This is a genomic window from Exiguobacterium sp. SH0S7 (assembly GCF_004337195.1).
Taxonomy (GTDB): Bacteria; Bacillota; Bacilli; order Exiguobacteriales; family Exiguobacteriaceae; genus Exiguobacterium; species Exiguobacterium aurantiacum_A.
On record NZ_SJVA01000001.1, the window covers coordinates 627,047 to 716,623 of the forward strand.

Consider the following 89,577-nt stretch of genomic DNA (forward strand, 5'->3'; position numbering starts at 1 on the left):
CTCAACCGGCCGAGCAGCGTTCCCGGCAGTGCCCCGGTCGATAGCAGGCTGACCCCGATCGGGATCGGCAAAATGACCGGCACCGAGAAGTCGAGCCCGAACGACGGCGGTAAAAAGACGACGAGCGGAAAGAACCAAATCCGCTTGACGACGTGTCCGCCGATGAACTGGCCGCGCTTCGACAAGATGAGCGTCGGTGACGTCTCTTTGATCCCATTCCAACGAAGGAGGATCGCTTCGGCGAGCGTGACGATGCCGAACACGAGCGCATACACCGGCCACTCGACGCCAGCGAGCCGGTCGACCCAATTCGTGAGCCCGGCTAACGGGACAACGTCGCGCAGACCGATGACCACGAGCATGATCAGGAACGGAAACGCCGGACTCATGAAGCGCGGATGCATCGTCAAGACGATCAGGGCGTAGAGGACGGTGAACGTGACGACCCACTCGAAGTTGACCGTCGTCTCGAGCAAGACGGTCGCGACAGTTCCGAGGACCGCGAGCAACAGACTCGGCCACACAAAGTGGCGCCAATCTGACTTCGGCGAGCGCCGGCGCGACCGGAACATGCTTCGCTCCCGTTTAATGCGCGTCATGGATATGTAAGCGAGGGCGACGAACGTCGCCCAGAGCAGCGGACTACCTAACAAGGTCAACAAAGCGGTAAAACTCATTCGTAGAACGTCCACACTTGTCCAATCCTTTCCCTAATCCTTATTTTGCGGCTTCTTCAAGTGCCCGGTTCAACTGGGCATCGTTCGCCTCGTCTTGGATGACTTCAAGCAACCGTGACTCGAGCGCGGACGCCGTCGCTTCATTGACGACCCCGTCCTCCGTCAAGTTGTTGTCGGCTTGGAAGTCCGAGACCGCCTGTGCCATCGTGTCACCGAAGTAACCTGCCTGACCGCCCGGCTCATAACCGATCCCTGTCAACACCGTATGCAGGTTCGACACCGCCTCGCCGTAGTCCCCGACTTTGAGCGAATCCTCTTCCGCGAGGATACGGTTGACCCCAAAGTAATCCGGTTGATCGACCTCAACGTCAGGCTCGATACCCGTCTCGTTGATCCAATTGCCGTCCGGTGTGAGCCATTTGCTCGTCGTCAGCTTCAAGTTGCTGCCGTCTTCCAAGTCGAACGCCGTCTGGACGACGCCTTTCCCGAACGTCGTGTTGCCGACAATCGTCGCACCGGCTCCTTCTTTGAGCGCACCGGCTAAAATCTCGGACGCCGAGGCCGATCCTTCGTTCGTCAAGACGAACAGCTTGTACGGCTTCGCCTCACGGGCGCGGCCGTTTTGGGCCTCGCGTTCCCCGTCGGCGTTCTCGATTTGAACGACCGGCTTATCCGTCGGGACGAACCCTTCGGTCATCGCGATGACGGCCGGCAAGAGACCACCCGGGTTGCCACGGACGTCGATGATCAAGCTATCGATATTTTGGCTCTCGAGCGTCTCGAGCTGCTCTAAAAACTCATCGGCCGTCGGCTCTGAGAACTGGGTCACTTCGAGATAGCCGATCTTTTTGCCATCCTGCTCTTTCACTTCCGAATAGACCGTCTCGATTGGGATCGTATCCCGCGTGATCTCATAGTCGGCCTCTTGCCCGCCGCGACGAATCGTCAGCGTGACAACGGTTCCTTTTTCACCACGGATGAGCTGGACCGCCTCTTCGACGGCCATCCCTTCAATCGATTCGCCGTCGACCGCGGTGATGATATCCCCTGGACGAAGGCCTGCCGCTTCAGCTGGTGCACCTTTGATCGGAGCGACGATCAAGATGTCTTCTCCTTTCTTCTCCAAAGTCGCGCCGATTCCTTCAAAGCTCGACTCGATCGAGTCGGTGAACTGTGACGTTTCTTCCGCGTCGAGGAAGTCAGAGTACGGATCATCGAGCGCTGCCGTCATGCCGTCAAGGGCACCGGTCAACAAATCTTCTTCCGAGATGTCCTTTAGCGAGTGCGTCTCGATCAAGCTGCGGACTTGTTCGACTTTGTCCCAACCCTCTGCTTTCGGTTGGATCGGTAACCTCGTATCGGTGAACGCCATCGTCGCCAGGCCTGCACCGGCCCCTGCCACGAACGTCGCGCCGGCGAGTAGTCCTGCGGTTGTATTTTTCACGGGTAAGTCCCTCATTTCTTTTTGTCGGTCTTTCATCCAGTATAGCAAAAACTTCAGAAAAACGGACGCGTTCCACATATTTGGGACGCGTCCGTCTGTCAGTAGCCGATATAAGGGCCCGGGTCGACCGCATTTGGTTGCCCGGGTGCCCATTCCCCACGGTGGAGCTCGAAGTGGAGATGAGGTCCCGTCGACCAGCCCGTGTTGCCGAGCGTACCGACCGTCTGGCCCGCCCCGATCGACTGCCCAGCCGTTACCGTGATCGAATCTAAATGACCGTAGACGGTCGTCCAGACTTGCTCGCTCACAACGTGCGAGACGAAGACGACGTTGCCGTAACCGGTCGCTTCAGCCGCCTTGATGACGATGCCTGGGGCGGCCGAGACAATCGGTGTGCCGGTCGCGTTGACGATATCGATGCCACGGTGCGATTCCGGCGCCCCGGTGAGCGGGTTTTCACGCGGTCCGAACCGGCTCGACACGTAACCCGACACCGGGCGCAAGAACATACTGACCGGAGCCGTGACGGCTTCCGGTTCCGCTGCTGGCGGTGCCTGTGGTGTAAGGGTTTCTTGATTCGCTTCGGCTCGTTCGGTGGCTTCAGCTCGTGCTGCTGCTTCGGCCCGTGCTCGCGCTTCTGCGGCGGCTTTTGCCTCGGCCTCTTGTTTCGCGCGGGCCTCGGCTTCGGCCCGTTCCCGTTCAGCCGTCGCGATCGCGTCGAGCTGACTGGCGATGATGCGACGCTGTTCGTTCATGAGCGCCTGTTCTTCGTCACGGGTCATCCGTTCGAGCTCGAGCAGTTCGACCTGCTCGTTCAGTTCTGAGAGGAGCGCATGCTTCTCTGTGGCCGCTTGGTCGAGCGCTTGTTTCGTGACGACGAGTTCGCGCTCTTTTTGTTTGACGAACGACAACTGTGTCCGTTGCGTCGTCTCGAGCGTCTCGAGGCGCTCGACTTCATGCATATAACTATGTATGAGGTCCCGGTCTTGCTCCGCGATCGTCTGTGCGGTCATGAGCCGCGTCACGAAGTCCCCGAACGAACGGGATTCGAATACGACTTGGAGATAAGACCGGTCCTCGTGTATTTGAAGCACACGAAGACGCTCACTAAGGAGCGCCTTCTGGCCTTCAAGATACTGCCCTTGGGCAGCGAGTTGTTGGCGGGTCGCCTCGAGCTCTGAGCGTGCCGCGTCCGCTTCGACTTGCTGGACGGCGATCTGTTCACTTAAGCCCTCGAGACGTTCATTGACGGCGCGAATCTCGGTTGAGACCGCGTCGCGCTGTGCCTCGGTGACTTCGAGCTCGGCGTCCGTCTCGACTTGCGCTTTCTTGGACTGCTCCAATTGATTGGATAGACGATCTTGTCGTTCTTTCAACGTCTCTTTCTCCGTCGCCATGACCGGCGCGGCGAGTAGCGTCAAACTTAATCCAAGCGCAAGCGAACGTTTCATCCGCCAATTCCCCCTCGTATTTAAATTATACTTTCAAGAATCGACCGAGCGATGTCGTCGATCCCCAGATCCCGATGAACGCACCGAGCGCAAGCAAGACGAGCGAGACTTGCGTCGTGAGTACCGATGGATCGATCAATTTAAATATATCACTATTCAGTTGATCTAGCGATGGTTGTAAAGCACCATATGCGACGTCATACCCGAAATAAATGACCGCGATCGGAATGAGCGCGCCGAGCACACCGAGCAGAAGCCCCTCGATGAAGAACGGCCAGCGGATAAAGCTGTTTTTCGCTCCGACGAGACGCATGATCTCGATTTCGCGACGGCGTGAGAAGATCGTCATCTTGATCGTGTTCGAGATGAGGAACATCGCCATGAGCGTTAGTCCGACGATCAACACGAGTCCACCGATGCGGATCCCGTTGAAGAAGGCGAACATCTTATCGATATAGTCCTGACCGTACGTGACCTTATCGACGTTTTCAAGTGACTGGACTGCGTCCGCGACCGTCTGCGTGTTGAGCGGGTCTGCCGCTTTGACGATATAGCGGTCATGGAGCGGGTTGTCTTTCTCGACCGTTCCGTATGCGTTAGCGTCTTCCCCGAGCTGATTGCGGAAGCTTTCGAGTTCATCCTCTTTCGAGCTGAACGTCACCGAGGCGACGCCCGGGATCTGTTCTAAGTTCTCGCCTAGCTTCTCGACGTTCGCTTCCTCCGCCGTCCGTGTGACGAACACTTGGATCTCGACGTCGTTCTCGACGTTCTCTGAGATCTCGTTGACGTTGAACATGACGAGAGCGAAGATGCCGACGAGTAACAAGGTGATTGTGACGGCACTGATGGCCGCAAACGACATCCAACCGTTGCGAAGCGTCCCTTTGAACCCTTCGCGTAAATGGCGTAGCCCACTTTTAAATATCATAGCCATATGCTCCTTTCTCTTCATCGCGGACGACTTTGCCGTTCTCGATCGCGATGACGCGATGACGGATCTTATCGACGATGTCACGGTTATGTGTCGCCATGACGATCGTCGCCCCACGGCGATGGATCTCTTGGAATACTTCCATGATGCCCCATGCCGTATCCGGGTCTAGGTTACCGGTCGGCTCGTCGGCGATGATGAGCTTCGGCTTGTTGACGATAGCGCGGGCGATCGAGACACGTTGCTGTTCACCACCTGAGAGTTCGTCCGGATAGTTACGTGCCTTATGTTTAAGTCCGACGAGGTTCAAGACGTCCATGACTTGCTTACGCATCGTATTCGTGTCGGCCTGAACGACTTCAAGTGCGAACGCGACGTTCTCATACACTGTTAATGAAGGGAGCAGCTTATAATCTTGGAAGATGACGCCGAGCTGGCGGCGCAATTTCGGGACGTGACGGTTTTTTAATTTCCCGACGTCGATCCCGTCGATCAACAGTTGACCGTTCGACGGCTTCTCCTCCCGATAAATCATCTTCATAAACGTCGATTTACCGGCGCCGGATGGTCCGACGACGTATAAAAATTCGCCGTCTTCGATCTTCAAATCGAGGTCGTCAACTGCGACGACACCGTTTGGATATACTTTACTAACTTTTTGCATCGAGATCATAACGTATTCCCTACCCTTTTTATAAATTTTTCATGCATCTATGACGAGTGTGCGATTGTTTAGTAAGTGAATATTTTCGCCTAGCCTCAGTTCTACACGATAACTAGTGATTCTGTCAAGGCACCATCCAAGTTTCTGAACGGGCCATGATTTATCCGGTTCAGTAGTAGGAGCGCCTACAATTATAACAACCAGAATTTTAAATAACCATTACAGGATTGTTTCAGTTCGATTGAGTTCGGTGTGAAATTGTTGAACTGAACGTCCGTTTCACATCGCAGTCACATTTGATGAAGCGCACATGCAAATAGTCACTCGCCGGGGCGAGTGCCTATTTTCAATCGTTCCGTTTATCGGTTGGACGTTCTTTCAACGCGTCGAACGGCGAACGTTTTCGTTTCCGGTACTTGATGTGAATCGTCGGTGACTCATACTCTTCCGACGCCCGGATGTCTTTGCTTGAGACGCGCATGAACGACCAGGCGAGAAGAATCATGATGAAGATGAGCGGGAATCCGCCGACGATGCTCGCCGTCTGCAACGTGTCAAGTCCACCGAGGAACATGAGCGTCAGCGGCATGATACAGAGAGCGAACGCCCAAAACAGACGGTTCCAGACGACTGGCTCTTCTTCGACATGCTTTTGCGTGACCGATGCCAAGATATAGGATGACGAGTCGAACGTCGTCGCGAGGAAGATGATCGCTAGGACGGTGAACACGGCGACGACGACTTTACCGAACGGCAACTGGCCGATGACGGCGATGATCGTCGCCGGCGGTCCGTACATGTCCATATACGAGATGACGTCGAACGCACCGGTCAAGTGGAGATACAGCCCATAATTGCCGAGTATCCCGAAGAACAGTATACAGCCGAACGTCCCGTACACCATCGTCCCGATAATCATCCCGCGGATCGTCCGTCCCCGCGAGATCCGGGCGACGAACAGGCCGACGAACGGTGCGTAAACGAGCCACCACGCCCAGTAGAACACCGTCCACGATTCCGGGAAACCTGTCTCTTCAAAGCCGCCGAGGTTGCCGAACGGCTCCATCCACGTCGCCATCAAGAAGAAGTTGTCGAGCATCGTACCGACCCCGTTGAACGTCGTTTCCAGAATGAACCGGGTCGGACCGAAGGCGAAGACGAACGTCAAGATAATGATGGCGAGCCAAATGTTCAAATCGCTCAGTACTTTGATGCCCCGCTTCAAGCCGACGTACGAACTGATGGCGAAGATGACGGTACAGATGAGCATGATGACCGCCTGCATGCCAAGCGTGACCGGGATACCGGTGATCTCGTTCACCCCTTCGGCGATCATCGGTGTCCCAAGGGCGAGCGTCGTGCCGGCCCCGCCGAGAAGACCGAAGATGAACAAGATATCGATGACTTTCCCGACCGGTCCGTCCGCCCATTTGCCGATGACGGGCCGGACCGCCTCGCTCACTTTCAACACCGATTTCCGGCGCACATAATAGAAGTAAGCGATCGGCAGCGCCGGCAGCGTATAGATCGCCCAGGCGATCGGCCCCCAGTGGAACATGCCGTAGGCGGTCGCCCATTGGATCGCCTCGGTCGACTCCGGCGTGACGCCGAACGGCGGTCCTTGATAGTAGTACACCCATTCGATGACCGACCAATACAAAATACTCGAGCCGATCCCGGCGGCGAACAACATCGCCGCCCAAGAGAACGTGCTGAACTCGGGTTCCTCATCTTCAGCGCCTAACTTGACGTGCCCATTTTCACTGAAAGCGACGAAGATCAAAAATCCGAACGCGCCAAGCCCCATCGCTAAATACAACATGCCAAAGTTCGTCGTCATGAACGTGTTGGCGGCGCCGACCCATGCCTTCCCGGTCTCCGGGAAAAAGACGAGCGGCAACGTCACCGTCAGCAACAGGACGAACGCACCGATGAACGTCGGCCAATCAATCAGTTTTGTCTTCACATCATATCCACTCCGTTTCAATGTCTTTATTGTTCCTTACCAAAATTCGATCAATCCAAAATGCGGAATGCAAAAAAACCACGGTTATCCCGTGGTCCTGATGATCACTTCTTCTCAGCGAGCCAAGCTGCGACCGCTGTGATCTCTTCGTCTTTCTCAATCACGTTCGCAGGCATCGCGCCTTGCCCGTTCCGAATAACGTTCTCGATGTCTTCAGCCGAGAGGCGTGCGCCGACGTCCGTCAATGCCGGACCGCTCATGCCTTCCAAGTTCGCACCGTGGCAGGCCGCACAGTTCTGTGCGTATACCGCTTCCGCGTCGACCGAAGCCGTCGTCGAGCCCGTATCCCCATTGCTTGTCGTTTCTTCTTCATCGCCGCCACACGCACCGAGCGTGAGCATGGCGCCGAGGCCGATGGCCATCATCCACTTCTTCATATAGGGTTCCCCTCCTAAGTTGTAGAAATTGCCTACATTATCCATTATAACCGTTTTGACAAGCCCTTTAACCTAATCTCACGAAAAGTACACAAAGATTCCACATCTCACGGGACGTTGCTATACCGTTTATCCGAGGTGAAACCTTGGCCCATCACCTCGTGCGCCTCGCTGAAGATGAGGAACGCGTCGGGGTCGATGCGGCGGATCAAGTCTCTCAACCGGCTCACCTCGTTCTGACGGACGACGACGAGCAACATCGGCCGGTCGAGACGTGAATAGGCGCCGATCGCTTGGATTTCGGTCGCGCCCCGGTCGAGCTCGTCGAAGACGGCGCGCGTGATGACGTCACGCTTGTCCGAGATGACATACGCCATCTTGTCTTGCGTGAAGCCGAGCTGGACGAAGTCGATCATCTTGATCGTGATGTACAAGGCGATCAGCGCGTACAGTCCCGTCGTGAACGAGAACGTGACGGCCGCGACGACCACGACGGTACCGTCGAGGATGGCGATACAGAGATAGAGCGGGATATGGGTGAACTTATGTAGGATCTGGGCGAGTAAGTCCATCCCGCCGGTCGAGGCCCGACCGCGGAAGATAAGCCCGAGGCCAATCCCGACACCGACGCCGCCGAACACGGCCGCGAGCAGCGTATCATCGACCGCCGCGCCCGCACCGATCGCTTCATAAAACAAGATCACACCTGGTAAGAAAATCGAGCCGACGAGCGATTTGACGCCGAAGCCGAGCCCGAGGATCATCCAGCCAACGAGGAGCAGCAACACGTTCGAGACGAGCTGGAACGCCCCCGGCGAGATGCCGAACAGTTCATACGTGATGATCGAGATCCCACTGACGCCACCCGAAGCGATGTTGTTCGGGAACAGGAACAGACTGAACGCCGAGGCGACGAACACGGAACCGGTCAATAAGTAAATATAGTCTTTGACGATTTGCTTCATTAAAGAAATTCTCCTCTACATACAACGTGGCTCAAAGACAGACGTCTTTGAGCCACATGCATCACATATTTGTCTTACGGAGGTAAGCGTCGATGAAGCCCATGATGTCTCCATCCATGACGCCGCTCGTGTTCCCGACTTCATAACTCGTGCGGTGGTCTTTGACCATCGCATACGGGTGGAAGACGTATGAACGGATCTGACTGCCCCAGCCGATGTCTGTCTTCTCACCGCGGATCTCGTCGAGCTTGCGCTGCTGCTCATCGAGTTCGCGCTGGTACAGTTTCGCCTTAAGCATCTTCATCGCCGCTTCACGGTTCTTGATCTGCGAACGCTCGGCCTGACATGAGACGACGACACCCGTCGGCACGTGCGTGATCCGGACGGCCGAGTCGGTCGTGTTGATGTGCTGACCGCCGGCGCCCGACGCGCGGTACGTGTCGATGCGGAGGTCTTCGGTTCTGACGTCGATCTCGATATCGTCATCGAATTCCGGCATGACGTCGCACGAGACGAACGACGTATGACGGCGACCTGATGAGTCGAACGGCGAGATCCGGACCAAGCGATGGATCCCTTTCTCCGCTTTCAAGTAGCCGTAGGCGTTATGCCCGACGATGCGGAGCGTGACCGACTTGACGCCGGCCTCCTCGCCCGCGAGGTAGTCGACCGTCTCGACTTTCCAACCTTGTTTGTCCGCGAAGCGCTGATACATGCGGAGAAGCATCGAGGCCCAGTCTTGCGACTCGGTACCGCCCGCACCCGGGTGTAGCTCGAGGATTGCGTTGTTCGCGTCATACGGTCCGTTCAAGAGGATTTCGAGTTCGAACGCGTCGAAGTCGGCTTTGAGCGCCATGACCATCTCTGAGAGATCACCTTGCATCTCGACGTCCGGTTCTTCCTTGATGAGTTCGAGCGTGACTTCGCCGTCCTCGTGACCATCCGCAAGCTCTTGATACTTGTCGACCATCGCTTTGAGCACGTTCGACTCGTCGATGACTTTTTGTGCCTTCTCTTGGCTGTCCCAGAAGTCCGGGTACGTCATCTCGTTCTCGAGCTCGGCGATGCGCGCCTGTTTCTCCGTTAAGTTGAGTGATTGTCTGTAATTTTCGAGGCGTTTTGCCATGCCCTCGAGTTCGTTCCGAATATCTGAAATTTCCATAGTGAGATTCACCTTTCCGTAGGAAAGAGGCGAGCAGGCTCGCCTCTTCAAAAATTAAGCTTGTTGTTTGCCGTGACAGTTTTTAAACTTCTTGCCTGAACCACACCAGCACGGGTCGTTGCGCCCGAGGCGTTGGTCTTCTGAACGGCGGACTGGTTTTTTCTTCACCGGTGCGTCGTCCTTGCCAGACACCGCCACTTCCTCCTCGACGACTTTCTCGCGTCGGAGGTTGTCGCCGACCTCGGCACGGAGCACGAAGCCGGTCACTTCTTCCGAGATGGCCGCGTTCATCGCGTCAAACATGCTGACGCCTTCCGCCTGATACTCACGGAGCGGGTCGTTCTGTCCGTAAGCACGCAAGTGGATGCCTTGACGAAGCTGGTCCATATGGTCGATGTGCGCCATCCAGTGCGAATCGACGGCACGGAGCACGATGATCTTCTCGAACTCGTTGAACCGGTCCGGTGGTGCGAGTTGACGTTTCGCCTCATATTGGGCGTTCGTCCGCTCAAGCAACAGCTCAGTGATTTCCTCGCGTTCTTTGCCGTAGAAGTCTTTCCCGGCGACCGCATTCTCGAGGGCGAGCGTCTGGTTGGCCCAGTGCGCTAGCTCATCGATGTTCCATTCTTCTGGCACGAGTTCGAGCGGCGTGTATTGCGCGACGCCCATCTCGACCGTCTCACGGATCATCGAGCGGACGATCTCGGTGACCGATTCGTTCTCGAGGATGCTGGCCCGGTCTTTATACATGACTTTACGTTGGTCGGCCATGACGTTGTCGTAACCGAGCAGCTGTTTACGGGCATCATAGTTGTTACCTTCGACACGTTTTTGGGCCGACTCGACCGCTTTCGAGACCATGCGGCTCTCGATCGGTTGCGTGTCGTCCATGCCGAGGCGCTCCATCATGCTCTGGAGGCTGTCGGTCCCGAAGCGGCGCATGAGCTCATCTTCGAGTGACAAGTAGAACTGCGATTTACCCGGGTCGCCTTGACGACCGGCCCGACCGCGGAGCTGGTTGTCGATCCGGCGCGACTCGTGGCGCTCGGTACCGACGATGTAAAGACCGCCGAGCCCGATGACACCTTCGCCGAGCTTGATGTCGGTTCCGCGTCCAGCCATGTTCGTCGCGATCGTGACCGAACCTTTTTGTCCGGCGTTCTCGACGATTTCGGCTTCACGGGCGTGGTTTTTCGCGTTCAAGACTTCGTGCTTGATCTTCTTCTTCGTGAGCAGCTTGCTCAAATACTCAGACGTCTCGACGGCGACCGTACCGACGAGGACCGGTTGTCCGGTCGCGTGCGCCGAAGCGATCTCTTCGACGACGGCTTTGAACTTGCCTTCCATCGACTTGAAGATGAGGTCGGAACCGTCTTCACGGACGATCGGCTTGTTCGTCGGGATCGTGACGACTTGCATGTTGTAGATGTTACGGAACTCTTCTTCCTCCGTCTTCGCCGTACCGGTCATCCCGGCCAGCTTCTCATACATCCGGAAGTAGTTTTGGTACGTGATCGTCGCGAGCGTCATCGATTCACGCTGAATCTCGACGCCTTCTTTCGCCTCGATCGCCTGGTGCAGCCCTTCCGAGTAGCGGCGTCCGTCCATGACCCGACCTGTGAACTGGTCGATGATCATGACTTGGCCGTCGCGGATCATGTAGTCGACGTCATGATGCATGACGGCGTTCGCACGCAATGCGAGCCCGACGTGGTGGTTGACCGAGACGTGCTCGATCGCGAACAAGTTGTCGATGCCGAAGAACTTCTCGGCGAGGTCGACCCCTTTGTCCGTGAGCAACACCGATTTCGTCTTCACGTCGACCGTGTAGTCGTCTTCGAGCTTGAGCGTCCGGACGAACGCGTCGGCACGTGTGTACAACTCGGTCGATTTTTGGGCCGATCCTGAGATGATGAGCGGGGTCCGCGCCTCATCGACGAGGATCGAGTCGACTTCATCGACGATCGTGTAGTAGAGCTCACGCTGAACACGGTCTTCCTTATAAAGGACCATGTTGTCACGCAAGTAGTCGAACCCGAGTTCATTGTTCGTCGAGTACGTGATGTCACAGTTGTACGCCGCCTGCTTCTCGACGCGGTCCATGTTCGAGACGTTCAGTCCGACCGAGAGGCCGAGCGCGAAGTAGAGCGGTTCCATGAGTTCTTTGTCACGTTTCGCCAAATATTCGTTGACCGTCACGACGTGTACGCCACGGCCAGTCAGGGCGTTCAAGTAAACCGGGAGCGTCGCGACGAGCGTCTTCCCTTCACCGGTCTTCATCTCGGCGATGTCGCCGTTATGGAGCACATAGCCCCCGATGAGCTGGACGCGGTAGTGACGCATGCCGAGTACGCGTTCTGACGCCTCGCGACAGACCGCGAACGCTTCCGGAAGGATATCGTCAAGCGTTTCCCCTTTATCCAGACGCTCACGGAATTCGACAGACTTCGCCTGAAGTGCCTCGTCAGACAACGCCTTCGTCGGCTCAGCGAATGACTCGACTAAGTCGGCTGCTTTTTCTGCTTTTTTCAATACTCGTTTCTGTGGAGCAAATAAATCTTTCAAAAAGTTCGCCATACGTTTTATCTCCTCTGCACTCAGTCAAAAATGCATGTTTTTTCCCTAATGTACAGTTTAACCGAAGTGACCCACGCTTTCAAGGAAAGGCAAAACGAAACGGCCCTCCAAGTCGGAGGGCCGTGTGAATTCAAAGTTAGATTATTCAGGTTCGATCAAGCCGTATTTACCGTCTTTCCGACGATAGACGACGTTCGTGTTCCCGGTCTCCGCGTCTGAGAAGACGAAGAAACTGTGACCGAGCATGTCCATTTGAAGGATCGCTTCTTCCGTGTCCATCGGCTTGAGCGTGAATCGCTTCGTCCGCACGAGTTCGAGTTCTGCCTCGTCCTCGTCGTACGCAGGAATGTCTTCAGAACCTTCGAGTGATTTGAAATACTCGCCGATTCCGCCTTCTTTGGCGCGTCCTTTACGGTTGAGCTTTGTTTTGTGTTTACGGATTTGACGTTCCAATTTGTCGACGACGAGGTCGATTGCCGCGTACATATCGAGGTTGGTCTCCTCAGCGCGAAGCAATAAGTTCGTCATCGGGATCGTCACTTCTACTTTTTGCTTTTCGTTGTACACTTTCAAGTTGACGTAAGCCGTCTGTGCATCCGTAGGAGTTGTGAAATACCGAGTCAACTTCTCCAGCTTTTTCTCGACATAGTCTTTGATGGCTGGTGTGACTTCAATGTTTTCGCCGCGAATGTTATAAATCATCTTAACTCCTCCTTAAAATAACCGCTTGAACCAATGATTCGTCATTTTGGACCGAATCTCCTGCCTCATTGCTTAAAAAGATCTTAAAAAGATCTTAAAAAGAAAGCGGAAGCGGGTGGTTCATATATAGTATACCCCGAATTCAGTTTATTTGAAAACGTTATCATCAGAAAATAATGACAATTTTGTTCCGATGCTCACGCCTGCAATCGAATCGGTTGTATAAAAAGAAGTTACCCGTTATCACCGTTTTTAAACTCGTTTTCTTAAGAGAAAAATACTATGTAGACAAAACAAAAAACCGACTTCACGAGGAAGCCGGTTCACGGTTTGAAATTATAATTTTACAACGTTAGCCGCTTGTGGGCCGCGTTCGCCATCTACGATTTCAAACTCAACTTCTTGACCTTCGTCAAGAGCTTTGTAGCCGTCAGTTTGGATTGCTGAGAAGTGTACGAAAACGTCCTTGCCGCCTTCTACCTCGATGAAACCAAAACCTTTTTCTGAGTTAAACCATTTTACTTTACCTACCATGTGCAAATCCATTCCTTTCACCATTGAAGAATACAGAGGCTTTCCCTCTAATAGCTATATTACCACCTTATCGTCCTCGACACAAACATTTTCTGCTTTTTTTTGACACTCCCACGGCTAAAGCCGCAAGCTCACCCCTTCAGGATGAGTGGGATTCTGAAGTGCTTGTGCGAACGCAGTCCATTTCTGTTTTGTCCGAGCCTTCAGATGAGGGTGTGCCATCACCCCTCCTAAGACAGACCCTATAGGTTCTCAGGCTGGTCGACTGTCACCATCGACCACAGGTGCGTATCGGATGTTCATCGCACCGACTAGATCTCTGTGTTTTTTGAATCCGCACGGACAGGCGTACGTCCGGTCTTTCGCTTTGCTTCGTTCGCCACAAGAAGGACAGGTTTGAGAGGTGTAGGCCGGATTTACATATTCGACCTTGATGCCTGCGAGCTTTGCCTTGTACGTGATGAACAATGCCAAGCGATAGAACGACCAGGTGTGCAGATTCTTGTTGTGTTTACGGCTTGTTCTTGCCGTCTGTCGGATGTTCGCCAGCTTTTCGAGGCGGATGACAGAAATATGATTCTCTTTCGCGAAGCCGACGATCTCACGGCTCACCTTGTGATCTTTGTCTTTCATCCAGCGCTGTTCTTTGTTGTTCAGCTTCTTGATCGCATCCAGTTTCTTCTGTTGACCGAGCTCTTTCCGTTTCGACCGGAACTTGCGCTTCATGTACTTGTTCTCACGCCCGTTCCCGAAGAACCGCGCCTTGTCACGATCTGTCGATGCGACAGCGGGGACTTTCAGGCCGAGGTCCACCCCGAGCACGTTGGTGCCCCCCTTCTCCGTCGTGAGGATCGTGACGGCGATCTGGGCGATCCACTTGTTCGATTTCTTCGTGATGCGGAGCGTTCCGAGCTTGTTGGCGAGGAGCGTGGCGTTCCGGTTGTCCGGGTCGACCATCTCGGCGCGGATCGCCGTCTTCTTGACGTTGCCGTCGATCATGATTGGAAGAGAGATCGACTCGAAGTCGAACGAGTAGTTCTGGTTGTTCCAGGTGCAGTACGGTTTCTTCAGGACAGGGACGACCTGAAAGTCCTTCTTCTTCGCCCTCCTGAACACGCTCTTCGCGTCTCGGATGGCCTGGTTCTTGACGGCGCTGGGCAGATCGGAACTCACATTTTTGCTCGTCAGCTTTAAGCTTTCTCGAGCTTGCACCATGTCCGAGACGAGCTGGTTTGTCGTACCGATGTAGGTGCGCGTCATCCGCTCTAAGATCGATTGTTGCTCTTTTGTCGGATGAAGTTTGATGTTCACCGTCAATGTCTGCGACACGGTGTCACCCCCTTGTTTTTTGTTCCTCGACATAACGCTTGATGGTCTCGCTGGAGACGCTTCCCGCCGTCGAGACAAAGAAAGATCTCGTCCAAAGACTAGTGAGATGTGTGAGATGGGGAAACTCCTCTCGTAGTCTCTTCGACGAGACGCCTTTGATACGCGCCATGATGTCAGACGGGCTGATGGATGGCAACGCCGACAAGAATAGATGTGTGTGGTCCCGATCACACGCGATGGCGATGAGTCGAATGTCGAGCTCTTCGCAGACATCACGGACGATCTCTTTGAATCGTTGCTCGAACGTATCGTCATCAAATAGTTTTCGGCGATACCTCGGGCAGAACACGAAATGATAATGGATCATCGACACGGTGGTTTTGGTTCTTCTGTAGTTGTTCATACGCCCATTGTATCATTAATTTTATTAGAGTGATACACTTTATCGGGATAAGATGCTGCTTGTTGATTTCTGAAATTCCGACTAACGGGACTCCGAAATCAAGCTCACGTTCATCCCACCACTAAAGTAGAGGGCTTTCTCGTTCGCAAATTCTGTAAATGAATCGTCTTTTGGCTTACATTGGAATTATATTTCCCTACTTTTCATATTGGCTTATTGAATTTACATTTTTTGTGATATATCATTGAAGGGATGATTTAGGTTTGTGCTCTTTGAGTATCGGCCGATCCTGAAAATCTAATACGAGGAGGATGGTGCAGCGTATGCGCCCCTACTATTCCGAGGAAAAATATCGCATCACGAAGCGAACCGTGGCGATCCTGCCTTGCTTCGACATGATGAAGCAATCGCGGATCATTCTCGAGGACGGCAGCGAAATCTCGACCCCGCTCCGGCCGTACCAGTTGCTGCAGCTCTCTTGCCGCCAGTACAACAGCTCGATCGAGGAACGGATCTTCGTCGCCAAACGCGTCGCCGGGGTCAAAGGCAAAGTGCCGGTCGTCATCGAACCGACGACGGGACTCGTCTTCTTCCCGACGAAATCGCCGAAACGTGAAGATTGCGAATGGTACGCCTGGTCCCACATTCGGGACATCGCGACTGTCGAGGGTGCCCCGCACGGCGTGATCGTCACGAAAGACGGTCACCGCATCCAGACGAACGCGACCGCGTACGTCTTAAAAAACCAGATCAAAGCGACCGGCGAATTGGTCGCCCGGTTCCAACAACTGAACATGAGCCCTGCGCTCGAATCTTGACCGGCCTTCCGTCGTTTGACGGGAGGTTTTTTTATGGCCTTTTTGCTTCACTTTTTGAAAAAGAGGTCGATATATTGGTCGAGGTGACAACAATGCAAATCCAAGCGCAACTCGCTACAACCGTAGCCGCGAACGCGGGTGTCCAGATGAACCGCGTCTATAAAGCTGAAATCGTCAAACAGACCGGTCCTGACACGGCCATCGTCAAGGTCGGCGGCGAACAAGTCGAGGTCACGTTCAAGGACGGGCTGCCGAAGACGAACCCGTTCCAACTGACGCTCGTCGAAGAGGACGGAGTATTGCTCGGGACCGTCGTCGTGAAACCAGAACCGGAGACACCGGACGTACCGGTTCAAGGGACAAAACCCGACACGAAAGTCGATACGAAAATCCAAGCGTTGCTCGCATCGCTCCCGCCCGAAGTACGGAGCGCCGTCAGCCGCTTGATCCAATCGGGACGCCTGCCGCTGAACGAGGACACCGTCCGCTTGCTCGAGACCGTCTTCAAAGGCGACATGCGCGACGCCGTCCTGTTCTTGCGCACGATGGACGCGCCCGTCGTCAAACCGGACGTCGCCCGTGACATCGCGGTCACTTCATTAGATGAAGCGAAGCGTCAACTGAAGGTGCCGCCACCGGACGCACCGTACCCGCAAAAAGAGCGCTACGTCGAACTCGTCAACTTGTCGCGCCCGGCAACAGAACGCATCACACCGACACCGGAGACGGTCGATCGAATCATCAAAGACATCCCGGCCGCTCCACCCACCCGTCCCGAACCACGGGAAGCCTTGCCGCCCGTAGGCGGACGTCAAGTCGTGGTCAAGGAAGTGACGACGCATCTCGCTACCGTGACGAACACGTTCCGCTCCGAACAAGCGACCGTGACGAAACAGCTCGGCCAAGTCGCGGCCCTCGTCGAATCGAAGCCGCATTTGGCCCGCCCTGCCTTAGAGACGGTCGGGACACGTCTGACACAGCTCATCCAAAAGACGGACGCGCTGTTACATACCGACGCCAGGCAAGAGAAAGCGCTCGTCGCGATGACGGCGAAGCTCGACGTCGCCTTGTCACTGTTATCGACGAAGCCCGCTGAGAGTGCCGCCCTCATCAAAGACGTGCGCACCGCGTTGAACGAGTTCCGCTACGTGCCGAACCAGGTCCGCGTCGAATACATCCCGCATGGTGCCACTCGTGCCGGCGAGGTCCAGGTGACACCGCTACGCCTCGACGCCAATCTGTCAGGCCGCCACGTCCAAGAGACGGCGCAGCGCGTCCAGACCGCGTCGCAACAGGCGCAAGCCCAGACGTCACAAGCTGTTCAGGCGTCAGCCTTGTCGGTCCGTTCCGAAGCGGCGTCCCCGGAAGCGGCGCGCCTCGCTTCGTTCTTCCAAGTCCAACAGACGATCAACCGGCTCGATGGCGGGCAGCTCCATCAGCTCCTGCTCGCCTTGCCGGCGAAAGTCCAGGAGATCGACACCGGCATCCACGTCCACATCCAAAACCGGGAAGCAGGCGACGTCGTCGATTGGGAGAACAGTGTCCTCTACATCCGGCTCGAGACGCCTCGTTTAGGCGAGATCGGCGTGAAAGTCGAAGCGCTCGACCGTAACCTCCGGCTCACACTCGAACATGATGACCCGACGGTCGAACGGATCGCACGCCCGCTGCTCGGCAAAATCGAGACGACGCTTGAAGCGATCGGCTACCGGAGCGTGACGACCCAGTTCCGCCCGCTGACGAAAGCCGAGAAAGTCGAAGTCGAGCCAGAGCGCACGCAGACGACCGGCTATGACTTTAGAATCTAGGAGGCCCTTATGTATCAACGCATGGATTTGACGAAACGCAAGACGGCCGCCGTCGTCCGTTATGACGAGACGACCGACCGGGCCCCGATCATCGTCGCCCGCGGCACAGGTGCCGTCGCCGACAAGATTTTGGAAGAGGCACGCTCGCGCGGCGTGGCCATCGAGCACGACCATTCGCTCCTCGGCCACCTGCTCGACCTTGACCTCGGTGATGCCATCCCGCCGGAACTTTATGACGTCATGGCCGAAGTGTTGCTTTTAATAGAAGAACTTGACTCGATCAAAGGAGAACAATCATGAATTCGAACCGATTATATGAAATGAGCCCGGAGGAGCTGACGCAAGCGATGCTCCACGCGCTCACCTACCATTACGAGACCGCGCTGACAACGACGATCGCCGAGCGCAACCGTCATCTGCGCCAAGCGCGCGAACTGCTCGCGAAGTTGTACCAAGGACTTCATGACAGCGGCGGCATCATCTCGGCTCAGCTCGAGGAATTGTACTTATACATGGCGAAAGGCAGCCTCGAGGCGCTGATCGAACAAGACTTGGACAAGATTGAAGAGCTTCACGCGCTCGCGACCGACTTAGAGATGACGTGGGACCAGGCCATCGCGAACGCTCGTCTTCAACCCGCACACGTAGGAGGAAACCGTTATGAAAATTACCAATAACATTCAAGCCTTGAAAGCTTATACATCGCTGTCGCTCAACCAGACAACGATGAAAAAGACGATGGACCGCCTCTCGAGCGGTGTTCGCATCAACAAGGCGTCGGACGACGCGGCCGGACTCGCCATCTCTGAGAAGATGCGGATGCGCCTCGACTCGTTGTCGATGGCCGAGCGCAACACGCTCGACGGCATCTCGCTCACCCAGACGCTCGAAGGCGGCATGAACGAGACGCACTCGCTCCTGCAGCGCATGCGCGAGCTGTCGGTCCAAGCGGCGAACGGGACGTTGAGTCCGGACGATACGAAAGCGATCCAAGAAGAAATCAGTGCCTTGACAGAAGAAGTGTCCCGCATCGCCGAGACGACCGAATTCAACTCAAAAAAAATCATGAACGGCGACTATATCGAGGGGAACGAGACACTCTTCTTCCAACTCGGTGCCAGCAGCGGTGAGGGCGTCGTCTTGAACGTCGCCGACATGCGTGCGACCGCCCTCGGCATCGACGGGCTCGACGTGACGACGCAAGTCGGTGCCGACGACGCCATCGCCAAGTTCGATAAAGCAATCAACGACGTCTCCCTCGAACGCTCGAAACTCGGTGCCATCCAAAACCGATTGGAAGCGAACATCGGTGTCGTCACGATTAGTTCAGAGAACTTGACCGCGTCCGAGTCACGCATCCGCGACGCCGACATGGCCCGCGAGATGATGGACTTCGCCCGCCTCAACATCTTGAACCAGTCCGGCATGGCGATGATTGCCCAGTCGAACGCGTTGCCGCAAGGCGTGTTACAATTGTTGAACTAACTTACAGAAAGGACGAGGCCTGATGGACATTCGTCGAATTATGGAGACCCAGTCGCTTCACGGCGCGGGCAAAGCCAAGCGGCCTGACGCGGAACCTGGCGTCTCGTTCCAAAACGTGATCGGACAAAAAAGGGAAGACCGTGAGTACGAGCGCTTCCAGCGCCAGATTGCGGCCATTCACGATCAAGGTGAGCTCCTCGCAGAGAGTCAAACGGTCGAGTCGCTCACCGAATATAAACGATTGATCAAAGACTTTATGAAAGACGCCGTTGACGCGGCGCTCAGCCTCGAAGACAAACGCGGGTTCAACCGCCGGGGCCGGGCCAAGATCTATAAGATCGTCGAGCAGGTCGACCAGAAGCTGCTCGCACTGACGGACCAGGTCATCTCGGGGGAAGCGTCACGTCTGTCGCTACTCGACCAAGTCGGTGAGATCCGTGGATTGCTCGTCAACGTGTACGTATGAGGTGACATATGGCTGAACATTTATTTTCGAAGAAAGTGAAATGTCCTTACTGTTTAAAGGAAAGTGTGACACCACGCATCTTATCGCGCCATATTAGGCCGCAAGAAGTCGCGAAGGACGGCTATACGACGTACGACGGTGACAACCCGTACTTGTATGAGCCGGTCGTCTGTAGCCACTGTCACCTCGTCTTCCACGACTCGTTCGACAAAGTCCGGAAAAACAATCGCGAGGCGCTCGAGACGAACTATTTATCACGGATCAACCCGGAGACGCTCGAAGGCGACCGCACGCCCGAGCACGTCATCCAACTGTACAAGTTCGCCGTCATGACGGCCCAGCTGAGCGGACAGAAGCCGTCCGTCGTCGCCATGCTCGGGATGCGGCTCGTCTGGATGAATCGCTTGATCGGGAACGAGACGGTCGAGAAGGAATGGATGCAACGGACGCTTGATAAGTATAATGAGGTGCAGGAAGTATATACCGACCAGATTCGGACCGGATTGCCGTACGATCAGCTCATGCTACGAATCGCCGACTTGTCGGCCGCCCTCGGGTTGTATGAGGACGCCCGGCGCTGGTACGGGATCTTGCTCGGCAGCAAGGAAGTCTCAGAACGGATCCGGACGCAGGCCCGTGATCATTGGGAAGAGTTTCGAACCGAACACGCTTAGACGGACAGGCTATCCTGTTCGTCTTTTTTGGATTTAGGGTATGAGTAGAGAGATACTACATAAGGGGGAAATTACATGTTTGAACAACGTTACGTGACAGAAGTACGCAGCATCTTTCAAGAACAAAAACAGCTCGCAGAAAATGCGCTCAGTCAAGTGAGCGACGACGATTTGCACCGCGTGCTCGCACCGGACACGCTCTCGCTCGCCGTCATCGTGCAACATATCTCGAACAACATGAAATCAAGGTGGACCGATTTTTTAATAACGGATGGTGAGAAACCGGATCGAAACCGCGACGCCGAATTCGAGGACCAACAGGCGTCTCGCGCCGAGCTGATGGCGACGTGGGACGAACGCTGGCAGCTGTTAGACGACGTCTTGGCGAGTCTGACACCAGAAGACATCGGCAAGACCGTATTCATCCGCGGCGAAGAGAAGAGCGTTATCTGGGCGATCGAGAAGCAAGTGGCGCACTACAGCTATCACGTCGGCCAGATCGTCTACTTGGCGAAAGTATTCGCCGGGGAGAACTGGAACGTGTTGACGATTCCGTTGCCGCATCAACGTAAATAAAGAGAAGGCGCATCTCGTTGATGCGCTTTCTCTTTATTTGGTGACATCGATCGTGTATTCGTACGACTCCTCGGCCAATTTCTCATAATCCGTGCTCGTTGGTCCCCCGACAATCAATCTTAGTTCCGCCAACTCTTCCGGCATCGATTCGGCAAAGAAGAAGACGTTGCCTTCCTTCTTCACTTCCCCAAGGAAGTCGCCTCCGACGTCGTCTGAGAACCAGAGATTTGCATCAATCTGTTCCCCCGTATTCGTCACGAGCGTGCTCTGATTCGGATGGAAGCTGATTGTATCCTCGACGGTGTTTTCAGCAATCACATTGAAGACGACAACCGTCACCTCTTCTTTCCCATCAAACGAATCTCGGTACGCCTCCGCTACTTTCAAACGCGACGTCTGGACTTTGTCGACTTGGAATTGGACAGAACCCATCGCTTCCGTGATGTCGAGCGCTTTATTTTTTAAGTGAATTTGGTTGGTACCAAGCTCTGTTTCTTGGACTTCCGCCTCTTCTGTCTGTGTTTCCGTTTCTGGCGCTTCTTCAGGTTCTTCCGCTACCGCGACTTCCTCTGTTTCGGTTGTGGTCGTTTTCAATTCGTCGGCTTCCCCGCAACCGACGAGCAGCGCGAGTGGTAAGGCAAATAGGAATCCGTATCGTTTCATGTTCATTGAAAATCTCTCCTTTTGAAGTGACAAGTGGTGGTTGATACAACGAGCATAACGGATTCATCCACCTTACCTCAGCAATAAAAAGTAACAGGTCATTGGCCCATCACAATAAAAAACAAGGCTCGCAATTGAGCCTTGTTCGGTCTTGACATTTATCCTCGAGCTTTTAAGTCTTCTTCTTCATACGGGTCAGGATTCTCCTCGATCGGTGCGTCGTCCTCGACGTACGCCTCGAGCTTCGGGTCCCGTTCCACATATTCATCGTACGCCCCTTCTGGACCGTAGACGAAGTAACGACGATCTTTCGATGGCTTAGGATTTACCTTTTTCTCACTCATCTCGTTTCCCTCCCCTTTCCAGAACAGAAGCAACGGGTATAGTGATATTTACCCGATATTACAACAAAACAGACGTATTTGCATCCTCATCATTCGTTGAAACATTTGTACGGCTCTTTTCGTATGAGTAGGAACAACAACACGAAGGGACTGGACGTATGTTATTCAAAACAGGATTGAATCGAGGTAGTGTGCTGCTTGGAGGGTTCTTCATTCTTGCCCTATGGCAGAACTTGAACGGTGACGACAGCGCGGCTCGTAGTTTTCTGTTTTATGGAGTGATTGCCTTTTTCCTCGGATTGACGAGCGTCATTTACCAAATCCACGATTGGCGCTTTTCGAAACAGATTCTCGCCCATTATGGTGCGATGCACGCGACCGTATTACCGACTGTCTTGTTGAGCGGCTTCTATCCGTTGAACTCACTTCAAGATTTACTTCACGTCTACATACAGTTCAGCATGACCGGACTCCTCTTATTTACCACAACATTTTCCCTCTCAAAATTTTTGAGAAACCGAAAACCTATCAAAACAGACTGAACACAAAACGAGCCTGGGGCATCCCCAAGCTCGTTTATGTCTGCTGGTCGAATAGTCCAGAAAAGTTCGAATCGACGTCCTCGTACGGGTCGACGTACGACTTGACCGTCTTCCGTTCTTGGCGTGTCGTCCCGAGCGTCATCCCGAGCCGTTGATGCTCGGCCTCGATCAAGCGGGCTATCTTGTGACTGTCGTCGACGAGCTGACGAATGACCGTCTGATCGGTCGCTTCTAAGTCGGGACCATGCGCCGACAGCAGCTGTTCGCGGTCGTCGAGCAGTTCATGGATTTGGTCCATCCACGTGTCGTACGTCGGCTCTTCTGGCACTTGCGCCAACAAGTCTTTCAGACGTTGTGTTTTGAGAATAATCTCATCGATCGGCCTCATCCTTGTTTCGCGAGTTTCATCGCTTCTTTCCACGTATCACGGAGTTCGGTCGTGAAGTCGAGCACTTCGTCGAGGATCGTCGTATCGTTCTTGATATTTGCGTCAAGGAGTCGGCGCCAAATATATTCATAAAGCGAGTCAAGATTCGCAGAAATAGCGATATCTCTATTGAGTGTCAGACGCATCTCTTGGAAGATAGCTTGTGCTTTCTGGATATTCGTATTTTTCAAATCAGGATTTCCCTGCTCAAGTGCAAGTTTAGCGAGACGCGTGAACTTGAGCGCCCCGTCATACAGCATAAGTGTTAGTTCTTGTGGGTTCGCAGTCGTGACCGCGTTGTTTTGATATGTTGCATATGGATTGGCTACCATTGAAATTCCTCCTCTTACATGCCTCCGCCTAGAAACTGTTGCAGTGATGCCGCTTGCGAATTCGCTTGGTTCATCGCCGTCTCCATCGCCGTGAAACGGCGATAGTAGGCATTTTCTTTACTGATTAGTAATTCGTTTAAGCGTTCGATGCGTGTATCGATTGCTGTCATTTCACGACCCATTGAATATGTTGGTGCACCAGAGCCTTCAGATCCAGCAATTCTTGTAATTGTTGTGCGAGAATTTGTTGCAGCATCACGGATTTTTGGAAGCAGCCCACTCTCAGCATTCGTAAACAATTGATAGACTTGCTCTGGATCTTTTTCAATGGCGGCTTTGAGTTTCTCTTCGTTTAGCTCAATTTTTCCTCCGTTTGTAAAATCAGACCCTGTTGCAAGACCAATCTGAAATAGTTGCTTCATTTCATTATCATTAGTTGACGCTGAGGTACTAGACCACTTACTACGAAGGGTATCCATGGCACTGCGTACAATTGTATCGCCACGGAGCATCCCACTCATCGCTTTTTCTTCCCACTTTTTGATTTCGTCTTCAGACAGTTCATCACGCTGAGCTTTTGTAAGTGGAGTGAATGAACGGAATTTATCTTCCCGGACTTTTGTATTCATTAAATCGATTGTTTCATTATACTTATCTACGAACCCTTTAATGTTATCAAATATTTTTTGAGTATCGGTTGCGGCCGAAAGAATTACGGCTCCTTGTGATGCAGTGAACTGAGATTTAAGAGTGACGGTCATATTATCAATCGCGACAGTGTTAGAACTTTGCGTCATTGTAATACCATTCACTACGAAACTAGCATCTACACCTTTTTGAGGAAGAGCAGCAGGATTTATACCAAAAACATTCTTTGTAGTAGCATCAAATTCAATTATCGATTTTTCACCAGTCTGTTTTTGTGTAAGAGATAGTTTTCCAGAAATCGGTTCGAAGAATGCTGAAATCCCAGACTCTTTTCCGTTTAAGGCTGTGACTAAATTTTCTATCGTTGCCTCTTCTGATAATTTAATGGTCTTAAGTTCTCCGCCCTCTTCTGAACGAATTTGAACTTGATAGCCGGATGTGTAGGTCGCTTTCATCCCAATTGCCAAATCAGACCCATCATTCATCGTTACTTTTCCTGTTGCTCCATCATAAGTATAGTTAGCAGAATCGATTAAATTATCAGAAGCATCTTTCAATATAATTTGTTCCCCAGCTCTCGGTTTAGGAGAGAGTATCCATTCTTTAGTCGCCACGTTCAACTGTACTTCTTGAGTAGCTGATTGTAAATTCATATCTGAAAGCTTTGTCGCTTTCGTGACCGCATTTCCGATTTTGTCTTTCGGTTCAACAATCTGTGTGGCTGCTGTGGCAAGCTGATTAACTGACTCAATACGAACAGCTGTATTTCCGCTAGAAGGTCCTGCTACAACAGAGACACGAGACTCGTCTGATGAACTCGATGTCTTAGCGTAAAAGTTACGACTGAGCATAAGATCTACAGCGCTATTTCGAAGAGTCATGAGTGATCGGTTCATCTCTCGATATGCGTCACGCTTCCACTCTGTGGTTTGTTTTTTCTGTTCTAGCTTATCAACAGGGAGACGTTCTACTTGCATCAATTGCTTAATAATCGTATCAGTATCAATTCCACTGGCGAGTCCGCCGAATCGGATTGGTGTCGTCATAGTTCTCCTCCTTTAAACACGCTCATCAAATAAATGATTAAATTCCAAAAACGCCGCGAAAAAGTCGAGCGACTTCTTACTTGGGATTTCGCGAATAACTTCGTTGTTTACATCCACAATTTGAATATAATAGTCATTTAATTTTTCATGTTTCATAAACTTTAAGCCAGTAAGTTGTTGCTCAAGTACTTGATTCGCCTTCTCAACGGCCGCCTCTAACTTTGTGACGTGTTGAGGCGTCGGAAGAATCACGATGCCTTCATCAGCAAGCTTCGCTTGATTCGCTTCGACAAATACATTTTTCGTCTGTTCATATGGCAATACAGAAGAAGGTAGGTGAAGCCGGACTTCAGAGATGGTCGGGTTCATAAGCTTCTGCTCCTCTTATAAATGTTCTCATGAACTATATCGGTTTCTCTCAAATGTTTTTGTAGTTTTTAATGAAAAGAGTCATCATTCTTTGATTCTAAATAGACTAATTGCTGTTTTAATTCTTGAAATAATCGGTCAAGGTTCAGGCGTTTTGATTGATTGACTCCATACGCTTCAATTGCAAGCATACGCATTGCATATAAGATTTCTTCTTTTTGATCAAGCAATCGTTGGTCGGCTTTAATCTTCTTTAGTAACCGAATTGCTTCTTTTTGGTTCATCCACCCGCACACTCTCTCTTTTTATATGTCGGTCCATAGGATAAAAATTTTAGAAACGGGAAAAAGTAACCGATGAGTTCAATCGCAAGGGGGCAAGAAAATTGAAGTGGGAAGAATTAACTGTGTTCGAGAAGAGTTTATTGTTAGGGACGTTGCTCGGAGATGGAACGATCGCTCGTACAAAAGCAAAACAAATCCCAAAGAGGGGATTACAGTACCGTGAACATTTTTCGGTGAAACAAATGGAGTATCGGGAATGGAAGTTAAAAGTCGCACCACGTATTTTTAGCGGTATCAAAGTTCGATCTACCGGTACGAGCGCTGAACTGTATTCAGAGAGAGACGAACTGTTCACATGGCTCTGGGAACAATGTTACATTGATCGCAAAAAACATATTCCCGTTCAATTGCTAGAAGACTGTACTCACCCTGTATTCTTACTCGCACTTTATTTAGATGACGGGAGTCTGTCGCTGACCAAGTCAACTCGCTCTAAATTAAATCAGGTCATCATTACTCCCCACATTTACTTATACTTACAAGCATTTTATCCAGAAGAATTAGAGAAGCTGAGTGAATTTATTGCTCGGACTTTTAATCATCATTTTGTCTTGAGTCGTCGATCCGACGGGCACTTTTTTACGCTCCGCATACAAAAGACAGAAGAGGCAATCCGATTCTTAAATGACTTCTCACCTTACGCATATGCCGTTCCTTCGATGCGAAAGAAATTAGATTGGGAATATCGACTAGGGTTAGAGCGTGAGAATCATCCAGACATGACGGTCATATCTTCTAAAGCAAAACATGATTACACGGAAGATGAGATTGAATTTATTATCCAAGCAAAACACAAGGGGATGACTGACGCCAATATCGCGACGGAATTGAATCGATCATATTGGTCGGTCGTTTATAAATGGCAGGATATTAAAAAGAATCATTTGAAAGAGGAATCTGCAATCTACGCTTACTAAACACAAAGACCCGTCCCTCGCATATCGAGGGACGGGTTTAGTCTTGCTGTTTGTACATTGTGGGTACTGAGTCAAAAATTGAAGATAAGTCTTAACGAAGAAGTTGAAGAACCGCTTGCGGTTGCTGATTAGCTTGACTGAGCATTGCTTGTGCAGCTTGGTTAAGAATGTTGTTCTTCGTGAAGTTCATCATTTCTTTAGCCATGTCAACGTCGCGAACGCGTGATTCAGCAGCTTGAAGGTTTTCTGCTCCAACGTTTAAGTTGTTGATTGTGTGCTCGAGACGGTTTTGAACAGACCCTAAGTTAGCACGCTCGTCAGATACTGATTTAATAGCAGCATCAAGAGAAGTGATTGCTGTTTGCGCACTTTCTTTTGTCAAGATATCGTTACTAACGATGTTCAACGCAGTTGCGTCCATGTTCTTAATTGACAAGTCGATTGTTTGGTTAGAGTTTGCACCAATTTGGAATTTAGCAGCTGCTGTCGCAACAGTGATTGTTGAATCTGCTGTTCCGTCGAATGAAGTAGCGCTCAATGATGAGTTAGCTGTGAATGAGAATCCGAGTTTATCGAAGTTTACATTCGATTCGTTTGCACCTGTAGGAGCAACAACATCAGCTAATGTTTGAGTTGTTACGTTTCCAGCAGCGTCAGTGAATGTAGCTGTTAAGTCAACACCAGTTGTACCAGCTGCTGATGTAATCGCGATTGTCCCTACTTGCGAACCACCAACGTTGTAGTTAGTCATACCAGCAGCCGGAGCCAAATCTGCACCTGCTGTAGCAGTAGCACCAAGTCCACCTTTTAAGAGTGTTTTCGTATTGAACTCAGTTTGATCAGCGATTCGAGTTACTTCATTTTTTAATTGTTGGAACTCTTTATCGAGTGCTGCACGGTCATCAGCTGTGTTTGTTTCGTTAGATGATTGAACTGAGAGTTCACGCATACGTTGAGCGATTGAATGTGTTTCGTTCAATGCACCCTCTGCAGTTTGGATCAATGAAATACCATCTTGTGCGTTACGAGCTGCTTGATCAAGACCGCGAATTTGTCCGCGCATTTTCTCAGAAATTGCAAGACCAGCTGCGTCATCACCAGCACGGTTGATGCGAAGACCTGAAGACAATTTCTCCATCGCTTTACCCGTTTGGTTTGTGTTGAATGACATGTTACGGTGTGCGTTCATTGCGTTTAAGTTGTTATTGATAATCATTTTAATTTCCCTCCATAGGTTTAAAGTATTTTCCGCTCTTCCAAATCCATTTGTCCGAGCATACAAGGTTTAGGCCGGCCCCTCACCTTGTATTAATTGGCAACGTTTTTGCGTTTCCATACTCTATATCGGAGTCATCCCCAATCTGTTTAGTCTTTTTCAAAAAAAGTTACACATTTTGACTACTTCTTTTCAAATTGAATAGAAAAACGACCCATCACTGGGCCGCTCCTCCTTACATTTCCACCTTCACTTGCTCCGTCTCGTTCTGCAAACTCTCCGCGACACGAACGAGTTCCGTCATCGCACCGTTCACTTCACCAAGGCTTGCCGCCTGCTGGCTCGCCGCCGACGTGACTTCCGTCGCGTAACGTGACGCTTCTTCGACCATACCAACGATGCCAGCCGAGTTCGTGACGACCGAATCAATCTGTCCACGCGACTCGTCTAAGAGCGCATCGACCGAATGGACGTGGCTGTACACTTCGTTCGCCGAACTGTGGATCGTCGCGAACGCACCGCCCGCTTTCTCGACAAGCCCGACACCCGTCTCGACTTCTGCTTTCACGTTCGCCATCGATGACGACGTGTCACCAACTAACCGTTTGACGTCGACGATCAAATCCGTGATTTCTTGCGTCGAGTTCGCCGTCTGTTCGGCAAGCTTTTTGACTTCTGCTGCGACGACCGCGAAACCGCGTCCGTGCTCACCGGCACGTGCTGCTTCAATTGATGCGTTCAAGGCAAGCAAGTTCGTCTGCGCCGAGATGTCGCTGATGACGTCTGTGATGCGTGAGATCTCACCTGTCTTCTCCGTCAATTGACTATTGAGTGTTGATGACTGTTCGACTTTCCCAGCGATCGCATGCATCGCGTCGACTGACGTCGAAGCAAGACCTTTCCCGCTCTCGGCTTCTTGTTGCATCTCACTCGCCGAATCGAGCGCTGAAGCCATCTCCGTCCGGATGTTCTCCATCGTCCGGGCGACGGCACCGAGCAAGTCCATCGAGCTGTACGTCGCGTTGACGTTGTCCTCGAGCATTTTGTTCAAGGCGTTCATCGCCGAGCGGATACTTTCGCCGGCCGTGTTGCCTTCTTGGACCGCTGCCGCAATCTCTTGCGCCGAGCCCGTCAATTGGTCCGCCGTATAGCGCATGTTCGTTCCTTGTTCCCGCAAGTGTTCGACCATGTTGTCCATCGACAGAAGCAGACGCCCCATCTCTGAGCGGTCCGTCGTCGATTCACTTGCGAACACGACCGTCAAGTCGCCGTTTCCGACCTCGACCGCTTTGTCTGACGCTGACTCGATCGCTTTAAGCGGGCGACGGGCGATCAAGTAAATGACGCCCCCTCCTAGTACTGAAATGAGCAAGGCCACGGCCGTCCCGACGAGCATGACCTGACCCTTAGCTAGTTCGAGCTCCGTCAATTGAAGCGTGATGAACCCGACCGCGCCGCCTGTAATGAAGGACGTGACCAAGATCCAGGCGAGCAGTTGAGTCGTAAAGTTTTTAAATACGTTCACTATGAGTTCCTCCTCTGTGTAATTCATCACCTTCTATATCGTCCACTTGGAAGCTATTGTATAGCGTTTCCACTTGAAGTTTTGGTCAATGAAAAAAACGCCCTCGACTTCGAGAGCGTCCGTTAAAACCGGTCGTCTTCTTTTATCACACGTGTCTGTTCACGCGTCGTCGTGAACGCGTCAATCGCAAGAGCGATTGCCGCCACCCAGTGCAACATCATGCCAACGAACGGGATAAAGCCGAGCACCGACGCCGTGATCCCAACAATCGGGCCGAACGAGACTTTGTTCAGCCGCGATACCGACAGGATCAAGACGACGATATGAAACACGAGCATGAATCCGAGCGGTGAATACCCCATACTGATGATGAACAGCCCACCGAGCACCGGGATGCCGAGCATCGCCTCGAAGGCAGCGCCTAACCATTTTAAATTCCGAACCATTTTCTCACCTCACAGTTCTAGTAGGTAAAACTCATAGCCGCCGTTCTCAGTGAATCCGGCCCGCTTGTAGATCTCGAGCGCGGCTTTGTTTTCGGTCTCGACGTCGAGCTCGAGCTTCGTACGGCCCATACGGAACAGTTGTTGGACCATCTGCTTCAACATCTTCGTGCCGTAGCCCTGACCCTGATCGCTCGCCCGCACACCGAACGCGTGGATGCTCGCGGCATCGTCACCTGACAGTAGCGCGCGGATGACACCGACGGGACGCCCTTCAACTTCCCCGATATACGTCACGCGGTCCGGCGTGTCGATTTGGCTGTATATGTTCTCGGTCACATCGACCGGGTCTCCGAACGCCTCACTGAGCGTCTCGATGATGACGGGACGGTCGGCGTCCGTCGCCTCACGGAGCGACACTTCGTTTGGTTTCAAGAACAGCTCGGCTTTCTTCAAGACGAGGTTGTACTCCGAGAACTGATACGCCGCGCCCAAGTGGTCGACGACCGCCTTGCCCGACTTCGACTTGCGGTCGATGACGAACGTGAACGCCTCGCAACCGTTCTCTTTCGCGTCGCGTTTCGCTGCATCGAGAAGCGCCGTGAAGACGCCTTGCTTCCGGTAGTCCGGATGGACGAGCGCATTGACTTCATACTCGTTTGGGAGATACGGGAACAACATCAAATAACCGATCAACGTCTCACCATCATAGACGGCGTAGTCGTTCTGTCCGACCGCGACGTGACCGATCTTCACGTCGATCGCGTCATGCGCGTTGACCGCTCCCTCGAGCGCTGTTACATGTTCCGCCTGTCTTGCTTCTTCTATTGTCCAATTCATCCAATCACCTCTTTTCCATTTTGCACGGAAGCGATTTACATGTCCACCCCGAGCCGTCCAATCCCATTGAAGACGAGCCAACCGCCTAAAAGAAACAAGAACACCGGAATCAGATAAACGCTTGAAACGTTCAACAAGTGGCGAAATGAACGTTCGAAACGGACGTAGCGCGCATCTCCATGAAAATAGATGTACAGACCATAGACCATGGCCATCGGTGCAATATACACCACCCCATAGCATACGAACGCGATCAGACTGACAATGATTTCAAACCCTGCCCCAGATAGGATTGCGACGAAGCCGAACAACGGTAAAGCCGTCGGCAAGTCAAGAAACGTTGACGAGACCGAAAGTACGATAATCGAATACGGGTTCACGGTGCGGACGAGCGTCCCCACGACGTCTGGCAACGGCTCGTTTGCTCGGATTCGTCTGAATAAACGTAGCGTCGTGACGGCGCCATACACGAGACAGCCCAGTCCGATGACGAGTAACGATATCCCCACTTGAGTCGTGAATCGCTCAAGCCACGAAGACAAGACATCTCGCAGCAAGCGATCGAGCCCTGTATATATGGCGATTCCCGCAACCGTGTATACGACAAACGTCCCGACAATAAATAGACTCGCATGCCATTTTTTTCGGACAAGCGGCAGCAGCACCATCATCGTGGCAATCGTCGCTGGGTTCAGACTGTCGAGCAAGGCGAGACCTAGCGCGGCGAGTATGAATTCAAGATTCATGGTCTGCCGCCTCGGCTAACTGTCCGAGCAACTGCTCGAACGTCTGCCATTCCTCTGGCGAGAGCGCTTGTGAGATGTGATCGATAAAGCGCATATAGACGCCCGTTTCAGTATCGACGAACTCACGCCCACGCGGTGTCAGTCTCACCTGAATACTTCGTTTATCTGTCTCCTGACGTACCCGTTCGACATATCCCGTTTTGACAAGGCGGTCGAGCATTTGAGACACGGACGCTTTCTTGACGCCCATCCGTTCGGCAAGCGATGAGACGGTGATTGATGTTTCCTCATAAATCGCCAAGATGTATGGATAATTCGCGACCGTGATGTCGTCATACTCATGGACTTCGATTTCCTGCTGTAAACGTCTTAAGTAGCTGTCATACAGTGTGTTGAAATGTTGAATTACAGACATCTGTTACGCCCCCTTATATAGTTAGTTAACCTAACTATATAATAGATTATCCTACTCAGCAAACAAAAAAACGCCCGTCTCATGACAGGCGTCCAGATCAATCGATCAATTTAAACTCGAGCTCCGGGAGCGTCTCAAGTAACTCCGCGATCTCATCCGTATGCGCCTCAGCGCCTGGGACGGCCTCGGTCGGTTCGACCCAGAAGAACGTCTTGTCGCTCGCGCCGAGATAGTTGCCGTAACCGATTTCGGTCGCGAACGCCTCTTCCGAGAGTTCACGGTCGATCAAGTCAAGGTGGAACAACAGTTGGTCGTCCCCCTCCTCGACGCTATAGTAGAGGTCGAACGTGCCGTAGCTATTTTTATCGCCGACATCGACGACGTCTTGTGCTTTCTCGATATAGACGTCACCGCGCTCGATCGCCTCGGCGATCTTCGATGGGAGAATGATCTCGTAGCCGAGGTCGCGGTCACGGATCGTCTGTGACGTATCATCGGTTCGTCCGCGTGACGAGACGACACCGACCGTTGCGACGAGGGCACCTGTCACGCCAAGTGCGACGGCCCATTTTACTGTTTTATTCATGTTGAACTCACTCCTCTTTGATGACTGCCATGAGACGATTATCGCACAAAACATCACCAAATCATTAAATATTCTGAAAAAACTTTTTAGGATGCGTTGACGCCCGTCCGCCAATCCCATACGATGAAGATATCGTATTATAGAAAAGAGGAACTGACATGTCAAACGAATCCCAATTGTCGCGCGCACAGCTCGACGCGCTCTTAAAAAACGTCTTCGCCCTGCAAATCCCGGTCATCGAAAAATTCATGACGGATCTGTTTAAAAAATACGTCTCGACGGCGTCAACGTTCAAGCAAGACATGGACACGATGAAAGCGAGCGAGTGGCACCAACAATTCTTCGGTCAGAAGGCGATGCCGCACTTGTTCATCGAGAACCTTGGCTTCGGCGCTTCGTTCCGTCACCAGGAACAAGAAAAAGTCGTCAAGATCCCGGACAACATGACGGTCGTCAAACCGGACTCGGACAACCAGATCGAGGAGATTCTCCAAAACCTCGACAAGACGCTCGCGTCGATGGAAGTCAAAAACAAAGGACTCGTCAAAAAGTTCTATAAAGAGACGCTCGAACTCATCTGTCAGCTCGGCAGCCGTACCGGTATGATGGACGAGTTTTATGAGCAGGTCAAAGGCAGTTTGACGAAAGTGTAATGCCAACACCACGTCCTCGGGACGTGGTTTTTTATTGCCTGCTCCGTGGCTCGAACACGGCCAAGCGCTCGATGTTGGCGAGCATAGGTCGCGCTCGTTCAATCAGCGTCTTCGTCGTCTCGAGCGAGAGCGACTGCTGATGGGCGGCCTGACTCGCCCACACCTCATAGACGACGATCGCGTCGTCATCGAGTGAGACGCTCACTTCATACGTTTCGCACGACACTTCCTGTTGCATCGCTTCGGACGCCCCGAGCAAGATTGCGAGCAGTGTCTCACGCTCGCCTGGTACGGCGGTCAATTTCCCTATCAATCCATAAGACATGGTTATCCCTCCTTCCCGTATCGATTCGCCATCGCGACCAGCTTCTCCTCTCGCTTGAATTGACTCTTACTATGAAGCATGACGCCAATCATGACGAGTGAGATCCCGACGAGCGATAGCCCAGACGGGCGTCCGGCGTGGAGGAACATCAACTCACCGATGAGCACGAACAGTACCTCGAACGCCTGCGTCGCCTCGACTGTCGCCAGTTTGCCCATATCGCGCTTGACGAGGTCGGTCGCATAAAGTCTCTCCTTTCCGAATTCTCACTTGTTCTATGACCGATGTCCGATTTCCCGCCTATACTAAAAAATCGAGCAGCGTCGGCTACTCGATTCCACTCAATGGATATCTCGTTTTTGGAAACTTCCACCTTTCACTTCCGTCACTTCATAGACGACGACGAACGCCTCCGGGTCGACGTGATCGATGATGTCTTTCAACTTCCGCTCCTCGAGCCGGTTGATGACGCACGTAATCTCATGGTAGGCCGCTTTCGAATATGAACCTTGAATCGATTTGACCGTCACGCTCCGTCCGAGCCGGTCGCGAATCGTCTCGACCATCTCGTCGGGTGCGCTCGTGATGATGTTGAACGTCTTCGCTCCGCTCAGGCCCTCCTCGACGATATGAATCACTTTCGAGGCGATAAAATAAGCGATGGCTGACAGGACGGCTCCTTGTAGCCCAAATACCGTCGAGATGACGATGAAGACGAATACGTTTAAGAAGAGGATCAAGTCGCTCGTACTGAACGGCAGCTTTCGCGACAATAGAACGGCTAGCATGTCGATGCCATCGAGTGCGCCCCCATTCCGGAGCGAGAGTCCCATGCCGAAACCGAGGATGATTCCGCCGACGACGGTGATGAGAAGCGTATCGCCATCAATGATTGTTGGCACCCGGTGCATGACGACCGTCCCAATCGACAGCGACGCGATGCCGGTGACCGACAAAATGGCGAAGCTCTTACCGATTTGTTTATATCCGAGATAGATGAACGGGACGTTCAAGATGCCGATGAAGATCCCGAGCGGTAAGCCAAACAGCTGAGAGCCGACAACACTGATGCCGGTGATGCCCCCGTCAGAGACGTTGTTCGGGATGAGGACTGACTCGAGGCCATAGGCGGCAATCAACCCTCCAAGGACGTTCATGATGAGATTAACACTCCATTTTGTACGTTTCATAGAACCCTTCCTTTCATGTCACATTTCATCAGTCTAGCATATATTTAGTTATAATACATAACTAAATTCATCGAATCGTATCGTTCGCATCTAAAGTCAAAATGCTATACTAGGTAAAAAACGAAAGGGGTGATACGCGATGCAGCGTCCACCGATGCCTTCCCCGACCCCGGAGGAAGTGCTCCGCTTAAAGCGGGAACATAATCCAATCAAACCGACCGAGCTCTTCGCGAAAGCGCTGCTCCTCTTGATCGGCTCCTTCATTTTCGCCATCGGACTTGAGGCGTTCCTCGTCCCGAACCAGATCATCGACGGCGGCATCGTCGGCGTCTCGATCATCGTCTCTTATCTGACGGAAACAAAAATCGCCATCTGGCTCGTCCTTTTCAATTTGCCGTTCATTTACTTCGGCTACCGCCAGATCGGGAAGACGTTCGCCGTCGTCACGCTCGTCGCCATCTTACTCATGTCTGGCTTCACCATCCTATTGCACTCAATCGAACCGTTCACGGACGATCTGCTCCTCTCGACCGTGTTCGGCGGTTTCTTGCTCGGTGCCGGGATCGGGCTCGTCATCCGGGCCGGTGGTTCGCTCGATGGGACCGAGATTTTGGCCGTGTCGTTCACGGACCGACTCCCGTTCTCGGTCGGCGAGATCGTCATGTTCTTCAACATCTTCATCCTAGGTACGGCCGGCTTCGTCTTCAGCTGGGACCGGGCCATGTACTCGCTTATCACCTATTTCGTCGCCTTCAAGACGATCGATATCGTGTTAGAAGGGATCGACCAATCGAAAGCGGCGTGGATCATCACGACGTCGCCGGACGACGTCGGCCAAGCCATCATGGACCGACTCGGCCGCGGTGTGACGTACCTTCACGGCGAAGGGGCGTACACGGGTGACGGCAAAAAAGTCGTCTTCACCGTCATTAGCCGACTAGAGGAGACGAAATTGAAAGACATCCTCGACGACTATGACGAGAAGGCGTTCCTCGCCATCGGTAACATCCACGACGTCCGGGGCGGACAGTTCAAAAAGAAAAATATTCACTAAAAAGGTCGGCCCCGGGGCCGACCTTTTGCGTTATCCTAAACGTGCCTGATCGCGTCCGCTCATCTTCGCCGCATAAAGCGCCGCATCGGCCCGCTCGAATACAAGCATACTCGGTTCGGCGTCGGCGACCGACGCCCCGATCGAGATCGTCATCGGGATCGTTTCCCCTTCGAACGTGAACGGTGTCTCGCGGACGACATCGACGACCGCGTCGGCAAGCGCCACGACGGCCTCCCCTGCACCTTCGACGACCATCAAAAATTCTTCGCCGCCGTACCGACCGACAAATCCCCCGTCCGGGCAGTTCAGGCGTAACGTCTCACCGATTTGACGCAACGCCTCGTCGCCGGCACGATGGCCATATGTATCGTTCAATTGCTTGAAATGGTCGACATCGATGACGAAGAGTGCCCACGGTCGACCAGACAGTTCCACCTCGCTCAACCGTTCGAGCGTCATGTAGCGGTTCGGGAGTCCCGTCAACTCGTCGACCGTCGCCCGATGGGTATGCAGACGGAACATCCAAAGATGGGTCTCCAACTTCTTGACGCCCCAATAGCATATCCAAGCCCCAAGCGATGTCATCAGGAAATACGGGATGAACACGTCAATAAACGTATCGAGCGAGACGTTGCCGACGACGCGGACGAGGACGAGCGCCATGCCGATCGCGATGTACACCGCGAACGAATGACCTCGACGCACCGATTGGCGGCCGAGCCCGACGGCAATCACCAAAAAAATGCCGATCATGACGAAGCCGTTCATGATGATCATACTGAAGCCATCTGTCAGCAACCTGACCGCGACAGATGTGAGGATGGCGACGGTCACCCCGACCGGACCGGCGAATGCCGCCGCGAGTGCGAACGGAATGATCCGCAGGTCGATTTTGGCCCCGTCGACTATGATTGAGTTGATTGTCAGCAACACAGCGATCAGTCCGTTCGACAGCCCGAACCCGATGCGGATGGCGAGCGGTGACGACACTTGAATCGGCAAAACGTCACGCATCACATAGAACGTCAACGAAATGAGCAAATAGATGATGCTGATATTGATGAAAAAAATGTTTACAACCTGACCCAATCGACCCAATCCTTTCCCAATTCTTCCTGTCTATCCTATCGTACCCGTACGACACGTGTCAGCCTATCTAAAAAATCAGCCAGCTAAAAAGTCGAAAGCTCATGCTTCCGACTTGTTTTTAAGCATTTGTTTCATCAAATTGGCACTATCGCGGGCCGACTCGTTCTCGGTTTGCATTTGGACATACACCTCGTGGCGATGGATGTCGATATGACGCGGGGCGTCGATGCCGAGCTTGACTTGGTCGCCTTCGATGGCGAGCACGGTGAGCGTCACATCGTCGCCGATATGGATCGCCTCACCTTGTTTTCGTTTCAATACGAGCATCAGCGCACCTCCGCTTTCTGGCCGCCGAGCGGGTAGCGGGCCGAGTAGGCATCGTCTAAGATGACTTGCTTGCCACGGCGCTCTTTCGTCTCGATGACAATCGGCGCCTTCAAGTTGAGCGTCGAGGCGTCGAACGGTTCGCGAAGCGTCACGATGGCATATACCGAAACGTGCTCGGCCTCACCGATCGCGAGCTGCTCCTTGGCACCGTCCGTCAGTTCGAACGCATAATCCGCCTTATGCCAGAACGGGTTCGTCACGACGAACGCACAAGCCGAATCTTCGATCGACTGCAACGACCAGAACGGGAGGTCGTCCCCGTACGGGATGAGGACGAACGTCTTCGAGTCCGGAAAACCGGGCACCTCGCTGACGAACGAAATCGTCTCTTCTTCATTCACTTCAATCTTGCCAAAATAATCTGTCTCAATGAACATGGATTGTCCTCACTTTCAACGCGTCTCATCATACATGCCACCGATCGGCCACATCTCGAGCGATGCTTCTTGGCGAAGCGAGATGTCCGTCGTCCATGGTGTGAACGAAATCTCGGCCGGGGTAAGCGATACATCTATTTGTGCCGGCGTCAGGTTCCATTCGATTTTGACATCCGCCGGCGTATACGTCAACTTGACGCGGTCGATCGACTTCGGCATATAGCCCATGTCGACGATCGGGTACGGGTCGTTCACTTTACTCGCGGCGATGCTCGGGATCGGGTTGCCGTTCTCGATCCGCATCAGTTGATCGCCTTCTCGGGCCGCCTGGCTCGTCGCCTCGCGCACGCCTTGTTCACCGAGCTGGCCGAAGTAGCGGCCGAGTTCGAGCGCGCCTTTCAAATTGCTCTCACTGCGTGCGACCGAAGAGTCGACTTCGAGCGTGCCTTGTCTCGTCTGTTGCGTCATCTCGACCTTGCCTTGCGTCATCGACACATCGGCCCGCCCTTGTCTCATCTCGAGCACGGGGCGGTTTGACGTCATCTGGATCGCGGCCTGTGTCTGCCGCATCTCAAGTCTCGCCAGGTTCATCCGCGCTTACCGGAGGAAGTCGAGGAGCGTCGGCTGGATGATGCGGGCCCCGGCCGACAATGCGGCCCGGTGTACCGTCTCATGTGACTTGAGCTCCATGATGACTTTCTCGATATCGATGTCTTCATTGTTCGACATGATCGTCTTCGCGATGATCTCGTGGTCTTGCAGACGGTTATCGACAAGTTCGAGGCGGTTCGCCCGAGCCCCGAGTTCAGCCCGCTCCGTAATCAAGCTTTGACCAAGCGTATCGAGCGTACCAAGCATTGTCGAGAAGTCTTGGCCTGTCTTCGTCGGGTCTTGAAGTGCCAAACTCAAGTCACGCAATCCTTTGAACAACTCTTCACCGAAGACGGTCTCAGGCTGCATATTCACTTGAACCGTGATTCCTTTTGATACTTCAAATTTGATTTCACCGCTACCAGCCGGAATAGCTCCACTTTCATAAATATCCGCCACAGGCGCAGCCGGATCCGTACTTGCCAAATACGCTTTTAGATTAGCGATATTAATAAGCGGCTTGTCTGTCTTCGTCCCGTTATAAATATACTTCTCGCCCGCTTTCGAGTTCGCGAGCGAACCGATGTGTTCGACGAGTTGGTCAATCTCACTCTTGATAATTTCACGTTGTGACGATTCGTACGTATCGTTCGCTGCTTGCGTCGTCAGTTCACGGATCCGTTTGACGGCTTCCGTCACTTCGTTCAACGTCGAGTCGGTCAAGTCCATCCAGCTCGTCGCTTCGCTGACGTTACGGCGGAACTGGTCGACTTCGCGCACCTCGGTCCGGTAACGGATGCCTTGCATCGCAACGACCGGATCCTCGGACGCTTTTTGGATCCGCTTCCCGCTGATGAGTTGCTCTTGGACGCGGGCGAGCGTGTTATAGCTGCTCGATAAATGTTTCAAGTTCGTCTGTGTGAGCATCGTCTGTGTGACACGCATTACTCATTACCTCCCTACGACACCCATGCCGTTAATGATTTTGTCGAGCATCTCGTCGACCGCCGTGATGTTCCGTGCCGCCGCGTTATAGGCGTGCTGGTACTGGATCATCATCGTCATCTCTTCATCGAGTGAGACCGCGCTTACCGATTGACGGCGCTGGTCTGAGCTCGCCATGAGTGCGAACGTGCTCTTGGCGAGACTACCACTCTGACTTGCTTGGACCGCCATGTTTCCGATGACGTTCTGATAATACTTGCCGATCGATGAATTGGTCGTGACCGATCCTCCGGTAAACGCCAATGCTTGGTTTTTCAAGTCAGCGAGTGCTAACGCCCCGCTACCGTCACCGATATTGCCGTCCTTTGAGGCAGCAATCAAATCAAGATTCTTCATAATGTCATCCCCGACAGTGATTTCAGCGGCACTCGTAATGTTTTCAAAGAATTGATTCGTTCCAGCGGCGCCTGTCGCGTCCATATTTCCACTATGCGCCGAATTGAATGCAGTCGCGAATTGTAGCGCCATCTCATCCAAGTCTTTCAACATGACCGTGAAGGCACCGTCAATCCCTTCACTCCCGCTCTCACCATACATCTCGACGAGTGCTTTCAACTTCCCGTTCGGAATATCGGCGTGGGTGAGCGGCGTAACTGCGCCTGCTGCATCCGTCAATTCAAGGCCGTCAAATTTCCCGACTCCTCCTCCGATAGCGTCAACAAGCGTCACGTTGTTCGGTGCCGCTTTCGTTCCGATATTTACGACGATATCAATCCGTCCTTCAGCCATCCGCTGCGAGTTACCACGCGTCTCCCCGTTCAAGTAATCGACCGGTTTGCGTTCGAACTCAACGTATTGCGCGAGCTCGTCCATGTAGCGATCGCGCTCGTCATATAGTTCGTTCGGTAGAACGCCAAGGGGCTCCGAGTCCCCGATTTGACGGTTGACATCGCTAATCTTCGTCAACAAATCGTTCACTTTCTTGATGACGACGTCCGCTTCTGACTTCAAGTCGTCTTGGACTTTCGTGAGCGAAGACGACATATAGTTGAACGTCTCCGCGAGTGTCATCGCCCGTTGACGCACGACGCTGCGGGCACCGGTGTCGTCCGGGTTGACCGATAAGTCTTGGAGCGCGCCCCAGAACATGTCAAGTGACTTGGCGAGCCCGTTCTCAGACGGCTCGTTGATGATATCTTCCATCCGTCCGAATGCCGCTTGTTTCGTCGCGTAAAATGAGTTTTTGACCGTCTCATCACGATACTGTTGGTCGATCATCAAATCGCGGATGCGGGCGAGCGTCTCCCCGCGGACACCCGTTCCAAACTGTCCGGCCTTCGTACCGCCGAAGTTGACACTAAGCTGTTCGGTCATACCAAGCGTCAATCGTTGACGCGAGTAGCCCGGGTTCGAGGCGTTGGCGATGTTGTTGCCCGTCGCCTGCAGCGCCCACTGGTGCGTCGTCAAACTGCGGCGCGCCGTCTCTAATCCCATAAATGTTGAACCCATGAATGTTCCTCCTTATACGTCACGGCTGAACGAGCGTGTCTCGAACGCCTGTTGCCCGTATGTGAAATCGTCTGCTTCTGGCACGAGCATGTCCAAATGCCAATTGATATACCGGAGCGACTGTTCGAGCAACGTCGCGTTCAGTTCATTCTGTCGCTTCAGTTCGAACAGCACCGGTCGTAGCGCTTCCTTCTCTTCATCGTCCAAAACAAGCAAACCTTGAAGTCGTTCCGTCTCTTTTTGTCCGATTTGTCGGACAATCGTCGCTTCTTCTTTGACGAGCGCGCTGAAAGCGGGCATATCACCTTTGATGAGCAGTTGCTCTTTCGCATAGGCGAGTTCAAGTAAACGTGTATGTAATGTGAGCATAATGGTCTCCTTTTTCCAAAAAAAGAGCTGACTAAAAAGGGATTCCCTTGTCTAGTCAGCTTCCGTGCCGTGTTATAAGTGCGAAGGCCTCAAGCGGACCTCGCTTCCATTCATCCTTGTAGAAAGCGTTTAGCGATGTCGCGCGCGTCCCGTGTATACGTCCCTGCGTTGATCTCCGCCTTCAAGGCGCTGATCTTCTCAAGACGGTCCGGATTTTTCACCGGTTCTTCAAACCGGGCGCGGGCTTCCGCCGATATCGATATTCGGTCCGTTTGGCGTGTTAGCTCGGGCTTCGTCTCGGCTAGCGTTTTCTTCTCGTAAGTGTTCGGTAAATGTACCCACTTTGCAGAATCGATGCGCATGCGTGTCCCCCCTCTTCATGTTGTTAGTCCAAACGATAAGCGCGAACGCTCGTCTTGTTTACACTTGCTTGTAAACCTTGTAGTTCTTGCTGCATCTCTGCCTGACAAGTCGAACAAACTTTTCCTTCGTTCGTCGCCTTGCCGCAGCGCACACAAGCGATGCTCATTGCTGGGTTGTCCTTGATGATCAAGCGTCCTTCATGGATATATCGCGTGATATCAAGTTCGGTGACACCTGTCGCTTCGACTAAGGCCCCGATTGTTACCTGTTTGTTGGCTGGTTCCCGAATGAAGTCCCGAACTTTCAAGAAGTTTTGGAAATCGACTTCACTACATGACGGACAGTACGGTGAGCGGCTTTGTTTCATGAACAAACGCCCACACATCTGACAAGTTGCTGCTTCCAATGTCATTCACCTCTGCCCTTTATATCGGACGCATTTTTGATTTGTTTAGCGCCCGGAACAGGCAAACCGCAGAAACTTCTGCATAGCCGGATTTCTTCAATGTGTACGCTGCTTGATGGAGCGTCGTGCCGGTCGTATAGACGTCGTCGACGAGCACAATTTTCCCATATGTAGTCGCAGCTTGTACAGCAAACGGGTTTGGACGGTGCCGCCTTTCTCCTTTCCCAAATTCACGCTGACTTGAAACCTCTTCTTTTTGAAGGAGTTGTTTTGTCGGTCCGATTAATCGGGAGAGCACGTCTGTCTGGTTGAAGCGACGCGTCAAAAGCCGCTCCTCCCCGAGCGGGATCGGTACGTAGACGACGCCCGGTTCACGCGTCTTTTTGAGCACGTGTGACACGTGACCGACGAGCGCGACGTCCCCGCCGAACTTGAAGCGATGGAGCCACGTCGCACCGGCCTCGTCGTAGGCGTAGAGACAACGGACCGTCAAATCGAGACCGAGCGCGAGCCAACGGACGCAGTCCGGACACGTCTTCCCGTCTTCAGTCGGATGACCGCACCGTGGGCAGCCCGCTTCGAGCGGGGTCAACATCGTTTCACAGTCCAGGCAGACCCAGTCGCGTTTCAATAGCGTCGACGGACTCCACGGCACCGTCATCGGTTGGCGACAGACGAGGCAGTTCATCGCCGGTTCGCCTCCTCGATCGCGCGGATGGTCTGGTCTTGTCGGAACGTCCGCTCGGAATAAAACAAGACGACGTCCCCGGTCGGCGCGTCGTTCTTTCGCCCGGCCCGGCCCGCCATCTGGATGAGGGCACGCGTCGAAAACAGCCGATGGTCACTGTCGAGAATGGCGACATGAACACCACGGACGGTCATGCCGCGTTCCCAAATCGACGTCGCGAGCACGATGCCGTTCGTCGACTCTAGCCACATGAGCGTGTCCGTTCGCTCGTCGGTATCGGCCGAGACGGCCCGGTAGTCGAGCCGGGCCGTCTCAAGCAGTTTTCCATAACGGACAAGGTCCGGTTTCGTCGGGACGAACAACAGGCGCGGCGCCTCATGGCTCCGGCAAAAATTGAGAATGGCGGAATCGGTCTGTTTTACGAGCCGCGGCACCGGCAAGTCGTGGCCGTGGTAGCGGCGCGACAAGTGAATGCTTGGAAATTGTCGCTGCCAGAGAGTCGGTGTCGCCGTCACGAACAAGAAGACACCTTTCCCCGCGCGCCAAAGCGTCCACCAGAGCGACAAGTCGAAGGCGAACGGGAACGCGTCCGACTCGTCGACGAGGACATAATCGAACACGTCGCGCAAATTCACGAGGAGCGGTGCCGTCGCGACGGTGATCATCCCGATCGATTCCTTGTCCCCGCCTCCGTAGCGCCTTGTGACCGGGACGGTGAAGCTTGCCTCGAGCCGGTCGGCCCACTCGATGGCGACGTCACGCCGTGGCGAGACGATCAACACACGCTTCTCTTCATTGACAATGCGAGCGATGACCGGGAACGTCATCTCGGTCTTGCCGGCGCCGCAGACAGCGTGGACGAGACCGGTCTTTCGTTTCTCCCACCACGTGAGCAGTTGCTCGCTGACACGTTGTTGCGCCTCTGCCAACTCGAACGGCATGACGAGTTCAGTCGGTTCGACCGGCGTCGTGACGTCGATCTCTGCTAAAAAGTCACAGCGGCATACCCGCCCGAGGTGCAAGCAATTGCGGCAATACTGACATGCGCCGTGATGACAAGTGAACGCGCGGACATCGGTGCTCAGACAGCGTTGACAGACGCCGAAGCGAATGCCCGGTCTCCCGGTCGGACTAACGACGAGTTGTCCCAATAAAATCAGTCCTTTTTCACTGACACTAGCATATAACCGTTAAATCCACATGTCCTGTTCGTCGATGGAACAGGAACGGTTAATGCTAAGACATCAAGTCATATCATGCGAGAGACGGAGGTGAAGAATAAATTTACCGACTATACTACGAGTAGACCATTCATTGGAAATGAGGAGGATTTCATGTTTAAACGACCTATCCATAACGTACTGACCGGTTTAGGAATGTTCGGTATTTTTTTGACAGGATGGTGGCTATGGTATGTCTTTGACGGAAGCGATAAAGCGGAACAACGCGCGATTGAAGCGGCACAGAATTATGTCGATGTAACGTATTCAAACACGTCATTTTACGTAGTAGACGTGATGTACTTATCACTCTACGATCCGAAATACTATGTAAGGATGGCGTCCAAAACAAGCGCCGACACCGAATTCATGGTACGAATCACTCGAAGCGGGAAAGTCGTCGATGACAGCTATGAAGAAGACGTCGTCTCAAAGGAAAATACATACCAACGAATCAGCAAGGCTTATGCAGTTGCCGTTCAAACGTCAATCGGACCAACATTTTCAGACCGAATCGATATCATTACTGAAATCCCTCACTCAAACTGGGAGGCAGATGTCGAAAATGGGATTGATCTCAATGACTTACATATCGACCAACCCGTCGACCTCGAGTTTTACGGGGCTCGCTACGGTATACTCTTTCTGCATGCGGAAAGCAAATCTTATTCGTATGAAGAAGTGGTGGATGTCTTGCATGAACTGAAGTATGTCGCTGACAAAAACAATATCCATTTCCATTCCATCAAACTCCAAATTACGATTGAGGGAACCGATCGTTATGCTGAGGGTATCCTATACGATGATATCGATTCACCTTATCTATTAGAACGGTTAAAGCAACGCATGGACGACTAAAAAGGTTCATCCGACTCAAATGGATGAACCTTTTTCTTATGCCGTTTTAATGTCAGGGTGGATGATGAGTCGTACCCGTTCCTCATGATCCTCTATCATCTGATGACGGTCAGCATGTAACGGTCGAACTCATCACTAATTTCCCCGACAATCTCTTCGAGCAAGTCCTCGAGCATAATGAGACCGGATGTTCCGCTATATTCGCTGAGAACGATAGCGATATGCGTCCGAACCTCACGCATCTGTTTCAATTTCCCCTCATTTATGCTTGTAGAACATGATCGCTTCATAAGCCCGGAGCGACAGTGTCGTTCCGTCGAGCTGCGGCACGTCGTAGTTATGGCTGACGACGTCGGCGCATGTGAACCGTTCCGGGATCTCATACGTCGTCTCGGGCCCATAGAAATTGGCGACGACGAGCACTTCTTCATCGTCCGTCTTCCGCGTGTACGCCCAGACGTCTAGGTCCTGTTTCGTCAACAGCGTATAGTCCCCGTCCGTCAACACGTCGAGCTCTTTACGGAGCGAGATCAAGTTCTTGTAGTGGTAGAACACCGAATCCGGGTCGTCGAGCGCCGTCTCAACGTTGACCTCCGTATAGTTCGGTGCCACGTTGATCCACGGTGTGCCGCTCGTGAAGCCGGCGTGCGGCGTCGCGTCCCACTGCATCGGCGTCCGTGAGTTGTCACGTGACTTCTGTTTGATAGCTGCTATCATGTCCTCGTGCGACACGCCCTCGTCGCGCTTCAACTTGTAGATGTTGAGCGTCTCGATGTCGCGGTACTCGTCAAGCGAGTCAAACCCTGGGTTCGTCATCCCGATCTCTTCGCCTTGATAGATGTACGGCGTCCCTTGCAGGCCGTGGAGCACCGTCGCGAGCATCTTGGCGCTCTCGACGCGGTAATCGGTGTCGTTGCCGAAGCGGCTGACGACGCGCGGCTGGTCGTGGTTGCACCAGAAGATGGCGTTCCAGCCCTTGCCGTGCATCCCTTCCTGCCACGTCGACATGATGTCTTTCAGCTGCACGAAATCGAACGGTGCGGCGACGAACTTCTCGCCGTTCGGGTAATCGACTTTCAAGTGGTGGAAGCTGAACGTCATGCTGAGCTCACGCTCGTCCGGGCTCGAGTAGCGAACGCAATGGTCGAGCGTCGTCGACGACATCTCGCCGACCGTGATGACGTCATGCCCGTCGAACACTTCGCGGTTCATCTCTTTCAAGAACTCATGGATGCGCGGTCCGTCCGTATAGAACTTGCGGCCGTCCGAGTCGTCCTCCGGGAAGTCCTGTTGCTTCGAAATCAAGTTGATTACGTCGAGACGGAACCCTTTGATGCCTTTCTCGCGCCAGAAGCGCATCATCTCATAGACGTCCTCACGCATCTGTTCGTTCTCCCAGTTCAAGTCGGCCTGCGTCTCGTCGAACAAGTGGAGGAAGTACTGGCCGCTCTTGTCGTCGTACTTCCAGGCGTTGCCCCCGAACTTCGACTCCCAGTTCGTCGGTTCGTCGCGCCAAATGTAATAGTCCCGGTAACGTTCGTCACCGGCGAGCGATTTTTGGAACCACTCATGCTCGGTCGACGAGTGGTTGACGACGATGTCCATCATCAGTCCGATCCCGCGCGCCTCGGCCTCGCGGACGAGCTCGTCAAGGTCTTCCAACGTCCCGTACGACGGGTCGATCGCGTAATAGTCGCTCACGTCGTACCCGTTATCGTTTTGCGGCGATTTGTACACCGGTGTCATCCAAATATATTCGATGCCGAGATCGGCCAGATAATCGAGTTTCGACGTCACTCCTTTGATCGAGCCGGTAGCGTTGCCTTCCGGGCTGTAAAAGCTTTTCGGATAGATTTGATAGACGACTGATTTGCGCCAGTTTGTTTGTGTCATGAACGACAGCTCCTTTTGTAAGAGTTTTCATTTCGATAGGAAAAGGGGAAGAACCTCCGTCCCTCCCCCTGATGACTCCCGATATTAAGCGACTTTGTTTTCTTTGAGTTCGCCTTTTTTCATGTAGCGTTTCGACAAGGCGAATGTGAGCACGAACGGGACGACGATCGCGATGATCATCCCGACGATGAAGAGCAAGATCTTGTCCGTGAAGATCGACAGGAAGCCAGGGAGTCCCCCGACGCCGATACCGATCGCTTGAACATCGTTCAGTGTGATGAAGACGGCGGCAATCGCCGACCCGATCATCGCTGAGTAGAACGGGAATTTGTTCGGCAAGTTCACCCCGAACATGGCTGGCTCGGTGATCCCGAAGTAAGCCGAGATTGCTGACGTCGATGCCATACTCTTTTGTTTGGCGTTGTGTTTATAGACGAAGAACATCGCGAGCGCCGCCGAACCTTGAGCGATGTTCGACAGAGCGAGCATCGGCCAGATGAACGTGCCGCCTGTCTCCGCAATCAGCTGAAGATCGATCGCGATGAACAAGTGGTGCATCCCCGTGACGACGAGCGGTGCGTAGAACAAACCGAACAACAGTGCGCCGACGACCGGCACGACTTCGAACACGTTGACGAGACTCGTCGCGATGACGTTCCCGATTCCGCGTGTGACCGGTCCGACAATCGCAAGGGCGAGAAAACCTGTGACGACGATTGTCGTGATCGGCACGACGAGCAGTTGGATCGCGTTTGGAACATGTTTTTTCAAGAAGATCTCGATATGGCTCAAAATGAAGGCCGCGGCCAAAATCGGCAAGATTTGACCTTGATAGCCGACTTTCTCGATTTCGAACAGCCCGAGGATGTCGAAGGTCGGGATATCGCCTTCAAGCGCCGCTTGCCCGTAACCCCATGCGTTCAACAAGTCCGGGTGGACGAGCAGTAGACCCATGACGATACCAAGTACTTCGCTGCCGCCAAAACGCTTCGTCGCCGACCAACCGACGAGTGCCGGTAGGAAGACGAACGCCGTGTTCGCCATCATGTTGATGAGGTCCCATAAACCTTGCAAGTTCGGATACGCCTCGATGAGCGTCGCATCGTCGACGAACAGTCCTTCCGACGCGAGCAAGTTGTTGATCCCCATCAAGAGACCGGCGACAATGATGGCCGGGATGATTGGCATGAACACGTCTGAGAACACTTTGACGAGTTTTTGGAGCGGGTTCATCTTCTTACCGCCGGACGATTTGACTTCAGCGACCGTTGCCGCCTCGAGCCCGGCGAGTTTGATGAACTCGGCGTAGACGCGCTCGACGTCCCCGGCACCGATGACGACTTGGTACACGCCCGAGTTCTCGAACGCCCCTTTGACGAGATCGGCTTCTTTTACTTTTGCCTCATTGACGAGCGACTGGTCTTTCAGTGAGAGACGGAGTCGCGTGACACAGTGTGCCGCTTTATCGACGTTATCCTTGCCACCGATGGCTTCTAGGATATCCGCGGCGATTTGACGATAATCTGCCTTCATAAGATAGGCCTCCTTTGTTTGAAAGCGTTTTTTGAGAACGGTTACATATGATTACAAACAAAGTTTAACTTATATAGATGAGTTCTGTCAACAACTTATCTATATAAGTTTACCGTGACGAATATGTGACAAGCGTTCACTAATTTTGTTCCCTCTCCTCTCGATTCAAAACGACAAAAAAGACCCCTTCTTGAAGAAGGAGCCTTATCGGCGAGCCACATCGCTGAACTGAAACTTGTCGAGCCGGTGACGGGACTCGGTATATTCGAACTGTCTGCCCTCGTATAAGAACGTGTCGTTCGTAATGACGATGACGTATTCGTAATCGTGAAGATCGAGGCGTGACCGATCAAGCTCGGTCACGTCCTCGGCCGCGATTTTCCGCTTCGCGTAGCTGATCTGTTGCCCGAGCTCACGCTCGACGTATTGATAAATCGAGTGCTCGGCAATCTGTTTTGTCAGACCGGGGACGAGGTCTTTGACGAAATAGTTCACGTCTAAAATGACGTTCTCCCCGTCGAAGTTGCGGACCCGTTCAATCCGGTAGACGAGCGTGGCGGGCTCAAGACCCATCCGCTCGGCGAGCCAGCCTGGTGCCTCGATTTCCTCGAACGAGACGACGCTCGTCTCGATCGAACGGCCGAGCATGCTGGCGTATATTTCCGAGAAGCTGACGATGCCGTTGAACTGGAACTCGATCTGGTCGCGGCGTAGCACGAACACGCCTTTACCGTGATGTTTGCGGACGTAGCCGTGCTCTTGGAGCAGATCGAGCGCCTTACGGACCGTGCCCCGGCTTGCATTGTATTCATGCATGAGTTCTGTCTCCGACGGCAGTTTCGACTCCGCCTCGTACTCACCCGTTTTCATCCGCTCGGCGAGCCGTTCATAGATTTGACGATACTTGGCCACAAGCCCACTCCTTTCTTCATCGAAAAAGACGACCATGCGGCCGTCTTCTGTTTAGCGTTCGCGGTGATACCACGTGATGCCGATTGCGCCAGGTCCAAGGTGTGTCCCGATGACAGGTCCGAAATGACCGCCCGTGACTTGCGCTTGCGGAAACTTCTGTTTCATCGAGGCAATTTCTTCGGCCTGACGTTCCGGGCAGTTGGCGTGGATGATGCCGATGCAATAGCCGGCGCCGTCACCGACGATTGATTGGTCCATCATCTCTTCGATGCGACGGACCGCCTTCTTGTAAGTCCGGATCTTCTCGAACGGGACGATCTGTCTATCCTGAAAATGAAGGACCGGCTTGATCTGCAGGAACGAGCCGACGAGCGCTTGCGCCGCGCTGAGCCGTCCGCCCCGTTGGAGGTGGTCGAGGTCATCGACGACGAAATAGGCACGGATCCGTTCACGCGTCTTCTCGAGATGCTGCATGATCTCCTCGGCCGAGGAACCATTGTCACGCATATGGACGGCCTCTTCGACGAGAAACGCCTGAGGCATGCACGAGATCTCCGAGTCGAACGCGTGCACGTTGACATCGACCATGTTGTTCAAGGCGATCATCGATTGATACGTCCCGCTGATCCCGCTCGAGAGCGTGATGGCGATGACGTCGGTCACTTCAGCCGGAAGGCTGTCGATCAGTTCGACCGTCTCCCCGATGATCGGTTGCGATGTCGTCGGCAAATTCCCCGCCTCGATCCGTTCATAAAACGCCTCCGTCGTGATATCGACGGCCTCACGGAACGATTCTCTGCCAAAGATTACACTGAGCGGTGCGACGTGGACGTCGTGGCGCTCACAAAAATCGGCTGGCAAATAGGCGGTACTGTCGGTCAAAATCGCTATGTTTCCCATACTATATCCTCACTTTACATCGTTTCGTTTTTCCAATTGAATTAAGATTCCATTCCATATTGTAGCACAAAAGCGATGTATTGCATCGGTCGAGGTCAAATCTCGACCCACCCGCGGCGGATCGCATCGACGACGGCTTGCGTCCGGTCGTTTACTTCCATTTTGCGTAGGACCGACGAGACATGGTTCTTGACAGTTTTCTCACTGATGAACAGCATGTCGCTAATGTCGCGGTTCGAGCGGCCATCGGCGAGCAAGTGGAGCACTTCGACCTCACGGCGCGACAGCAACCGATAGACGGGATCGTCCATCCGGTTCACGACGTTCCGTTCGGCTTGTTCTCCTTTGAACTGGAGCAGGCGACGGTAATCCTTCAACACGTTCGTCGTCACTTTCGGATGCAAGTACGCCCCGTCTTTCGCGACCGAACGGACGGCCGAGATGAGTTCGCTTGAAGCGACTTCCTTCAACAGGAAGCCCGATGCCCCGGCCTCGAGCGCATGCGTTATGTAAGATTCGTCGTCATGGATCGACAGGATGAGGACGCGCGTGTCCGAGGATGCCGCGGTCAACTGTTTCGTCGCCTCGATCCCGTTCAAGTCCGGCATGTTGATATCGAGGATCATGATCTCCGGTTTCTCCTCTTTGGCGATGCGGATCGCATCAGCACCCGTCCGCCCTTCAGCGATGACGGTGAACTCGTCTTCTAAATCAAAGATCCGCTTCAAGCCCTCGCGAAACAGCTCATGGTCATCGACGATTGCGATGCGGATTGTATTTGTCATTTCCATCGTACACTCCCCTTTATCTGTATTACAAAATCGGGATCGACATGCGGACGACCGTCCCTTTGCCGATTTCCGAATCAATATTGATACTGCCATCCACAAGATCGATCCGTTCGCGCATCCCAACGATGCCGAACGACTCTTGTCCGATCATACTCGGCACGAAGCCGACCCCGTGATCGCGCACATGAATGTGAATCACGTCTAGCGCTTGCTCGACGTTGACGATGATTTCCGTCGTCTTTGAATGCTTGATCGCATTTTGGACCGCCTCTTGGACGAGCCGGAAGACGTTGATCTCGAGTTTTTCCGAGAGACGCGCCCGGTTGCCGCGGTAGTTGAGCCGCGTCTTGATCGCCGTATACTCTTCCGTCTGATGTAAATAACGCTCGAGCGTCGGCAAGAAGCCAAGGTCGTCAAGCGACATCGGCCGCAGGTCGTAAATTAAGCGCCGTACGTCGACGAGCGCCCCGCGAATCAGCCGTTTCAGCTCGTGCAGTTCGGCGAACGCCTCTTCCTTGCCTCTTCGGTCGAACGTCTTCTCAATCAAGTCGGCCCGAATCAAAATATGAGCAAGCGATTGCGCGGGGCCGTCATGCATTTCCCGGGCCAGATGACGCCGCTCACGCTCAGCCGCCTCGAAGACGCTGATCGCCATCTCTTGCTTCTTCATCATGTCCGAATACTCTTGCTGCAGGTCGTCGCGTAAAAAGTTGAGGACGACCGAGACGCGGCTGACTAACCGGTCCGCCCGCTCCATCGTATCCTGAAGGGAGAGTAATCGCCGTTCGAGGTCGTTTCGGCGCTGCTGGCTCGCCATCTCCTCTTTCTGGATGAGGAACCGCTCGAGCTGCATCTGGTTGGCGAGTTCATACGCCTCGCGGATCTCTTGCTCACTATGTATGTGGAACTTCTTACTCACTTGAACGAGTTTATTCTTCGCCGCTTTCACTAATAGATCGAGGCGCTCGGACTCTTGAATGTGAAACTCGATCTTTTGCGTCAACTCTTTTAACTCAGTTTGGATTAACGAATATTCATTAGCTGAATTTTCAGTTATACGGACGATCTCCTCTTTACTCTCCGTCACCGTATCAATCATATTTGTTATGATATGCTCTAATGCTGTACGATCGGTAATATGATTCACGATGCCATCCCCTAATAGTTCGGTAGTAAGTCCTCATTTATTTCTATTATCGACTGCAGAAGCGTTCGTTTCCAGTAAGAATCAGAGGCTATCTTCACAATTCGCCACATAATCTACAGACGCCTACTCGATTTCAAAAAAAATACGTGAAAATAGAAAGGAGAATTTTCAGAAATGTCTACTGAACAAAATTATACTATAAAACAAGACGGAGAATACGAGGTCGTCATACAAAAATCAAAATTTATCGCTCACTTTAAACGCGTCACGACCGAAGCGGAAGCCCAGACGTTCATCCAAACAATCAAAAAAGCGCATTGGAGCGCCAATCATAATTGTTCGGCCTACATCATCGGAGCTCGGAACGAATTCCAAAAAGCGAACGATGACGGCGAGCCGAGCGGGACGGCCGGTTTGCCGATGCTCGAAGTGCTCCGTAAACGCAATTTGAAAGACACGGTCGTCGTCGTCACCCGCTACTTCGGCGGCATCAAGCTCGGCGGCGGCGGACTCATCCGCGCCTACGGCGGGACGGTGAGCGAAGGGCTCGACGCGGTCGGGATCGTCGAACGGCTGCCGATGCAACGTCTCACGCTCACGGTCGACTACGGATGGATCGGGAAAGTCGAGAACGAGCTCCGCCAGTCTGCTTATTTGCTTGACGAGATTGTATATGCCGACACCGTCACGTTCCACATCTCGGTCCCGGTCGAAACGACCGAGGAAGCGCTCGCCTGGCTCGTCGACTTGACGAACGGTCAAGGCGGACTCGAGACCCAGGACGTCCGTATCATCGAACGTGATTTTGTGCGCTAGGTCCCGTATACTAAAAGAAATGACTGAAATGAGGAGACAACATGGAACAAGACTCCCGTAAGAAACGCTCCGTGTGGAAAATCGGTCTGCTCGTGCTTGGCCTCGTCCTGCTGATCGGTAGTTCGGCCTTCGGCTACTTCGTCTTCAAGGCGAACGAGACGGCAGAGAACACGAACAGCGAACTGGCACGCGGCGACAAATCGGAACGCCGCGACGACACAATCGATTTGACAAAAAATCACTTCTCCGTCCTGCTTGCCGGCGTCGATGGCGGTGCCTCGCTCGAAGAAGGACGGACCGATTCACTGATGGTGGCGACGTTTAACAAGGAATCTCGCCAAGTGACGCTCGTCAGTATCCCCCGCGACGCGTACGTCGATATCGTCACGGAGGACGGCGAGTTCAAGGACAAGATCAACCATGCGTATGCGTACGGCGGCATCGACACGACAATCGCCACGGTTGAGACGCTGTTTGACATCCCGATTGATTATTACGCGACGATCAACTTTGACGGCATCGAAGACCTCGTCGATGCGGTCGGCGGCGTCGAAGTCGACGTGTTGATCCCGATCTCAGGACAGGCCACCGGAAACGTCGAGCTCGAACCGGGCGTCCAGATGCTAGACGGCAAGGAAGCACTCGCCTATGCCCGCATGCGGAAAGACGACCCTGAAGGCGACATCGGCCGGGCCAAGCGCCAACAACAAGTGCTCGAGGCCATCATCAACGAGGCGACGACAATCAATTCGTTCACGAAGCTCAACCGGATCATGACTGCGGTCGGGAATAATATCCGAACGAACATGTCGCTCTCCGAGGCGTCCCAGCTCCAGCCGTATACGAAATCGCTCCGCTCGTTCAACCAAGAGACGCTAGAGGGCGGCGACTTGACGATCGGCGGCGTCTACTATTATGAGTTGGATCAGGCGGATTTGAACGATAAGCGGGCACTGTTGAAAACAGAGCTCGGTCTTCCCGTCACGGCCGAAGACAGTGAACCTGACCCAGGCGACGGTTTTAGCGAGACGACGACGTACTGACCTAAAAAAACGACCAAGGACATGGCGTCCTTGGTCGTTTCTATGTGTATATCCAAGTCACGTCTTCGCCCGGCCGAGCAGGCGGCGTGACGTCTGGATGATCGGTTTGTAGTTCGGGTGGATTAACTCCGTCGACTCGACGATCAGTTCGATGACGATCAAGACGATGACGAACGTGATGACGGCACCGACCATCGTCGTCTTCGCGAAAAGAATCGAGGCGATGCCGAAGAAGAACGTCATCCCGTACATGAGGAGCACCGCTTGGCGCGTCGTGAACCCCATATCGATCAATTGGTGGTGCATGTGTGACTTGTCAGGCGACATCGGCGGGCGCCCTTGGACGAGCCGACGAACGATCGCGAAGATCGTATCCGAGATCGGCAGTCCGAGCAAGAGGACCGGCACGACGAGCGAGAACAGTGTCACGTTCTTGAAGCCGATCAGCGAGAACACGGCGAGCATGTAGCCGAGGAAGAGCGCACCCGTGTCCCCCATGAATATCTTCGCCGGGTAGAAGTTGTGGACGAGGAACCCGAGCGTGCTCGCGAGCAGCAAGAGCGCCATCATCGTCAAATAGACGTTCCCTTGAATGATGGCTAGGAGCGCGATCGTCCCGAGCGCGATGCTCGAGACCCCGGCGGCGAGACCGTCGAGGCCGTCGATCAAGTTGATCGCGTTCGTGATCCCGATCAACCAAAGCACCGTCACCGGGATGCTCCAAGCGCCGAGATAGAGCTGTTGGTCGAACGGCAAGTTGATGAGTTCGATCCGCATCCCGGCGTTCAAGACGACGACCGTCGCGATCATCTGCCCCATCAACTTGATGCGGGCGTTCAACTGGAACCGGTCGTCGATCAGGCCGGTCAAGATGATGATGACCGCTCCGATCAAGATGGCCTCGTTATAACGGCTCGTCGGCAATAACAAGGCGTAGCCGATCAGGAAGGCGATGAAGATAGCGAGGCCGCCGATTCGCGGCATCGTCCGTAAATGTACTTTTCGGGCGTTCGGGTGATCGACCGCTCCGATCAGAAAAGCGAACCGGCGAACGAGCGGCGTGATCAAGATGGCCATCACAAAACTGACCAACATGGCAATCCATAACATGGCCAACGTTCCTCTCTCAAAAAAATATACTCTGGCGAATTATAGCATATTTCCCGTCATCAAATTCGTATCAGAAATGTTACAGCAAAAAAATCCGACGAGCCGTCTCGTCGGATAAAGGTCAAGCGTGTGCCGGTTCAGTCGTGACTTCTTCAGCTGATGCATATGTATATAGTCCGCGTCCGACTTTCTTGATTTCTGGGTTGACCGATTCGATCTTCACCATCAATTGGTAGATGTTGCTAATATGGTGACGATAACGAAGCTCGAGCTCCATCTGGATGTCACGCACACTCATCGTCTTCCGTTCTTTCAAAAGGTCTGTTACCTGATGGACGTAAACCTCGAGCGGATAACGTTGATTGACGCGACGTGGGCGCAGCCGTTTCGACGGGTCTGTCGACAGCTCCTCTTCCCGTTTGTCCCGGCTCAGTTCAGAAATTAAATATTCGGCCCGGCGCTGTAATTGACGATACGACTCCTCGATCTCCATCAGTTCGCGATAGATATGTTCGTTGACGTTCGTAGATTCCATACACAATTCCCCTTCTACATCCAATTGAACTTCTCGATTACCTATTTTGAATCAAGAATTTCTAATTATTACTTGCTATCTTCTAAAAGTGTAACGGAGTTGTAATGTGTTTGTCATCTATTTTTGGGCATTCCTGTCTTTTTAGGACTTTCGGACCACAAAAAAAGATGACGACTGTTCGGGGCAGTCGTCATCTCACGGAAGATGAACGTAGTCTGTTACGCGCCGACGCGTTCGAGGATGCGTCGGAGCGAGAGTTCATCGGTCGAAGCGACGATGAGGTCTGCATGACCAAGCATCGACTCTTCCCCGACGGCGACAGCAAACATGTTTGCCGCTTTGATTGCAGTCACGCCTGCTGCTGCGTCTTCAACGCCGATGGCATGTTCGGGTTTCACGCCAAGGGCAGAGGCAGCCTTCAAAAACACTTCGGGATGTGGTTTTGAGTCGGCGACAGTTGCTGCATCGACAATGTGATCGAAGTAATGGCGGACACCAAGTGCGTCAACGACCGCGAATGCGTTCTTTGATGCAGATGCCATTCCGATTTTGAGACCGGCCTCTTTAATTTCATCGAGAAATGAAATGATGCCAGGAAGCAAATCGGCCGAAGAGATGTGCTGAATGAGTTCAACGTAGTGCTCGTTCTTCTTCTGGGCGAGTTCCGCCTTTTCATCCGGTGTGAAATCGTCCTGTCTTCCGCCGAGCGCAAGGATGCGTTCGAGCGAGTCAGTCCGGCTCACCCCTTTCAGCGTCTCATTGAACTCGCGGTCAAATGGAATGTCGAGCTCTTCTCCGAGTTGTTTCCAAGCGAGGTAATGATACTCCGCGGTGTCAGTGATGACACCGTCCAAATCAAAAATGACTGCTTCAATCGTCGACATACATGCTTTCCGCCTTTCCTTCAAATGTTTGTGTCCTCAGACTACATTTAGGGAACTTGACAAGTACCCGTTGCATGATTGGTCAATGATGCAAACGGTTGCACTTGTTCGATTTCTATTATATCGGATAACGCCTCATCTATGCAATCGCTTTCGCAGAAAAAATAAAAAATAGGAAGAGCGCTTCGCTCCTCCTATCATTTTACAATTGAATGCCGACGACTTTCACGTTCACCGCTAGCGGTGTCATCGCGAGCATCGTGTCCATGTCTTGCGTGATCCGCTCTTGGACGCCCGTCACCGTCTTGACGATCGATTGACCGTAAGCGATGTAGAGCGACAAGTTGATGATGACGCCTTCCGACGACTCATCGACTTTGACGTGCTTCATGAGCGCACGCTCTGAGAGTTTCGTGTCTTCTTGTGTGAACGACACGTGTTTCGTTTCTTTGACGACGACCGCGGCAATCATTTCGACGACGTGGCGTGAGACGTTGACGTCTCCTTCTGTACTGTTCATTCCATTTTCATATGGCATGCTGTCACTTCCTTAGCTCTAGTTTCGGTTCCCATCTAAAGTGTAGCGGAAAACCGCCGTTTAGAAAAGGGTTTACGATTTTGGGTCTTTCACGTCCTGCGCACGGCGGACGTCGATCTCAACGAGCGGCCTCAACATCCGGACGGCCGGCGGGCTGATGATGAGCAGGACGATGAGGCAGGCGACACCGAACAAGACGAGCAACTGTTGCCATGACGTCGGCATGAATCCGGCCGGCACGAACGCCTTCCAGGCGACGATCAAAAACACATGGACCAAGTAGACGTATAGACTATACTTCCCCGCCCGCGTGAACACGGGCAACTCACGCCCCGGCACGATGAGTGCGAAGCTGACGGCCATGAGCGTCGACACCGTGTAGACGATCAAGAAAGCGAACGGGCCGCTCCAAATCGCCTCCGGCACCGCCGTCTCGTAGGCGAACCGGAATTTGAACAAGTTGCCGACGTGATAGAACGTGTCTTCCTTTTGGAAGCTCATCGAGGCGAGCAGTCCGAGCGTGAGCACGGTGAAGACGACCGCCCCGCCGATTCGGTAGCGGTTCCGTTGCTCGGCCCGCTTCGGCAGCTCGAAGAAGTTCATCGTGTTGCGCTCACTCATCCAGTTGCCGATCAAGAAGAACGGATAGAACATGATGACTTTCCGGAGCGCGAAGAACCCGGTCGATTCTTCTTGGAAACCGAACAACAGGGCAAACAACAGCGCATAGAGCACATACCCTTTCAACTGGGTCACGTACGGCGTGATGACGTACCAGATGACGATCGCCATCAAATACCAGAGCGCCCAATACGGCTTGAGTATGTTCAATCCCGGGTTTTCGAGCGACAAGAGCGGGATCCCTTCCGTGAAGGCGAACCACGATCCGAGAATGATTTGCCAGATCACATAGACGACGAACAGCTGGATGACACGCAAATAACGGTTCTCCCGGAAGAAGTAACCGCTCAGCATGATGAATAACGGCATATGAAACATATATAAGAACAAATAAACCCACTTCGGCAGTAAATCGTCATAGGCGCCGCGTACATCGGTCAGCAAGTGACCGAAGACGACGAGCAAGACGAGCACGCCTTTAATATTGTCGTACCAATGATTTCGCATAGCGTTCCCTCTAGTTCTGCTGTTGATTTTTCTCTTTGATGTTGGTGTATCGCTTCTGAGCGACAACCCGGATTTCAGCCATCCCCTGCACCGATCATGTTTCGTTCAGTTGGCATTTCTTTCGCTCCCACCACTTGAGCAGGCCCGCCTTGTCCTCAGCCGGGACGTGCTCGAACAAATGATCGACTTCTTCGGTCAGTCCGAAGACGACGAGCTCGGGTTCTGTTTGTAACGTCTTCATCAGCTTATCGAATTCGGCGAAATAAGCGTTCAGCTCACCCGGCGCGACCGAATGAATCACATCGGCCTGCCTTTCCACATATTCAACAAAATAGTTTAGATAAAAGACCCGCACAACGTTTGTCGCGACCGGGTCGGTGAATGCGGTCGCCTCTTTGACAAGCTTCGCCCCGTCCCGTAATTGAGTGAATTTGAATAGATTCCGCGGATTCGGCTCGTCTAGCTTTTGGATGGCACCGACGAGTCGATGGACCTCTTCCTGTTCGAACCCTTCGTTGAAGTATCGGTTCAACGTCGTCTTCACATCGTTGTGCTGTTTATACAAGCCGACGACGAGCTCAATCAACTCTTCTTGAGTGAAGCGCTTCAGCTCAGCACGCAGTTCTCCGACTTTTAACTTTTTCATCTGACCACCCGCTTCATTTTTTTCCTTTCCCATCATAGCCGATTTTTTGACCCGGTGAAATTACGATTCAACAAAAAAATGATGACGTCATTGTCATCATTCCCCGTATCTGCCTCTTACAAGCCGAATCGTCGACAAATCTTCATGCGCGAGCAGGTTTTGCGCGTATTCAAATGGACGAGAGTGGGTAGAGTATAGTATAGTGGTTTTACTAAATAATCAGAATATTCTAATAAAGGAGGTGTGGAGAATGGCTTCTGTCATCCGTAACCGTCATCACGTGGTCCATGACCCGAAACGTTCGTTCTCTAACTTTGGATTTTGGTGGAGTATCGGCGCACTCTCGATCGGTTTATTCATCATCGCTTTCGAGCCGCTCCGTGAACGGTTCAGCGCGTTACATCCGGTCGCTTCAGTCTTGTTCCTGATTGGCATATCGTTCGTGGTCGGTGTCATCATGAAGCTCGCCCGTGATGTCTGGTGGCTCAACTACCTGCTCGAGCGCACGTCGAACCGGTACATGTATATCGGGGCGGACACACTCCGGAGCTGGCAGTACACGCTCGACTCGATCTGGTTGTTGACCCGCACCTCACAAAAAAAGCTCGGCCGATTGTACATCCAAATCGACCGAACCGTTCGTGCTGAAGAGGCGAAACGCATGTTCGCCGCCTATTTGATTGATCGTGGCGTCCTCGTCGTCTACTCGAGATCGTCCAAACCGAAGAAGATGGCCTGACCGTTTCAATCGATTAACGGCACAACCCATGCCCGAGCCGCTTCGACTTCCTCCATTCGCAGCTCGTGCCCGCCCCCGTGATAGAAGAGCTCGACGTCCGCTCCGGCTTCCCGTAGCGTCGACGTCAGCTCTTCTGTTTCTTGTTTCGGACAAATCGGGTCACGCTCGCCGGCCGAGATGAACACGGTCGCACCCGTCAAGTCAGGGAGCGTGAGCGAGCGGTCGGGCACCATCGGATGGAACAAGAGCGACGCCTTGAACGCGTTGTCCCGATAAAGGACCGATCCGATCAAGTTGGCACCGTTCGAGTAGCCGAGCGGGATCATCTTGTCGCGGGCGACACCGTATTTAGCCGCCGCCTCGTCAAGAAACGCGAGGAAGCGCTCCGTCTGTTTCTTCAAATCCTCAAGGTCTAACACGCCCTCCGCGTGACGGCGGAAGAACCGGGACATGCCGTTCTCGAGGACATCGCCCCGGAGCGTGAGAATATTTACTTCGGTTGATAGTTCACGGGCGAGCGGGATCAAGTCCTGCTCCGTCCCGCCTGTACCGTGCAACAAGACGAGCGTCGTCTCGGTCGTGCCTTTAATGAATTGATGAATCATATTCTGTCTCCTCTCGGAATTGTGATGGTTGGTAACGTACGTATGATCTTGTCGCGGTCGACTTCGAGCCAGTCCGGCAGCTTCAGCACGCTGCCGAGTTCATCGATCGTTTCATCAACGAGGAACCCGGGTGTGTCGGTCGCGAGCTCGTGCAAGATGCGTCCTTCGTCATGGAAGTAGACCGAGCGGAAGTAGTGCCGCTCTCTCACCTCGGTCGGACGGAGGCCGCGGTCAAAGATCGCATCTTGCCAAGCGTTATAATCGTCGCCGTCCGTGATGCGCCAGGCGATATGATGGACCGTCCCCGACCCCGGCACCCCGTTCGGGAGTACGGCTTTTTTGACGTCGATGACGTTGCCGTAATCGGCTTCGCCCTCAAGTCGGACCCATTCCGAATCTTCCCCCGTCTTCGTGAAGCCAAACAGTTCGGTCAATAGCCGCACCGTCGCCTCCGGGTCTTTCGACAAAAGCGTCGCCCCGGCGAACCCGGTGATCGCTTGTTGTTTCGTCACGCCTGGAACGAGCCAGTCCGTCTGTTTCGCGCTCTCACGTGCGACGAGCTCGACGACGAGTCCGTCCGGGTCTTCGAACAACAACGACGGCTCGCCGAATCGTTCGGTCGCGACCGTCGCGACACCATGTTCGCGGAGACGCACTTCCCAAAACAAGAGACTGCCAACTGGTACGAGATACGCGGTGACACCGACCTGCCCGCTACCGACGCTGCCTTTCCCGATACCTGGTATCGGGAAGAACGTGATGACCGTACCCGGCGTCCCGGTTTCATCGCCAAAGTAAAAGTGGTACGTGCCCGGGTCGTCGAAGTTGACCGTCTGCTTGATGAAACGAAGTCCGAGGACGTTGCCGTAGAAATCTAATGTGCGTTGCGGGTCTTTCACCATCGCCGAGATGTGATGGATACCTGCTGAGTACGTCGTCATGACATGTCCCCCTTTTTTATTATCTTGATTTCAAGATAAATCATTTTCGATGAAAAGTGAAACTTTTTGCTCACAATGCCGTACGCTAGGAGTAGACACCTAATAAGGAGGACTTACATATGACTTTACAAATTGACCGTGTCTCGAAGCAGTTCGGGGAGTTCACGGCCGTCGACGACTTGAGCTTTCACGTCCCCAGTGGCGAGATGTACGGCCTGCTCGGGGCGAACGGTGCCGGCAAGACGACGACGTTCCGGATGATCTTAGACATTTTAAAGCCGACCGACGGCACGATTCTCTGGGACGGACGCAACGTCGACCATCGCATCGTCGGTTATTTGCCGGAAGAGCGCGGCCTGTATCCGAAGTCGCCCGTCCGCGACCAGCTCGTCTTTCTCGCCAGCCTGAAAGGCATGAAGTCGGCTGAGGCGAAACGTGCCGTCAAGTCGTGGCTTGAACGGCTCGAGATCCCGCAGTACGAGACGATGCGTGTCGAACAGCTGTCAAAAGGAAACCAGCAAAAGATTCAGTTGATCGCGGCGCTGCTCCACAACCCGGAACTGCTCATTTTGGATGAGCCGTTCAGCGGCCTCGATCCCGTCAACGTCGAGATCTTGAAGCGTGAAGTGCTCGCCCTGCGCGACGAAGGGACGACGATCGTCTTCTCGAGTCACCGGATGGAGCACGTCGAAGAGCTGTGCCAACATATCGGCATCTTGAAAGGCGGCCGCGCCGTCGTCAGCGGCGACGTCCCGACGATCAAGTCGCGTTACGCCGAGCCCGTGCTCTTCATCGAGACCGATCGCGTCGACGTCCTCACGGCACTCCCGATCGTCAAAGCGGTCGAACCTCATCGCGACGGTCACCTCGTCCGGCTCGACTCGTTCGAAGGCAGCGACGCGGTGCTCGGCGCCCTCGTGCAAGCAGGTGCTTCCGTCAAGACGTTCATGCGCCAACCCGTCTCGCTCAACGATATCTTCATCAAGGAGGTAGGCAGCCATGTTTCATAACTTCAAACCACTGTACGCGTTCACGTTGCGCTCGAAACTGCGGTCGAAGGCGTTCCTCATCTCGACGATCTTGACGATCGTGTTCATCCTCGGCTTCACGAACATCGACCGTCTGCTCGCGAACTTCGAGGACACCGACCAAGGTCAGGCGCTCCTTGTCACGCAGAACGCCGAACTGACTGAAATCATGCAGTCGCTCGGTTACGAAGGGGTCAGATCGGCCGACATCACCGAGACCGAGGCGCGCGCGGGGCTCGAAAATGGAGATTACGAGATCGTCGCCTTCATCGACGGTGCTTCGGCCCGCGTCTTGTCCGACCGTCCGGAGCCCGATTTCACGACGCTCCTGCAGACGGCGCTCCGCGAAGTCCGCAACGCCGAGTTGATCGAGACGTCAAACATTGACCCGGCCGTCCTCGCCGCTTTGAACGAGCCGGTCCCGATCGAGGAGTCTTACCTCGGCCGTGGCGGCGAGAACTCAGAGGAGCTGTTCTCGTCATTCGCTTTCGTCTACATCATGCTCATGCTGCTCTACGTATCGATCATCACGTACGGCTCGATGATTTCGACCGAAGTGACGACCGAGAAGTCGTCGCGCGTCATGGAACTGATCATCTCGACGACGCATCCGGTGACGCACATGCTCGCCAAGATCTCGGCGATCGGTACGCTCGCCCTGTTACAGATCGGCATCTTCCTCGGGTTCGGTTACTTCAGCGCCCGTAGCAACGAGATGGCCCAATCGGTCATCGACAACGCCGGCAACGCCCGGGCCGTCATCTACTTATTGACGTTCTTCACGCTCGGCTATCTGCTCTATGCGGCCATGTTCGCCGTCCTCGGCTCGCTCGTCAGCCGCGTCGAAGAGTCACAGCAGATGACGATGCCGGTCATCATGCTCCTCGTCGCCGGTTTCCTCGCCGCGATGTTCGGGTTGAACAATCCGGAAGCGCAGATCGTCACGATTTTGTCGTTCGTCCCGTTCTTCACGCCGATGCTCATGTTCCTCCGCGTCATGCTCGTCGACGTACCGGTCTGGGAAGTCGCCTTGTCGATCGGCATCATGCTCGGTTCGATCGGTGTCATCCTCTGGATCGGCTCGAAGTTCTATCGCGGCGGCGTCCTGTTCTATGGCAACAATGCGATTAAACAATGGCGTCAAATATTACAAAATCGTCAATAACGTTTACAGCATTTTCGTTTTCGTATACTCTAAAGAATGTGCAAAATGAGGAGGAAACGAACTATGCGATCACGATTACTCGCAGCCTTGATCTTTACATTCATGACGACGCTCACGACGTTCATCTGTTATACCGTCTTCTTAGAGGCCGACGCGTTGTGGCAAATCTTGCTCGCATACGCGGGCAGCACGTTCCTCGGAACGCTCGCGTTTTGGTATCCGGTCAGTAGACGTTCTGAGACGTCAAGGTTCGGCGGCGCGTGGATCGGGATTTTGATCACGGCGGCGACACTCGTCGGATTCACGATCATCCGTTTCACCGTTCGCGGTGATGCCGCATCCTTACTCGACTGGCAGACGATGCTCGCGAGCCTCGCCTATACGTTCGGTTACGTCGGCTGGGTACTCACGATTCTCAACATCGTGCTCGGCTTCCTGCTTGCCGGGACGAAACCGAAAGTGCGTTATGAAGCAAGACCAATGCGTTGATAATGTCAAGAACGGCTGCCCTTTGGGTAGCCGTTCTTTTTCATGTTCGAAACCAGTCCCAGAACGCGGCTCCTTGTGCCACGATCAAATAATCTAGCCACCGTGAAAAATTAAAGGGCAAACGATTCAACCTCGCATCGGCTTCATCAAAGGTCAAAAACTCGCCTATCCACATCCGGTCTTCCGTTTCGCTTATGTATTCACAGACAATCCATTCTCCGTCACGACCGGCCCCTATAGGGAGAAAAGATGGAGGACATTCCCATCGTTCACGGCTTGCGATGATTTCTTCAACCGAAAATAGCTCAATCCCTCCACCGTACTCCACATCTTCAAACAATTTAGCTCCGTTATGTTCTTTTAATAATGCACGGACCGCTAGCGGTGTTTCTTTCGGTAACCGGTCTAACTCATCGTCTGTTCCGGGATGGTTGAACGCAAAAGCCAACTGATTCACGTATCCTTCTTCTAATTGCACGTCGAGCCGATTGTTCACTAGTCTTTGTTTCAGTGCTTGAACTGCGACCATGCTGCTCATCACTCCTTTTATACATATTGAAAAAGCCGTGGTCGCCCACGGCCTCGCTCACTGCAACTTATACGACTTATCGACGATGCCAAACTCCGTATATTGGAACGAGTTATCGACGAATTGTTCCGGGACGAGCTGATCGACATAGCGGGCGAACGGGACGATGCGATGTGTCGCCTCATGCGTCCGTCCGAGGTCGAGCACGGCATCGACCAACGCTTCTAACGCGTGGTGCGACGTCGGTTCCTCGTCCTCTTCAAAGATGCGGCGCAGTTCCTCTTCGTGCATCAAGTCGAAGATGCGCATGCGTGTCTCGAGCTGACGCTGCATGTCTTCCGTCGACTTCCCGTGCATCGCTTCTTCATAGGCGAGCTTCATCTGTTCGAGTTCAGGGGCTTTGCCTTTCATGAGCACCTTCAGGGATTCCCCCGTCCAAATGTGCCGTGCCAAGTAGTTCGCGTCAATCTTCAGCGCCTCGGCGAGCGCCTCTATGTAAGGCATCGTCGGGTACACTTCACTGAGCTCGGTCCGGCGAATAAAGTACGGAGCGACACCAATCTGTTCGGCGAGTGCCTCGATTGAGATACCCGTCCGCTCACGCAAGATTCGGATCCGGTCCCCATAACCCCGGTACGGTGCATTTTTACCATCCATTGAATTCTACCCCCTCTTTTCCATTATAGTTCCCGAATCCACAAAAAAATACTCGGAAGCGCATGCTTCCGAGCAAGTGGTCGAATTAATTATTTTTTCGTCAACTCGACGACTTCAGATGAACCAGCTGTGACGTTGTCGCCTTCAGCAACAAGTTTGTTCACAGCGAAGCTGTCATGGTTCGTGATGATGATCGGTGTGATCGTCGACGGTGCGTTCGCTTTGATGAAGTCAAGGTCGAACGTGACGAGCGGGTCGCCTGCTTTGACGGCTTGGCCTTCCGTGACGTGCGTCTCGAAGCCTTCACCTTTAAGGTTGACCGTGTCCAAACCGATGTGGATCAAGTACTCCGCACCGTTGTCCGCGTTGATGCCGATCGCGTGTTTCGTCGGGAAGACCGTCGCGATTGTCCCGTTGACCGGTGAGACGACTTTTCCGTCTGTCGGTTCGATGGCGATGCCATCACCCATCATTTTTTGTGAGAACACTTGGTCAGGCACGTTCGTAATATCGATGACTTTCCCTGTAAGCGGTGAAACCGCGTTCAGTTGCTCGTCTTTACCACCAAAAAGTTTTTTAAAGAATCCCATAGCTTAATCCCTCCAACATGTTCTGTTAATCAAAGTCTTAGCTTTTATACCCGAAAAGCTATTACTTCAATCCCTACCCTATTCACGGTATAGTTGTATTAAGGTAGTGCGAATTCGTTTACACATCGTAAGAATACGAGTGTGCAATCGCTTTTGCAAGCCCTTTTTACACTTTATAAAAATTTCACATGATGGAGGCGCTTACAATGACTACTTTCACAAAATTGTCATACGAACGGCCCGACGTGGACGTTTTAAACAGCCGATTGTCGGACTATTCAGTCGAATTGCAGCAAGCGAGCACACTCGAAGAGGCGAACGAATTGATTCGCCAAATCAACCAGGAACGGAACGCGTTCGAGACGCAAAGTCAGCTCGTCGCGATCCGCCACTCGATCGATACGCGCGATGCGTTCTACGAAGCCGAGCAGACGTTCTTTGACGACGCGTTGCCGGTCTACGAGAAAGAAGTCCAGGCGTACTATCGCGTCTTGACGGAGCACGACCTCCGCAGCCAGCTCGAAGCGGAATGGGGCAGCCAATTGTTCGAACTCGCGGAACGGGCACTCAAAACGTTCGACGAATCGCTCATCCCGAAACTGCAAGAAGAGAACCGACTCGCGACGAGCTATCAAAAAGTGATGTCGGCCGCACAGATCGAGTTCGATGGCAAGACGCTCAACTTGTCACAGTTCGGCCCATACTTACAGTCACCCGACCGGTCGGTACGAAAAGCAGCGTCCGAGGCGCGTTATACATACCTCGCCGACAACGGTGACGAGCTCGACCGGATCTATGGCGAACTCGTCCGCGTCCGGACCGAGATCGCGCACGCGCTCGACTTCCCGTCGTTCGTCGAACTCGGCTACGCCCGGATGCAACGCGTCGGCTATGATGAGTCGATGGTCGACAACTTCCGTAAACAAGTGCGCGACGTCATCGTCCCGCTCGCGACGACGTTAAAAGACAAGCAGGCGAAACGCATCGCTGTCGATACGCTCCGCTACTATGACGAATCGTTCGTCTTCCCGGACGGCAACGCGACACCGCAAGGCGACGAGTCGTTCATCATCGAGGGCGGCAACAAGATGTACCGTGAGCTCTCAAGCGAGACGGACGAGTTCTTCCAGTACATGCAAGAGCGCGGTGCCCTCGATCTTACGGCGAAGCCCGGCAAAGCCGGCGGCGGTTACTGCACGTACTTACCGTCTGAAGGCCTCCCGTTCATCTTCTCGAACTTCAACGGCACGGCGGGCGACATCGACGTGCTCACGCACGAGGTCGGTCACGCCTTCCAAGTGTACGAGAGCCGTCATTTGACGACACCGGAATATGCGTTCCCGACGTACGAGGCGTGTGAGATCCACTCGATGTCGATGGAGTTCTTCTGCTGGCCGTGGATGGAGCTGTTCTTCGGCGACCAGGTCGACAAGTACAAGTTCAACCACTTGGCCGGAAGCGTCACGTTCCTCCCGTACGGCGTCCTCGTCGACGAGTTCCAGCACATCGTCTATCGGAAGCCCGACATGACGGCAGCCGAACGTCGTCAGGCGCGGCGTGACCTTGAGAAGGCGTACTTGCCGCACCGCGACTATGAGACGAACGACTATCTCGAGTCGGGCGCGTGGTGGCACCAACAAGGCCACATCTTCCAAAGCCCGTTCTACTATATCGACTACACGCTCGCCCAAGTATGTGCCTTCCAGTTCTGGGTGCGCATGCATGAGGACCGTGAGTCGGCGTGGAGCGATTACCTCACGCTCTGTCAGGCCGGCGGCAGCCGCTCGTTCCTCGAGCTCGTCGACCTCGCCGGATTGAAGTCACCGTTCGAAGACGGTGTTTTAAAAGAAACGCTCGGACAGATTGAAGACTATCTATTGAAGCACCCGTTAGCAAACTAAAGACATACGAAAGGTGAGCCCACGCTGTGGACTCACCTTTTTTTAAATCACATCTAACGGTTCTTTCCCGCTCGGCGGCGGGAACGCCTCGTCGAGCGCTTTGAAATCTTCTTCAGTCAAATTGAGGAGCAGCGCTGCCCCGTTCTCTTCGACGTGCGCTTTCTGCCCCGCTTTCGGGATGGCGATAACGTTGCCGCTCCGCACAGTCCACGCGAGCAGGATTTGAGCCACCGACGCATGATACGCCTCGGCGATTTGTTTCACCGTCTCATCGTTAAAAATCTTCTCTTTCACGTCGCTGCCTTCAGCGAGCGGCGAATAGGCCATCATCGGGATGCGCTGCTCTTCTAGGAACGGCAACAAGTCGTGCTCGATGCCGCGGCTGCCGAGATGATACAGCACTTGGTTGACCGCACAATGCTTCCCGTTCGGCAAGGCGAGCAGTTCCTTCATGTCGTCGACGTCAAAGTTTGAGACGCCCCACGCCCGGATCTTCCCGTCTGCTTTCAGCTGTTCGAGCCCGTCGACCGTCTCCTTGAGCGGGATGTTGCCGCGCCAATGCAACAAGTAAAGGTCGAGATAGTCGGTGCCGAGCCGCTCGAGCGTCGCGTCGCACGCCTGTACGAGCTTGTCGCCCCCGGCGTTATGTGGATACACTTTCGAGACGAGGAAAACGTCCTCGCGACGGTCTTGGATTGCTTCCCCGACGAGTGTCTCCGACTTGCCTTCCCCGTACATCTCGGCCGTGTCGATGACGTGTAATCCGCAGTCGAGACCTGTCTGTAACGCCTCGATCTCCGCGTCATGTTTTGATGCGTCATCGCCCATGCGCCACGTGCCTTGACCGAGGGCGCGCATCTCGCGCCCGTCCGGCAATTTGACCACGTGTTGTTTCAATGCCGCCAAAATCAGTGTGTGTGGAATTCGGTTCATGTTGTTTCCTCCTTGATCCATTGATCGTGCAACGGCCCTGTCGTCCCGAAGACGGGATCGGTCGCCGGTTTGTCGACGCGTTCGATTCGATGGACGTTGTCCGGGCGTTCTTCCGGCTTGCCCGTCAACGTGTCATAGTCGCGTCCTTCCGGATACGCCCCGACGATTTCGAAGTCATCGCTCGCCTCGAGTCGGCGGTGTCCCGTCCCTGCTGGCAGGATCAACACGTCACCGGCATTCAACGAGACGAGATCGCCGGTCGCGCCGCCGAGTTGAACGGTCGCACGGCCTGACCTCACCCCGAGCACCTCGTGCGTGTTGCTGTGATAGTGGTGATAGTCGAACACACCGTTCACCCAACTGTTACCCCAACCGTTATGCTCGAACGTCGCCTGGATGCCGTCCGCCTCTTCGAACACGCGTCGGTATAACAGCACCGGGTAATACGGGTTGTTCGGGATCGAGCCGTCATCTTTAAATCGATATGTGGACATGTCCATGTGATCGCCTCCTTGTCTCTGACAATGTACCCGACATGAGGCAACAAAAAACGGCCGCACAAGATTGTGCGACCATTCGATCAGGAAATCACGTCTTCACCGGTTTGTTCGATATGCACTTCGCCCCAGGCGCACATGGCGTCGAGGATCGATTGGAGCGACCAGCCATAGTCAGAAAGCGAATAGACGACTTTCGGCGGGACTTGTTCATAGACGGTCCGGATGATGACGCCGTCCGCCTCGAGCTCACGCAACTGTTGCGTGAGCATTTTTTGCGTGATGTTCGGCATGAGCTTTTTCAATTCACTCGTCCGGCGTTCGCCTTTGATCAAATGACACATGATGATGACTTTCCTTCGCGGAAGTCGTCTTTCTAGTTACAGTTAAAGGCTCGATCGCGTGTAACTCAGTTTGAAAATGTTCATGAACAGTATATAGAAAAATGAAGGAAACCAGAATCAATTTAGGTTTCCTTCATCCTTTTTCCCATAAAGCAGTTGCTCCCTCGCTCGCCTTTTCCGTTCTGCCTCGGATATTTCTTTGTAAAGCGCAATCACGGCATCGAATGAACTTTCGACGTCGATTCGTTGTTCCAACAGTTGATCAACATAGAATCCGTGTCGCAAATTCTCGAGGTAGAGTTCCGCTGTTTGATTGAACATCATCTCGAACTGCTCTTTTGCTCTTTGAATCTCGTCACGAGGTCTCTTATCCGTTAAACGTTGCTGGTCGAAAGGGTCTGTCGAATGGATAAGCTCGTCCCACGCTTCAGGCGATAGTCTCGCTTTCCAATAATCATAGCCCGATTCAAAGCGTTGCAACGGTCGACCGGATGGAAACGACTTTTCGGCATACGCTTCGTACAGTTTTTTCCAATGTTCGAAAAACCAATTGATCATCGCCATGTCCCAGTCCATGAATATCTCCAACTTATCATGTTCGACATATTGGACCCTTCCGCCTTGATATGTCACCTCATAACGAATCGTCCCTTGAATGGATTCGTCGCGATAAAACATGTCATCGCGATACATCATATCATCTAAATCGAGGTCTGCCGGCTTCTCATACGCTTCGAGTGCACTTGCAAGCGATTGGACCGCTCCTGTCGTCAAATCGGTGAACGTCACCTCAATCCGCTCGATGGTTCGGGGTATCTTAAGAATCCCTTCGTTGTAACAGAAGGTCAAGACGAGCGACCGTAGGCTGTCCGTCGAATCGGGAATCGCAATCCATTCATGCAGCAGCGGGTCATGGTAATAACCCTCTTTAATCAATGCTTTTGTGTTGAGGGCATCGTTTTCGATGATTGAATACAACAGGACGTCGAGGTGTTGAATTTCACCGTAAGGAATTGTCCCATAAAAGCTTTCCTCAATCACGTCACCCGTCCGGAAGTCCCGACCGCTCCACCACTCCACGACAAAACGCCATCGCTCGACAAGCCACCATACCCACTCACCGCCGCTCATACCGGTTTGCCATTCATTCCGTTCATGGACAACCCACTCATCTTTATCAAACGAGACGGACTGAGAGGTCCCGTCTTGGTAGCGGACCTGATAGGTGAAGATGCCATGTAACGTGTCTCGGTGAAGCAACGAATACGCCGATTCATTCAAAAACAGCATGAAATCGATGAAGTTCACCGCTTCCTCAGACCCTGCCTCTTGAAACCATAGCTCAATCGATTCAATGACTCGTGCTTCCATCTGTAGCTTGCCTCCCCCATCGCTTGTAATCACACATACAAAAACCAACCCGCTTTCACACAGGTTGGTGCATTCGCTCAATTCACTTCGCTCTCAAGCTGTTTCAATTTCGTCGAGTAGTACTCGATGATGTCACGGCGTCGGATGATGCCAATGAAATACTTGCCGTCATCGACGACCGGCACGAAGTTTTGATCGGTGATCGCATCGACGAGCTCCTCGATTTGCGCCGTGATTGATACCGGTTTATAGCGTATACGTTGTTTGATGTCTTTCAGGCGAGTCCGGAGCACTTTCTCGTAATCTTCTTCCCCGCGAAGTTGTTCGGCGAGTGCCCACAGTAAGTCTCCTTCCGTCATCGTTCCGGCGTAAAAGCCGTTCTCGGATACGAGCGGCACCGAGGTGAAGCGATGATGCTTCATCTTCTCGAGCGCTTGCCGCACCGTCGACTCCGGGTCTAAATATTTGACGTCTTCTTTCGGATATAAAAAGAAAGCGATGTTCATATATAATCTCTCCTCAATCTGTTAATCCACCACGCTATTGTACCATGAATCGTAGGGTTGACCGCAATAGTTGAAAGCACCCCACAATTGTTTCACCCTCCCTTCATTAGTTGCTGCCACAGAAAAAAGTCCTTTACAAGAACAGGACCGGCGTGACACGTCATCAACAGAAAACTGGAAAGTAACTCCAATTATTTATACCCTGTACGCATCGATTCTACCCGTCCGAGTCCATAAAAAAAGACGCCTTTGATCAAGGCGTCTCGTCTAATCAGATAAATTGTAACATCGTTTGATTGAACTTCTCCATCTCATCGAGCACGGTACCGTGACCGCTCTCCTCGAAACGCTCGATGCGCGCGTTCGGGATGCCTTTTTCCATCTCTAGGGCAAACTCGAACGGACAGACTTTGTCGTGGACGCCATGGATGATCAGCGTCTCGACGCCGACTTTCGGCAAGTCTTCACGAAGGTCCTCGTCGCGGAGCGCTTTCGCCGAGGCGATCGTCCCGTGGCTCGAGGCGATGAGCGACAAGCTGTGGAACCAGTTTTGAAGCGGCTCTGGATGCTTCTTCTCAAAGAAGATCTCGCCGAACCCAGTCAACATCGAGGCCCGGTCGCGTTTCGTATCTTCGATCAACGCGTCGACTTCTTCTTTTGTCATCCCGTACGGATAGTCCGGGCGTTGCGTGAACACCGGTGCCGCCGCGCCGGCGAGGATAAGTTTTTTCAAACCGCCGTCCGGATAATCGACCGCATAGCGGATCGCGATCGCCCCACCCATCGAGAAGCCGACGAGTGTGAAGTCTTTGACACCGAGGCCGTTGACGACCATGTTCACGTCAGACGCCATCGTCTCGTAGTCATAGCCCGTAGCCGGTGCGTCCGACTTCCCGTAACCGCGGTAATCGATACCGACATAGCGGTAGCCCGCATCCAACAGCGCGTTTTTCTGATACTCGAACATGTTGTTGTTCGCCGGCCAGCCGTGCAAGAAGACGACCGCGTCACCCGTTCCGACGTCCTCGACAAAAATAGACGTCCCGTCATGTGCTGTAATGTAATTTCCCATTATTCAAAACCCCCAATCGTATTGTTGAGCGTTGTGCGCCGTACGTTTGCCCACAACCCATCTGTTCCCGTTTGAGCGAACTGAAAACCTGTCAACCGTCGCGCCAGAGCGATTCGGCCTTCAAAATATGCTCGACCGCTTGCGCGCCTTCTCGTAACACGGACGTCTTCCACGTCTCGTCTTCCGGGTAGAACATAGCCATGAATTCTTTTTTGATGCCGTTACGTGCCTCCGGATCTTTCGTGCCTTCGAAATAGAGGCGATTCTCTAAAATGATCGTCAAAAATTCGCGGATCAGCGCTTTCGTCGACGTCCCGAACGTCCCGAACTCGAACAAGGCCGAGACGAGCTGCTTGTCCGGGTAATGCGTGTCACGAACGTAATAAAAATGGTTCGTCGAATCGCCAAGCACGGCTTCCGGATCGTACGTCTTGATGTTCTTCAACCCGTACGTCTGTTTTAACTGCTCGGCGCTGCGTCCGTCCCGCTCGCTGACGAGCATCGTCACTTCGTTCGTCGGCCCGAGCGCGGTGTGCCAGTCCATATGGACGACCCGGTCGTAACGGTCGAGAAGATCGTGCTGGATCTCTTTCATGAAGACGGCGGACGGTTCGTCGGCGTCTCCGCCATAATAGACGCCTTTCGGGAATTGGTACTGGCCCATCCCTTTCGCCTCGGTCATCGCGTCGAACCCGTCGAGCTTGATGCCAGAGCCGAGGAACGAATAAATGTGTTCGCGCGCCTCGTGATAGTCGTCGATGACACCGTCCGGGACGAACAAGTGGCGCATCACCTCATACTCTTTATTGACGTTTCGCGGCAGCGATTCTCGGTCGACGACGTAGTTTCGGTTCAAATCGACGTTATGTTCGTTGACGCGCCGGAAATGTTTCATCCCCCATGGGTTGACCGCATGGATGAAGCAGACGCCTGTCACGTCATGGCGGACGTTGCCGAGCTGTGTCTCGATGAATTGCGTGGTCACAGCCGCACCGGCGTAGCCTTCGATCCCATGCTCGCCGATCGTCATGAGCAGCATCGCCTCACGTGACCCGGCCGGTTCGCCGATGATCACGTCGATCGTATCTTCCCCGATCGAATGCGACATCGTCCGCGCGCTCGGGTAGTATTGTTTGACGGTGTCGAGCAAATCGAGAAACCTCTCGCGCGACTCGTCGTAAGATGATGAAAAATAAGTACTCATAGTATTCCCTCCATTCATGTCTTCTGTACCCCTTTCCCATTTCGAGGCAAGCTAAAAACGCCTCCCGAGGAAGGCGTTTCGATTAATGGGCTCCGGCTTTCGTGCCGCGGTCTTGGCGGCGGAACGCAAACAAGTAGACAAGCGGGGCGAGCAAGACGGCACCGAACAGCCAATACGCACCAGGGCTTGCGAACAACGGTACGAACGCGCGGAAGAACAAGGCGACAAGTGAAAACCCGACGACGAGCTCGGCTGTCCAAATGACGGCGCGCCGGACGGCAAGCGTGAGCGTGTTCGTTTTTTGGAACAACGCTGCGATAAATGCGATCAAAAAAGCCGGGAAGCTACTGAACCAAAGCATCCGATTCAACGTCGATTCGGCAAAGTAGGTGTTGCCGAGCGACACGGTCATCACGTAATGGGCAATCAACACAAGCAAGACGACGATCCAACCGACAAGGACATCTCGTTCCCATTTTTTCATCGTTCTCCCTCCAATCTTACGAAAAAGAGCTACACTTGTATTTACCCGTTTTTCATGCAGTTCGGTCATATGACACAACAAAAAACGCATCCCATCAGGAACGCGTCTTCGTTCACTTATCGAACAGATGACTTGCCCAGTCGCGGGCCCGCTCGAGCTCTCCATCTTTGAGCGGTCCTTCTTTGTCGAGGACGAGGAATGATTCTTGAAGCACGGGCTCTGCCCCTTTTTCCGTAAGCTCCCGGCCGATCCGGGTCGAGGCGTGGCCGAACCATTTGACGATCTTCCCGACGAAATAGCCTTGGTCTTCTTCGGCCATGCTCGTATCGAACGCTGCGGCCCGCACTCCGCGGAGCGCATGATCCGACAGTCCGTCGAGAAACGTCTTCACGTCCTCGGTCTCACGCCCGCCGTGTGTCGGTGACCCGACGACGAGTAAATCAAGGTTGGCGAGATCCCCGTAGCCGATATGACTGATGTGAACCGCCTCGACTTGATGAAGCTCGTCGAATCCGTCCTTGATGGCGTGGGCGACTTTTTCTGTGCATCCGTACATCGAGTCAAAAGTGATGAGGATTTTCATGACGTATCCCTCCATTAAGCGAAAGCTCTCTCGGTCTACATGGGACTATTCCCTTAATGGTGGACCGCTCATCATGTATCCATTCTTTTCTCTATAATCCGATTCGAAGTCTGTTCCTCAACGTCATATAAGTTCATCGCTGTTTCCTCAGTCTAGCGCCAAAAAATACGGCGATTCCCAAGCCGATGGCGGCATAGGCGATCACGTCTAGATGATTTCGGCTGTCAAACGGCGCCTCATGGACGAATTTGGCCCGCTTCCACTCCGTCCCATCCTCGACCGCGAGCACGTCTTCGACCGACTCTCCATCAACTTGACGATATTCTGTGCCGATCGGATACATGTTCGAGGCGTCGCCGTAATAGTCGCCGGTCATATCGTCGGCCAACGTCTCGACCTCGCCGACGACCTCACCAAGATCCGCCTCAGCGACGACTTCGTCCGTCACTTCATACACCCGTCCGTCCAAGACAACGAACGCATACGCCCAGGACATGGCGTGGACCGACACTGAGACAGACAGCAGCAACGCCACCATCCAGACGACTCGTTTCATTCGATCGCCCAGACGAACGTCGCCGTATCGCTCAAATCGATATCGTCCGGCTGAAGCTCTGGCATCGACGCCTGTGAATGGAACACCTCTTCATGGAATACCAAATTAGTTGGCGAGTAAAGATGGAGCTCGGCCCACGTATAGTCAATCCGTTTCAATTCCCCAAGCTTCGCACCGGCCGCTTTCGTCAACAGTTCAGCCCGATGCAACGCACTCTCCGCCGCGCTGGCGAGGAGTGCATCGCTAACCGTATCTGAATCTTTAATTGTGAACTTGATGGACAGTTTCGGATCTGCCATTGAATTCGTGACGCTTTGGATGACGTCAGACAAGCGTTTCGTGTCGAGGTCAAACTCAAGTTTTGTTCGTTGCTCACACACATAGCCACGGAAACGAGATTTATAATTTCCATCCTCGTCACGGTAACTTTCATAGTCTGTATCGATCGAGAAGTCCGTCGTCTTTAGAGCGGTCTTATCGAAGCCGACCTGTCCAAGCGCCTTTTGCAGACGCGCCATGGCCGTCGCCGCTAGATTCATCGTCTCCTCATAGCGCACGGCCTTCGAAGTTAACTCCATTTTTACGACAATCAAATCCGGTTTGGCCGATACTTTTCCTGTTCCTTTGACTGTGATCGTACGGTCCATACGATTTCCTCCTTATAAGCTAAAAAAGTCGAATTGCACTACGTTTTTGAAGACACATTATAAACGGAACTCCATTCATGTACACAGGTGTTCCAAACAGTCGACACAGACTTTTTTGTCTAGAGTTGGTGACAGTTATTCTCATTTGGAAATTAATTATTCCATTCCCCTTTATTGTTAAATGATGGTATATTGGTAAGGTTGTTTTTGCACATATATATGAGGAGGATTTATTCATTGAACAAAAAATTATTCGAACGAGCCGACGTCATCATCGTTGCACTCATTTTACTGTTCCCATTAGGATTATTCCTGATGTGGCGTCATCAAAAATTTAACGAATCTACACGTGTTCTAATCACTTGCGCCATCTTAATTTTAGTTGGTTCGGCGTACACGCAAGCGACGAAAGTGAGCCGACAAGTGTATGAGCAAGATCTTTCCGCAGAACAAGCTAAATACGTCGCTCTCCAAACCAAAGTCGAGGCCGCCCAACAAGAATTAGACAATTCGATGGAAGAAGTCGAAGTACTTCGTGTAGAAGCTGACGAAAAATCCAAACTTCAAATTGCCGAAGCCGAACAACAAGCTTTACAACTTGTAAAAGAGGCAGAGTCTAAAGCCGACACGATTCTTTCCAAAGCTGAGGATGAAGCGGCAAGCGTCGCCCAAGCTCAACTCAATGAAGCGAAAGAAAAAGCTGCCAATCTCATTACACAAGCCGAGCAAGAGGCAAGCGCTTTGAAAGCCGCATCCGTAAATGAAAGTTCGTCTTACTCGGCCGCTGCTGCGCCGACAAGTCAAAAGTTCCAAAACTGTACGGACCTCCGCGGCACTTACCCGGGTGGTGTCAGTTCAGATCATGCGGCTTACCAGCCGAGCATGGACCGTGATAAAGACGGCTGGGCTTGTGAATAATGGATGCCAGAATCAATCTCCCATCATCGGTGAGGTTGATTTTTTATGCTTCTTACTTCTTACACCCGAGTTGTCAATGACACCACGAGTCCAACGAGATAGCCGAGTGCTGCACCTGCCGCAATCCCATACACCAGTTCAAAATCAAACAGGAGCGACCCAATGATTCCGATCCCCGCCCCAAACACTAAACCGAGTCCTACCCCTGACGCACGCCAATTCTGCTCTGTCATCGTAGCCCTCTCCTCTTCCATATCCTCTTCCCTTTAACGGAACCGTTCCATCATGAACGCCTCCACGTCATCGAGTGTTTCAGCGCCATTCAATGATGGATAGGCATCACGACTGAAGACGAGCCCTTCGTCCGTCTCTAGGAACATATATCGATCACCGTCTGGAAAGCCGTAATCACTCACATCCATCACTTGAAGCATGGCCCCATTTTGTGACCAGATGTGGGAAGCATCATGCCGTCTCGGCATAAAAATTCCTTCCGTGCCGAGGCGAAGTTCAGAGATGACGTCCGCATCCGACTGAAGCACCTTGGAACCGACACCGGCAACCGTGAGAACTTGAATCGTGCTGCCCGGCCCGATATCTCCCCGATAGACGTCTGTCACGCCAATCGTCACAATCGATTGATATTCCTCTTGTCCGTTGAAGTCGAGTTCAATCTGGTCAATCTGCTTCACAATGCCACGCACCACAATGGGATCCCATTTCGAGAACAGTTCATCCTCACTCATCTCGGCCAGGTTTGCGGACGACATCCCGACATCGATGTCCTCTTCATCAATATACGCGACCGACATATTGCTCGAGCTGTCCGATAGCGGAATCAGTTCTTTAAAACCATCCCATGTCACGGCAAAGAGTGTGACAGCAGCTGCTGCGATGAGACCGCCAATCCAACGCCAATGTCTCCGCTTTTTGACTTCAACCACCATCGATTCCTCAACGAAACAGTCATCGACGTCTCCCATCAAACGTGTGAGCCGATCTCCGTTCATAGCGCCACCCCTTCCGCTTCGAGCACTTGCTTCAAGTCGTTCCGAGTTCGCAGCAGCACCATCTTCACCTTGCTCTCGCTCACCTGGCGCATCTTCGCGATGTCTTTAATCGACTGAAAGTGAAAGTAACGCCCCATAAAGATCTGTCGGGTCTCTTGTGGCAACTGGGCCAAAAAATCGTTCAATAGCTCGACGACTTCCGAATCGGTCGCGACGGAGGAGGCGAGACAGTGCTCGAGCTCACTGACGATGAGGGGGACTTGCCCGGCTCCGCGTTTCTTGGCGTTCGCCTTCTCATACTTGTGGAGCGAGACGTTACGGACCAGCTTCGCCAAATAGGCGGCGAGCCGCGCTGGACGGGTCGGCGGAATCGCTTGCCACGCCTTCATGTACGTGTCATTGACGCACTCGTCCGCGTCTTCTCGGCTATGCAAAATATTATACGAAATCGAATGACAATAGCCGCCGTACTTTTGCGCCGTCGCTTCAATCGCCCGCTCGGAACGCCTCCAATACAAATCGATGATCGCTTGATCGTCCAATCGAATCCCCCTCTCGATGATTTACACTTCTATAGACCGGAAATGGAGCCAATCGGTCACACGTTTCGTAAAAGTTTTTTTGAGCGGCTCTTCACGGCTGGACTCCCCGTCTCGAGTTGCGTCTCGAGCAAGGCTTTCAGCTCGTCGCGGAAACGTGAATGCACGGCGTTCAAGTCGAAGATGGCCTGCAGCGAGTTGACGATGACGATATTGCTCGTCTCCGTTTCAATCCAACCGCTGAGCACACGGACGATGTCGGTTGCCTCATCCTCCGTCCACGTCATCCGTGGCATCACTTGAGCCAAGTGCCATCTCACTTCTTGTTGAGTAGTAGTATGTAGCTGTTGGAATAAGGACGCTTGATGCGGTCGCAGCAGTTCCGGATGACGACGTGTCACTTTCTCCATCGCATCTGCGCTCCGCATCCGGACGACGGGACGGTCATCAGTCAATCCGTTCATCAATTCATTGAATCGTTCCGGGTCGTTCCCGACGAAAGCGACGACCGCATCGACGTGACCGATGGAGCGCAAGTCCCCACCGTTCAATAGTTCTCGGATGTCCATTCTCCCACCTCTTTCCTCATTCTCATTTTACAGAAAAAGGGACTCAGTAGACACTGAATCCCTTTGCATGCATATTAGTTATTCTCTTGCTTCAACCGGTCGATGATATTATCCGACTTCACTTTCGAAATTGCATATACCATTGAAGAACCGACGATGAGGAAGATCACGATCGTGACAAATAAGATGTCACTCCACGGCAACGCGAACGGCACTTCGAACGTATTAATTTGGGCCCGGTAGATGAGGTACATGATGAGAATGCTGATTGGAAGTCCATAAGCTAGCGCTTTCAATCCGTAAAAGATGCTTTCATAGTACACCATCTTGTTGAACCCTTTCGGTGTCATCCCAACCGATCGCAGCATCGCAAATTCGCGACGACGTAACGAAACGCTCGTCGAGATCGTGTTGAAAATATTCGCCACCGAGATGAGCGAGATCAACACGATGAACCCATAGATGAAAATCGACATCAACAACAACATCTGCTCTTGTTGTTCGCGTCGTTCCGACACGTTAGTCACATAGATATCCATGTTTTGTTCCGCTTCAATCACCTCTTGCGTCGCGTCAGGATTTGTCGTATTCAATGCGATGAAAGAACTTTGTAAGTTAAGCGCTTCACTAATATCGCCTTCTTCGAACGTTCCTTCCCGTACAATTAAATCGAGCCAGCCGAGAGAACTCGATGTCATCCCGTTCGGAATGATGTCCGTCATGGCCGCTACTTTCACCGTATCGGACGGAATCGCATTTCCCGTCGCATTTTCTTCGTATAAATCAATCGTGTCACCGATTTCGGCTTCAATCGTTTTCGTCATAACAAATTTTTTCTTATCTGCATCTTGATACGAGACTTCATCAATCAACACAGCGCCAGGAACCTCTCCATCGCTAACGTCACTAGAAGATGCCCCAATCTGTTTCAAGTACGCATCGAAACTTTTGTTATCGAGTTGATAGAGTGACACATAGTAACCATATTTCCCATCAACGACTGAAGCTGCCAAATCTTCTCGTTCCATAATCGTTTGTGGCAGTCGATTTGCTTCGACGAACGCTCGGACCGTGGCATTTTCTAAATAGGTACCGCTCGTAACATCTTCAATCGCCTCGTAGCGACGCAAGTCTTCTTGATCGAGATCTATACCTGACACGAGAATATCGTACGTATAGTCTCCTTGCGACATTTCAAAAGACTGTTCAAGTTGGGTCGTAAAGTAACTGACGACTAAAAAGAGAATGATACTGATGACAAGTGAGAACACAGTCGCCAAATACCGTTTTCGGTTACGTTTCGTATTTTTCAGCCCGATTTCCGCTTCCAAACCGAAGATCCGTCGAACGAGCTTTGACGTCTTCACGCTCTTCGACGTCAGTCGAACATCTTGGGTTTGACGAATCGCGTCAATCGCAGAAATTTTGGAAGCGCGGCGTGCCGGAAGATAACAGGAAATGAAAATCGTCACGCTCGAAATCAAAACCGTCAACAGGAGCGTGAGTGGTGTGACGACGACTTCAAACTTCTCTGTCACATTCAATGCCTTCTCGACAAAGGCATTGATAAATAGGAACGTGAATCCGATTCCCGTGATCCCCGCAACGATACCAATCGGGATACTGATCCCGCCGATAATCAACCCTTCAAAGAAGACCGAGTTCCGCTTTTGTCGTTTCGTCGCACCGACACTCGCGAGCATACCAAGGTAACGTGAGCGTTCAGATACGCTGATGGCGAAAGCGTTGTAGATGAGCGAAATCGAACCGATGACGATGACCGCCATGACAATCCCGGCGAAGCCGTATAGCGTTTTGCGTAGCCCGCCATCGTCCGTCACCCCGTAATAGCGAAGAAGCGATGAGTTATAGGCGACTCCCTCAATCCCTTGTTCTTTCATCAACTGATCCGTTTCTTCATAAATCGAGTTGCTGACATCGTTCAAAGCGACGAACGTATCGACGGTCTCCCCGTTCAAGTCCTTGTCGTCAACGTATCCGACGACCGTATAGCCTGGGGACCAAGTCGGCTCCCATGCCGGGCGAGCCATCGTACCGACGACAGTCAACGTCACCGTGTCCTCTACTTTCAATTGCTCAAGGACATCTTCCCCTTCACGCATCAAGCCATCGTTTTGCGTCAACACGCGACCTGATTCGTCCATGCGCTCGCCGATATCGAGCGTCAACTGATCGCCGATGTTGTGCGTGACTTGAGCATTTTGACGGATTGCCTCGGAAATGACGACTTCTCCGTCTTGTTTCGGCAAGCGCCCCTCAGTCAGGTCGATCGGAAAGTTTTTCAATCCTGACGGGTTGTAGTTCCGAATGTACACATACGGTTTATACACATTTTGTGAACCTTCTAGTTCCGCATAGCCATCACTTGATAGAATGACGTCTTTTGTCGCCGCGTCGTCACGAATTGCCTCGACTTGCTGTTCATTTGTATTCATATATTGGACGTGCCATTCTCCGTTGTCCGCGATATCTTGACGAATCATCAAGTCAAGGAAAGAAGAACCGAGTGTCGTCACAGCCGTGATCATCGCCACCGAGATGATGACACCGATAATCGTGACGAGCGAGCGCCGCTTATTCTCGCGCAAATGCCGAATCGTCATTTTATGGATGATATTCATGGGCGGACGACCTCGTTCTTCGCAATCTTCCCATCCTCAATCGAGATGATTCGATCGGCCTGTAAGGCAATCCGTTCGTCATGGGTGATGATGATGAGCGTCTGATTGAATTTCTTGTTGAAAAGTTTCAAGAGACTCATGATTTCTTCACTATTTTGACTGTCTAAGTTTCCCGTCGGCTCATCGGCCAAGATGATGGCCGGGTTACTGATGAGCGCCCGGCCGATAGAGACGCGTTGTTGTTGCCCGCCAGACAACTGGTTCGGCAAATGCGTCAACCGGTTCGACAACCCTAGGATCCCGATGATGCGCTCCAAATGGGCCGGGTCAACTTTTTGCTCATCCAACAACATCGGAAGTGTGATATTCTCTTCAACCGTCAAAATCGGAATCAAGTTATAAAATTGATAAATCAACCCGATTTGGCGGCGACGGAAGATGGCGAGTTGTGTCTCGTCTAACTTGTAAATATCCGTGTCATCGATGAGCACGTTCCCGCTCGTCGGGACGTCGACACCGCCAAGTAAATGCAACAGCGTCGACTTCCCTGAGCCCGACGGTCCGACGATACAGACGAACTCTCCCTTTTTCACGGTAAACGACACGTCATCGAGCGCCCGCACTTCCATCTCATCTTTTCCGTACACTTTTGATAAGTTTTTCACTTCTAAAATATTCATAGTTGCACCCTCCAGTACTTGATCTACCTTGAGTGTACCGAGCGAGTGTGACGCGTCCGTGACTCGAAAGTGACAGTTTAGTCACTTGCCACTTCAGACGACCGCTTTGTAGAATCGAATCTGAAACGTTGCCCCGACGCCGAGTTCACTGCGGACAGACAACTCCCCTTGCTGGCTCGTGATGATGCTGTGCGCCATCGCGAGTCCGATACCGACACTGTCATCGTTCGCATTCATCCCTTTATAAAAGCGCTGAAACACATAGGGGACGTCTTGTTTGGCAATCCCGCTCCCCGTGTCGCGGATGAGGATTTCCGTATAGAGTGTGTTCTCGCTGAACTCGATGAACAGCTCGCCTTGTTCCGGCGTATGTTCGACGCAATTCTTCAAGATGTTGATGAGCGCCTCGGTCGTCCATTTCACGTCCCCTTCGAATGTGACGCCGCGGTCTCCCGTAACGTGAAGTTGTTGCATCTTGATATCGATCGGGACGAGTAGCGGTTCCGTCGCAGCTTGAATCAGCGCTTGGACAGACACCGGTTCCCTTTTAAAATGAATCGTCCCGGCGTCGATTTTAGACAGCTTGAGGAGAGACGACACGAGCCATTCCATCCGTTCGAGCTGTACTTGCACGTTATGGGTAAATTCGTTTCGTTTTTCGTCAGACAGACGCGGGTCACTGAGTAAGTCCGCCATGACGGTCATCGACGTGAGCGGCGTCTTCAGCTGATGTGAAATGTCGGAGATCGCATCCGTCAGCTTCTGCTTATCTTCCTCGAGATGAGTCCCTTGCTCAGACAACATCTTCGTCACTTTATAAATTTGACTCTTTAACAAGCTGAGTTCACCTTCCCGGTTATCGCGAACGTCGAGTCTATAGTTGCCGTTGCTGATCTCTTGAAGATAACTCGAGAGTTGGTCGATTTCCCGATAGCGCCACGTCGTGAAGCGATATGTCACCGCAATGAATGCAATCGATAAGACAGCGACGAGGAGGATTGCCTCAAGCGAGATGAACAGCGCCGCACCAACAGCTAAGCTGACTAACACAAAAAGACTCAGCAAATAAATACGGATTTCTCGATTCCGTAGCATATCAAGTTTCCACCTTATAGCCGATGCCACGCACGGTCTTGATCAAGGTCGGGCGTTGCGGGTCGTCCTCTAGCTTCTCGCGCAACCGTTTGATGTAGACAGTCAACGTATTGTCATTGACGAAATCCCCGCCCATGTCCCACATCTGGTCGAGCAGTTGAGCACGCGTCAGCACTTGTCCCGTATGTCTCCCGAAGATGAGCAGTAAACGATACTCGAGCGCCGTCAACAAGATGTCTTCCCCAACCTTTTTGACTTTAGCGTCTTGCGTGTTGATTTCGATTGACCCGATTGTCAAGACGGGCGAACCACCTTGTTTATTGTAGCGGCGCAATACCGAATGGATTCGGGAGATGAGCTCTCGGACCCGGAACGGTTTCGTGATGTAGTCGTCCGCTCCCATATCGAGCCCCATGACGACGTTTACTTCATCATCGAACGCCGTCAAAAAGATGACCGGTGTATCTTGTTTTTGTTTCACGAGCCGGCACAAGTCGTAGCCGCTCCCGTCCGGCAACGACAAATCGAACAAGCAAAGGTCGATTGTATGTAGCTGTTGCTCGAGGATTCGTGTTGCATCTGTCACGTTATGGCAAAGCACCGTCGTAAATTGTTCTTGTTCGAGCGAATATTGAAGACCGGAGGCAATCGTCCGGTCGTCTTCTACGATTAAAATATGCATGGTATTCCCTCCTGACTCTTCTTCTCATAATATAGCAATCTTTTTTCAAGTGGGAATATAAAACAAAAAACCGAACGAGAAGACTCGTTCGGTCAGATAACGCAATGTTAACAATCTGTTCATGCTTTCACGACACGAAGGCACTCCGGTCGCTCGAACCCGACGTCGCCCAAAAATCGTAGCGCATCAATCGTCAACTCGTCACGTGTGATCGTCTTGACGCTTGGTTCCGTCTGTTCATCGACCCACACTTTCCAAATTTCGACTTCATCCGCTGTCTGCAGATGATCAATGATGTAATCGACGAGTTGTTCGGCTCTCGTCTCAGAATAGCGCCAGCGCAATTCAGCGACGTGTGGTTTTGTTGAATACGCTTCGACGTTCGTTACGTCATAATACAAGTCTCGCTTAATCTCGATTTCATCGAGGTGTTCTTCCGATTCGACGTGCATCAAAATCTTTTCGTCACGATCGAGTTCTTCATCCTCCGTGAGCATTTCAGGCAACACGACACCTTTTTTGATGGCTTCATTAATTGATAAGTGTTCGATAAATGGATTTTCGACTTCTTTTAGCGGTCTATCGCTCGTCATAAATTGAAATTCACTCATGTTATTTGCCTCCTACTCTTATATCATCATAGTCATTGTTTCATTGCGCTGATAGAAATAACCAGTCCGATCAAATATCCGATTATTGAGCCGACCACAATCCCGTAGGCAACCGTAAAATCGAATAGTAGAGAGATGATCATCCCGGCAGCCGTTCCGAAAATAAGACCAAGCCCGACCGCGGATTCGCGCCATTTGTTCATTTCCACCGTCACCTTCCTTCCGCTCACTTCATACGAATCCATCTAAAATATGTTTCATTTTTCACTCACTCTCTCGTCATTTAGCCAACAACGTGTCGCAACGGCTGGACTTCCTGTCTTCGATTGCGTCTGCAGCAGACCAACCAGCTTGTCATGGAAACGCGGACGACCGCATCGACCCGCCCGATGGAACGCAAATCCCCGCCTTGAAGATGTTCCCATAGATTCTCGTCCATCACTGATCCCGCTCGACCAGTTGACGTTCATCTCTCAATTTCGAAAGTTTCCGATATTGTTTCAGCACGAATATGATAAATAGCAGACTGACTAAAAAATTAGGAACCCAGAGGAAAGATTCGATACCGTTCGACAGGTTGAGAAATGCTACAAATAAATTGAGATACAACACAAAACTATACAAATGAAAAATCCGTCGTTCATGGCGAATCTTTGAGTCAATGTCGGAGTAGAGTCGAAACGGGCCGTCAGCTGTTAGTTTCCGGAGAAAGACCCAGCGAAACGTCGTCGCGACGACCTCGATGCCCATTTCCTCCAAAAATTCAAAGTACGCGATCGATTTCGGATTGTTTGGTGCCTCTTCCATCAACTCGATACGATAAGTATATTCGTTCGGATCCCCTTGAACGAATGTGTAACGCCCAAGTCTAAAACGTTCAAGAAACCAGCCAGCGCCCGCCATATCGTTCAACCAAACCTCTTCTTTTTCGTAATCCGCATAAAAGCGATATACCGTTTTAGTTTTCATGATTTGTTTCCCCCAATCCACTGTTTTCCATTCGTGACGAGTTCTTCGAGCCGGACGAGTTCGGCCTCAAGCACTGCTTGTCCTAGAGGTGTGACGACATACTCTTTCTTTCGTCCGCTCGCTTTCTCTACTGCTTCAATCCATCCTTTTTCAACTAAATTGCTTAACGCGCCATAAAGTGTCCCCGCCGCTAACTGGACACGGTCATCGCTCAATTCTTGCACGAATTGCATGATGCCATACCCGTGACGCGGAACTTGCAACGACAACAAAATATAATAGACCGCCTCTGTCAACGCGACGGTTCCTGCTGATTGTGTCATAGTTTATCTCCTTTACTTCGTCTACCGTTATATCGTCTCCCGATATATTAAGTGTACGCTCATCTTCAAAAATTGTCCACAAAAAAAACCTATGTTCCCATAGGTTGCTTATCCCATCGTACAGCGCTGATACACCAACAAATTGACGCCTGCATAATCATCTTCTTTCATATACGTGAAACCGAGACGTACCAAGACCCGTTGCGAACGCTCGTTTTCAGGATAGCTGAGCGCGATGATCGGTTCTATTCTCGCCAACAAATCGAGAAACTCGAGCGCCTCTTGCGCTGACTCGACCGCGTACCCTTTCCCCCATGTGGTCGGATCGAAAGCATACAATAACTCGACATCGCCAGTCGGTAACCGTGAGAAACCGCAATGACCAATCAGTTGGTTCGTCGACCGTTCAACCACACCCCAGACTCCATAGCCATATTCCATCCACTGCTCCTGGAAACGAGTCAGTAAGTGCGCGGCATCTTCTCGAGTCTTCTGTTTCCCGTCCCCTAAATAACGGCTCACCTCCCGTTGACCGAGTATGGCGGCGTATGTCGATAAATCCTCTTGAGTGAGTGACCTCAATACCAGCCGCTCAGTCTGTCGAGTTGGAATCATCTGTTCGTCCTCCTGTTAATACATATAGAAAAGGAGCGACTTTGCGCTCCAAAATCAGCTTTCAATCAGCTGTTCTATTCGTTTATTTTCTTCAAACTCGGCGAGCAACGCCCGCACTTCATCTGTCGATTTCGTATCCATCAGTTTCACACGGAGGTCGCTCGCCCCGGGGAACCCTTTCACGTAAATCTTGAAGAACCGGTGCAAGTTCGAGATCGAACGCGGCACGTCTTCTTGGAATTTGTCTTGCAGGTCGAGCTGGAGACGAAGAAGATCGAGGTGCTCTTCCATCGAGTGCTCACGCGGCTCCTTCTCGAACGCGAACGGGTTCTTAAAAATCCCGCGGCCGATCATGACGCCGTCGACGCCATACTTGTCGACGAGTTCTAATCCCATTTGACGGTCGAGAATATCGCCGTTGATCGTGATGAGCGTATCCGGTGCGATCTCATCACGCAACTTCATGATATCCGGAATCATCTCCCAATGCGCGTCGACTTTACTCATCTCATTGCGTGTGCGCAAGTGAATCGACAAATTGGCGATGTCTTGCTTGAGGATATGCGTCAACCAGTCGCGCCACTCGTCGAGTTTCGCGAAGCCGAGTCGTGTCTTGACGCTGACCGGGATGCCACCGGCTTTCGCCGCTTGGATGAGTTCGGCCGCGACGTCAGGACGGAGGATGAGGCCGCTCCCTTTGCCGCGCTTGGCGACGTTCGGGACCGGGCAACCCATGTTGATGTCGATACCTTTGTAACCCATCTCGGCCATGCCGATGCTCATCTCGCGGAAGTAGTCCGGGTTGTCACCCCAAATATGGGCGACCATCGGCTGTTCGTCCTCCGTGAACGTCAAGCGTCCACGCAGGCTGCCTTTCCCTTCCGGATGGCAGTAGCTGTCCGAGTTCGCGAACTCGGTGAAAAACACATCTGGACGTCCGGCATGGGCGACGACGTGACGGAAGACGACGTCGGTCACGTCTTCCATCGGGGCAAGTACAAAGAATGGACGCGGAAGGTCGCGCCAGAAGTTTTCGTTCATATAAAATCATTCCCTTTCGTAATCAATCCAACAAAATCACTTTATCCATTCTATTATGGACGGGGGAATGTATCAACTGACAATACTTTCTAATAATTATTATACAAAACGTCACGACTTCCTCTTTAGTCAAGTCATTCAGCCTAATACACCTTGTTTCAACATCTTCGTACAGTAGACGACCAACAAAAAAGTGAGGACGAGGATTGATAAATCAATAAGCGATGCTTGCATCCCGAAGACTTCCCACCGTCCCAGAAACGTGAACGTGGCGATATCCAATACGAGTTTAGCAAGCCCGGCCAAAAGTGCGAATCCCACCGCTTGTTTTTTTCTCAACAATAAAAGCACAGCCGCCATCAGACCGCTAAACACATTGATGCCCCATGGTATCTTCAATAGAAACGGATAACCGGTAAAGTATGCAACTACATCGCCTTTTACGTTCAATGAGTTCAAATACATAACGTTCTGTGCTTGGACCATCAAGTAATCGTAAATGCCCACACCGTATATAACCATAAAAATTGTTCCTACCATCCATAAATGAATCGGTGTTTTCGCGACATGTTTGTTCGGTGTCTCAGCGCTCATCATGCTCCCCTTCTTTCAAGCGGATGTTGGAAAATCAATCGTTCGCTCTACACCACTCTAACTCTATACAAAAACCCGAACCAGAAACTTAAAGCAAGTATCCGGTATTTCGGGTTAGGACGGGACTTTGATTTATCTTTATTTACCTGGTTGTTCGTGGATCAACTTGAAGAAGTGCGCGAACCCGTCTTGCAACAAATACTCTAATACACGATTCGTATGAACAGATTCGACAACTTGAACATTCAATAACGTTTGGAGCACCATCCCATCGATCGCCGCCATCGTCCACGCGGCAACCGCTCGTGTCGACGAACCCCTTTCGACACCGTACGCTCGTACGAAGATGGCTTCCACCCGGTCGACCCACTCCTCGTACTTTTCTTTGAACTTTTGTTGCAGTTCCTCGTTCCCGAGCATCGCCTCATGAGCTAAATAAAACTGCAACCGGCTTTCTGCATCTTTTTTTAAACGGTCTTGCATCCCGTCGAAGATCTCTTGAATGATTTCGCGGGCTTCTTTCTTGTCTTCGATCGAGACGGTCGCGATTCGGCGAATCTCTCCCAATCCCTCATCCATCACATCGTAAAGAATGGCCTCTTTGGAATTGTAATAGTGATAGATGGCACCCGTGCTAAGCCCAGCTTTCTTCGCGATGCCACGAAGTGTCGTACCTTGGATCCCATTCTCGATGATCGTCGCTCGTGCTGCCTCTACTATCTTTTGTTTCCCTTCGTTCATCATGTGCTTCGACGCTCCCCACTTAATAATTGCTAATTATATCATAATGATTTGACGGTTCTGTGACATGTCCTTGTGACGCCCCAAACCGCATTGACAACGCTTCCAATAGTTTGTTACACTTTTCACATAAACATAACGAACGTTCGGTATGTTTATCGACATCATATTTTTCATCGTTGTTCTGTCACCAATACTTTAGAAATGAAAGGGGCGTTATCGTATGTTTTTCTTTGAATCCATTCCTTGGTACAATGTCGTCATGTGGTTCGTCGTATTCGGCTTGTTGATCGGATTAAATGAATTCGTCCGGTCGAGTAAAAAAGCTAGTATTCTCATGTTCATGGCGGTCCCGGTCGTATTGACTCCGATTTGGTTCTTCACCGCCGACCCTGAAATCACATCATGGTTTCACTGGGTGAAAGTGTATTCCGCTCTCGCCGGAAGCTTGATTTACATGGTCATCCGTTTCACCGATTATCACAAAAAACATCCATGGTACTTGTTGCTCGTGCCGGGTATCTTGGCCCTCAATATCGCCGAGGCCGTCGTTCGAGAATTCCAAGTCGGCATTATGGGGTTTGAAGGCATGGTCGACGGGATGAATTACATCTCGGGTGGTTGGAACTACGTGAACGCCGTTGCCGGGATCTTGAACTTATTACTCATCTGCGGTTGGGTCGGCATCTTCGCGACATCCGGCAAGAAGAAAGACATGCTCTGGCCGGACCAGACGAAACTATGGATTGTCGCATATGGCATTTGGAACATCGCTTACGTCTATTCATGCGCCCCAGGTAACGCGTTCTACTCAGGCTTCGCCTTGAACATCGCCGCAACGGTCCCTGCCCTCCTTTGGGCGAAAGGGACGTGGATGCAAAACCGTGCGCAGACACTCACGTTTTGGATGATGTGGGTCATGACGTTCCCTTACTTCTTCGCCGTCGGCAGCACGTTCAACGTGAGCGTGTCGTATAATCCGGCAGCGAACTGGACGATCGCACTGCTCAGTCTTGCGCTGAACGTCGTCCTCGCCGTCTGGCAAGTGACGCGCATCGTCAAATACAAACTCAATCCGTTGAAAGACGAGTTGTGGAAAGATACGAACGAATACAAAGAAATCAACGCGATGCGCGAAGACGCTACTCCTGAACAGGAAACTGCGCTCGGTAAAGTATTATAAGCAAAAGACGGGCTCCGTAGCCCGTCAGCTTGTTGACTAACATCAATAGAATCGCTCGTCCTTCCGGCGCCCACGCTTTCCGCAGGCAATCCCGGAGCCGCATCGCGACTTATGTCGCTGCTGGGTCTCCGTTGGATTGCTTTCCTGCAGGA

107 protein-coding genes and 2 pseudogenes (1 of these 109 running past the window's edge) are annotated in these 89,577 nt (G+C 52.5%); 22 read left to right on the top strand and 87 right to left on the bottom strand.

Annotation, left to right across the window (positions count from 1 at the left end; translation table 11 throughout):
• From EVJ22_RS03170 to tnpA, 14 genes are all read right to left on the bottom strand, one after another.
• Nucleotides 1-677: the 5' portion of a PDZ domain-containing protein gene (locus tag EVJ22_RS03170; protein ID WP_071397978.1), read on the bottom strand. 460 nt of this gene lie to the left of the window's left edge; only the first 677 of its 1,137 coding nucleotides appear in the window; the start codon lies at nucleotides 675-677; the stop codon falls past the left edge of the window.
• Nucleotides 678-717: 40 nt separating this feature from the next.
• A complete protein-coding gene (locus EVJ22_RS03175; protein WP_071397979.1) occupies nucleotides 718-2,121 on the bottom strand; it encodes a S41 family peptidase in 1,404 nt (467 codons plus the stop codon).
• A gap of 98 nt (nucleotides 2,122-2,219) precedes the next feature.
• On the bottom strand, nucleotides 2,220-3,572 hold the full coding sequence (locus EVJ22_RS03180; protein WP_131443180.1) for a murein hydrolase activator EnvC family protein: 1,353 nt from the start codon (nucleotides 3,570-3,572) through the stop codon (nucleotides 2,220-2,222).
• A gap of 25 nt (nucleotides 3,573-3,597) precedes the next feature.
• Nucleotides 3,598-4,500 carry a permease-like cell division protein FtsX gene (ftsX, locus tag EVJ22_RS03185; RefSeq protein ID WP_071397981.1) on the bottom strand — a complete coding sequence of 301 codons (903 nt, stop codon included), beginning with the start codon at nucleotides 4,498-4,500 and terminating at the stop codon, nucleotides 3,598-3,600.
• A complete protein-coding gene (ftsE, locus tag EVJ22_RS03190; RefSeq protein WP_071397982.1) occupies nucleotides 4,490-5,176 on the bottom strand; it encodes a cell division ATP-binding protein FtsE in 687 nt (228 codons plus the stop codon). Before ftsE ends, ftsX begins: the two co-directional genes overlap by 11 nt.
• A gap of 337 nt (nucleotides 5,177-5,513) precedes the next feature.
• The gene (locus tag EVJ22_RS03195; RefSeq protein WP_131443182.1) at nucleotides 5,514-7,133 is read right to left on the bottom strand and encodes a BCCT family transporter; all 1,620 of its coding nucleotides are present in this window, start codon (nucleotides 7,131-7,133) and stop codon (nucleotides 5,514-5,516) included.
• A 104-nt stretch (nucleotides 7,134-7,237) separates the two neighbouring features.
• Complete coding sequence (cccB, locus tag EVJ22_RS03200) at nucleotides 7,238-7,570, bottom strand: cytochrome c551 (protein ID WP_131443183.1); 333 nt, start codon at nucleotides 7,568-7,570, stop codon at nucleotides 7,238-7,240.
• Between the two features lie 107 nt (nucleotides 7,571-7,677).
• A complete protein-coding gene (locus tag EVJ22_RS03205) occupies nucleotides 7,678-8,535 on the bottom strand; it encodes a YitT family protein (RefSeq protein ID WP_071397984.1) in 858 nt (285 codons plus the stop codon).
• Nucleotides 8,536-8,596: 61 nt separating this feature from the next.
• Nucleotides 8,597-9,697 (bottom strand): peptide chain release factor 2, encoded by a 1,101-nt coding sequence (gene prfB, locus EVJ22_RS03210; RefSeq protein ID WP_016508664.1) that lies wholly within the window; start codon nucleotides 9,695-9,697, stop codon nucleotides 8,597-8,599.
• 54 nt (nucleotides 9,698-9,751) lie between these two features.
• A complete protein-coding gene (secA, locus tag EVJ22_RS03215; protein WP_131443185.1) occupies nucleotides 9,752-12,274 on the bottom strand; it encodes a preprotein translocase subunit SecA in 2,523 nt (840 codons plus the stop codon).
• Nucleotides 12,275-12,415: 141 nt separating this feature from the next.
• Complete coding sequence (gene hpf, locus EVJ22_RS03220; protein ID WP_016508657.1) at nucleotides 12,416-12,976, bottom strand: ribosome hibernation-promoting factor, HPF/YfiA family; 561 nt, start codon at nucleotides 12,974-12,976, stop codon at nucleotides 12,416-12,418.
• Between the two features lie 336 nt (nucleotides 12,977-13,312).
• The gene (gene cspD / locus EVJ22_RS03225) at nucleotides 13,313-13,510 is read right to left on the bottom strand and encodes a cold-shock protein CspD (protein ID WP_035386012.1); all 198 of its coding nucleotides are present in this window, start codon (nucleotides 13,508-13,510) and stop codon (nucleotides 13,313-13,315) included.
• Nucleotides 13,511-13,762: 252 nt separating this feature from the next.
• Nucleotides 13,763-14,839, bottom strand: a complete 1,077-nt coding sequence (locus EVJ22_RS03230; RefSeq protein WP_131443187.1) for an RNA-guided endonuclease InsQ/TnpB family protein — start codon at nucleotides 14,837-14,839, stop codon at nucleotides 13,763-13,765.
• 4 nt (nucleotides 14,840-14,843) lie between these two features.
• Nucleotides 14,844-15,242, bottom strand: coding sequence for an IS200/IS605 family transposase (gene tnpA / locus EVJ22_RS03235; RefSeq protein WP_131443189.1), 399 nt, complete (start codon nucleotides 15,240-15,242; stop codon nucleotides 14,844-14,846).
• 323 nt (nucleotides 15,243-15,565) lie between these two features.
• Between tnpA and EVJ22_RS03240 the strand changes: the two genes are divergently transcribed.
• From EVJ22_RS03240 to EVJ22_RS03275, 8 genes are all read left to right on the top strand, one after another.
• Complete coding sequence (locus tag EVJ22_RS03240) at nucleotides 15,566-16,060, top strand: competence protein ComK (protein WP_071397986.1); 495 nt, start codon at nucleotides 15,566-15,568, stop codon at nucleotides 16,058-16,060.
• A gap of 92 nt (nucleotides 16,061-16,152) precedes the next feature.
• Nucleotides 16,153-17,868 (top strand): hypothetical protein, encoded by a 1,716-nt coding sequence (locus EVJ22_RS03245; protein WP_233589579.1) that lies wholly within the window; start codon nucleotides 16,153-16,155, stop codon nucleotides 17,866-17,868.
• 9 nt (nucleotides 17,869-17,877) lie between these two features.
• Complete coding sequence (locus EVJ22_RS03250; protein WP_071397988.1) at nucleotides 17,878-18,168, top strand: EscU/YscU/HrcU family type III secretion system export apparatus switch protein; 291 nt, start codon at nucleotides 17,878-17,880, stop codon at nucleotides 18,166-18,168.
• Nucleotides 18,165-18,545: a flagellar export chaperone FliS gene (locus EVJ22_RS03255; RefSeq protein WP_131443193.1), complete on the top strand. Its 381-nt coding sequence runs from the start codon at nucleotides 18,165-18,167 to the stop codon at nucleotides 18,543-18,545. The genes EVJ22_RS03250 and EVJ22_RS03255 overlap by 4 nt, the downstream gene beginning before the upstream one ends.
• Entirely contained in the window at nucleotides 18,529-19,353 is an 825-nt protein-coding gene (locus EVJ22_RS03260) for a flagellin N-terminal helical domain-containing protein (protein WP_131443195.1), read from the top strand. The genes EVJ22_RS03255 and EVJ22_RS03260 overlap by 17 nt, the downstream gene beginning before the upstream one ends.
• Nucleotides 19,354-19,375: 22 nt before the next feature.
• Nucleotides 19,376-19,819: a YaaR family protein gene (locus EVJ22_RS03265; protein ID WP_016508634.1), complete on the top strand. Its 444-nt coding sequence runs from the start codon at nucleotides 19,376-19,378 to the stop codon at nucleotides 19,817-19,819.
• Between the two features lie 8 nt (nucleotides 19,820-19,827).
• Complete coding sequence (locus EVJ22_RS03270) at nucleotides 19,828-20,493, top strand: DUF2225 domain-containing protein (RefSeq protein ID WP_131443197.1); 666 nt, start codon at nucleotides 19,828-19,830, stop codon at nucleotides 20,491-20,493.
• A gap of 75 nt (nucleotides 20,494-20,568) precedes the next feature.
• Nucleotides 20,569-21,069, top strand: a complete 501-nt coding sequence (locus EVJ22_RS03275) for a DUF1572 family protein (protein ID WP_131443199.1) — start codon at nucleotides 20,569-20,571, stop codon at nucleotides 21,067-21,069.
• A 33-nt stretch (nucleotides 21,070-21,102) separates the two neighbouring features.
• Here EVJ22_RS03275 and EVJ22_RS03280 read toward each other — a convergent pair whose 3' ends face one another.
• Both EVJ22_RS03280 and EVJ22_RS03285 read right to left on the bottom strand, forming a co-directional pair.
• Nucleotides 21,103-21,738: a DUF4352 domain-containing protein gene (locus EVJ22_RS03280; protein ID WP_131443200.1), complete on the bottom strand. Its 636-nt coding sequence runs from the start codon at nucleotides 21,736-21,738 to the stop codon at nucleotides 21,103-21,105.
• A 152-nt stretch (nucleotides 21,739-21,890) separates the two neighbouring features.
• Nucleotides 21,891-22,076: a hypothetical protein gene (locus EVJ22_RS03285; protein WP_131443202.1), complete on the bottom strand. Its 186-nt coding sequence runs from the start codon at nucleotides 22,074-22,076 to the stop codon at nucleotides 21,891-21,893.
• A 158-nt stretch (nucleotides 22,077-22,234) separates the two neighbouring features.
• On the opposite strand from EVJ22_RS03285, the gene EVJ22_RS03290 reads away from it, so the two are divergent.
• A complete protein-coding gene (locus EVJ22_RS03290; protein WP_131443204.1) occupies nucleotides 22,235-22,618 on the top strand; it encodes a DUF3021 family protein in 384 nt (127 codons plus the stop codon).
• Nucleotides 22,619-22,652: 34 nt separating this feature from the next.
• On the opposite strand, the gene fliT is transcribed toward EVJ22_RS03290, so the two are convergent.
• The 5 genes from fliT to EVJ22_RS03315 form a co-directional block, all read right to left on the bottom strand.
• Entirely contained in the window at nucleotides 22,653-23,006 is a 354-nt protein-coding gene (gene fliT, locus EVJ22_RS03295; protein WP_131443206.1) for a flagellar protein FliT, read from the bottom strand.
• Entirely contained in the window at nucleotides 23,003-23,377 is a 375-nt protein-coding gene (gene fliS / locus EVJ22_RS03300; protein WP_131443207.1) for a flagellar export chaperone FliS, read from the bottom strand. Before fliS ends, fliT begins: the two co-directional genes overlap by 4 nt.
• A gap of 14 nt (nucleotides 23,378-23,391) precedes the next feature.
• Nucleotides 23,392-25,071, bottom strand: a complete 1,680-nt coding sequence (gene fliD, locus EVJ22_RS03305; RefSeq protein WP_131443209.1) for a flagellar filament capping protein FliD — start codon at nucleotides 25,069-25,071, stop codon at nucleotides 23,392-23,394.
• A gap of 12 nt (nucleotides 25,072-25,083) precedes the next feature.
• Nucleotides 25,084-25,440 (bottom strand): flagellar protein FlaG, encoded by a 357-nt coding sequence (locus EVJ22_RS03310; RefSeq protein ID WP_131443212.1) that lies wholly within the window; start codon nucleotides 25,438-25,440, stop codon nucleotides 25,084-25,086.
• A gap of 68 nt (nucleotides 25,441-25,508) precedes the next feature.
• The gene (locus EVJ22_RS03315) at nucleotides 25,509-25,724 is read right to left on the bottom strand and encodes a hypothetical protein (RefSeq protein ID WP_131443214.1); all 216 of its coding nucleotides are present in this window, start codon (nucleotides 25,722-25,724) and stop codon (nucleotides 25,509-25,511) included.
• A 101-nt stretch (nucleotides 25,725-25,825) separates the two neighbouring features.
• Here EVJ22_RS03315 and EVJ22_RS03320 point away from each other — a divergent pair, with 101 nt between their 5' ends.
• A complete protein-coding gene (locus EVJ22_RS03320) occupies nucleotides 25,826-26,701 on the top strand; it encodes an endonuclease (protein ID WP_131443216.1) in 876 nt (291 codons plus the stop codon).
• 91 nt (nucleotides 26,702-26,792) lie between these two features.
• Here EVJ22_RS03320 and EVJ22_RS03325 read toward each other — a convergent pair whose 3' ends face one another.
• The 7 genes from EVJ22_RS03325 to EVJ22_RS03355 all read right to left on the bottom strand — a co-directional run bounded on the left by EVJ22_RS03325 (nucleotide 26,793) and on the right by EVJ22_RS03355 (nucleotide 32,472).
• Nucleotides 26,793-27,917 (bottom strand): flagellin N-terminal helical domain-containing protein, encoded by a 1,125-nt coding sequence (locus EVJ22_RS03325; RefSeq protein ID WP_131443218.1) that lies wholly within the window; start codon nucleotides 27,915-27,917, stop codon nucleotides 26,793-26,795.
• Between the two features lie 235 nt (nucleotides 27,918-28,152).
• Nucleotides 28,153-29,442 carry a methyl-accepting chemotaxis protein gene (locus EVJ22_RS03330; RefSeq protein ID WP_131443220.1) on the bottom strand — a complete coding sequence of 430 codons (1,290 nt, stop codon included), beginning with the start codon at nucleotides 29,440-29,442 and terminating at the stop codon, nucleotides 28,153-28,155.
• Nucleotides 29,443-29,564: 122 nt separating this feature from the next.
• Nucleotides 29,565-29,888, bottom strand: a complete 324-nt coding sequence (locus tag EVJ22_RS03335; RefSeq protein ID WP_131443222.1) for a hypothetical protein — start codon at nucleotides 29,886-29,888, stop codon at nucleotides 29,565-29,567.
• 9 nt (nucleotides 29,889-29,897) lie between these two features.
• Nucleotides 29,898-30,725, bottom strand: a complete 828-nt coding sequence (locus EVJ22_RS03340; protein WP_131443223.1) for a GNAT family N-acetyltransferase — start codon at nucleotides 30,723-30,725, stop codon at nucleotides 29,898-29,900.
• A gap of 35 nt (nucleotides 30,726-30,760) precedes the next feature.
• Nucleotides 30,761-31,471: a GAP family protein gene (locus tag EVJ22_RS03345; protein WP_131443225.1), complete on the bottom strand. Its 711-nt coding sequence runs from the start codon at nucleotides 31,469-31,471 to the stop codon at nucleotides 30,761-30,763.
• A complete protein-coding gene (locus EVJ22_RS03350; RefSeq protein WP_131443226.1) occupies nucleotides 31,461-31,886 on the bottom strand; it encodes a MarR family winged helix-turn-helix transcriptional regulator in 426 nt (141 codons plus the stop codon). Before EVJ22_RS03350 ends, EVJ22_RS03345 begins: the two co-directional genes overlap by 11 nt.
• Nucleotides 31,887-31,983: 97 nt before the next feature.
• On the bottom strand, nucleotides 31,984-32,472 hold the full coding sequence (locus tag EVJ22_RS03355; protein WP_233589580.1) for a hypothetical protein: 489 nt from the start codon (nucleotides 32,470-32,472) through the stop codon (nucleotides 31,984-31,986).
• A gap of 158 nt (nucleotides 32,473-32,630) precedes the next feature.
• On the opposite strand from EVJ22_RS03355, the gene EVJ22_RS03360 reads away from it, so the two are divergent.
• Nucleotides 32,631-33,125 carry a hypothetical protein gene (locus EVJ22_RS03360; RefSeq protein WP_131443228.1) on the top strand — a complete coding sequence of 165 codons (495 nt, stop codon included), beginning with the start codon at nucleotides 32,631-32,633 and terminating at the stop codon, nucleotides 33,123-33,125.
• Nucleotides 33,126-33,156: 31 nt separating this feature from the next.
• Here EVJ22_RS03360 and EVJ22_RS03365 read toward each other — a convergent pair whose 3' ends face one another.
• From EVJ22_RS03365 to EVJ22_RS03375, 3 genes and pseudogenes are all read right to left on the bottom strand, one after another.
• A complete protein-coding gene (locus EVJ22_RS03365; protein ID WP_131443230.1) occupies nucleotides 33,157-33,450 on the bottom strand; it encodes a putative quinol monooxygenase in 294 nt (97 codons plus the stop codon).
• A 2-nt stretch (nucleotides 33,451-33,452) separates the two neighbouring features.
• Nucleotides 33,453-33,695 (bottom strand): annotated as a pseudogene (locus EVJ22_RS03370) (multidrug resistance efflux transporter family protein); the annotation flags it as partial.
• Nucleotides 33,696-33,791: 96 nt separating this feature from the next.
• Nucleotides 33,792-34,640 carry a YitT family protein gene (locus EVJ22_RS03375; protein ID WP_071398009.1) on the bottom strand — a complete coding sequence of 283 codons (849 nt, stop codon included), beginning with the start codon at nucleotides 34,638-34,640 and terminating at the stop codon, nucleotides 33,792-33,794.
• 139 nt (nucleotides 34,641-34,779) lie between these two features.
• Between EVJ22_RS03375 and EVJ22_RS03380 the strand changes: the two genes are divergently transcribed.
• A complete protein-coding gene (locus EVJ22_RS03380; RefSeq protein WP_233589581.1) occupies nucleotides 34,780-35,694 on the top strand; it encodes a YitT family protein in 915 nt (304 codons plus the stop codon).
• 30 nt (nucleotides 35,695-35,724) lie between these two features.
• Here the strand turns inward: EVJ22_RS03380 and EVJ22_RS03385 are convergent, their stop codons facing one another.
• From EVJ22_RS03385 to EVJ22_RS03435, 11 genes are all read right to left on the bottom strand, one after another.
• Nucleotides 35,725-36,783, bottom strand: coding sequence for a GGDEF domain-containing protein (locus EVJ22_RS03385; protein WP_233589582.1), 1,059 nt, complete (start codon nucleotides 36,781-36,783; stop codon nucleotides 35,725-35,727).
• A 99-nt stretch (nucleotides 36,784-36,882) separates the two neighbouring features.
• Nucleotides 36,883-37,110: a carbon storage regulator CsrA gene (gene csrA / locus EVJ22_RS03390; protein WP_016509303.1), complete on the bottom strand. Its 228-nt coding sequence runs from the start codon at nucleotides 37,108-37,110 to the stop codon at nucleotides 36,883-36,885.
• On the bottom strand, nucleotides 37,110-37,547 hold the full coding sequence (gene fliW, locus EVJ22_RS03395) for a flagellar assembly protein FliW (protein WP_071398011.1): 438 nt from the start codon (nucleotides 37,545-37,547) through the stop codon (nucleotides 37,110-37,112). The genes csrA and fliW overlap by 1 nt, the downstream gene beginning before the upstream one ends.
• 15 nt (nucleotides 37,548-37,562) lie before the next feature.
• Nucleotides 37,563-38,117, bottom strand: coding sequence for a DUF6470 family protein (locus EVJ22_RS03400; RefSeq protein WP_233589583.1), 555 nt, complete (start codon nucleotides 38,115-38,117; stop codon nucleotides 37,563-37,565).
• A 27-nt stretch (nucleotides 38,118-38,144) separates the two neighbouring features.
• Nucleotides 38,145-39,083 (bottom strand): flagellar hook-associated protein FlgL, encoded by a 939-nt coding sequence (gene flgL, locus EVJ22_RS03405; protein WP_071398013.1) that lies wholly within the window; start codon nucleotides 39,081-39,083, stop codon nucleotides 38,145-38,147.
• Nucleotides 39,084-39,089: 6 nt separating this feature from the next.
• Nucleotides 39,090-40,592 (bottom strand): flagellar hook-associated protein FlgK, encoded by a 1,503-nt coding sequence (gene flgK, locus EVJ22_RS03410; RefSeq protein ID WP_199749303.1) that lies wholly within the window; start codon nucleotides 40,590-40,592, stop codon nucleotides 39,090-39,092.
• 12 nt (nucleotides 40,593-40,604) lie between these two features.
• Entirely contained in the window at nucleotides 40,605-40,961 is a 357-nt protein-coding gene (gene flgN / locus EVJ22_RS03415) for a flagellar export chaperone FlgN (protein WP_131443238.1), read from the bottom strand.
• A gap of 110 nt (nucleotides 40,962-41,071) precedes the next feature.
• Nucleotides 41,072-41,323: a flagellar biosynthesis anti-sigma factor FlgM gene (locus EVJ22_RS03420; RefSeq protein ID WP_016509310.1), complete on the bottom strand. Its 252-nt coding sequence runs from the start codon at nucleotides 41,321-41,323 to the stop codon at nucleotides 41,072-41,074.
• A 23-nt stretch (nucleotides 41,324-41,346) separates the two neighbouring features.
• Nucleotides 41,347-41,691: a flagellar protein gene (locus EVJ22_RS03425; protein ID WP_084812947.1), complete on the bottom strand. Its 345-nt coding sequence runs from the start codon at nucleotides 41,689-41,691 to the stop codon at nucleotides 41,347-41,349.
• A gap of 58 nt (nucleotides 41,692-41,749) precedes the next feature.
• Nucleotides 41,750-42,418 (bottom strand): ComF family protein, encoded by a 669-nt coding sequence (locus EVJ22_RS03430; RefSeq protein ID WP_071398016.1) that lies wholly within the window; start codon nucleotides 42,416-42,418, stop codon nucleotides 41,750-41,752.
• Entirely contained in the window at nucleotides 42,415-43,569 is a 1,155-nt protein-coding gene (locus EVJ22_RS03435; protein WP_131443240.1) for a DEAD/DEAH box helicase family protein, read from the bottom strand. The genes EVJ22_RS03430 and EVJ22_RS03435 overlap by 4 nt, the downstream gene beginning before the upstream one ends.
• A gap of 183 nt (nucleotides 43,570-43,752) precedes the next feature.
• Between EVJ22_RS03435 and EVJ22_RS03440 the strand changes: the two genes are divergently transcribed.
• Nucleotides 43,753-44,496, top strand: a complete 744-nt coding sequence (locus EVJ22_RS03440) for a hypothetical protein (protein ID WP_131443242.1) — start codon at nucleotides 43,753-43,755, stop codon at nucleotides 44,494-44,496.
• A 122-nt stretch (nucleotides 44,497-44,618) separates the two neighbouring features.
• On the opposite strand, the pseudogene EVJ22_RS03445 reads toward EVJ22_RS03440, so the two are convergent.
• The 7 genes and pseudogenes from EVJ22_RS03445 to EVJ22_RS03475 form a co-directional block, all read right to left on the bottom strand.
• Nucleotides 44,619-44,747, bottom strand: a pseudogene (locus EVJ22_RS03445) (transporter associated domain protein); the annotation flags it as partial.
• A 7-nt stretch (nucleotides 44,748-44,754) separates the two neighbouring features.
• Nucleotides 44,755-46,389 (bottom strand): alpha,alpha-phosphotrehalase, encoded by a 1,635-nt coding sequence (gene treC, locus EVJ22_RS03450; protein ID WP_131443244.1) that lies wholly within the window; start codon nucleotides 46,387-46,389, stop codon nucleotides 44,755-44,757.
• Between the two features lie 84 nt (nucleotides 46,390-46,473).
• Complete coding sequence (gene treP, locus EVJ22_RS03455) at nucleotides 46,474-47,922, bottom strand: PTS system trehalose-specific EIIBC component (protein WP_071398020.1); 1,449 nt, start codon at nucleotides 47,920-47,922, stop codon at nucleotides 46,474-46,476.
• Nucleotides 47,923-48,126: 204 nt separating this feature from the next.
• Nucleotides 48,127-48,870: a trehalose operon repressor gene (gene treR, locus EVJ22_RS03460; RefSeq protein WP_131443246.1), complete on the bottom strand. Its 744-nt coding sequence runs from the start codon at nucleotides 48,868-48,870 to the stop codon at nucleotides 48,127-48,129.
• Nucleotides 48,871-48,885: 15 nt separating this feature from the next.
• Entirely contained in the window at nucleotides 48,886-49,734 is an 849-nt protein-coding gene (locus EVJ22_RS03465) for a DegV family protein (RefSeq protein WP_071398022.1), read from the bottom strand.
• A gap of 95 nt (nucleotides 49,735-49,829) precedes the next feature.
• A complete protein-coding gene (locus EVJ22_RS03470; protein WP_131443248.1) occupies nucleotides 49,830-50,525 on the bottom strand; it encodes a response regulator transcription factor in 696 nt (231 codons plus the stop codon).
• 22 nt (nucleotides 50,526-50,547) lie between these two features.
• Nucleotides 50,548-51,672, bottom strand: coding sequence for a sensor histidine kinase (locus EVJ22_RS03475; RefSeq protein WP_173647372.1), 1,125 nt, complete (start codon nucleotides 51,670-51,672; stop codon nucleotides 50,548-50,550).
• 174 nt (nucleotides 51,673-51,846) lie between these two features.
• On the opposite strand from EVJ22_RS03475, the gene EVJ22_RS03480 reads away from it, so the two are divergent.
• The gene (locus tag EVJ22_RS03480; RefSeq protein WP_071398023.1) at nucleotides 51,847-52,488 is read left to right on the top strand and encodes a YigZ family protein; all 642 of its coding nucleotides are present in this window, start codon (nucleotides 51,847-51,849) and stop codon (nucleotides 52,486-52,488) included.
• A gap of 41 nt (nucleotides 52,489-52,529) precedes the next feature.
• Nucleotides 52,530-53,531: an LCP family protein gene (locus EVJ22_RS03485; protein WP_131443250.1), complete on the top strand. Its 1,002-nt coding sequence runs from the start codon at nucleotides 52,530-52,532 to the stop codon at nucleotides 53,529-53,531.
• Between the two features lie 57 nt (nucleotides 53,532-53,588).
• Here EVJ22_RS03485 and EVJ22_RS03490 read toward each other — a convergent pair whose 3' ends face one another.
• The 6 genes from EVJ22_RS03490 to EVJ22_RS03515 form a co-directional block, all read right to left on the bottom strand.
• Nucleotides 53,589-54,641, bottom strand: coding sequence for a glycosyltransferase family 4 protein (locus EVJ22_RS03490; RefSeq protein WP_070328629.1), 1,053 nt, complete (start codon nucleotides 54,639-54,641; stop codon nucleotides 53,589-53,591).
• A 121-nt stretch (nucleotides 54,642-54,762) separates the two neighbouring features.
• The gene (locus EVJ22_RS03495) at nucleotides 54,763-55,176 is read right to left on the bottom strand and encodes a Rok-like winged helix domain-containing protein (protein WP_071398026.1); all 414 of its coding nucleotides are present in this window, start codon (nucleotides 55,174-55,176) and stop codon (nucleotides 54,763-54,765) included.
• A 218-nt stretch (nucleotides 55,177-55,394) separates the two neighbouring features.
• Nucleotides 55,395-56,060, bottom strand: coding sequence for a beta-phosphoglucomutase (pgmB, locus tag EVJ22_RS03500; RefSeq protein WP_071398027.1), 666 nt, complete (start codon nucleotides 56,058-56,060; stop codon nucleotides 55,395-55,397).
• 202 nt (nucleotides 56,061-56,262) lie between these two features.
• On the bottom strand, nucleotides 56,263-56,580 hold the full coding sequence (locus EVJ22_RS03505) for an Asp23/Gls24 family envelope stress response protein (protein WP_233589584.1): 318 nt from the start codon (nucleotides 56,578-56,580) through the stop codon (nucleotides 56,263-56,265).
• A gap of 90 nt (nucleotides 56,581-56,670) precedes the next feature.
• The gene (locus EVJ22_RS03510; protein WP_071398028.1) at nucleotides 56,671-57,726 is read right to left on the bottom strand and encodes an acyltransferase family protein; all 1,056 of its coding nucleotides are present in this window, start codon (nucleotides 57,724-57,726) and stop codon (nucleotides 56,671-56,673) included.
• A 94-nt stretch (nucleotides 57,727-57,820) separates the two neighbouring features.
• Nucleotides 57,821-58,372: a hypothetical protein gene (locus tag EVJ22_RS03515; RefSeq protein ID WP_131443252.1), complete on the bottom strand. Its 552-nt coding sequence runs from the start codon at nucleotides 58,370-58,372 to the stop codon at nucleotides 57,821-57,823.
• 250 nt (nucleotides 58,373-58,622) lie between these two features.
• On the opposite strand from EVJ22_RS03515, the gene EVJ22_RS03520 reads away from it, so the two are divergent.
• Nucleotides 58,623-59,111, top strand: a complete 489-nt coding sequence (locus EVJ22_RS03520) for a restriction endonuclease subunit S domain-containing protein (protein ID WP_071398030.1) — start codon at nucleotides 58,623-58,625, stop codon at nucleotides 59,109-59,111.
• Nucleotides 59,112-59,116: 5 nt separating this feature from the next.
• Here the strand turns inward: EVJ22_RS03520 and EVJ22_RS03525 are convergent, their stop codons facing one another.
• Nucleotides 59,117-59,716, bottom strand: coding sequence for an alpha/beta hydrolase (locus EVJ22_RS03525; RefSeq protein ID WP_071398031.1), 600 nt, complete (start codon nucleotides 59,714-59,716; stop codon nucleotides 59,117-59,119).
• Nucleotides 59,713-60,657, bottom strand: coding sequence for a VOC family protein (locus tag EVJ22_RS03530; protein WP_071398032.1), 945 nt, complete (start codon nucleotides 60,655-60,657; stop codon nucleotides 59,713-59,715). Before EVJ22_RS03530 ends, EVJ22_RS03525 begins: the two co-directional genes overlap by 4 nt.
• 119 nt (nucleotides 60,658-60,776) lie before the next feature.
• On the opposite strand from EVJ22_RS03530, the gene EVJ22_RS03535 reads away from it, so the two are divergent.
• The 3 genes from EVJ22_RS03535 (at nucleotide 60,777) to EVJ22_RS03545 (ending at nucleotide 63,339) form a co-directional block, all read left to right on the top strand.
• A complete protein-coding gene (locus EVJ22_RS03535; RefSeq protein WP_071398033.1) occupies nucleotides 60,777-61,667 on the top strand; it encodes an ABC transporter ATP-binding protein in 891 nt (296 codons plus the stop codon).
• Complete coding sequence (locus EVJ22_RS03540) at nucleotides 61,657-62,850, top strand: ABC transporter permease (RefSeq protein WP_071398034.1); 1,194 nt, start codon at nucleotides 61,657-61,659, stop codon at nucleotides 62,848-62,850. The genes EVJ22_RS03535 and EVJ22_RS03540 overlap by 11 nt, the downstream gene beginning before the upstream one ends.
• Nucleotides 62,851-62,913: 63 nt before the next feature.
• Nucleotides 62,914-63,339, top strand: a complete 426-nt coding sequence (locus EVJ22_RS03545) for a hypothetical protein (RefSeq protein WP_071398035.1) — start codon at nucleotides 62,914-62,916, stop codon at nucleotides 63,337-63,339.
• Between the two features lie 40 nt (nucleotides 63,340-63,379).
• Here the strand turns inward: EVJ22_RS03545 and EVJ22_RS03550 are convergent, their stop codons facing one another.
• The 3 genes from EVJ22_RS03550 to EVJ22_RS03560 all read right to left on the bottom strand — a co-directional run bounded on the left by EVJ22_RS03550 (nucleotide 63,380) and on the right by EVJ22_RS03560 (nucleotide 65,115).
• Nucleotides 63,380-63,868: an SMI1/KNR4 family protein gene (locus EVJ22_RS03550; RefSeq protein WP_071398036.1), complete on the bottom strand. Its 489-nt coding sequence runs from the start codon at nucleotides 63,866-63,868 to the stop codon at nucleotides 63,380-63,382.
• Nucleotides 63,869-63,925: 57 nt separating this feature from the next.
• On the bottom strand, nucleotides 63,926-64,525 hold the full coding sequence (locus EVJ22_RS03555) for a helix-turn-helix domain-containing protein (protein WP_071398037.1): 600 nt from the start codon (nucleotides 64,523-64,525) through the stop codon (nucleotides 63,926-63,928).
• Nucleotides 64,526-64,614: 89 nt separating this feature from the next.
• A complete protein-coding gene (locus EVJ22_RS03560) occupies nucleotides 64,615-65,115 on the bottom strand; it encodes a PTS sugar transporter subunit IIA (RefSeq protein ID WP_070328619.1) in 501 nt (166 codons plus the stop codon).
• Nucleotides 65,116-65,321: 206 nt separating this feature from the next.
• Here EVJ22_RS03560 and EVJ22_RS03565 point away from each other — a divergent pair, with 206 nt between their 5' ends.
• Entirely contained in the window at nucleotides 65,322-67,016 is a 1,695-nt protein-coding gene (locus tag EVJ22_RS03565; RefSeq protein ID WP_131443254.1) for a M3 family oligoendopeptidase, read from the top strand.
• A 42-nt stretch (nucleotides 67,017-67,058) separates the two neighbouring features.
• On the opposite strand, the gene EVJ22_RS03570 is transcribed toward EVJ22_RS03565, so the two are convergent.
• The 11 genes from EVJ22_RS03570 to EVJ22_RS03620 all read right to left on the bottom strand — a co-directional run bounded on the left by EVJ22_RS03570 (nucleotide 67,059) and on the right by EVJ22_RS03620 (nucleotide 75,213).
• Nucleotides 67,059-67,949: an aldo/keto reductase gene (locus EVJ22_RS03570; RefSeq protein ID WP_071398039.1), complete on the bottom strand. Its 891-nt coding sequence runs from the start codon at nucleotides 67,947-67,949 to the stop codon at nucleotides 67,059-67,061.
• Nucleotides 67,946-68,449, bottom strand: coding sequence for a cupin domain-containing protein (locus EVJ22_RS03575; RefSeq protein WP_071398040.1), 504 nt, complete (start codon nucleotides 68,447-68,449; stop codon nucleotides 67,946-67,948). Before EVJ22_RS03575 ends, EVJ22_RS03570 begins: the two co-directional genes overlap by 4 nt.
• A gap of 80 nt (nucleotides 68,450-68,529) precedes the next feature.
• Nucleotides 68,530-68,796, bottom strand: a complete 267-nt coding sequence (locus EVJ22_RS03580; RefSeq protein ID WP_071398041.1) for a winged helix-turn-helix transcriptional regulator — start codon at nucleotides 68,794-68,796, stop codon at nucleotides 68,530-68,532.
• 111 nt (nucleotides 68,797-68,907) lie between these two features.
• Nucleotides 68,908-70,161, bottom strand: a complete 1,254-nt coding sequence (locus EVJ22_RS03585; RefSeq protein WP_071398042.1) for a hypothetical protein — start codon at nucleotides 70,159-70,161, stop codon at nucleotides 68,908-68,910.
• Between the two features lie 77 nt (nucleotides 70,162-70,238).
• Complete coding sequence (locus EVJ22_RS03590) at nucleotides 70,239-70,667, bottom strand: CBS domain-containing protein (RefSeq protein ID WP_071398043.1); 429 nt, start codon at nucleotides 70,665-70,667, stop codon at nucleotides 70,239-70,241.
• Nucleotides 70,668-70,938: 271 nt separating this feature from the next.
• On the bottom strand, nucleotides 70,939-71,739 hold the full coding sequence (locus EVJ22_RS03595; protein WP_131443256.1) for an alpha/beta fold hydrolase: 801 nt from the start codon (nucleotides 71,737-71,739) through the stop codon (nucleotides 70,939-70,941).
• A 91-nt stretch (nucleotides 71,740-71,830) separates the two neighbouring features.
• Complete coding sequence (locus EVJ22_RS03600) at nucleotides 71,831-72,943, bottom strand: M14 family metallopeptidase (RefSeq protein WP_071398045.1); 1,113 nt, start codon at nucleotides 72,941-72,943, stop codon at nucleotides 71,831-71,833.
• Nucleotides 72,944-73,025: 82 nt separating this feature from the next.
• A complete protein-coding gene (locus EVJ22_RS03605; protein ID WP_071398046.1) occupies nucleotides 73,026-73,427 on the bottom strand; it encodes a hypothetical protein in 402 nt (133 codons plus the stop codon).
• 112 nt (nucleotides 73,428-73,539) lie between these two features.
• Nucleotides 73,540-74,010 carry a flavodoxin family protein gene (locus EVJ22_RS03610; RefSeq protein ID WP_233589585.1) on the bottom strand — a complete coding sequence of 157 codons (471 nt, stop codon included), beginning with the start codon at nucleotides 74,008-74,010 and terminating at the stop codon, nucleotides 73,540-73,542.
• A 133-nt stretch (nucleotides 74,011-74,143) separates the two neighbouring features.
• Nucleotides 74,144-74,566, bottom strand: a complete 423-nt coding sequence (locus EVJ22_RS03615) for a hypothetical protein (RefSeq protein WP_131443258.1) — start codon at nucleotides 74,564-74,566, stop codon at nucleotides 74,144-74,146.
• The gene (locus EVJ22_RS03620) at nucleotides 74,563-75,213 is read right to left on the bottom strand and encodes an SIMPL domain-containing protein (protein WP_071398049.1); all 651 of its coding nucleotides are present in this window, start codon (nucleotides 75,211-75,213) and stop codon (nucleotides 74,563-74,565) included. Before EVJ22_RS03620 ends, EVJ22_RS03615 begins: the two co-directional genes overlap by 4 nt.
• A 237-nt stretch (nucleotides 75,214-75,450) precedes the next feature.
• On the opposite strand from EVJ22_RS03620, the gene EVJ22_RS03625 reads away from it, so the two are divergent.
• Nucleotides 75,451-76,131: an excalibur calcium-binding domain-containing protein gene (locus EVJ22_RS03625; RefSeq protein ID WP_071398050.1), complete on the top strand. Its 681-nt coding sequence runs from the start codon at nucleotides 75,451-75,453 to the stop codon at nucleotides 76,129-76,131.
• Nucleotides 76,132-76,190: 59 nt separating this feature from the next.
• On the opposite strand, the gene EVJ22_RS15450 is transcribed toward EVJ22_RS03625, so the two are convergent.
• The 16 genes from EVJ22_RS15450 to EVJ22_RS03695 all read right to left on the bottom strand — a co-directional run bounded on the left by EVJ22_RS15450 (nucleotide 76,191) and on the right by EVJ22_RS03695 (nucleotide 88,245).
• A complete protein-coding gene (locus EVJ22_RS15450; protein ID WP_158625491.1) occupies nucleotides 76,191-76,364 on the bottom strand; it encodes a hypothetical protein in 174 nt (57 codons plus the stop codon).
• A gap of 33 nt (nucleotides 76,365-76,397) precedes the next feature.
• A complete protein-coding gene (locus EVJ22_RS03630) occupies nucleotides 76,398-77,141 on the bottom strand; it encodes a hypothetical protein (RefSeq protein ID WP_071398052.1) in 744 nt (247 codons plus the stop codon).
• Entirely contained in the window at nucleotides 77,138-77,683 is a 546-nt protein-coding gene (locus tag EVJ22_RS03635; RefSeq protein WP_071398053.1) for an RNA polymerase sigma factor, read from the bottom strand. Before EVJ22_RS03635 ends, EVJ22_RS03630 begins: the two co-directional genes overlap by 4 nt.
• Nucleotides 77,684-77,739: 56 nt before the next feature.
• Entirely contained in the window at nucleotides 77,740-78,249 is a 510-nt protein-coding gene (locus tag EVJ22_RS03640) for a HEAT repeat domain-containing protein (protein WP_071398054.1), read from the bottom strand.
• 74 nt (nucleotides 78,250-78,323) lie between these two features.
• Nucleotides 78,324-80,891 carry an ABC transporter permease gene (locus EVJ22_RS03645; protein WP_131443260.1) on the bottom strand — a complete coding sequence of 856 codons (2,568 nt, stop codon included), beginning with the start codon at nucleotides 80,889-80,891 and terminating at the stop codon, nucleotides 78,324-78,326.
• The gene (locus EVJ22_RS03650) at nucleotides 80,888-81,571 is read right to left on the bottom strand and encodes an ABC transporter ATP-binding protein (RefSeq protein WP_071398056.1); all 684 of its coding nucleotides are present in this window, start codon (nucleotides 81,569-81,571) and stop codon (nucleotides 80,888-80,890) included. Before EVJ22_RS03650 ends, EVJ22_RS03645 begins: the two co-directional genes overlap by 4 nt.
• A 93-nt stretch (nucleotides 81,572-81,664) precedes the next feature.
• Nucleotides 81,665-82,666, bottom strand: a complete 1,002-nt coding sequence (locus EVJ22_RS03655) for a sensor histidine kinase (RefSeq protein WP_071398057.1) — start codon at nucleotides 82,664-82,666, stop codon at nucleotides 81,665-81,667.
• A gap of 1 nt (nucleotide 82,667) precedes the next feature.
• Entirely contained in the window at nucleotides 82,668-83,348 is a 681-nt protein-coding gene (locus EVJ22_RS03660; protein WP_071398058.1) for a response regulator transcription factor, read from the bottom strand.
• A 119-nt stretch (nucleotides 83,349-83,467) separates the two neighbouring features.
• On the bottom strand, nucleotides 83,468-83,959 hold the full coding sequence (locus EVJ22_RS03665; protein WP_071398059.1) for a hypothetical protein: 492 nt from the start codon (nucleotides 83,957-83,959) through the stop codon (nucleotides 83,468-83,470).
• A 32-nt stretch (nucleotides 83,960-83,991) separates the two neighbouring features.
• Entirely contained in the window at nucleotides 83,992-84,204 is a 213-nt protein-coding gene (locus tag EVJ22_RS15455; protein WP_158625492.1) for a hypothetical protein, read from the bottom strand.
• 193 nt (nucleotides 84,205-84,397) lie between these two features.
• Complete coding sequence (locus tag EVJ22_RS03670; RefSeq protein WP_071398060.1) at nucleotides 84,398-84,928, bottom strand: DUF2812 domain-containing protein; 531 nt, start codon at nucleotides 84,926-84,928, stop codon at nucleotides 84,398-84,400.
• Nucleotides 84,925-85,251 carry a PadR family transcriptional regulator gene (locus EVJ22_RS03675; protein ID WP_071398061.1) on the bottom strand — a complete coding sequence of 109 codons (327 nt, stop codon included), beginning with the start codon at nucleotides 85,249-85,251 and terminating at the stop codon, nucleotides 84,925-84,927. Before EVJ22_RS03675 ends, EVJ22_RS03670 begins: the two co-directional genes overlap by 4 nt.
• A 108-nt stretch (nucleotides 85,252-85,359) precedes the next feature.
• Nucleotides 85,360-85,866 (bottom strand): GNAT family N-acetyltransferase, encoded by a 507-nt coding sequence (locus EVJ22_RS03680; RefSeq protein ID WP_071398062.1) that lies wholly within the window; start codon nucleotides 85,864-85,866, stop codon nucleotides 85,360-85,362.
• Between the two features lie 54 nt (nucleotides 85,867-85,920).
• Complete coding sequence (locus EVJ22_RS03685; protein WP_131443262.1) at nucleotides 85,921-86,907, bottom strand: tRNA dihydrouridine synthase; 987 nt, start codon at nucleotides 86,905-86,907, stop codon at nucleotides 85,921-85,923.
• Between the two features lie 138 nt (nucleotides 86,908-87,045).
• Nucleotides 87,046-87,504, bottom strand: coding sequence for a hypothetical protein (locus EVJ22_RS03690; RefSeq protein ID WP_158625494.1), 459 nt, complete (start codon nucleotides 87,502-87,504; stop codon nucleotides 87,046-87,048).
• Nucleotides 87,505-87,639: 135 nt separating this feature from the next.
• Nucleotides 87,640-88,245 (bottom strand): TetR/AcrR family transcriptional regulator, encoded by a 606-nt coding sequence (locus tag EVJ22_RS03695; protein WP_131443264.1) that lies wholly within the window; start codon nucleotides 88,243-88,245, stop codon nucleotides 87,640-87,642.
• A 220-nt stretch (nucleotides 88,246-88,465) separates the two neighbouring features.
• Between EVJ22_RS03695 and EVJ22_RS03700 the strand changes: the two genes are divergently transcribed.
• Nucleotides 88,466-89,425 carry a DUF5692 family protein gene (locus tag EVJ22_RS03700; RefSeq protein WP_131443267.1) on the top strand — a complete coding sequence of 320 codons (960 nt, stop codon included), beginning with the start codon at nucleotides 88,466-88,468 and terminating at the stop codon, nucleotides 89,423-89,425.
• The last annotated feature ends 152 nt before the right edge of the window (nucleotides 89,426-89,577 follow it).

What these genes read in the sequence shown, in the direction of transcription:
- EVJ22_RS03685 (WP_131443262.1), bottom strand. Translation starts at nt 86,907, where the DNA reads ATGAACGAAAACTTCTGGCGCGACCTTCCGCGTCCATTCTTTGTACTT.
- EVJ22_RS03620 (WP_071398049.1), bottom strand. Translation starts at nt 75,213, where the DNA reads ATGGACCGTACGATCACAGTCAAAGGAACAGGAAAAGTATCGGCCAAA.
- EVJ22_RS03345 (WP_131443225.1), bottom strand. Translation starts at nt 31,471, where the DNA reads ATGAATCTTGAATTCATACTCGCCGCGCTAGGTCTCGCCTTGCTCGAC.
- tnpA (WP_131443189.1), bottom strand. Translation starts at nt 15,242, where the DNA reads ATGAACAACTACAGAAGAACCAAAACCACCGTGTCGATGATCCATTAT.
- fliS (WP_131443207.1), bottom strand. Translation starts at nt 23,377, where the DNA reads ATGGTAGCCAATCCATATGCAACATATCAAAACAACGCGGTCACGACT.
- EVJ22_RS03470 (WP_131443248.1), bottom strand. Translation starts at nt 50,525, where the DNA reads ATGGAAATGACAAATACAATCCGCATCGCAATCGTCGATGACCATGAG.
- EVJ22_RS15450 (WP_158625491.1), bottom strand. Translation starts at nt 76,364, where the DNA reads ATGACAGAGCAGAATTGGCGTGCGTCAGGGGTAGGACTCGGTTTAGTG.
- secA (WP_131443185.1), bottom strand. Translation starts at nt 12,274, where the DNA reads ATGGCGAACTTTTTGAAAGATTTATTTGCTCCACAGAAACGAGTATTG.
- EVJ22_RS03695 (WP_131443264.1), bottom strand. Translation starts at nt 88,245, where the DNA reads ATGATGAACGAAGGGAAACAAAAGATAGTAGAGGCAGCACGAGCGACG.
- EVJ22_RS03335 (WP_131443222.1), bottom strand. Translation starts at nt 29,888, where the DNA reads ATGGTTCGGAATTTAAAATGGTTAGGCGCTGCCTTCGAGGCGATGCTC.
- EVJ22_RS03590 (WP_071398043.1), bottom strand. Translation starts at nt 70,667, where the DNA reads ATGAACATCGCTTTCTTTTTATATCCGAAAGAAGACGTCAAATATTTA.
- EVJ22_RS03660 (WP_071398058.1), bottom strand. Translation starts at nt 83,348, where the DNA reads ATGCATATTTTAATCGTAGAAGACGACCGGACGATTGCCTCCGGTCTT.
- EVJ22_RS03535 (WP_071398033.1), top strand. Translation starts at nt 60,777, where the DNA reads ATGACTTTACAAATTGACCGTGTCTCGAAGCAGTTCGGGGAGTTCACG.
- fliD (WP_131443209.1), bottom strand. Translation starts at nt 25,071, where the DNA reads ATGACGACACCAATCCGATTCGGCGGACTCGCCAGTGGAATTGATACT.
- EVJ22_RS03250 (WP_071397988.1), top strand. Translation starts at nt 17,878, where the DNA reads ATGTATCAACGCATGGATTTGACGAAACGCAAGACGGCCGCCGTCGTC.
- EVJ22_RS03545 (WP_071398035.1), top strand. Translation starts at nt 62,914, where the DNA reads ATGCGATCACGATTACTCGCAGCCTTGATCTTTACATTCATGACGACG.
- EVJ22_RS03610 (WP_233589585.1), bottom strand. Translation starts at nt 74,010, where the DNA reads ATGAAAATCCTCATCACTTTTGACTCGATGTACGGATGCACAGAAAAA.
- EVJ22_RS03655 (WP_071398057.1), bottom strand. Translation starts at nt 82,666, where the DNA reads ATGCTACGGAATCGAGAAATCCGTATTTATTTGCTGAGTCTTTTTGTG.
- EVJ22_RS03485 (WP_131443250.1), top strand. Translation starts at nt 52,530, where the DNA reads ATGGAACAAGACTCCCGTAAGAAACGCTCCGTGTGGAAAATCGGTCTG.
- EVJ22_RS03565 (WP_131443254.1), top strand. Translation starts at nt 65,322, where the DNA reads ATGACTACTTTCACAAAATTGTCATACGAACGGCCCGACGTGGACGTT.
- flgK (WP_199749303.1), bottom strand. Translation starts at nt 40,592, where the DNA reads ATGGGTTCAACATTTATGGGATTAGAGACGGCGCGCCGCAGTTTGACG.
- EVJ22_RS03645 (WP_131443260.1), bottom strand. Translation starts at nt 80,891, where the DNA reads ATGAATATCATCCATAAAATGACGATTCGGCATTTGCGCGAGAATAAG.
- EVJ22_RS15455 (WP_158625492.1), bottom strand. Translation starts at nt 84,204, where the DNA reads ATGGATTCGTATGAAGTGAGCGGAAGGAAGGTGACGGTGGAAATGAAC.
- EVJ22_RS03245 (WP_233589579.1), top strand. Translation starts at nt 16,153, where the DNA reads ATGCAAATCCAAGCGCAACTCGCTACAACCGTAGCCGCGAACGCGGGT.
- EVJ22_RS03605 (WP_071398046.1), bottom strand. Translation starts at nt 73,427, where the DNA reads ATGAAAAAATGGGAACGAGATGTCCTTGTCGGTTGGATCGTCGTCTTG.
- EVJ22_RS03285 (WP_131443202.1), bottom strand. Translation starts at nt 22,076, where the DNA reads ATGAGTGAGAAAAAGGTAAATCCTAAGCCATCGAAAGATCGTCGTTAC.
- EVJ22_RS03670 (WP_071398060.1), bottom strand. Translation starts at nt 84,928, where the DNA reads ATGAAAACTAAAACGGTATATCGCTTTTATGCGGATTACGAAAAAGAA.
- EVJ22_RS03550 (WP_071398036.1), bottom strand. Translation starts at nt 63,868, where the DNA reads ATGGTCGCAGTTCAAGCACTGAAACAAAGACTAGTGAACAATCGGCTC.
- cccB (WP_131443183.1), bottom strand. Translation starts at nt 7,570, where the DNA reads ATGAAGAAGTGGATGATGGCCATCGGCCTCGGCGCCATGCTCACGCTC.
- EVJ22_RS03360 (WP_131443228.1), top strand. Translation starts at nt 32,631, where the DNA reads ATGTCAAACGAATCCCAATTGTCGCGCGCACAGCTCGACGCGCTCTTA.
- EVJ22_RS03375 (WP_071398009.1), bottom strand. Translation starts at nt 34,640, where the DNA reads ATGAAACGTACAAAATGGAGTGTTAATCTCATCATGAACGTCCTTGGA.
- EVJ22_RS03575 (WP_071398040.1), bottom strand. Translation starts at nt 68,449, where the DNA reads ATGGACATGTCCACATATCGATTTAAAGATGACGGCTCGATCCCGAAC.
- EVJ22_RS03665 (WP_071398059.1), bottom strand. Translation starts at nt 83,959, where the DNA reads ATGAGTGAATTTCAATTTATGACGAGCGATAGACCGCTAAAAGAAGTC.
- EVJ22_RS03495 (WP_071398026.1), bottom strand. Translation starts at nt 55,176, where the DNA reads ATGGAATCTACGAACGTCAACGAACATATCTATCGCGAACTGATGGAG.
- EVJ22_RS03520 (WP_071398030.1), top strand. Translation starts at nt 58,623, where the DNA reads ATGGCTTCTGTCATCCGTAACCGTCATCACGTGGTCCATGACCCGAAA.
- prfB (WP_016508664.1), bottom strand. Translation starts at nt 9,697, where the DNA reads ATGGAAATTTCAGATATTCGGAACGAACTCGAGGGCATGGCAAAACGC.
- EVJ22_RS03690 (WP_158625494.1), bottom strand. Translation starts at nt 87,504, where the DNA reads ATGATGAGCGCTGAGACACCGAACAAACATGTCGCGAAAACACCGATT.
- fliW (WP_071398011.1), bottom strand. Translation starts at nt 37,547, where the DNA reads ATGTTCATTGAGACAGATTATTTTGGCAAGATTGAAGTGAATGAAGAA.
- EVJ22_RS03255 (WP_131443193.1), top strand. Translation starts at nt 18,165, where the DNA reads ATGAATTCGAACCGATTATATGAAATGAGCCCGGAGGAGCTGACGCAA.
- EVJ22_RS03380 (WP_233589581.1), top strand. Translation starts at nt 34,780, where the DNA reads ATGCAGCGTCCACCGATGCCTTCCCCGACCCCGGAGGAAGTGCTCCGC.
- EVJ22_RS03680 (WP_071398062.1), bottom strand. Translation starts at nt 85,866, where the DNA reads ATGATTCCAACTCGACAGACTGAGCGGCTGGTATTGAGGTCACTCACT.
- EVJ22_RS03400 (WP_233589583.1), bottom strand. Translation starts at nt 38,117, where the DNA reads ATGCGGCAGACACAGGCCGCGATCCAGATGACGTCAAACCGCCCCGTG.
- flgN (WP_131443238.1), bottom strand. Translation starts at nt 40,961, where the DNA reads ATGCTCACATTACATACACGTTTACTTGAACTCGCCTATGCGAAAGAG.
- EVJ22_RS03480 (WP_071398023.1), top strand. Translation starts at nt 51,847, where the DNA reads ATGTCTACTGAACAAAATTATACTATAAAACAAGACGGAGAATACGAG.
- EVJ22_RS03600 (WP_071398045.1), bottom strand. Translation starts at nt 72,943, where the DNA reads ATGAGTACTTATTTTTCATCATCTTACGACGAGTCGCGCGAGAGGTTT.
- EVJ22_RS03640 (WP_071398054.1), bottom strand. Translation starts at nt 78,249, where the DNA reads ATGGACATCCGAGAACTATTGAACGGTGGGGACTTGCGCTCCATCGGT.
- EVJ22_RS03585 (WP_071398042.1), bottom strand. Translation starts at nt 70,161, where the DNA reads ATGGAAGCACGAGTCATTGAATCGATTGAGCTATGGTTTCAAGAGGCA.
- EVJ22_RS03675 (WP_071398061.1), bottom strand. Translation starts at nt 85,251, where the DNA reads ATGACACAATCAGCAGGAACCGTCGCGTTGACAGAGGCGGTCTATTAT.
- EVJ22_RS03260 (WP_131443195.1), top strand. Translation starts at nt 18,529, where the DNA reads ATGAAAATTACCAATAACATTCAAGCCTTGAAAGCTTATACATCGCTG.
- EVJ22_RS03595 (WP_131443256.1), bottom strand. Translation starts at nt 71,739, where the DNA reads ATGGGAAATTACATTACAGCACATGACGGGACGTCTATTTTTGTCGAG.
- EVJ22_RS03270 (WP_131443197.1), top strand. Translation starts at nt 19,828, where the DNA reads ATGGCTGAACATTTATTTTCGAAGAAAGTGAAATGTCCTTACTGTTTA.
- EVJ22_RS03505 (WP_233589584.1), bottom strand. Translation starts at nt 56,580, where the DNA reads ATGAACAGTACAGAAGGAGACGTCAACGTCTCACGCCACGTCGTCGAA.
- EVJ22_RS03630 (WP_071398052.1), bottom strand. Translation starts at nt 77,141, where the DNA reads ATGAACGGAGATCGGCTCACACGTTTGATGGGAGACGTCGATGACTGT.
- EVJ22_RS03555 (WP_071398037.1), bottom strand. Translation starts at nt 64,525, where the DNA reads ATGGATGGTAAAAATGCACCGTACCGGGGTTATGGGGACCGGATCCGA.
- hpf (WP_016508657.1), bottom strand. Translation starts at nt 12,976, where the DNA reads ATGATTTATAACATTCGCGGCGAAAACATTGAAGTCACACCAGCCATC.
- csrA (WP_016509303.1), bottom strand. Translation starts at nt 37,110, where the DNA reads ATGCTCGTATTGAAACGAAAACAAGGTGAGGCGATCCATATCGGCGAC.
- pgmB (WP_071398027.1), bottom strand. Translation starts at nt 56,060, where the DNA reads ATGTCGACGATTGAAGCAGTCATTTTTGATTTGGACGGTGTCATCACT.
- EVJ22_RS03265 (WP_016508634.1), top strand. Translation starts at nt 19,376, where the DNA reads ATGGACATTCGTCGAATTATGGAGACCCAGTCGCTTCACGGCGCGGGC.
- EVJ22_RS03325 (WP_131443218.1), bottom strand. Translation starts at nt 27,917, where the DNA reads ATGATTATCAATAACAACTTAAACGCAATGAACGCACACCGTAACATG.
- EVJ22_RS03420 (WP_016509310.1), bottom strand. Translation starts at nt 41,323, where the DNA reads ATGCGCATCGATTCTGCAAAGTGGGTACATTTACCGAACACTTACGAG.
- treC (WP_131443244.1), bottom strand. Translation starts at nt 46,389, where the DNA reads ATGACACAAACAAACTGGCGCAAATCAGTCGTCTATCAAATCTATCCG.
- EVJ22_RS03365 (WP_131443230.1), bottom strand. Translation starts at nt 33,450, where the DNA reads ATGTCTTATGGATTGATAGGGAAATTGACCGCCGTACCAGGCGAGCGT.
- fliT (WP_131443206.1), bottom strand. Translation starts at nt 23,006, where the DNA reads ATGAGGCCGATCGATGAGATTATTCTCAAAACACAACGTCTGAAAGAC.
- EVJ22_RS03615 (WP_131443258.1), bottom strand. Translation starts at nt 74,566, where the DNA reads ATGAAACGAGTCGTCTGGATGGTGGCGTTGCTGCTGTCTGTCTCAGTG.
- cspD (WP_035386012.1), bottom strand. Translation starts at nt 13,510, where the DNA reads ATGGTAGGTAAAGTAAAATGGTTTAACTCAGAAAAAGGTTTTGGTTTC.
- ftsX (WP_071397981.1), bottom strand. Translation starts at nt 4,500, where the DNA reads ATGATATTTAAAAGTGGGCTACGCCATTTACGCGAAGGGTTCAAAGGG.
- EVJ22_RS03275 (WP_131443199.1), top strand. Translation starts at nt 20,569, where the DNA reads ATGTTTGAACAACGTTACGTGACAGAAGTACGCAGCATCTTTCAAGAA.
- EVJ22_RS03290 (WP_131443204.1), top strand. Translation starts at nt 22,235, where the DNA reads ATGTTATTCAAAACAGGATTGAATCGAGGTAGTGTGCTGCTTGGAGGG.
- treR (WP_131443246.1), bottom strand. Translation starts at nt 48,870, where the DNA reads ATGGTCGTCTTTTTCGATGAAGAAAGGAGTGGGCTTGTGGCCAAGTAT.
- EVJ22_RS03570 (WP_071398039.1), bottom strand. Translation starts at nt 67,949, where the DNA reads ATGAACCGAATTCCACACACACTGATTTTGGCGGCATTGAAACAACAC.
- EVJ22_RS03650 (WP_071398056.1), bottom strand. Translation starts at nt 81,571, where the DNA reads ATGAATATTTTAGAAGTGAAAAACTTATCAAAAGTGTACGGAAAAGAT.
- EVJ22_RS03560 (WP_070328619.1), bottom strand. Translation starts at nt 65,115, where the DNA reads ATGGGATTCTTTAAAAAACTTTTTGGTGGTAAAGACGAGCAACTGAAC.
- ftsE (WP_071397982.1), bottom strand. Translation starts at nt 5,176, where the DNA reads ATGATCTCGATGCAAAAAGTTAGTAAAGTATATCCAAACGGTGTCGTC.
- EVJ22_RS03530 (WP_071398032.1), bottom strand. Translation starts at nt 60,657, where the DNA reads ATGACGACGTACTCAGCAGGTATCCATCACATCTCGGCGATGGTGAAA.
- EVJ22_RS03700 (WP_131443267.1), top strand. Translation starts at nt 88,466, where the DNA reads ATGTTTTTCTTTGAATCCATTCCTTGGTACAATGTCGTCATGTGGTTC.
- EVJ22_RS03355 (WP_233589580.1), bottom strand. Translation starts at nt 32,472, where the DNA reads ATGAATAAAACAGTAAAATGGGCCGTCGCACTTGGCGTGACAGGTGCC.
- treP (WP_071398020.1), bottom strand. Translation starts at nt 47,922, where the DNA reads ATGAAGGCAGATTATCGTCAAATCGCCGCGGATATCCTAGAAGCCATC.
- EVJ22_RS03465 (WP_071398022.1), bottom strand. Translation starts at nt 49,734, where the DNA reads ATGGGAAACATAGCGATTTTGACCGACAGTACCGCCTATTTGCCAGCC.
- EVJ22_RS03490 (WP_070328629.1), bottom strand. Translation starts at nt 54,641, where the DNA reads ATGTTATGGATTGCCATGTTGGTCAGTTTTGTGATGGCCATCTTGATC.
- EVJ22_RS03340 (WP_131443223.1), bottom strand. Translation starts at nt 30,725, where the DNA reads ATGAATTGGACAATAGAAGAAGCAAGACAGGCGGAACATGTAACAGCG.
- EVJ22_RS03280 (WP_131443200.1), bottom strand. Translation starts at nt 21,738, where the DNA reads ATGAACATGAAACGATACGGATTCCTATTTGCCTTACCACTCGCGCTG.
- EVJ22_RS03180 (WP_131443180.1), bottom strand. Translation starts at nt 3,572, where the DNA reads ATGAAACGTTCGCTTGCGCTTGGATTAAGTTTGACGCTACTCGCCGCG.
- EVJ22_RS03430 (WP_071398016.1), bottom strand. Translation starts at nt 42,418, where the DNA reads ATGAACTGCCTCGTCTGTCGCCAACCGATGACGGTGCCGTGGAGTCCG.
- EVJ22_RS03540 (WP_071398034.1), top strand. Translation starts at nt 61,657, where the DNA reads ATGTTTCATAACTTCAAACCACTGTACGCGTTCACGTTGCGCTCGAAA.
- EVJ22_RS03510 (WP_071398028.1), bottom strand. Translation starts at nt 57,726, where the DNA reads ATGCGAAATCATTGGTACGACAATATTAAAGGCGTGCTCGTCTTGCTC.
- EVJ22_RS03440 (WP_131443242.1), top strand. Translation starts at nt 43,753, where the DNA reads ATGTTTAAACGACCTATCCATAACGTACTGACCGGTTTAGGAATGTTC.
- EVJ22_RS03350 (WP_131443226.1), bottom strand. Translation starts at nt 31,886, where the DNA reads ATGTCTGTAATTCAACATTTCAACACACTGTATGACAGCTACTTAAGA.
- flgL (WP_071398013.1), bottom strand. Translation starts at nt 39,083, where the DNA reads ATGCGTGTCACACAGACGATGCTCACACAGACGAACTTGAAACATTTA.
- EVJ22_RS03525 (WP_071398031.1), bottom strand. Translation starts at nt 59,716, where the DNA reads ATGATTCATCAATTCATTAAAGGCACGACCGAGACGACGCTCGTCTTG.
- EVJ22_RS03310 (WP_131443212.1), bottom strand. Translation starts at nt 25,440, where the DNA reads ATGAACCCGACCATCTCTGAAGTCCGGCTTCACCTACCTTCTTCTGTA.
- EVJ22_RS03515 (WP_131443252.1), bottom strand. Translation starts at nt 58,372, where the DNA reads ATGAAAAAGTTAAAAGTCGGAGAACTGCGTGCTGAGCTGAAGCGCTTC.
- EVJ22_RS03240 (WP_071397986.1), top strand. Translation starts at nt 15,566, where the DNA reads ATGCGCCCCTACTATTCCGAGGAAAAATATCGCATCACGAAGCGAACC.
- EVJ22_RS03205 (WP_071397984.1), bottom strand. Translation starts at nt 8,535, where the DNA reads ATGAAGCAAATCGTCAAAGACTATATTTACTTATTGACCGGTTCCGTG.
- EVJ22_RS03315 (WP_131443214.1), bottom strand. Translation starts at nt 25,724, where the DNA reads ATGAACCAAAAAGAAGCAATTCGGTTACTAAAGAAGATTAAAGCCGAC.
- EVJ22_RS03425 (WP_084812947.1), bottom strand. Translation starts at nt 41,691, where the DNA reads ATGAAACAAAGCCGCTCACCGTACTGTCCGTCATGTAGTGAAGTCGAT.